This is a genomic window from Microcoleus sp. CAWBG640 (assembly GCF_020883015.1).
In the GTDB taxonomy this organism is placed as follows: Bacteria; Cyanobacteriota; Cyanobacteriia; order Cyanobacteriales; family Microcoleaceae; genus Microcoleus; species Microcoleus anatoxicus.
In genome coordinates, this window is record NZ_JAHRFC010000021.1 from 1 (window position 1) to 100,400 (window position 100,400).

Genomic DNA, 100,400 nt, shown 5'->3' on the forward strand with positions numbered 1-100,400 from the left:
GAATTGAGCTCTACTGCTAAGAAAGCTGTAACTGTTTAAGAATTTTAAGGTTTAGATTTTAGATTTGTCTGAATCCTAAATTTGGTATTTCCGGGTAGCTTTGGAGTTACCCGGTTTTTGTTTGTGCCTTGACTTTTTGAATAACTTATTTTTCCCCCAGGTAAGCTTCAGGGCAGATAATTTTACCTCGCTGGGTTCAAAAACGTCAAATAGGCTATATAATTCTTAATAGATGTTGATTCGGGAACTTTTTTGAAATCACCCGATCGGATGAGTCTCAAAGACGATGCCAAACATTAACAAAAACTTTACCTTTAAGGTAATCCTGAGATTAAATTAGGTGACTCGGTATGATCGTTAGCCCTAAAAAGGAAACTGCTCAAGTCCAAGTGGAAGATACGAAGACGGCAGATACCCAGATTGCAGATACCAAAACCGCTCAAAAGCAGTCCCCCAAAAAACCCGCGCCCAAATCGAAACGGTGGGCGATCGGGCTGCTTGCAGCAGGGTTGATAGCTGTACCGACCACCATGTATATAGTAAAGAGTAAATCCCAGCCCAAAGTAGATGCGATCGCCACCCTGACAGTGCCTGTGGAATCGCAAAACCTCACCGTGCGGATCACATCTAGCGGCACGGTGCAGCCGGTACAGCGCGTGAATCTCAGCCCCAAAGGCTCCGGGCGGATAGCAGAATTATTTGTCGAACAGGGCGATCGCGTCGAAGCAGGACAAATTATTGCCCGGATGGAAAGTCGCGACATCGAAGCCCAACTCCAACAAGCCAAAGCCAGGGAAACTAGCATTCGAGCCAAACTTGCCAAAATCGAGGCCGGGAATCGCTCGGAAGACATCGCCAGTGCCCAAGCCCGCTTAGCTCAAGCCGAAGCCAGTCTCGCTCAACTCCAAGCCGGCAGTCGGGTGGAAGAAGTCGCAGCAGCCAGATCCCGCTTGCAGCAAAGTCAAGCCGGCTTGCAACAACTGCGTACCGGTAGTCGCGTGGAAGAAGTCAGCCAAGGGAAAGCTAAATTAGCCCAAGCTCAAGCTCGTTTAGCAGATGCTCAAACTGGTAGTTTAAAACAAGAAATTGCCCAAGCACAAACCCAAATTGAATCGAGTAAAGCCCAAGCCGAACTAACAGCTCAACGTGTCGAACGCAATCGGTCATTAGTCAAAGAAGGTGCTCTGGCTCAAGATAAACTGGATGAATTAATTAAAGAAAATCGGACTGCCCAAGCTAAAGTAACAGAATCCCAAAGACGCCTGCAACAACTGCAAGAAAATCGGCTCTCCCAAATCCAGCAACTGCAAGCTGCTGTTGAAGTCGAGCAGCAAGGATTAAACCAATTGAAAAACGGGACGCGATCGGAAGCCATAGCCAAAGCCGAAGCAGAAGTTTCTGAAGCCAAAAGCAAATTAACACAATTAGAAAACGGCAATCGTCCAGAAGAAATAGCCAAAGCCCAAGCAGCAGTTGCCGAAGCAAAAAGCCAATTAGCAGTACAAGTAAACGGCTCTCGCCCAGAAGAAATAGCACAAGCTAAAGCTGACTTAGCAGAAGCTCAAGCTCAAGTCCGTTATCAAGAAGTACAGTTAGAAGACACCAAAGTTCGCGCTCCCTTTGCAGGAATAATTACCCAAAGGTACGCCATCCAAGGAGCTTTTGTGACTCCGGCAACTTCGGCATCTGAAGCTACTTCGGCAACTTCGACATCGATTGTGGCTTTAGCAAGAGATGTGGAAGTCTTAGCGAAAGTCCCGGAAGCCGATATTAGTCAAATTAAACCGGGTCAAGTAGTGGAAATAGTGGCAGATGCTTATCCAGATAAAGTTTTTAAAGGCCGCGTTAAATTAATTGCCCCAGAAGCTGTCAAAGAACGGGATGTGACGTTATTTCAAGTCCGAGTAGCCATAGATACGGGCAAAGATTTGTTGCAGTCGGGGATGAATGTAGATTTGAGATTTGTGGGTCAAAAGCTGAGCAATGCTTTAGTTGTGCCGACGGTGGCAATTGTGACGAATAAAGGTCAAACAGGTGTGTTGATTCCAGATGAGAAACAGCAGCCTAAGTTTCACCCAGTTACCATTGGTTCAACGATAGGTAATAAGATTCAGATTTTGGAGGGTGCGAAGGCTGGCGATCGGGTGTTCACAGAACTTCCTCAAGGTAAGAAGTTGGAGGATATTATCAAGAATCAAAAGTAGGGCATGGGGAATAGGGCATTGGGTATGGGGCATTGGGCATTGGGCATTATTTCTCTTGATCGCCCCTAGGGTGTTTTTAAACCCGGAGATCCCCCCTAACCCCCCTTAAGAAGGGGGGGACAAGAGCGGTCAAAGTCACCCCCTACTCCCCTTAAGAAGGGGAGTAGGGGGTGGGACAAGAGCGGTCAAAGTCCCCCTTAACAAGGGGAGAAAAAGAGTATTCAAAGTCCCCCTTCTTAAGGGGGATTTAGGGGGATATAGACTCGAATACAAGCGAGATTTATTATGGGCTTAAATCTTAAGTTGACACATTACCAATTCCCCATTCCCTATTACCAATTACCAATTCCCAATTCCCTAATCTAAAATCCAAAATCTAAAATCCAAAATCGAATTATGGATATTGTTGAAAGCATCAAAATGGCCGTCACAACTTTGACGGCAAACAAACTTCGCAGTAGCTTGACGATGTTAGGAATCATCATCGGTAATGCTTCCGTAATTTCGATGATTGGCATCGGCGAAGGAGCTCAAACCTTTATCGAGGGACAAGTTAACTCTCTGGGTTCAAACTTGCTATTTATTATTCCTGGAAGTCCCGAAGCACAAAGTCGCCCCGTGATTCCACCTCAGACTTTGGTGTTGGAAGATTCAGAGGCGATCGCCTCTCAAGTTCCTTCTGTCCAAGAAGTTGCACCAACTCTCAATGATAGTCAACTCGTTACCTATCGTAACAAAAATGTTTCGTCTTCTGTGGTAGGAACTACTCCAGAGTTTCTGACAGTTAGAAGCTTTGATATTGCCCAAGGTCGTTTTTTAAATAAACTAGATTTAGCCCGACAAGAAAATGTAGTAGCTTTAGGTTCCGAAGCTGCTGAACAATTGTTTGGTAATACACCGCCAATTGGTCAATATATCCGCATCAAAAATTCGACTTTTCAAGTGATTGGAGTGATGCAGGCTAAGGGTTCTAGCTTTGGTGACAATCAAGATATGAATGTTTATTTGCCGCTGACAACAATGGCAAATCGGATCGTGGGTAGAACTTCTCCCTACGGTACAAAAGTCACATTTATTTCGGTTTCTATCAAAGATGAAAATATGATGCAAGCTGCGCAATTTCAAATAGAAAATCTGCTAAGATTGCGTCACAAAATTACTAAGGAGGATGATTTTACTGTCAGAAATCAGAAAGATTTGATGAATACTTTGGGTAGTATTACAGCGGCTTTAACGTTGATGTTGGCTTTTGTGGCGGCAATTTCGCTTTTGGTCGGTGGGATCGGGATTATGAATATTATGCTGGTTTCTGTGACTGAGCGGACTAAGGAAATTGGACTCAGAAAGGCGATCGGAGCCTCGGAGCAAGATATCTTAATTCAGTTTATGATTGAATCGGTGATTTTGTCGGCGGCAGGTGGGGCGATCGGCACTGGATTTGGTATTGGTGGCGTGCTTTTGGTATCTGCTTTTACTCCTTTGCAAGCTAGTGTTTCTCCAGTGGCGATCGCCCTTGCAGTCGGTGTTTCCGGTAGCATCGGCTTATTTTTCGGCATCGTGCCCGCAAAACAAGCTGCAAAACTAGACCCAATTGTTGCACTCCGAAGTGCTTAATTAGTCAGTTGACAGTTGACAGTTGGCAGTTGACAGGAAAGCAGTTGTTGTTCTAATTACCAATTACCAATTACCAATTACCCATTCCCAATTACCAATTTCCCATTCCCAATTTCCCATTCCCAATTATGAATTTTATTGAAAGCGTCAAAATGGCCGGTCAAACCCTGCTAGCAAATAAAACCCGCAGCAGTTTAACCATGATTGGGATGATTGTGGGTAACGCCTCAGTAATTGCGATGATTGGAGTTGGAGAAGGAGCTCAAAAATATGTTGCAGGACAAGTTCAATCCCTCGGTACCAACGTATTAATCGTGAGGCCAGGAGTACCCAATGCTAGGCGTAATGCAATTAGCAATGCACCTCAGACGCTGATAGTAGAAGATGCAAAGGCGATCGCCTCTCAAGTCCCCTCCGTTCAAGGCGTTTCCGCAGAACTTAACAGTTCCGAAATAGTTCGCTACAGTAACAAAAATGTTTCGTCTTTGATTTTTGGCACAATTCCCGAATTTCTGCAAGTCCGAAGCTTTGAAATGGCAAAGGGGCGGTTTTTAACAGATATTGATGTCAAGGAAAATAACCAAGTTGTGATTCTTGGTTCAGAATTAGCGGAGAAACTCTTTGGTAATACTAATCCTCTCGACCAACAAGTGCGGATTAAAAATGTCAGTATGAAAATAATTGGAGTATTAGCACCAAAAGGCACATCTTTTGGTACTAATTATGACAACTCTGCCGTAGTGCCGATCGCCACCATGGCAAACCGCATTGTCGGGCGAAAATCTCCCTACGGTTTAGCTGTGACATCTATATATATTTCTATTAAAGATGAAGCGAAAATGGACGCGGCTCAATTTCAGGTAGAAAACCTGCTGAGATTGCGACATAAAACTACCATAGAAGATGATTTTACTGTCAGAAATCAGAAAGATTTAATGGCAAGAATGGGGGCAATTTCTGGGGCTTTGACAATTATGTTAACTGCCGTTGCTAGCATTTCTTTGTTAGTTGGTGGGATTGGGATTATGAACATTATGCTGGTGTCGGTGAGCGAACGTACTCAGGAAATTGGGCTCAGAAAGGCGATCGGAGCATCCCAACAAGATATCTTGTTTCAATTTATTATCGAAGCTGTAATTTTATCCGCCGCCGGAGGCCTAGTCGGCACTTTTGTCGGTGTCAGTGGCATTTTACTCATCGGTAATTTCACACCCCTACAAGCTGGAATATCGCCCGTGGCGATCGCCCTTGCAGTCAGCGTCTCCGGTGCTGTGGGCCTCTTCTTCGGCGTTGTCCCAGCCCGCCAAGCTGCCAAACTAGACGCGATCGCCGCCTTGAGAAGCGCTTAATAAATATTTACTTATTTATTCACACAATACGCTCCTTTTATGGTAATCAAAAACATACAGGGTATTCCAGGTCTATCGAGTAGGGACAGGGCAATGCCCATAGGTGTCAACAATCGCCTGAAACCCTTGGTATCTCTCGCTTTTACCTAAGTCTAGATCCCCCTCGCATCCCCACCCCCCCCTAGCCCCCCCCAAGGGGGGAAGGGGGACGAAAGATCGAACTCTTATCCCCCCCTTCTTAAGGGGGGCTAGGGGGGATCGAAGTTTAATAGTCAAACAGCAGTCTCTGACTGGGTTAGAAGTTAAGTTGACACCAATGGGCAATGCCCTGTCCCTACGGCGGGGATAGATCGATCGCGCTGTATTTATCTAAACATTAAAAAAACCGTTTTATTGTAAATATTTAACAAAGATGCAGTATTTAAATTAGTTTTGACAACCGTATTTTTACGCATATTTACATCGAAAAAAATTCATAAAAACCCGTTAAATACTAAAGATTTAATTAAGTTACGGTGGGGGTATTTGCTAACCAAGCACAAAGTTTAATAAGATTAAGTCAGCAGCAAACAGACCTAATCATTATAGATAGTATTATTAGTCTTTGCTGTTTAATCCAGAATACAAAATAAAAAAAATGGCATCTCTCACGGGAAATCCCAAATTTGACTATCTCGAAGGAACATCCGCATCAGATACAATTAGTGCCTCCGATGGCAACGACATAATTTATGCCAATAGTGGAGACGACTTTCTCGAAGGGGATGGAGGCAAAGACAAAATCTGTGGCGACCAAGGAAACGATAGCATTTTTGGCGGTGCAGACGATGATATCCTCTGGGGAGGCAAAGGTCGCGACCTAATTGTTGGTAACTCCGGCAACGATATCATTTACGGTGGCCTAGAGGGCGATACCATGACCGGTGGGGAGGGCGATGATATATTTGCCATTGCCAAAGGCAGTGGAGGCACAACCTTAGCCACAGCAGACTACATCAGCGATTTCGGCAACGGGAATGACAAAATTCGATTGCTAAACGGCCTCACCTTTGAAGATTTAAACATCCAGCAAGGCGCGGGTGCTAACAGCAACAGCACCGTAATCCAAGACAAACTTACGGGAGAGTATTTAGCAGTATTACCAGGAGTCAACAGTAGCACCATCAACCCCAACAACTTCACAACTCACATATTAGGAAACGCTGTCACAGACTGGAATACCACTCTCCTCGATGCGGTGCGGACAGCCAGCACAGCACCTCCCCTCGCTGCGCGCAACATGGCAATGGTTCACGCAGCCATTTACGACGCTGTTAACTCCATCAGTAAAAAATATAGCCCTTACCGCGTGCAAATAGATGCACCACCGGGCGCATCAGAAGAAGCAGCCACGGCGGCGGCCGCCCACCGCGTGTTAGTCAGCCTTTACCCAGCCCAAGCAGTCAAATTCAATGAAGCCTACGCATCGTCTCTAGCCAAAATTCCCGACGGCAAATCCAAAGACGACGGCATCGCCCTGGGAGAAAAGGTTGCCGACAACATGATTAGTTGGCGGAGTACAGACGGTGCAACCAAAGTAGTGCCATACACCCCCACCACCAACCCCGGAACTTGGGTGCCGACGCCCCCCGCTTTGGCTTCCGCCTTGCTGCCACAGTGGCCAGATGTGACTCCCTTTGCGATGACTAGCGGTTCCCAATTCCGTCCTGCTGGCCCTCCCGCCCTCGACAGTGCCAAGTACGCAGAGGAAGTGAACTACGTCAAAGAAATCGGCAAAATTGACAGTCTCACGCGGACCCCGGACCAGACAGTCATTGCTAAATTTTGGGCCAACGGTGCAGGTACTTTTACCCCTCCTGGCCACTGGAACCAAATCGCCCAAGACGCATCGGCCCTGACGGGTAACTCCCTCGAAGATACCGCCCGCTTGTTCGCCCTGCTAAATATTGCCGAAGCCGATGCAGCTATTAGTTCCTGGGATGCCAAGTACCAGTACAACCTGTGGCGACCCATCACAGCTATCCGCCAAGCTGATACGGACAACAACCCCAACACGACAGCCGACCCCCAGTGGACTCCGCTGCTGGTAACTCCGCCCTTCCCTGAGTACACGTCGGGTCACAGTACCTTTAGCGGTGCGGCAGAACCTGTCATGAACTCTGTATTTGGTTCGGATTTTGGGTTTGCGGACAAGGGAGATAAAACTGTTAACACTTTGCGAAGTTTTGACAACTTTGCCCAAGCTGCTGATGAATCTGGTATGAGTCGCCTTTACGCAGGCATCCATTTCATGAGTGCTAACGTGGATGGTTTAAGTTCTGGCAGAAATGTTGGCAATTATGTTGTTCAAAATTTCTTAAAGGCTTAGGAAAGGTTTTTTGTGGGGTGGGGGCGGGTTTGCGAGATTGTTTGTTTTGGGCAATTATTGTTGGTGGAACCCACCCCTACAGAAGGCTTAGGAAAGGTTTTTTGTGGGGTGGGGGCGGGTTTGCGAGATTGTTTGTTTTGGGCAATTATTATTGGTGGAACCCGCCCCTACAGAAGGCTTAGGAAAGGTTTTTTGTGGGGTGGGGGCGGGTTTGCGAGATTGTTTGTTTTGGGCAATTATTGTTGGTGGAACCCACCCCTACAGAATGTATGAATTTTTACATTTTTCTTTCCGTTTATTCGAGTAATTCTACAGTGCCGAGATAGCCGTCTACTCGCACTTTTTGACCGTCTCGGAAGCGAGTTGTAGCTTCTGGAATATTCATGACTGCGGGAATTTTATACTCGCGAGCGATAATTGCTCCGTGAGATAGTTGGCCGCCAACTTCAGATATAATTGCTGTTGCTCCTAATAGCAGCGGAGCCCAACCTGCATCGGTGTAAGGAACTACTACGATCGCATTTTCTCCTAAATCTGTAGTCACGGTGCGACAAATCTTGACCAAGCCTTCGACACGGCCGATACTTGCGGGAATTCCCTGGATGATTTTAGTTGTGGATGTCGCTGGTGTTCTCGTCTTTTCCTGAGAATTGGGCAGTAGATTACCGTATACTACAGGAGGAATCGGGCGGAGGCGATCGACTTTTAACTGTGCGCGCCTTTCCCTAATAGTATCCTGAAACGAAACACGATCGCCACTGCGTATCCACTGCTGAATTTCACCAAATTCCAAATAAAAGATATCCCCAGTTTCCTGAAATACACCCATGGCTAAGCCACCAGCTTCTATTGTCAAAAAAGTCCAGCGCAAATGAGCCAACAACCGCGCGTAAACTTGGCTAATTTCATTTTTGACTCTCGCTCTTTCCTGACATTTATCTAATCGCCATTTCTGCCAAAAAGTCAACCCTAATTTTCGAGTTGCATCTAAATTAGTTACCACCGATTTTTGTGCCATAGTTAGGAGCAACTTCTGGTAAGCTTCCGGTTGTTCGCGCCAAGTAGCAACAGCAATATCCGTACCCACTTCACTCAAATATCCGTAAGTATCAAGCCACTGGTCAAATTCCGCTTGTAAAGCAGAACTTTCAGCAAATATCTGGGCTAATTTTGCCGTTGAAATAGTTTCATCCGATTGCGAAATCGCAGCTTGTCGCAACTTTTGGGCTAACTGCTGTAAAGCTCGTACCGATGCAATTTCCGGTGCATTATCATTGTCTAACCATTCGTCGGGAACCCGAAAAATTGCTTTACGAATTGCCAGGCCGATCGGACCTAATATATTGTAGTAAGTAATCGGTTTTAGCCACTCCTGAATTTGCTCGGTTCTCTCCAACAATCCCATTAAATCTTGAGCATTTTCCCCTCTTATTTCCCCCCTTGGGGGGGGTAGGGGCAGGGCTGTTTCATTCTCTTGTAGGGGCGGTGCTCCCGTGCCCGCCCCCATCTCACCAGTGGACGAAGAGGGTAGGCACGCACCATCCACTACCCCTACAAAACGATGATTTATCTGAGAATGAAACAGCCCTGGGTTGACTTGGGGTAGAGGGGGGTTGACTTCTGACTTCTGTAATTTTTGGATTGCAGGTAGAAAAATACCAGTACGATCGCCCTTAAATTCTCCATTGAGCGCCCTCTCTCGCTGCACCAAACGCCACAAACCGGGCAAAGACGGCAAAATCTTCCCCAAAGGTGGCTTGCCCATTTTTTGCCCTCTCAGCAAAAATTCCAAACCCTGCTCCGGTAATCCCATCATCCGAAAAATTTCGCCCAACAAAGTAGCATTAAAATAAGCGTGAGAACCCAGCAAAGTCGCAGTTTCATTAAAGTTTAAATTAGCAGCGCGATCGCCCAAAACCACCTGAAAAATTTCTCCCCAAACTCCACAAGTCAGCGGGCGATTAATCGACCAAGTTAGCGGACGAATTGCACCGGGAATCACTTCAGCGGCAATAGTTCGCGTCCAGAATGGCTGCAAATTAGTAATCGGGCGGCTTTGTAAAATCCAAATTTGCTCACCATCCCAACTCCACTCAATATCCTGGGGTATCCCATGAAAAAATTCTTCGATTGCTTGCGCTTGTTTTACCAATTCTGCTACAATCGAATGAGCAATAAATGAATTATTTTCAAGTTTAATAAAACTTGCTTGTAGTGACTCAGATGTACTAAAATCAATTTCCAAATGAACCGGAGTAATTTGTCCGCCAACAACTGATTCTGCTCCTCCCGGTAAAGCTTCAATAATTACCTGAGAACCACCATCTAAAGGATTGCGGGTGAACATGACTCCCGCAACTTGGCCGTCAATATAAGGCTGAATTAAAACAGCCATTTGGGTATCAGGCAATTGTCGCTGGCGACGGTAAGCCACTGCTTCGGAAGTCCAATAAGACTGGCGACAACAATTAATGGCCTCCCGCAATTGAGCTGCCGTTGAAACAGGGCCAATAGTTTGATATTGTCCGGCTGCGGAACTAATATCGCCGTCTTCTCCTACAGCAGAAGAGCGCACAATGATTCGATTTTGGATTTTGGATTTTAGATTTTCGATTAAAGTATTAGGGATTGACAAATTTTCACTGTTTTCTAAATTCCCGATTCCCGATTCCCGATTCCCGATTCCCGATGAATGTAATAATATCCAACCCGGAGGTACATTAAATTTGGCTCGTTTCAGTAGAGACAATTTCGCAGCTTTATCGCCACAGACTTTCGCATCTAATGAGTTATCCAGAGAAAGCAATTTTTCCGATTTAGATAAGGCCATATCATCACCCTGACGCAGACTAATTGTGAACAGTAAACAGGCTAATCCTGCCGCTGCTAAAAATTCTGTGGTATTTTGTCGCCATAGCCAAAACCAGATTGGGGTGCACAGACATCCGCAACGGGAAGCAAACAGCCGCGCTTGATCGCCCTTACCCCACACAACCTCAGCCAAACGCCACACCAGCAACCCAAAAATGCCCGCTGTGATAGCCACCGCTGGGGAAAATGCGAAAATACCCCAAACAGCGTTGGTAACTCCTCCTCCACGGGCGATCGCATATCTGCCCGCAACTAGAGGAATTAACAGCGCGAGTGCGAGTGCAGGTGTATCGGGGAACCAAAATCGCCCCGCCAAAACTGGCATCATACCTCTGGCAATTTCCGCCAACACCGCAGCAATTCCCGCTACCTTTCCGCCGTGAATGAAAGCGGCTGACACGCCAATATTGCCGGTACCCAATACCCTCAAATCTTTGCCCGCAAAGACTCTCACCGCCCAACCCGTTAGTGGTAAAGCACCGATCGCGAAACTGGCGACTAATAACAATGCGATCGACAACAGCATAATCAAATTAGCTCCAATTTTCCAACATCTCAACATTATCACCGAAACCAAAGGAGTCCGGGGCCCCGGATTCAGCCGTGGGAATAATTCTCCCATCTCAACTCCAACACTTTTTCTATCTTGAGATACATTGAGTTAGGGCGCATAGCAGATAAGATACTAGATAAGTAGAGTAAATAAGGATTTGCACAAAATGGTAGATAGCAACCTAATGATTCCCCTCGCAGTTCTTGGTGTTGGATTTGTGGCTGCGGTTAGTATTGGCTCCATTGCTTGGTACAACTCCAAGCGCCCCCCCGGTTGGGAATCCAAAGAACGACCTGATTTTGTGCCGAAAGTTGATAAAGATGATTTGATAGCAGATGTTTCTGAGTCACAAGGTCGATAACACAAACTTGTTTTAGATCTGAAAAAGCTTGGAGAGCAATAGGAATTACTCCTAGCATATATATCACACTTTAAAGCCCCGATTTCTTGCAGAAGTCGGGGCTGTGGCTATGCTGTTTTTTGGAAAATGGGCTTAATAAATATCAATAAAGGGAGCGATCGCCACTCGAACGATCGCTCCCCTTGATTGATATTAATTTATATCCGTACCTTATTTTTGCAGAGGATTGAGTTTGGTAACGGAACTTTCCTTAAGCCAAGTTAAGATACCCGACTTATTTTAAAATAAGTCGGGTATCTGCGTCTTCTGTATAGGTTGGGTTTGGACGTTGACTGACAAACTTTCTGATTCGTCAAATTGGCTAGAAATTGCAATTTCAACTACTTTGTCGATCGCCTGTTCCCCTAAACTCCGCTCTGGTTGAATCACGGTTTTATTTACCAGTATGGTTTTAAAAATAGTAGATAATCGCTAAGTTGTCTGGAGTCTTCCTCAAGACAGGTTTCCCCTGGAAAACACATCAGCAAAAGACACAGATTGTAGAAAAAGTTGCGCTCGCTAGCTGGCTCCACTATCAGCCAGGGCGTTGGAAAGCTTATATTTGGGGGTGAAAAATCCCAAATTTCCCTCTCGAAAATTTGATATTTTCCAGAAGTGCGATCGCCCGCTACAATGAATTAAGAAGCCGGCACCGCCTTTTGTAATGAATCCAGAATCAACTCTCGCCAGATTACAAGCTACACTTCCCGACAATAAACTGCCTTCTAGCTACGGCGTTTATTTCAAAAATACCTTAGTAGCACTGTGTCACGCCCTAGAAGACCACATCTTGCAAACCAGTGGGGGGGGAGAACTAGAAATCAAACCCCTAGTGTTGGTGACATTCCAGCAGGGAAAATGGTATTTGCAAGAAGCCGATCGCTACTTTGATATTGCTAAGGCCTCTCGACGGGTTGTCATCGGTGCAGTAGCCGACAGCGGTTTTGCCAACCACAAAACCGGTCAATTAGAAAATGTATCTTTAATAAATCTCGATCCGATCGACCCCATAATCCAGGAATGGAATTTAATTATCCTCGCCCCAACCTACAAAGCCATGGTGCTTTGTCGCGAACTTTCACACCAAGAATACCAGCCCCAAGGTAAGCCAGAAATCGATATAGAAAGAAAATTCTACGGCTTGTGGTCCTTTGACCAATCTTTGGTGTCGGAGGCTGCAAAAATTTTTATAGAACAAACGCGACATTACGATAAGGCTTTGGCAGACCAACTGCTGCAACTTTACGGAGAAATCCTCACCACCGTAGGCCCACCCCTAGCAGACATTAGCGGGGTAGTGTCGCGGATCGTGACTTACTTGCAAAGTTCTCAGCAGCAAATGGTGGCTATTAACCGCCAAACCCGTGACTTATGGGAATTGGAAGGTCAAGCCCTGCGCGTGAGTCGCAACTTGAACGCCAATAAACTTCAAGCTTTTCTGCGGATGGCCCAGCGCGTGGATGAACGCGATACCGCAAATCCCACCGCGTCTTTGCAAGTGGCGGCATTGTCGGAAACTTTGGGTCAACTTCTCGATTTGCCAGCTTTGCAGTTGCGGCGGTTGCGGTTGGCGGGATTGCTGTTTCGAGTCGGGTTAGTTTCCGCCCCCAATGAGGTGTTTACTCAAACTCCCGATCGCTTTGACCAACAGACTCTAACATTTTGGCGCGATCGCAGTTTCATCGGTTCCCAACTGTTGCAAGCCATGCCGGAACTATCACCCGTAGCCGAAATTGTCAAGCATAAACTGGAACACTGGGACGGTAGCGGTAGGCCAGACGGTTTGCGAGGGGAAGAAATACCGATCGCATCCCGGATTTTGGGCTTGGTTGCGTGTTTTCAAGAGTGGACTCAAGGGCGGGGCGATCGTCCAGCTTTGGGTTTGACAGCAGCTTGGGAAAAGTGCCGGGAAATTAGTGGCAGTCGTTTCGATCCAGCCTTGGTGGATACTCTCGGCAACGTCGTCAGGTTGGCAGAAATGGGTTTGATGGAATTACCAACTCGTCCTAGTCAACTACCTAATGTCTGGTTGGAGGATGTGGGCGATCGCACTCCCTCGGTAACTTCAGCATCTTAAATTGACCAATAACCAATGACCCTTCGACGCTACGCGGCACCGCTGGCGTAGTCGAAGGGCTCAGCGATGCCAATGACCAATAACCAATGACCAATGACCATATAAGTAATGACTAACATAGAAGCCATTTGCCAAGGCAAAATTAAATTGCTGTCCGGCTATAATTTAGCTGGCGCTGACTTATCGGGAGCCGAGCTCGCCGATACCGATTTGTCTCAAGCTAACTTGAGTGGAGCTAATCTCGCTGGTGCGAATTTGCAGCGCGCCATCTTGCGAGCCAACCTGCGAGGCGCTGACTTCAGTGGCGCTGATTTGCGTGGAGCAGATTTTCGGAATGCTGACTTGCGCGGAGTCTACTTTGGGAATGCTCAAGTTGGTGACGCCAGTTTTGGGGGAGCTTTTTTGGCTGGGGCGACGATGGGGAATTTGGATTTGAGCGGTGTCGATTTTCGTGGTGCCGATTTGCGGGCTGTGAATTTGGCGAGGGCAATTTTGCACCACGCAGATTTGAGTCATGCCAATTTGTCCGGCGCAGATTTGTCCGGTGCAGACTTGGAAGAAGCTATCCTGAATGGAGCCGTAATGCGCGGCGCTAATCTCACAGGTGCTAATTTGCTCTGTGCTGCGATCGAACACACCCTCTGGGATGGAGCATTACTCGATCGAGCCTGTCTCCAAGGCACCCCCCTGAGCCTGTAAAATTCTAGAATGTCCTACACGCTGGCGTACTCGAAGTTTTATTTTCCAGACCCAGCCAAAAAACAATTCATTCTTATAATGTACATAAGCACAAGCTATTTTAACATTTCTTAATAGGGGGTTATAATAGCCAATGTAGATGAGCAAACGAATAAATGGTAGCAGCTTTGTTTAGCGGTACATCCTTTCAAGGTCAAAGTGGCGATCGCCTTGTCAGCAAAGTAGCAGGAGCTGCGATTGCGGCCTTATTCAAGCGTTCGGAACAGGCCCAAGCCAATATCCGAGTCGAACCTGTAGCCAAACTCTTGCAGGGAAGCATCGACGGTTTCGACTTCATTGGCAAAGGAATGTTAATGTACAACGGTCTTCGCATCGAAGTAATGGAACTCTACTTGCAAGCACTCTCCATTGATTTTGGGGCAATTTTTGCAGGTCAAGTTAAATTACGACAGCCTACCCAGGCAAATATGCGAGTAGTTTTGAGCCAATCAGACTTAACCACCTCATTCAATACGCCTTTTGTAGTTGAAAAACTGCAACGGCTCAATTATCAAGACCAATCTCTGCATTTTCAAAACACCGAAGTCAGCTTTGGTGCTGATAAATCCATTCGCCTTCAGTCCCAAATTACCGTAGGCGATGCTGGCGAACCAGTCAAGATAGATATTACTGCTCAACTGCAAGTAGAGGAACGGCGCAAAATCCAATTTGTCAGCGTTACTTACGGCGGTGACGAGCAAGCAGTTAACTTGGCCAAAGCGATAATTGCCCACGTCAACAACTTGCTAGATTTAGACAAATTTGCTCTCGAAGGCACTCAACTGCGAGTAGACAGGTGTCGAGTCCAAAACAACGAACTGGTTTTTTATGGTTGGGCTGGGATTGACCATTTCCCCAAAGGTAAGTCCTAAGCTTCAGCCTTCTGAGTTCTACCTAGTAACCGGCTTTGGCAAAAGAGAATTTTTCAGCAAGCAAACAACCCGCACAGGCGGGTTTTGCTTTAGATTTGAGATTATATCGTTTTTGGTAGCATCGGAATAATTTAACCGCAGAGAACACAGAGGACACAGAGGGAGAGAATAGAGGGATGAATAATTCAGATGCTACCGGATTGGAGATTACACGCAAAGTGGGGCGGGTGCGTGATTCAATTGACTCAAAATCAGCACAGAGGTTGATTCGATCGCCTAAATTGCCTTGGTAAATTTAAATAATACATAAATCTACCCGAAGAAGAACAATGCTCGGATTTTATTTATTCTGTATATGCGTTGTAGTCTTGTCTCTCCTTGCCCAGCCCACCCACAGTCAACGACAAGAAAAATGGTGGGTAGAAATTATTACCAATTTTCCCCGCTGCACTTACTATTTTGGTCCCTTTGACAGCGATAAAGAAGCCTTAATCCATACTCCAGGCTATATCGAAGACTTGGAAAGCGAAGGAGCAAAAAGAGTTAGTATAATTATCAAACGATGTCAGCCTTCGCAACTCACCATTTGCGAAGGTGAAGTCTCCGAAAGAGTAGCAGATTAATCTGTTTGAGAGTTGACAAAAATGCGAGCCACACTAATCCCCAGGACTTTGACTTTGTATGACACTTCCTACAGCAACTCTCCTGATTGCTTGTCCAGATAGACGCGGTTTAGTCGCCACATTTGCCAACTTTATTTATCAGCATAATGGTAATATTATCCACGCCAATCAACACACAGACTTTGCTGCGGGACTGTTCCTCACCAGGATAGAATGGCAATTATCAGGATTTGATTTATCTAGGGAAGAAATTGCTCCGGCTTTCAGGGCGATCGCACAACCTCTACAAGCTAAGTGGGAATTGCACTTTTCCGATACAGTAAGACGCATCGCAATTTGGGTCAGCCGCCAAGACCATTGTCTGTTAGATTTGATGTGGCGACAACAATCCAAAGAATTTTTAGCAGAAATTCCGTTAATTATCGAAAATTGGGGTTTAAAACCCCGTCCTTGTAGGACGGCTTTGCAAGTAAAAGTATAAGCTCAAATCCTCTTTCTTAAGTAAATATAAAGACAAAAAAAATATACAAGTATTTTACTGTATACTAATAGAATCTCAAAAAAGGGAGGAGTTAAACTTGTTAACAAACTATGTATACAAGTTACGCCCAAGTCAAACACAAGACTTAAAGATGTTCAGTTGGTTAGGTATGTTACGAAGCCATTATAATTGGTGTCTTAACGACAGAATTACTCAATACAGCCAACAATTCATTCAAGGCAACTATTGCGACATTAGGACGCAAAGTGAAGCCTGTCCCTTGACCAGTTGTGTCTCCCAAAACGGCGCGACTGGCGAACCTTGGAAGACGGGTAAAACAGATAAAGAGGGTAAAGTTAAAAACCCTCGACGCAATCCAGGCGACATTCAAATCACCGCGTTGCCCGAATTAAAAGCAGCTAGACCTTGGTTCAGTGGGATAGATTCAACCGTTTTACAACAGAATATTAAACGGTTAGACACTGCCTATAAAAATTTCTGCGACGGGCGTGGCTTTCCTAAATTTAAAAACCGCAGTAACTTTACTTCTTTTACTTTTGTAATGGGAGTAAAGATACAGGGCAGTAAAATTTACCTACCAAAGTTAGGTTGGATGCGTTTCTATAACTCGCGCCCAATCCCCAGCGGCTTTACCATCAAAGCTTGTGCGGTAAGAAAACGACAAAATGGTTGGTATTTCTCGCTCCGCATTGAGGACAAATCTATCCCCGATTACACGACGAAACCTCTCAAAGATGTTGTCAAAGTAATTGGTTGTGACATGGGAATTACAAAATTAGTTCATCTATCTGATGGAACTCAAATCGAAAACCCCAGGTTTTCAACAAGTAAGAAAGCTAAGCGCACTCTGAAAATTAGACAGAGACGGGTTAGCCGAAAAGTGAAAGGTAGCAGAAATCGCAAAAAAGCTGCCAAAAAGCTAGGACTTTTTCACCAGAAAATTAGCGACAAGCGCCAAGCATATCAGTGGAAAGTTGCTAATAAAATAGTTTCTCGTAACGTTGACGCGATTGCTCTGGAAAACTTGAATATTTCAGGCATGATGCGGCGATGTCGGGTAAAAGTCAATGAGAAAACAGGTAGGTTTCTCAAAAATGGACAATCAAGGAAGAAGGGTTTAAATCACTCTATCTCTGACGCGGGTTGGGGCGAATTAATTTTGAAAATTGAGTATCTGGCTGCAAAGCAAGGAAAAATAGTAATCAAAGTTAATCCTCAATACTCCAGCCAAGAATGTCGGAATTGCGGTCATATCGACAAGTCTAATCGAGATTGCGAAAAGTTCATTTGCACTGAATGCGGACACCATGAACACGCCGATATTGGTGCAGCAAAAACTATTCGCTCGCGAGCTTTGAATTTGGTACGCGGGGACTCCGCGAAACCTGGCGTTCGCGCCTAAACGCTCAGAATATATCCTCACGCTCGTTTGAGCAAACGTGAGGAGTCTGGGAACCCTAGAAATAGGGATATTTAGAGAGAAATCTCTTAAGAATCTCCTCGCCTTCAGGCAGGAGAGTGTCAAGGGAATAAAACAGTGGTGTTTGAGTGATAAAAATCATACATAATATCTATTTCGCAAACTACTAATCAATCACTCAGAACCAAAAACCCATAACTAAAGTCGCCGATTTTGTAAAATTTGTTGTTGCCATTGCTCAAAAGTGTGCATTTGTGAGCTATCATCTTTCTCAACCATAGCCCTCATTTGCTCCATCAACTCGATGGCCAGCGGTACACCAAGCTGCAATTTTTCCAAAACCTCCCGTTGAGCAAAAACGCTTTCCGGTGTTCCTTCTAAAATCAGTTGTCCCCCATCCATCACAAACACCCAATCAGCCCAGCGATAAATAAAATCTAGATCGTGACTTGCTAAGAGAATTGTAGTACCACTGGCGTGAATTTCTTGGAGTAAACCGATGAGTTGTCCCGTATGGCGTGGATCGAGATAGGCTGTAGGTTCATCTAATAGCAGTAATTTGGGTTTGAGAACCATGATATCAGCGATCGACACGCGCTTTTTTTGTCCTAAACTGAGATTGTGAATTGGTTGAGTAGCTAATTCAGTTAAATCAAATTGCTCGATCGCCTCCTGAACCATTCTAGCAATATCCGGTTGGGGCAAACCCAAATTGTACAACCCGTAGGAGATATCCTCTTCCACCGTCGAAGCAACTAATTGATGTTCAGGATTTTGAAATACCAGCCCGATTTGTTGGCGCAATTGCATCAAATATTTGCGATCGTAGCGGAAGGGTTCATCTTCCCAGCTAATGATTCCCCGCTGCGGTTGATACAAGCCATTTGCTAATAGAAAAAATGTAGTTTTGCCACACCCATTTTGACCGATTAGCCCGCAACGTTTCCCGGCGGGTACTTTGAGGTTTAAGCCATGAATTGCCGATCGCGAACTACAGGGGTAGGAGTAAAAAGTCTCATGAAATTCCAGAATACATTTAGACATATCAGTTATTGGTTATATGAAAGAAATCAATACGCGGCGGATGAAACTCTCTCAAATTCAGGCTTTAATAGCAGTAGCAGACTGTGCAAACTTTAGCGAAGCAGCTTTGCAATTAGAACTTTCCCAGTCAGCAGTCAGCCACGCCATCGCCACTTTAGAAACCGAATTGGGAGTGCAGCTATTTCATCGGGGGCGACATGGTGCTCAACTGACACCTGTGGGAGAAAGGGTGTTGATTCATGGACATCAAATAGCCCGCGCCTTAGAAATGATGCTGAAAGAAGCGGATTTAGAAAAAGGTTTGCAGGGTGGCCAGGTGCGGATAGTTACTTTTCGGAGTGTCGCAACTCATATCCTGCCTGGTATTATAGCCAAATTTCGCGATCGCTTTCCCAAGATTGCCGTCAGCATCACCGAAGTCTATTATACCCAGGCTGTGGAAGAGGCTTTGCGATCGGGCAAAGCAGACATCGGCTTTGTCTCTCTTCCCATCTCCAATGAATTTGAAACAAGGGAAATTTTACGAGATAAATATATTGTATTACTGCCACCAAGTGCCAAATTACTAAATGCTAAGATTTCTTGGGAAGAATTAGCTGCTTATCCGCTGATTTTGCAGCCGCCGGAAACGGCTTGTTCGATACCACTTCGCAAGTATTTGGCAACTTCAGAGTTTCCCTTAAATATCGCTTACGAACTCAGCGAAGATTCAACTATTGTCAGTATGGTGGTGCAAGGTTTGGGTACAGCAATTCTGCCACGTTTGGCGGCGGAACCGATACCAGCCAAGGTAAAAGTTTGCAGTTTGCCAAAGGATTTTGAGAGGGTAATTGGGGTGGCTGTGTTGCGGGATGGGTTGTTAATTCCGGCTGTGTTTGCATTTTTGGATTTAGTTACAAGTGCCGCAGAGGTTGATATTGGGGGCGAGTTTCCGATCAACCCTTCATGAGAAACCAACGCCAGCTTCGAACAGGCAAGATGCCTGTTCCACAAGAATTATTAGTATTGTAGGGATACGGCACTGCCGTCTCCTGATTTCTGGTAATATCAAGAATCACCGCACCTGATTGTCGGTGAGTAATTTACTCTAATTTTCGAATACGATGGCCCCCAACCCACTCGTCCCAAATTTCATCATAATCATCGTAGCTGATATAGTGTAAGCCATACCAAGCTTTTTTCACCGTCGCAGGACACCACTCCTCGTCCTCATTTAGCACTTCCACAGATGAACCAATCTCATACATTTCGGGTTCGTAGGGACTAATGCGATCGCCCGTCACCCATTCTTCGGTACGATCGGCGATATAATACACTAAAAACTCGTCGTCTTCATTCCTATCCAAGATTTTAGCTTTGTACCATTCTTCTTCGTATTCGACTTCTACGCGCCTGCCAAAATGCGGATCGCTATCTCCTTCAACAATCGATAACTGCATTTGCGGATCGAAGTGATTCGTCGTGATAAACATCGACTTTTGATCCTCGATAAATGCTACTTCTAACTCAGCATAGCGAGCAAAATCGTACAGCGTAATCATCCCATCTTTATCTAAATCCACCACCGGATCGCCCTGCAATCCCTTTAATAACGATGCCGTAAAAGTCCATTCTCCCGTTGAAGTGTTGTGGGCATAGGCAGAGGTGACACAGGCATAGGAAATCTCAGTATCTCGAAGTTTCACTTCATCAATCAACCCGCCGGAATAACAGCAATCCGCCAAAAGTAAGGCTTTCGATCCATTAAAGTTTTCCTCAATATCATCAAAGATCGAAGAAATTGCCCAATGTGTTTCCGTATCGTCAGCTTGCGCGTCGTAGTTGTAAAAGTAATATTCGCCCGTGTCAGAATCCCAGCCACCATGTCCGGTAAAATACCAAATCAGCAGGTGATCTTCATCCGTATTAGACAAAAATTCGGGTAAACTTTCCCGAATAGTTTCTAAGGTAGCCTCTTTGTCTTGCAAATAGATAATTTGCTGATCTGGAACCCCACTTTCGCGAAAAAAATCTACCAACTGTGCGTCAAATCGTCCTTCAACCGCATCGGGAAAAGGGGAAAAGGTTTCAGAATCCTCCCATTCCAGAAGACCGACTGCAAAAACCCAGGTTGTTTCGGGGTTCCATTCCATAAGGGTTTCCTTGTTTTGTCAAATGTTTGCACCTCCAATTATACGAGTAAAGACGTTTTTGCGATCGCTCCGCACCCGCAAAAACCTCCGATTAGATAGTTGATTCAGATTCTAGGGTGAGGTTTAGACCACGATAGACATTTTGCCAATATTTTGCTCGGTCTCGACCTGTTGACGAATTCCGCCCTCGTAGATTCGGTTTCTTCGCTGCTCAACAGGATGGCTTACATAGGGTTGACTCCTAGTCTTTTATGCTATGTTTCCTCTTAATTCTATCCCGTAAACAGATGAAGACGACCCACCTGTTTACACAATGTCTAGCCAAGACGTTGCAGATCTTCTGTTATTTCGATCGCATATCTCAAAACTCCGGACTGTCATTTCAGACAAAAAGTGCAGTTCCTAAACAGGTAATTGACAATTATGAAACATCAAATTTGCAATAGATTCGCTACTTAGATTTTACCATCTCTCTCACCCAGTTGCGGAAATTCACCTCTGCTTCTACCTCATCTAACTGCGCTGCTGCCAAAAATTCGTAGAGCTTTTCTTTGGGGAGAATCGGAAAAGTGGGGCTGACAGACACTTCTAAATACTCAGAGTTTTCTAGCTGATAAATCCGCCATTCTCTACCATTGTATCTCCAAAACTCCGGTACTCCCATACTAGCATAGAGAGCTAGTTTATTAATATCAGTATGGGTGATATCTACTTCTACTACTAAATCGGGTGCTGGATCTGTGGCTAAATCTACGGTACGACCGGCTACGAGGGGCTGATTTTGGATGTAATAGGCATTGTCTGGTTCTGCACCGCGTTCTAGGTCCGATCGATCTAAGGTTGTTGAACCCATTGTTTTAATCTTCAAACTTAGTTCTACAGCCAAAATAATAATCAGTCGTTCGATTAAGCATCTGGAGAATTCGTGTTGTTCTAAAGGCATGGTAATTTCTAAAGTCCCTCGATCGAATATCAATCTAGCCGCTCGTCTATCGCCAAAAATCTTGAGCAGTTGTTGATAACCCTCCCAACTAATATCTCTAAACACCACTCGCTTTTCGCCTAGGGTTAACGGTGGTGCGATCGGCACAACAGAAATCATATGTTTATTTCCAGCTATGATATTTATAGGATAACACTATCGGTTTTAGATTTGGTAATTGGTAATTGGTAATTGGTAATTGGTAATTGGTAATAACTGCCAACTACCAACTGCCAACTGTCACCTGTCAACTGTCAGTGTTCTCTGTCGCAAAATAAATTCAGCTAGTGCTAAATCAACGGGAGTTGTCACCTTCAAATTAGTCTCTTCTCCCTCCACAATTCGCACTGGTAAGCCGCATTTTTCAAACAAAGCGGCATCATCAGTAACTTCCCAACCTTTCTCTCGGCCTTCTTGATGACACTTTTTCAATAATTGCACTTCAAATCCTTGGGGAGTCTGGGCAGCCCACAAATTGCTCCTTTCCGGTGTGTCTCGCACAATTCGATGCTCATCCACCACCTTAATCGTATCCTTGACCGGGATGGCAACAATCAAGCCGGGACAGCTCAAAAGTGCCTCTGAGGAGCGATCGAACAATTCAGCAGTTGCCAAACATCGCGCCCCATCGTGAATCAACACTCGATCGCTCTCAGCAGGCAAAGCCTGCAAACCGTTGTAAACTGACTCTTGCCTGGTGGCACCACCTTGAATCAGTTTCACAGGCTTAGTCAAAGATAAATCGCTCAAAATTGCTTCAAAATCGGGAAAATCATCAGGCTGGCCCATGATACCAATCCAGGTAATGTGCCCCGAAGCCTCAGCCGCCGCCAAAGTCCAACTCAACAAAGGTTTTCCCACCAAAGTCAGCAGCAGTTTGTTCCGCTGACTACCCATCCGTCGCCCCGAACCCGCCGCAGGAATTAATAAGTGCATTTACTAACCGTTTTTAACCCAACTACATATATATAATAAGAGCGTCCTGTACTCTTCAATCAGTGGTTTAGTTGTCAGCCCGTAGCTTTTAAGGTCTAGAAATACTATAAGCTGATAGCTGAAAGCCGATCGCTGAGAGCTACTTTGTATAAATAATAGTCCGATCGTTTATGATGCGAATACTAGCACTTGTCCCTGGTGGAATTGGCGACCAAATTTTATTTTTTCCCACTCTTGATGACCTCAAACAGTGTTATCCCGATGCTCAAATTGATGTCATGGTGGAACCGAGGGCAAAAAGTGCTTACCGAGTCTGCAAGTCTGTCAAAGAAGTCTTGACTTACAATTTCAAAGACCGGAATGCGATGGCGGATTGGGGTAATTTGCTAGGTGTAATTCGCGATCGCGAATACGAAGCAGTGATTTCCCTGGGTCAGCGTTGGACAGTCGGACTTTTGCTATGGCTGACGGGCATTCCCCAGAGAGTTGGCTATGCCGGAAGCAACAATAGTTTATTTCTCACCAATCCCGTACCGCTGAAAACACAACAGTACGCAGCTTCAATGTACCACGATTTGCTGCAAGGATTCAACATTAAAAATCCGTGTCCTGCGATCGCAATTAATGTACCAAAACAGGACATTCAGTGGGCGGAAGCCCAACAGCAACAGTTGGGGATTAAAGAAAGTGGTTACATTTTAATTCACGGCGGTTCTAGTCAGTTAGCTGTGTCTAAAGGTATTGACAAAATTTACCCGATCGACAATTGGAAGCAAATAATAGAAGATTGTCAAAAGCGACAGCCAAATTTACCAGTGGTGGTGGTTCAAGGGCCAGAAGATGCTGGTTTTGTGGCCCAACTAATCAAGTTGTGTCCCCAGGTGAAAGTGACATCACCCGATGATGTTGGCAAATTAGCCGCCATGATTGCTGCGGCTAATTTGATGATGTGTACAGATAGTGCGCCCATGCACTTAGCTGTAGCGGTTCAAACTTATACAATAGCTTTGTTCGGCCCCACCGATCCAGCAAAATTGTTACCTAAGAGCGATCGATTTTTGGGCATTAAATCTCCTACTGGGAAGATGGCCGACATCTCTCCTGAAGATGTTTTAAAGAAAGTTTGGGGCGGCTAAAAACTAGGATATCTTAGCTGATGCAAGCTGGTTCCCCGGCTCTGCCTGGGAACCCATATCACTCTTGCTCTGCCTCGCTTATCGCAGCTTCACAGGAGGCAAAGCCTGGGGACGAGGAATCGTTTTCCGTAATTCCTCTTTCGCTCTTCGTTTTTCAACAAGCTCCCCAGGCTTTCCAAGACATACAATAGTAGACCCCACAATGATAACTTGAATAACAAAATCAATGACCTTAGAAATCTGACTTAAGCTACGTCGCTGCTATCAACTTCATATCCAATCATGTCTTTTTCGGAGAAGCATACATTTTGAGTTAAAGTATACTTTTTCTTGACAAACTACTGACTTTGTTATGACCATGAGTGGTAAAAATTTTTAAGGGCGATCGCACCTTCGATCCATTCAACTGTGCTTACCCAGAAGACTCAGCCGCCGCCGCGAGTCTATCCATCACAGCTCTACCAATCACTGCTAACTCACTAATCGGCATACATTGAATTTTCTTAAGCAGCTCGTTGGTATTGACAGGTTCCGGCATTGGTTTGCCTTCGAGATGAGCCATTAACTCTTCCATCGTAAAGCCCGCTCTTGCCGCAATCTGAGTCAAATTTTTCGTATCCGGGAGCACCTGACCTTTTTCCCAATACTGAACAGCAGCACCAGAGACTCCCAATAGCCTACCAAAAGCGCTAAAACTCAGGTCGCCACGCGCTAGCTTCACAACTTCGCTCAGTTTTTTCTTAGCTTCTGAGTCCACAGTATTAGTCACCAGATAAACACAACTCCTAGTTTACTTATCTACCAACAAATTTGTCTTTCGTGCTTGACAGCTAAAAATTTACCAGTTATTCTGTAAATACTTTTAAAATCGTAATTTTATTTATCATCGGTCGGGGAGAGCAAAATGAATCGCAAGACACGCCACACACGTCAAAGCCTTACAGCCTCCGGTTGGCTCAAACCCCAGTGCTGGCAAATCTCCAAAATAGAAGCAGCCGAAGCCCTCAGAATGCCCGTCAACCGCATAGTCAAAGTGTATCCCAAACAGCACCAAGTAATAGTCGTTTACCTGAACCAGAAAGGACAAAAATGCAGTTCCTTTTTCAGCTATAGACTGTTTGCCAGATGGCAGCAAGAGGCGATCGCCACAATTACCAGTTGTCGAAACCAGCAAACCTTAGCACCCCTAGAAATCATCGTACAGTATGACCTGGAACATTTCAAGTATCCAGTGGCGATCGCCGATGCAATTTGGGAAGCCCTACTCAACCGCATCCGCCAAGTCATCACAGAACAAAGGCTCAGCCTAGCTTGCGCCTAGTCCCCCATTAACCGCCACCTATGTTGATCATGGTTAATGCTTGGGAAAATCAATTCCTGAGATGGATATTCCTTGCATCTTCTGTACATATCGTCCTTGAGCCGCTACACACTCTGCCATTTTTTGAGCCTGTATAGGTTGACTCCTGGGATCTGGTGACGTGCCTCTATACTCCCATACACCACCACGACCACTATTTATTACGTTTCCATTTTTTTCTAAGATTAACTCTTCTCCGGTAGCATCAATATAGAATTTGCCCTTTTGAAAAGACACGCTGCTAATTGTGATATCTTCCACTCCCTTGTAAGGATTTGCAGGGCCCTTGACAATCTTAATACAGATTCTATTGTTTTTATGTGCAATTTCTCTCCGGGAATTATTGAACATGGTTCCTTGAGAGTAGTAAGTTCCTGTGGGTAGAATTGTAGAATCTTCTTGATTACTTTGAGCAGATGACAAGGATGAAATTGATAGAAGAATAGAACTAGCAATTAGTGTTTCGAGTACCCTAAATTTCACTTCCTATTAAACTCCATTAAAATTGTTTTTTTCGATTACAGCTAATTGAGAAAGGTGCAAGATCTCATACCATTTTCATAAAGTCCTGCTATAGATGGAACTCTTAGCCCCCCCTTACCAAGGGGGGGTTGGGGGGGGTAGATCTGTCGTGCTACTTTATGAAATTGGTATCATTTTTTACCGATTACATCCGCCAAGTCATCACAGAACAAAGGCACACCCAAAAATGCGCCTAAGTTCCCTATCAACCAATCAATTAGAAGTAGAAGCAGCCAACTCAGCCAAACGTTCCTGCTGATCCTGAGAAATGCAAGTCTGAATAATCCCCTCAATATCCCCTTCCAAAACAGTATTGAGCGAGAAATTCTCCCCCAAACGGTGGTCGGTAGCCCGATTATCCTTATAGTTGTAAGTGCGAATTTTTTCCGATCGCGAACCAGTACCAACCTGAGCCAAACGCCGCTCCTTCACCTCATCCTGCTGCTCGCGCAACTTCATTTCATAGAGCTTAGCCCGCAAAATCTGCATCGCGCGCTCCTTATTCTGCAACTGACTGCGCTCCTCAGTACAGAAAATCCGAATCCCAGTCGGCTTGTGAAACAAATCCGCAGCAGTTTCCACCTTGTTCACGTTTTGGCCGCCAGCACCGCCCGATCGAGCCGTACTCATCTCAATATCCTTCGGATCGATGTGAATCTCCACCTCATCAACCTCCGGCATCACAGCCACCGTCGCCGTCGAAGTGTGTACCCGGCCGCCCGCCTCAGTCACAGGCACCCGCTGCACCCGATGCACCCCAGCCTCAAACTTCAGTTTGCTGTAAACACTGTCGCCCGTAACTTCCAGAATCACCTCTTTAAAGCCACCCATTTCCGCCAGCGACTCGCTCACCAACTTCACCACCCAGCCTTGAGTTTGAGCGTAACGCGAATACAGGCGCAGCAAATCTCCCGCCCAAATACTAGCCTCATCTCCACCAGTACCAGCCCGAATTTCCAACATAATATTCTTATCGTCGTTGGGATCGCGCGGCAGCAGCAAAACCTTCAAACGGGTTTCCAAATTTTCCAGCTTCGATTCAAGTTCCTCAACTTCCAAGGCAGCCATTTCTTGCAATTCTCGATCGCCCGCAGCCTCTTTCAGAACTTGTTTCGCACCTGCTAAATCATCAGTCGTGGTTTTCCACAGATCAAAAGTATCGACCACTTCTTCTAAGGACGATCGAGCCTTCGCTACCCGCTGAAACTCATAATTATCCCTAGCGACATCCGGGTCAGCCATGCGGCGAGTCAACTCATGAAAAGTTTGCTCTACCGACTTCAATTTATCCAGTAAATAAGATTCAGCCATTGTCAGTTGTCCTCTGTCAATCGATTTGAGATTTGAGATTTGAGATTTGAGACTTGAGATTTGAGATTTTAGAATTAGACATCTCCAATAATTCCTGTGGGGTACGCATGGGGTCTGCCCTTGCTAGCCTTTTGGGGAGATGTCTATTGAAGAGCAGTTGGAATAGAATGTCGATCCAACTCAACTGCTGGCAAGGGCAAGTCTTCAATCTAAAATCTGCAATCCGAAGGCGGTAAATTGTCAGTAGAAAAAAACTACTCTCAACAAACTGCGGACAAATGACAATCCGGCTACTTCTTCTTTTTGCCTTTAGCAGCAGCCTTAGCAGCATCCGCTTTCGGGTCTTCCATTTTGATCGGGCCAGAAGAAGCATCTGCCTTCGGCATTTCCACTTCCGTCATGCCATATTTCCGCATAAAGCGTTCCACACGACCTTCAGTATCAATAATCTTCTGAGTCCCAGTATAAAAAGGATGATTCCCAGACCAAACATCAACTTGCAGCTTGGGTCTAGTAGAACCAACAGTCATCACAAGTTCCCCGTTGCAATAAACCTCAGCTTCGGGATACCACTGAGGGTGAATGCCAGCTTTCGCCATTGTTTTTTACTCTCTATTTTTTTTACTTTACAACCATTTTAGCCGTGCTCGGACTTGCGTACCAACAGCCGCCGTGATTTTGCCAGATGGGATGTGAAAGCACCCATCGGGGATCAGAAATAGACCTTGAAAAAAAGGAGGATGGAATCTGGATAATTTTTCCCTCTTCCTTCTTCCCTCTTCCCTCGGACTTGTTCCTGGTTCTCTCGATTACCGCTTGGAGTATTGAGGAGCCTTCCGAGCTTTCCGCAAACCGTACTTTTTCCGCTCTTTCGCCCGCGGGTCACGAGTCAAATACCCCTCAATCTTGAGAGGTTTGCGGTTATCAGGGTCTAATTGGCACAGTGCTCTAGCGACACCCAAGCGAATGGAGTCAGCCTGACCTGTCAACCCGCCACCTTCGACTTTTACTAAAATATCGTACTCATTTTCCAGACCCAAAGTTTCCAAAGGAGCCTTAGCCAGGGCCAAATAAGTTGGGTTAAATTGCAAGTACAAATCCCCATCTTTACCATTGACAGTCAATATCCCAGTGCCGGGAACCAAACGTACTCGTGCTACGGAACACTTGCGACGGCCAGTACCCCAGTACACCGCGCGGCCGGTATCTGTTGCTTGCATTACTCATTTCCTCCTGGAATCGTGTGAACAATTAATTCTTGTGGTTTTTGAGCAGCGTGCGGATGCTCAGGGCCAGCGTACACCTTCAGCTTGGTAAACAGTTGTCTGCCCAATGCTGTGTGAGGCAGCATTCCTCTAATCGCTTCTTCGACAATTCTTTCGGGCAAACGTGCTTGCAATTTCGCAAAAGTTTCGGTTTTCATGCCGCCCGGTCTTCCAGAGTGGCGACGATAGATTTTCTGGGTGCGTTTTTTGCCAGTAACAGCGATTTTGTCAGCATTGATGACAATTACAAAATCGCCGGTATCCATAGAAGGAGTGTAAGTTGGTTTGTGTTTTCCCCGGAGGTACATGGCAACTTCAGTTGCCAGACGACCGAGCCGTTGGTCGGCGGCATCGACCACGTACCAATTGTGCTCTAGGGAGTCTTGAGTAGGGACGTAACTTTTGTTCATTGTTTGTTGTGAGTTGTCTGTTAACTGTTAACTGTTAACTGTTGTCAGTTGTCAGTTGTCAGTTCTTAATTGTTAGTTGTCAGTTTTTAATTGTTAGTTGTCAGTTTTTAATTGTCAGTTGTCAGTTTTTAATTGTCAGCTTTTAATTGTTAGTTGTCAGTTGTCCTTAGTTTATATTAGTAGTTACCTAATGACTAATGACTAATGACTACTGACTACTGACTACTGACTAATGACTAATGACTAATGACTACTGACTACTGACTAATGACTAATTTTGGCTGAGTGTCGTACCAGACATCTTGAGAAAAGGGAAAGTCTTGATAGCCAACTCGCAGCAGGCACAAACCTTGAGCGGGGGCGGCATATTTTACCAATTCTCGACGTTCGTTGACCCAGATATCTGTAAAATTTTCGATCGCCCTTTCCCCGCGACCCACCTGCACCAGCAAACCCACCAGCAGCCGCATCATCCCGTACAGAAACCCGCTCGCCTGAACCTCGATATAGATCGTAGGCCCACAACGGTGACACTCTGCTGCTTGTACGTCCACCCAAGAATGCGGCCTGGCAGACCCCGCGCGGTGGAAAGCTGCTAGATGGTGGTGCCCGATCAGGGGTACCATAGCTGCCTGAATCAAAGATTCATCCACAGGGGCGTGATAATAATGCCAAGCAAAAGGACGCACAAACAAATTAGGAGTCTGGTCTGTATAAAGGGTGTAGCGATAGCGCCGCCAACTGGCTGAGAACCGAGCGTGCCAGGTAGGTTCCACCTTTGCCGAAGCTCGAATTAAAATATCTTTTGCCAGTCGAGAGTTGAGAACGCTTGCCCAGCGGTGAGCTGGAATTGGGCCATCGGCATCAAAATGGGCTACTTGAGCCGCGGCGTGAACTCCCGCATCAGTTCTCCCAGCCGCGTGCAGCGTTACCGGACGCTCTAGAACAGTGGAAATTGCTGTTTCAATCTCTTCTTGTACTGTACGCTGATTCGGCTGTCGCTGCCAACCGTGAAAGTCAGTGCCGAGATATTGGATGACAAGAGCAACACGCTGCATCGATTTGGGGTTGTCGATTTCCGATTTGGGATTTTCAGTCATAAATCAAAAATATCCAACCCAAAATTGAATTAAACCAGTTCGACGATCGCCATTTCGGAATTGTCTCCTTGACGGGGGACAGTTCGCACCACGCGGGTGTAGCCACCGTTACGTGAGCCGTACCGTTCTTTTGCCGCATCAAACAGTGCGTGTACTAACTGTTTGTCATAGATAAAGCCCATAGCTTGGCGGCGAGCGGCTAAGGAGCCATCTTTTGCCAGAGTAATCATTTTGTCCGCCTCTGAACGCAGCGCTTTGGCGCGGGCGAGAGTAGTAGTAATTTTACCGTGACGGATTAATTCGGTGGTCAGCGAGCGCAGTAGTGCGCGACGCTGGTCAGCGGGTTTATTGAGTTGGGGGACGCGACAGCGATGACGCATAGCAGTTGGTAATTGGTAATTGGTAATTGGTAATTGGTAAGTGAATAGTTTTGAGTTATGAGTTTTAAATTTTGCATTTAAAGCTCATCCACAAGCGTGGCCTTTGGAGCTAGCCGTGGCTAAATCAAAACTTTGTTACTCATTACCGTTGGATTAACTTTTAGCTGATTTTTCCTGTGGCAAGGTAATGCTCAGGCGCTTTTGCAAAGCTTCAATCACTTCTTCTGCGGACTTTTGCCCGAAGTTTTTGATTTCGAGCAAGTCTTCTTGGGTATAATCCAATAGGTCTGCCACGGAGTTAATCTGAGCCCGCTTGAGACAGTTGTAAGCCCGTACTGACAATTGCAATTCCTCGATCGGAATTTGGCTGGTAGGATCGGTTACACCTTGAGATTCGGGTTTGAGGGAATCTTGGGTGATGTCTTTGAGAGGTGCAAACAGGTCTACCAGGATGTGAGCAGATTGACTCAGAGCTTCTTGAGGAGTCACGCTACCATCAGTCCAGATTTCCATAATCAGCCTGTCTTTCTCGACAGTGCCGCCTACGCGAGCGTCTTCAACACTATAGTTGACCCTACGAATCGGCATAAAAATGGCATCTATGGACAGAAAATCCAAAGCAGATCCATCATCGCGACTACGGTCTACAGCTCGGTATCCGATCCCTTTTTCAATTCTGAATTCCATTTCCAGAACTGAGCCTGGGGAGAGAGTCGCAATATACTGAGAGCGATCGATTATTTCTACCTCAGAAGGTACATCGAATCGATCTGCGGTAACTGTGACAGGTCCTTCGATCCGCAATCTACCTATTTGCGGCTGCTGAGAATGAGTTTTGAGGACGACCTCTTTCATATTCAGCAGGATTTCGAGAACATCTTCTCGTACCCCTTCGATCGTGGCAAACTCGTGATTGACACCTGCGATGCGGACTGAAGTTACTGCTGTTCCTTCCAGATTTGACAGCAGAACTCGCCGCAGCGCATTCCCAACCGTTGTTCCTTGACCGCGGTCGAGGGGTTCGAGGACGAATTTTCCGTACTGACTCCGGTCTTTGTCAGTATGAGACTCTATACATTCAATTTGAAACTGCGCCACGGAGTGACCTCCCTTTTCCACTTTGGATTTTTGATTTTGGATTTTAGATTGCAGAGCATACCCCTGAACGGATTTCGGATTTTGGATGGACGGGGCAATAGTTGAAAGCATTAGTTTTTGGCTTTCAGCAATTAGCCATTATCCAAAATCTAAAATCTAAAATCTCAAATCGTTTTAGACTCTACGCCGCTTGGGAGGGCGACAGCCGTTGTGAGGAATTGGGGTAACATCTCTAATCAGAGTAATTTCTAGTCCTGCCCCTTGCAGCGCCCTAATAGCTGTTTCTCGACCTGCTCCTGGTCCGCTGACCATTACTTCTATTTGGCGCATCCCTTGGTCATTGGCTCGGCGGGCTGCACTTTCTGCTGCTGTTTGAGCTGCGAAAGGCGTTCCCTTTTTAGCTCCTTTAAAACCGCTCGAACCTGCTGATGCCCAGGATATGACTTCGCCATTGAGGTCAGTAATAGTCACAATCGTGTTGTTAAAGGTAGACTGGATGTAGCCTACCCCATTCGGTACATTCCGTTTCTGCTTTTTTGCACCAGATTTCTTGCCTGTTTGTGGTCGCGCCATATGAGTCTCTTTAACTTTTCTGTCAACTAATTTCCCGAAGCGCTAGGAGCCCGCAGCCCCCAGCGTAATTTTCCCAAAAAGATATTACTTCTTGGAAGGTGCTTTTTTCTTGCCCGCAACAGTTCGGCGGACACCCCGGCGGGTTCTGGCGTTGGTGCGGGTTCTTTGGCCTCTAACTGGCAAGCCCAAACGGTGACGCCGACCGCGGTAAGTCCCAATATCCATCAGGCGCTTGATGTTCATTGACTCCCAGCGCCGGAGGTCTCCTTCGATCTGGTAGTTGCTTTCTACATGAGCCCGCAGGGCGGTCACATCTGCTTCTGTTAAATCCTTGACACGAGTATCAGGATTTACGCCTGTTGCAGCGATAATTTTCTGGGCCCGAGACAGGCCTATTCCGTAAATGTATGTCAAACCTATTTCGACGCGCTTATCGCGTGGAAGGTCTACCCCGGCAATCCGTGCCACACTTTTGTCTCCCTAGTTTTCCTGTTTGGCTACAATGTTGAATTAGGCAGCAGCTATCTGCTATTCCTAATTTTCCGATTTTCTAACCCTGGCGTTGTTTGTGTTTTGGGTTAGTACATATCACCATCACTCTGCCTCGACGGCGGATGACGCGACATTTCTCACAAATTTTTTTGACAGATGCTCGAACTTTCATCTTTCTTCCTGCCTGGAGAACGCCACCATACCGGAGAGTACGCCTGCGGGCACTGCCTGTATAGCGGTGGGAGGAGAGGCAGGGCAAGGTGTAGGCCTCTCCTCGATTAATTTTTATGAAGCGGGGGTTATTTGATGAAGGAACCCGCTGGTCCCCACTCCCACTACTGGGGTCAAGTTCGCCTGCTTTCAGACTGAAGGGCGATCTATACTTTCACGGTGTAGCAATGACTTAACTCTGTACACCGGTGGGTTGTTGACGTCCTTCTCGGCAACACTACAAACGTAGCATTATAGCATAAATTTGACTGGTTTTACCAAATTCTCTCTAATTAAACTTAGAATTAGTTTTTAGAAAGTTTTATCTAAGCCTATTTTTTACGAAGGCGATAAGTGATCCGGCCCTTGGTTAAGTCGTAGGGGGTTAATTCGACTTTGACGCGATCGCCCGGCAGAATTTTGATGTAATTGCGACGGATCTTGCCGGAAATGTGAGCTAGGACATTAAACCCATTATCTAGGTCAACCCTAAACATCGCATTGGGCAGGGATTCCGTCACTGTCCCTTCCATTTCAATTAAATCTTGCTTAGACAATTTGGTATTTACCTCAACTCTACATTTGATTAACTAGGAGTTTCCCGGCTGCTACAAAAACTTATTTATTGGTAAGTGTGAAACTAGCACAGGAAAGGGACACTCGATCGACTTAAGAACTCAACCAACCGCTAACTTTATCCTTAATTGAATAAACCTAAAGTTGTGTCAATTAGATTGACGTTTGAGCACAAAAAGCTCCTAGTTAACACATCTTAGCAAAAGTTGTTGGCGGGTAACAGGCTCGATAGAGAAGGTTCAAGAGTTTCCGGAAAGAACTTGTTGGAGTTGAGCGGTAACTTCCTGCATGGAGCGATCCCCATCAACTGCCACCAATTGTTCGCGGTCTCTGTAAAACTCAATCAAAGGTTCAGTTTGCTCGCGATAAACTTGCAACCTACGGCGAATGGTTTGCTCATTGTCATCTTGGCGGCCTCGTGACAGCAGCCGAGTCACCAAAACATTGTCAGGAACATCCAAATTCACTGCCCTCAGATTGCAGTCCTTCCCAGACTTTGCGCCCCCCCCACCAGGAACATCGCACAGTAGTGTGTCAAAAAACGCTGCTTGTGGGACTGTGCGAGGAAAGCCGTCTAGAATCCAGCCAGCCTTAGCATCTGGTTGATTCATGCGTTCTTGTACGATATCCATCAATAACCCATCGGGAACCAACTCACCAGCATCCATGTAGGCTTTGGCTTTTTCACCCAAGGGAGTTTTAGCCACTACGCAGGCGCGTAGGATGTCACCAGTAGAAATGTGGGGTATTTTCCAGAGATCTGCTAAAAGCTGAGCTTGAGTTCCCTTTCCTGCCCCTGGAGGCCCCATAAAAATCAATTGCATTGGGATTACTTCACCATTCCTTCATATCGTTGGGAGATGACGTAAGTTTGAATTTGCTTAGCAGTTTCGATCGCCACACCTACTAGAATCAGTAAGGAAGTTGCGCCAAAGCCTCTAAAAGTTTGCACCCCGATCGCGCTTTCCACAGCAGTTGGTACAATTGCCACCAGGCCGAGAAATATCGCTCCCAAGAAAGTCAAACGATTCAAAACCTTCTCCACATAATCGCTCGTTTTCTGACCAGGACGAATCCCAGGAATACTGGCACCCATTTTCTTCAAGTTCTGAGACATATCTACGGGGTTGACAATCAACGAAGCGTAGAAATAGCTAAAGAACAGAATCAAAGTCAGATAAAATAGTGCATAAGCCCAGGGTACAGGTCCATTGGGACTCAGAACATTAGCCACTTGCACCAGAAACGGGTTATTGAGAGATTGAGCTAAGAAAGAGGGAACAATCAATACCGAGGATGCAAAAATAATCGGCATCACTCCACCTTGATTTAAGCGCAGGGGTAGATAACTGCGACTCTCCCGATAAACTTTGCGACCGACTTGGCGACGGGCGGAAATAATCGGAATCCGGCGAATACCTTCCTGAACAAAAACAATCCCTACAATCGTCACCAAAAATACCAGCAACAGCACAATTACGCGACCAACAACTTGCGTGTCTCCACTTTGGGCCAATTCAAAAGTTTGTCCCAGAGAACGTGGCAAAACTGAAACAATGTTGATAAAAATCAGCAAAGACGCTCCATTACCGATACCTCGTTCTGTCACCACTTCCGATATCCACATTACAAACATCGATCCAGCAGTCAAAGCCAAAGCGGTTTGTGCAATGAATAAAGGTCCTGGAACCTGAGCAAAAGGGCTAACCCAAATCGCTATGCCAACGCTTTGCAGAATTGCCCAGCCCAAAGAAACGTAGCGAGTAATTTGAGAAATCTTGCGTCGCCCAGCTTCCCCTTCATTTTTCTGCAACTCTTCTAAAGTTGGTAAAGCCGCCGTTAGAAGCTGCACAATAATTGAAGCATTGATGTAGGGCAAAATCCCTAGAGCAAAAATCCCCAAAGCTGAAAGCCCGCCCCCTGAAAATAGATCCAAAAAGCCAATCAAAGGGCTATTTTGAACATTTTGGGAAAAGGCGACGCGATCAATGCCGGGGACTGGCAAGTGGACACCCAAGCGCACTAAAATCAATAAGCCTAGGGTTACGAGGATGCGGTCCCGCAAACCCGCAGCTTGGGCCATCTGCATGAAAGTTTCTTGTGCAGTTGGCGCTTTTTCTCTACTAACGTCCATAGTTACGATTTGGGATTTTAGATTTGGGATTTTAGGCTAAATCATTTTTTGATAGGAGCATTGAGGATTTGAGATTTGGACACATTCTCAAACCTCAAATCTTTAGGCAACTAATTCACAACTGCCGCCAGCGGCTTCTATTTTGGTGCGAGCACCTGCGGTAAAAGCAGCAGCTCTGACTTGCAGAGCTACATTTAATTCCCCATCTCCTAAGATTTTGAGCGGACCGTCGTCAGTAGTGACGATTTTTGCTTGAATCAAAGAGGTGAGAGTTACTTCTGTGTTTGCTGGCAGCGATGCTAATTTACTGACATTGATGATAGTGTACTCTTTACGGTTCACTAAAGGGAAGCTTTTGAGTTTGGGGAGGCGGCGGTAAAGAGGATTTTGACCTCCTTCAAAACCGGGTCTAGTGCCACTACCGGCTCTAGATTTTTGACCGCGCATCCCTTTACCAGAGCTCGCGCCTTGACCGGCAGCAATACCTCTACCCAAGCGGCGGGGGCGTTTTGTGGAGCCCGCTTTTGGTCGGGCGTCTTGCAATCTCATAGTTTTGGTAATTGGGTTTGCAGTAGGACGTGAGTTTTGAGTGAGCTAGTTTTGAGTTTCTGAATTTTTTGATTCTCAACTCAAAACTTGCAGTGTTCCATTGTCTAACCGTAGAGGTTTTCTACTGGAATTCCGCGCTCTTGAGCTACTTCGGATAGGGTACGAAGTGTGGATAGGGCATTGACGGCTGCTCTAGCATTGTTTAATGGATTTCCCGAACCTAGCTGTTTGGCTAGGATGTTGCGGACTCCTGCTAGTTCGAGAACAGTTCTCACTGCTCCCCCTGCAATTACCCCTGTTCCAGGAGATGCTGGTCGCATCATGACTTTGGCTCCGCCGCCAGCACCGTTGATGGGGTGAGGAATTGAGTTAGCTTTGGTCAGAGGCACTTCAATCAGGTGCTTTTTGCCGTCAGCGACGCCTTTTTTAACGGCACCGATGACGTCGCTAGCTTTGCCTACTCCAACCCCAACTTGACCGCGTTCGTTACCGATAATGACTATGGCGCGGAAGCTGAGTTTTTTACCGCCTTTGACTACTTTGGTAACGCGGCGAATCTGAACTACCCGTTCTTGCCATTCGGATTCTTTTTCGCGCGTTTTGTTGTTGCTTTTTTTCTTGTTGCGCTGTTCTTTTTGTTCTGCCATGTTTTGTGCTTGGGGAATTGAGGATTAGTAATTGGTAGTTGGAAAATAGAAATTAACAATTAGGAATTAAGAATTTTATTGTAGATTCTTTTTTCCTTCTTCCTTATTCCTTCTTCCTTATTCCTTCTTCCTTTTTGTTTCTTCCTAAAAGTCTAACCCGGCTTCGCGAGCTGCGTCGGCGAGGGCTTTGACTCTACCGTGGTAGAGGTTGCCTCCGCGATCGAAGACGACTTTCGCTATGCCGACGCTGGAACAGCGTTTGGCTATCAACTGACCTACTTGCACGCTGGCTTCGCAGTTGGCTCCCGAACTGAGAGCTGACTTTAATTCCGGGTCTAGGGTTGACGCGGCGGCTAAAGTGTGCTGGGTGCTGTCGTCGATGACTTGGGCGTAAATGTGCTGTTGCGATCGAAATACCGCTAATCTGGGGCGTTCGGAGGTCCCGAACACCTTGCGCCGCACGCGGCGGTGTCTGCGGTGGACTGATTCTTTGCGAGTAAGCTTCATGTCTACTTCTTACCTGTTTTGCCTGTTTTACCAGCTTTGCGGCGGACGACTTCGCCACTGTAGCGAATGCCTTTGCCCTTGTAGACTTCAGGCGGACGCACTGCGCGGATGCGGGCTGCTGTATTGCCTACGAGTTCTTTGTCAATGCCAGAGACAATGACGTTGGTGTTGCCTTCTACTGCCATGGTGATCCCTTCTGGAGGGAGCATTTCAACGGGCTTGCTGTAACCGACGTTTAAAATCAGGTTCCGTCCTTGAACCTGGGCCCGATAACCTGTACCGATAATTTCCAGGCGACGCTGAAAACCTTGGGATACACCTTCGACCATGTTGGCGACTAGGGTGCGACACAGGCCATGTAGTTGGCGGGCGACGCGAGATTCGTCTCTGCGTGTGACGAGTAAAGTCTCGCCTTCGAGTCCCATCGTGATTTCTGCTGGTATGACTCGTGAAAGTTCACCTTTAGGACCTTTGACGGCTACTTTTTGACCGTCTAGGGTGATGGTGACTTTCGTGGGAATGCTAATCGGACGCTTGCCAATTCGCGACATAGTTTTTGGTCCTTTGTTTTTAGTTATTAGTCCTGGATGTTTAGTCTTTAGTGATTAGTCCTTAGTTATTGATTTTTGAGTCTGTTGCCAATGACCATTGACTAATGACTAATGACTAATGACTACCAAACATAACAAAGCACTTCTCCGCCTAAACCTTGGCGGCGGGCTTCTCTATCGGTCATAATGCCACGGTCTGTGGAGATAATGGCTATGCCAATTCCGCCTAAAACTCTGGGCAATTCTTTGCGGTTCGAGTAAACGCGCAGTCCTGGTTTGCTGACTCGCTTAAGTGCCGTAATGATGGGCTTGCGAGTTTTGCCTTTGTATTTGAGAGAAAGCACTAAATGTCGCTTAATCCCTTCTGGTTCTGCTTCTTCAAATTCGCTGATAAAGCCTTCACTTTTGAGGACTTCGGCGATGCTACGGGTCATTTTTGTAGCTGGAATTTGTGTTGTTTGGTGGCGCGCCATGCACGAATTGCGAATGCGCGTCAACATATCTGCTATGGTATCGTTAGCTGCCATGTTTTGCTCCTTACTCTACTGCTTAGTTGTCCCGGAAGGGCATTCCCATTTCTTTGAGCAAGGCGCGTCCTTCTTCGTCGGTGTTTGCTGTGGTGATAATTGAAATGTCCATGCCTCGAATTTGATCGATGCTGTCATATTCTATTTCGGGAAAGATTAGTTGTTCTCTCAGACCCAAGCTGTAGTTGCCACGTCCGTCGAAGCTTTTGGGACTGATGCCGCGAAAGTCTCTGATTCGGGGAAGTGCGAGGTTGATTAGTCGATCGAGAAAATCGTACATCCGCTCTGACCGTAGCGTCACCATGACACCAACGGGTACTCCTTTGCGGATTTTGAAGCCTGCGATCGCCTTTTTCGCCCGCGTCACCACTGGTTTTTGACCTGTGATGATGCCAATTTCGTTGATGGATGAATCTAGCGCCTTAGCATTTTGAGATGCTTCTCCCAAGCCACGGTTCACGGTGACTTTGACGAGTTTGGGTACCTGATGGATATTAGTATATTTAAACTGATCCATCAGTTTCGGTACTATCTTTTCTTGGTAAAGAACTTTGAGTTTGTCTGGCATTGTTTTTGGGTTTCTTTAACTGTCCCTGGGCTTGGTCAGGGAATTGTGCTTTGTCTGTTGACGGTTGACTGTTGACGGTTGACTGTTGACGGTTGACTGTTGTCAGCTAATGACTACTGACTACTGACTACTGACTACTGACTACTGACTACTGACTACTGACTACTGACTACTGACTAATTATCGAGGATTTCTCCGGTTTTTTTGAGTTGTCGGAGTTTGCGGCCATCTTCGCTAAAGGTGTAGCAAACACGACTAGCTACTTTTTCTTTTTCGGAGTAGTGCATGACATTGGAGCTATGAATTGGAGCTTCAAATGTAACTACTTTACCCGATTCTCCCTCTTGCTGGGGCTTTACGTGTTTGGTTCTGATATTTACACCTTTAACAATTACTTTGCTGACTTTAGGATAGGTCTTTAAGATTTCTCCGACTTTACCTTTTTCTTTGCCAGTAATTATTTGAACGGTGTCGCCTGCTTTGACGTGCATTCTATGGCGTTGCGGTTCGCTAGTTGCTTTACCCTTTTTTCCGTACATTTTAAAGTACCTCTGGGGCTAAGGAAACAATTTTAGTGAAGTTTTTGTCGCGCAGTTCGCGGGCGACTGGTCCAAAAACGCGAGTGCCTTTAGGATTGCCTTCTGGATTGATAATAACGGCGGCGTTATCGTCAAAACGAATACTCATGCCACTGTCGCGACGCAAAGCTTTGCGGGTTCTGACAATGACTGCCCGGACGACATCGGATTTTTTGACTGCCATATTGGGTATGGCGTCTTTGACGACGGCAATAATGACATCGCCGACTCCGCCGTAGCGACGGTTGCCGCCTCCCAATACGCGGATGCACATCAGTTTACGTGCTCCGCTATTGTCGGCGACATTTAGGTATGTCTGGGGTTGAATCATGGTGATTGGTGACTGTTAACTGTTGAGTGTTGATTGTGAATCTGGGATCGGGCGATCGCCAGAATGCAATTAACTGTTAGCCGTTTTTTGTACCGAAAATTTCAGCAACTGTCCAGCGTTTGGTTTTACTCAAAGGGCGGGTTTCAGTGATGCGGACACGATCGCCCGGTTTGCACTTATTTTCTTCGTCGTGAGCTTTGTAACGTTTGGTGCGGACTACGATTTTGCCGTATTTGGTGTGGGAGGAGCGGTTTTCGATTGCCACTACCACAGTTTTGTCCATTTTGTCGCTGACTACTACGCCAACTCGTTCTTTAACTGCCATACCTACCTATTTTTGTTGTGCAATGGAGTTTTGTGTAACTGCTGTGCGATTCGGTTGGGCTACTTTTGTCTTTTAACTGACTGCTGCGGTTGAAGCAGTTGATTCGGCAGTTGTAGACGAAGCTGATTTTGCAGCAGCTTCAGCCGCGATTTGCCGTTCGCGTTCAACAGTCATCAGTTGACCCAGTCTGTGTTTGGCGTGCTTAAACAGATGGGGTTTGTCTACACGGCCAGTAGCTTGGAATAACCGCAGTTCCATTAGTTGGCGCTTAACGGCTAAAATTTGCTCTGCCACTTCGGCATCGCTTAAATCTCTAGCTTCTTTAATTTTGGATAAAGACATAATTTTGTCGTGGATCGTTAGCGATCGGTCAATGGATTTTAGGTGAGAGATTTGAGGTTGAAAAATCATCCTAAATCTGCTTAAGTTATTTCCCAGAATCTGAGGAGGAAATTAAAGTCCAAAATCGCTATGACTGCTCATCTTCGCGGGTGATGAACTTGGTTTTGATTGGCAACTTAAAGGCTGCCAAACGCATTGCTTCACGGGCAATTTCTTCAGCGACACCGCCAATTTCAAACATTACCCGACCCGGTTTGACAACGGCAACCCAAAACTCAGGTGAACCTTTACCGGAACCCATCCGGGTTTCTGCTGCCCGTTGGGTAACTGGTTTGTCAGGAAAAATGCGAATCCAGATTTTGCCACCCCGGCGGATGTAGCGGGTCATGGCACGCCGTCCGGCTTCTATTTGGCGAGAAGTGATCCAGGCGGGTTCAACAGCTTGGAGCGCGAAGTCACCAAAGCTAACTGTATTGCCGCGGGTGGCAACACCGCACATTCGCCCGCGCTGTTGTTTGCGGAATTTGGTTCTTTTAGGGCTTAACATGGCTGGGGGATTTAGTAATTGGAAATTGGTAATTAGTAATTGGTTGTTGGTAATTGGTAATTGGTTGTGAACCCTTCGACTACGAGGAAGGGCATCGCCACTGACAATTAACAACTGACAATTAACAGTTAACCACTAGCCTTCGTTGGATCGATCTTCAAATTGCTGGCGACGGCGCTTGTTCTTAGTCCGAGGGGCATCGTTGTTCGGGGCTGCTATTTGTTCCTGTCCAGGAATAATTTCGCCTTTGAAAACCCAAACTTTAATGCCGAGGATACCGTAGATGGTTTGAGCGGTGCAGTAAGAGTAGTCAATATCAGCACGCAAGGTGTGCAATGGGACTCTTCCTTCCCGCGTCCACTCGGTACGGGCAATTTCTGCACCGTTGAGTCGTCCGCTGACTTGAATTTTGATGCCTTCGATGCCGACTTTTTGAGCGCGAGTAATTGCTTGACGGACTACTCGGCGGAAAGATACGCGCCGTTCTAGCTGCTGAGCGATGTATTCTGCGATCAGAGTGGCATCAGCATCTACCCGTTGGACTTCCACAACGTTGATGCGGATTTGGCGGTTGTTGCCGAGTTGCTGCTGCAAACCGACTCGCAAGGTTTCGATCCCTGCTCCACCACGGCCTACTACCACACCTGGTCTAGCTGTGAACACTTCTAGGTCGATTTGATCGGCTTTGCGCTCAATTCTGACGGAGGAGATCCCAGCGTTACTGAGGTTTTTTTGAACGTACTGGCGAATTTTGTAGTCTTCTTGCAAGAGTTCGGGATAGTTTCGGGCATCTGCAAACCAGCGGGAGCGGTGCTCTTGGGTTATGCCGAGGCGAAAACCAATTGGATGTATTTTTTGTCCCATAAAAGTTGATATTTGGTAATTGGTAGTTGGTAATTGGTAATTGGTAATTGGGTTTACCGATGTTTGCAACTTTTAGCAGTTTTTTACCTATTACCTGTGCTCTTGTTTATTGTTCTAGGAGCGGAGCTACTACCACAGTGATGTGACAGGTTGGCTTGCGAATTTGGTAGGCACGGCCTTGAGCGCGGGGTCTAAAGCGCTTGAGGACTGGACCTTGGTCTGCGTAGGCTTGAGAAACTACTAGCTTGGCTTTATCCAATCCGGCGTTGTGTTCGGCGTTGGCTACTGCGGAGCGCAAAACTTTGACAATTGGTTCGCAAGCTCGGTAGGGCATGAATTCTAGTAGAATCAGCGCTTCTTGATAGCTTTTGCCTCGAATTTGATCGAGAACTCGGCGCACTTTGAAGGGCGAGCTTCTAATATAGCGGGCGATCGCCTTTATTTCGGATGTGGTATCTATAGCCATTGCGATTTTTGTAATTGGGAATAAGGTAATTGGAAGGTAATTGGTAATTGGTAATTGTTTGCCGATTACCTCTTACCTGTCACCTAATTAGGCTATCTCTTTGCCTTTTTGTCACCACTTTTAGCGTGACTTCTAAAGGTGCGAGTAGGAGAAAACTCTCCTAATTTGTGACCCACCATTTGGTCTGTGACGTAGACAGGAACGTGTTGTCTGCCGTTATGAACTGCGATGGTGTGGCCTACCATTTGCGGCAGGATTGTGGAGGCTCGCGACCAAGTTTTAATTAACTGTTTTTGGCCGGCGGCGTTGAGTTTCTCGATTTTTGTCATCAGATGATCTGCGACAAACGGGCCTTTTTTTAATGAACGAGACATGATTTTGGTAATTAGTAATTGGGGAGTGGGCAGTGGGCATTGGGCATTGGGTATTGGGCATTGGGCCTTATAGCATTGGGCATTGGGCATTTGTTAATTTCAATAACTCATTACCTATTACCTATTACCTATTACCTATTACCCATTACCCATTACCTATTTACCCATTACCTCTTAACATTAACTTTGTCTGCCACCCTTGCCGCGCTTGGAAGACTTGCGACGACGGCGGACAATTAAAGCATCGCTGCGCTTGTTTTTGCGTCGGGTTTTGGCACCCAATGCTGGTTTACCCCAAGGTGTGACAGGTCCTGAACGCCCGATGGGAGCTCTGCCTTCACCACCACCGTGCGGGTGGTCTACTGGGTTCATGACGGAACCACGAACTGTTGGTCTGCGACCTTTCCACCGGGTGCGGCCGGCTTTGCCGAGGCTGATGTTTCTAGCATCTGTGTTGCCGACTTGACCGATGGTGGCGTAGCAGTTGGCGCGGACTTTGCGCTGTTCGCCGGATGGTAGTTTGAGGGTAACGTAGCTGCCTTCTTTTGCCATTAGCTGAGCGCTGGCACCTGCTGAACGGACGATTTGTCCGCCTTTGCCTGGTACTAGCTCAACGTTATGGATGCTTGTACCGAGAGGGATGTTGCTCAGGGGTAGGGCGTTGCCGATTTCGATTGGTGCGTCGGGGCCTGAGAGAATGACTGTACCAACGGTTAAGTTCAGTGGATGAAGGATGTACCGTTTTTCGCCGTCTTTGTAGAAGACGAGGGCGATACGGGCGTTCCGGTTGGGGTCATACTCGATTTCCTTGACTGTACCGGGAATGCCGTGTTTGTCGCGACGGAAGTCGATGTCTCTATAAAGGCGCTTGTGACCGCCTCCCCGGTGGCGACAGGTGATGACGCCTCGGTTGTTGCGGCCTTGTTTGGTGTGCTTATTACTCGTTAAAGACTTTTCTGGTTCTGATTTAGTAATTTCAGCGAAGTCGGAAACGGTGTGTGCCCTGGTACTGGAGGTATAAGGTCGGTAAGAACGAATGCCCATAATGTTGGTAATCGGTAGTTGGTAATTGGTAATTGGTAATTGGTAATCGGTAATTGATAATTGGTAATTAGTAATTGTGAAGTCCGAATTCATCTTTCATACTTTTCAATTACCGATTGCCTATTACTGAGTACCCATTACCGATTACCTATTACTAAATTTTAAACTTCTGGGAATAAGAGTTTGCGGAGTGAATCTCCGTCGCTGAGAGTGACGGTGGCACGCTTGTAACAAGGTTTGAAACCGACGGATTTGCCAACTCGACGCTTTTTGCGCGGCGGGTTTTGGGTATTGACACCGGTGACTTTAACCTTAAATAGTTCTTCGATGGCTGCTTTGATTTGAGGCTTGGTCGCTTTGGGGGCTACGTCGAAGGTGAATTGATTTAATTCCATCATGCGGGTAGCTTTCTCAGTGAGAATAGGACGCTGGATCAAATCTGCGTAGTCGCGGGGGTCGATTTTACTCACCGTAAATCTCCTGAATTTTTGCTAGGGCTGTGGATGTGACGATAATTTTGTCAGCGGCCAGAACGTCATATACATTCAGGGAAGTTGCCAGGATGACGTTCATCAATTCGACGTTGCGTCCCGACAAGTAGACGTTGAGTTGGGGTTCTGGCAAGACTAACAGAACTTTTGTATCGGCTTCGATGCCCCACCGGGCGATCGCATTTAGTAATTCTTTGGTTTTTGGTCTCGGAAATTGCTCTGCAAATTCTTCCACCACAATCAAGTCTTCTGTACGGCTGTAGAATGCTGTCCGCAAAGCGAGACGGCGTTCTCTTTTGTTCATTTTGACTTCAAAGTCTCTGGGTTTTGGTCCGAAGATGACACCGCCACCACGCCACAGGGGAGAACGGATAGAACCTGCTCTAGCTCGGCCTGTTCCTTTTTGCCGCCAGGGTTTGCGGCCACCGCCTCTGACTTCCGATCGAGTTTTGGTGCAAGCATTTCCTTGACGAGCGTTATTCAGTTGCCGCGTCAATGCTCTGTGAACGATGTGAGAGGCATTTTCTTGTTTGGCTACGCGCAATTCGAGAGTTGTTTCTCCAACTTCTTCGCCTTGCCAATTTCGCACTACACAGTTAACCATTTCTTTTGTCCTTTGTCTGTTGTTAGTTGTTAGTTGTTTGTTAGTTGTTAGTTGTTAGTTGTTTGTTGTTATCTGCTACTACTGATAACGAAATAACCCATAACTAATGACTACCGCCCAACTTTTTTCTCAGGTACAACATTGACTAAGGCACCGGCTTTACCGGGAACGGCTCCTTTAATTAGTAGCAGATTCCGCTCTGTATCTACCCGCACAATCGTTAGCTTGCGAACGGTTACTTGAACATTCCCCATCCGTCCTGCCATTCTTTTCCCTGGATAGACGCGGCCGGGGGTTGTTCCAGGTCCGATCGAGCCTGGTTCGCGGTGGTTCTTGGAACCGTGAGACATTGGGCCTCGTTTAAAGTTGTGGCGCTTTTGGAAACCGGCAAAGCCTTTACCGATGCTTGTACCAATCACATCTACTATTTGTCCGGGTGCAAAAGCATCGGCTTTTAGTTGTTGACCTAATTCAAAGGAACTTGTGTCTTCCAATCGGTATTCGTGCAAGTGGCGCAATGGATTCGCCCCGGACTTGGCTAGGTGTCCTAGTTCTGGCTTGTTGAGAGCCTTTGGTTTGACTTCGCTGTATCCAATTTGAACGGCACTGTAGCCGTCTGTTGGTTTTGTTTTAATTTGAGTTACTGTACAAGGCCCTGCTTGAATGACGGTGACGGGGATTGCTTTCCCTTCTGCGTCAAACACTTGAGTCATGCCTAGTTTTGTACCAAGAATGCCTACTGACACGGATTTTTTTTCCTTTTATTTACGCAAGAGGTTTCGGATTGCGAAGTTTTCGTTAATCCGCTTGCTCTTGTGCAGAAACATTTATTTCAATGATTCTGCAATTAACTGTTATCAACCAACAGCTTTCCGCGGTGTTTAAAATTTAAATTTTAAATTTGGGAGCTAGCTTGTGGAAGTCTTGCAAGTTTCGAGATTCACAGGCTTCTAGCTGTTGTGTCTCCGAGATTTATTTCGTTCTTGCTTGTTCGTGCCTGGACTTGAGCAGTTAACCACTCAGTATCCTTTACAGCAACGATTTACAATAGTATGCGAAGTGTTGGCTATTTGTCAAGGCCACGATGAGATTTTTTTTGACTCAGCTTAAAGATTTATCGAAAATTTGGGTTTAAAACCCCGTCCTTTAGCGTAGCGGAGGACGGATTGACACTCTTGACCAAACAATTTACCATAGTAAATGTAGTGTGGTAAGCAAAATGTTAAAAGCATTCAAGTACAGAATCTATCCGACCGCTGAGCAATCCGTTTTGCTTGCCAAGTCGTTTGGCTGTGCTAGATGGTTTTACAACTACGCTCTCAATCTAACATCCGAAACTTACAAACAAACTGGAAAAGGATTAAGCAGAAACGAAATAATCAAGCTTCTGCCTTCCCTAAAAAAAGAGTATGAGTGGTTAAGCGAAGTCCCGTCGCAGGTATTACAGCAAGCCGCTTTAAATCTTTCTAGTGCTTTCCTTAATTTTTTTGAAGGTAGAGCTAAATATCCTAACTTCAAGAAAAAGCAAAATAGGCAGTCGATTAGATTTCCTCAGCACTGTCAGTTAAAAAATGATGTTCTGGTATTACCTAAAATCGGCAAAGTCTATTGCAAACTTTCACGGCAACCCGAGGGAGATTTAAAGTCGGTTACGGTTTCAGTTAATCCATCAGCAGAATATTTTGCATCTTGTCTTTATGATGATGGTCAGGATTTGCCCCAAAAATCATCAGAAGGAAAAGCTATCGGGATAGACGTTGGACTAACCCATTTTGCGATTACATCAGATGGGACTAAACATGGGAACCCTAAATACTATCGTAACTACGAACGAAGATTAGCGAGGAGACAAAAGAAACTTAATCGCAAGCAAAAAGGCTCTAATAACCGCAATAAAGCTAGAGTTAAAGTTGCTAAAGTTCACTCTAAAATCCTTCGTTGTCGTGAAGATTTTCTCCACAAGCTAAGTCGTAAATTAGTTGACGAAAACCAAGTCATAGTGGTCGAAAATCTAGCCGTCAGCAACATGGTCAAAAACCCTAAACTAGCAAAATCAATTAGTGATGCTGGCTGGGGTCAATTCTGTACTATGTTGAAATACAAGGCTGAATGGGAAGGAAAAATCTATCTAGAAGTTGACAGATTTTTCCCCAGTTCCAAGACCTGTAGTAACTGCTTAAATCGTGTTGATAGTTTGAGCTTAGATATTCGTAGTTGGCAATGCCTTAAGTGTGGAGAAAACCACGATAGAGACATCAATGCCGCTAAGAATATTCGGGATGAAGGGTTACGAATTCTGGCGGTAGGGCATACCGCCACTGCTTCGGGAGGGAGAGTAAGACCAAGTAAAGGCACTGCTTTTGCAAGGCATCTCCCTGTGAATGAAGAATCCCCACGTCTTTAGACTGGGGAGTGTCAAAATACTTGCAGTTCGCACTTGGGCGATCGACCAAATTTTCATACAGCAACACAAATTTATGGGATTGATTACGACGGGTTCAGATATGATTCGGGATTTGGAAAAGTCGGGGTCCCTAGCCCTGTACGTTCCTTTGGAGGGAGGTTTTGAGGGACGTTACCTGCGCCGACTCAGGGCTGCGGGCTATGGTGCCTACAACATTACAGCGCGGGGTTTGGGCGATTTGGCGATGTATTTGACGGGGGTGCACGGGGTGCGGCCGCCCCATTTGGGTAAGAAAACCACTGGTAATGAAGCGTCGGTGGGTTATACCTACTACGTGCCACCGATGTTGAAGACTCAATTGGACAATTTGCCTCCGAAAGCAAAAGGACTGGTGCTGTGGATCATTGAAGGGCAGATTTTGTCTAGTCAGGAGGTCGAATATTTAACTATTTTGCCGACGTTAGAACCGCGAGTTAAAATAGCTGTAGAGATGGGGGGCGATCGAGTTTTTAGTTGGAAGCCACTCAAGGATGCTTTAGTTGCAGCTTAAATTGGGTTTCAGTCGATCGCCAATCAACTAAAAAAACACAGCGAGCAACTAAAGCTCAACAGCTTCTGCTCGCTGGTTTTGCTCTTTTTTGAAAAAACTTAATGTAACAGGAAAACTCTCATGCTTCACAACCGAGATTATACCATAATCATTGACAAGAGTGGCAGTATGTACACCAAAGACAAGACTGGTGGCAAAAGTCGGTGGGCGCTGATGCAGGAATCGACGATCGCATTAGCAAATAAATGCGAAGAACTAGACCCTGATGGCATCACAGTTTACTTGTTTTCGGGTCGCTTCAAACGGTACGACAATGTAACAGCAGGGAAAGTCGTACAAATATTCCAAGAAAATGAGCCTTCCGGGACTACGAATTTGGCGATAGTTTTGCAAGACGCTCTCAACAACTATTTTCAGCGAAAAATATCCGGTAAGACTCAACAAAATGGGGAAACAATATTAGTGGTGACGGACGGAGAACCGGACGATCGCAAAGAAGTGATGAAAACAATTATAGAAGCTTCGCGGAAGCTAGATCGAGATGAAGAATTAGCAATTTCGTTTATCCAAGTCGGGAATGCTCCAGAAGCTACCAAGTTTCTCAAGATATTGGATGACGAACTACAAAGCGCTGGGGCTAAATTCGATATCGTGGATACTGTAACTATGGACGATATGGAAGGAATGACTCTGACGGAAGTATTGCTGAATGCAATCACTGATTGAGAAGGTGAATTAAGTTTAAGGCGATGGTATTTTGGCCGGAGGGCTCAGAAGCATTGTTTAGGGGGGGGTTAAGTAATGGAATCGATCGATCGTTTGTTAGCTGAACTTAGGGCTGAGTATCAAGAATCTCAAAAAAAATCTGCTGACTTAAAAAGCCAGCGGATGGTGCAACCAGAACCGTCTTTGCAAGCAACTACTGCGCCGTCTAGTCAAGTAATTGAAACTTATGGCAAAAATTTGGATTTGGATAATTTAGACAGTGATTTAGCTCAAATCAAGGCTGAATACCAAGCACAAGAGCAAGCTGAAGAAGTTGCCAAACAGGAACAGCTTTTGGCTGAAGATGAAGCACAAAATAAAGCTCAGAAAACTCTCAAACAGGAACCGCAGCAGGTGGAAGTAAAAACCCACCGGGAAAAAGTGAGACAAGCTCAAGTTTGGCTGAAGAATTTAAGTAAAGATTCTGATGAGAGATTTTGGTTCGATCAGTTTGCTTTTAAGTATTCTTCGAGGATAGATGCTGCGATCGACTATTTGCAAGCTGTGAATGAGTTTGATTAAATGTTGACTGTGGACGCTAGGGAAAACCGTTATAGTGATTTTCAATAAATAGAATCTTTGAGGACAGAAGTAGGATGCAGCAAAAATAGGGCAGCCTTTTTTGCTGTATTTTCAGATAACTGAATTTGCTTGAGTTCCACAATACCTTCACTGATAAAAGTATCTCTCAAGGCAGCTTTATCTCCGCTGTTAAAACTGGTTTCATAAAACACTTCCCGAATACCAGCGGCAATGACTAATTTCAAACAATAAATGCAGGGTTCTAAGGTGACATAAATGCTAGCTCCAGCAGTAGATATACCATGTTTTGCGGCTTTGGCGATCGCATTTGCTTCTGCATGAACCGCCCGCGATGGTAAGGTTTTGCTAGCATCACAACTGCTCAAACCAGGATAGCAGAATCCTTGAGAGATGCAGTGTGCCGAACCAGAGGGGGAACCGTTGTAACCGGTGGCTAACACTTGCCTATTTTTAGCGATCACAGCACCTACGGGAAAGGCCAGACAAGTCGATCGAGTCGCGGCCAATTTGGCTAACATCAAAAAGTATTCATCCCAATCTGGTCTTTGAGGGGGTTCGTAGTTGTCTGGTGTATTTTCCATTTAAAATCTAGAATTAGAATTGTATTGAGACAAGAGATTTATTGGGAGATTCCAGTCGAGCCAAATCCATTATCTCCCCTAGAGCTGGAATTTAACATTTTAACTTCTTCAATTTCGACGCGAATTACCGGTGCGATTACCATTTGAGCAATTTTCATGCCTTTTGTGACTTGAAAAGATGTTTGACCGTGATTGATTAATATGACTCCGATTTCGCCTCGATAGCCTTCATCTATGGTTCCTGGTGCGTTGAGTACAGTGATTTGGTGTTTGAGAGCTAAACCACTTCGAGGACGAATTTGTGCCTCTGTTTTTGGGGGTAATTCTATTGATATGCCTGTATGAATTAACTTGCTTTCTCCGGGAATGATTTCTAATTCATCTATGGAAAATAGATCGAGTCCAGCATCAGATTCGTGGGCGTATTTGGGGATTATGGCTGATTCGTGAAGTTGCCGGATTTTTAATTTCATCTTGTTTGGTGAGGATAAGGAAGACGGAATAATGCTGATACAGCAAACTTTTTAGGGTTCTCAATGTTAGTTGTATCGGAATTATTTAACCGCAGAGACCGCAGAGGACGCAGAGGGGGAGAAGAGAGGGATGAATAATTGCGAACATCGGAATTATTACGGGGCTAGTCTGGCTTTTCCGAGGCGAGTTGTTGTGTACCACTTGGCGATGTCGGGTGCCCAATTTTCAAAATGAGGCCACATCATTTCGCAGAGTTTTTGAATTTCTAGTTGAGCATTTTTTTTGTTTCTCAAGTCAGCAAAGTGCAGGAATGACCTTAAATTGAAACTGACTACAAAGTGCTGGCGGTAGTCAAAGGGTAATTTGCCTCTGGCGTGTTCTTCGGACATTCCGCCGTCGAAGTCTATTTTGTAACGTTTGGCTGCTTCTAGACACCACTCTAAATCTTGCTGTCTTTGTTCGGGAGAATAGTAGTATTTTTTGCCTTCGCGGTCTGTGTAATAATCTACTGGACGCAGGTAAAAAATGTCTTCTATGTCTTTTTTGCCGATCGCTGCATCCAGAAATTGATTACCTGTATAACGCAGAGAATTATGTACTACTAAACCATTAGCAACGAAATTATGCCATTCACCATCCACCTCTAGGTCATAAGTCATTTGTTCGCCAACATATTCAACACTCTTGACTTTTACGGGATGAGAACGCAATTTTCTCCCTTTTGGCTTTGGCTTGACTTGCCAATTTTGAGGCTCTAATATTGGCGAGTAAGCTTTAGCAAATTCAAGCTCTAAGTTGTTTTGATGAATATATTCGTGACATTCTTTGCATAAAGTCACTAAATTATCAAAATCATAAGCAAGAGACTGATCTGCAAAAACTGGTATTAAGTGATGGGCGTGAAGAACACCACCTCTGACAGCACATTTCTGGCAAATAAAATCAAACTTTTTATGGACTTGGGGCGCAATTTGCCGCGTCCAAGCCCCAATTAATTCTCGCTCTGTAGAAGTACCACCTTTCCAAAAATTAGACTCAGTACCTCTTTGCGTGTAAATTTTTCCATTTTCGATTCGTCTCTGGCGGCTTTCTTCGGAGAGGTTAAGTTGATAACCTCCTTTACCTTTATTCCAAGGTTCATCTCTTCCAGGTTTTCGCTTATTTAGAGACAATTCATAAGCATAGACCCATTTTTTGACCGCCTCAATTGAACAGTTAGCTAAAGTCGCTATTTCATCGGCGTGCAGTCCTTGATTAAGTTGCTCTACCAACCAAGGCTTGTTGCGATAGAGGGCATTAGGATCATAATTCCAAGGTTTGTGATTGTTGAGATGACCTGGAGTTGAGCATTTTAAAGATAACTCAAACTTATCAATCCATACTTTAACCGTAGCAATAGAGCAATCCGATAAACCAGCAATTTCTTTGATAGTTAATCCTTTGGCAATTTGGGCTTCTAGCCATGATTTTTCTGTGTAAAGCCGATCCGTCACTGATAAACCATTGCACATGACATAGGAGTTTTTGGCTATGCTAACGACATTGCCATCAGATGCTGTTGTCAATCCCACCGCATCTTTCATTGTTTGCCAACCGTTTGCGGTGAATAAACGGTGATTGGTAGTACACTCTAAAGTCTTGCCATCCTCTAATGTAACTTTATAAACAGGTTGAATACCGCTACACATGACATCTTTGATATGACCCACTTCAAACAAGCCAGTTTGTTCATTTAAAACTCGTAAACGCATTTTACGGATTCTTTGCTTGCAGTCACGACGATATTCGCCTGGTGGTTCACCATTTCGACCTTGAATAGACCGAGAACGAATCGCTTTTTCCCCATTAGTCCAAAGATCATACAGTTCTCCAATGGTTTTGCTCAAATTGTTCTTACCAGCACTTCCCTCACAATCAACAAAAGTGATTACGGTATCAGCAGCAAGACATTGCACATCGAATGAGACTCCAACACGATGTGTCCTGGCTTGCTGCATGACACTGTGGGGAAAGTAGCCGCAATTAAAGATAATTTGGGGATGCTCTAAGGGGCCGTAGTGACCCCGATCGCCTGCGAGGAGCCTTTTTACGATAATTTCGCCGCATTCTGCGTCTGAGGGCCAGGAATCGCGATCGTCAAATACGAAATTCTCCGTATAGTCTTGATGGAGGGCAGCATAAATTACTTGCTGAGGATTTGGTGTTTGTGAAATAACTTCTACTCTGAATCTATCCATATATATTTTTATTTTTGAAGGTTGCTATAGTTGAAAGATTGAACATTTTAGATTATTTCATAAGATGGCATTATTGGCAAGTTTTTTATGCTAATAACTCGTATTGTTCAATGACAATAGCGAAGCAATCAAGTAAAGAATGGGATAACTAATACTCCAAAGAGCACTAACAGCGGGGTAATGTCAAGATAAATTCAGCTCCTTGACCTATCTCAGAATTCACCTCGATCGCACCTCCATGTTTTTCTACGATAATTTGACGGACGATCGCCAATCCTAATCCAGTTCCTTTACCTACACCTTTAGTGGTAAACAAATGGTCAAAGATTTTGGCTTTCACTGCTTCGGTCATGCCTCTGCCGTTATCGCGAATTTGGATCTGCACCTGGGTTGCATCGACTGAGGTGCGAATCGTAATGTGCTGAGGATGGGCTTGGAGTTTTTCAAAGGATTGAGTCTGTGCCATCTCATCGAACATATCGATCGCATTGGCCAAAACATTCATAAACACTTGGTTGAGTTGTCCGGGGAAACAGTCAATTGGTGATAACTCACCATAGTCTTTGAGCACTGAGATCTCCGGTCGATATTCGTTGGCTTTGAGGCGATATTTGAGAATTAGCAGCGTGCTATCGATGCCGTCGTGGAGGTTGGCGGTGACTTTGCGATCGGTATCCGCACGGGAAAAGGTGCGGAGGCTGGTGCTGATGCCTTTGATGCGATCGGTGGCTCCTTTCATCGAGTTGAGTAGTTTGGGGAAATCTTTGCTGAGAAATTCCAGATGGATGTCTTCGGCATTGTGTTGAATTGATGTGACTGGGTTGGAATAGTGCTGTTGATAGAGTTCTAGATGTCCGAGCAGATATTTCACATAGTCTTTGGCGTTGTTGATACTGCCATTCAGGAAGCCGATCGGGTTATTGATTTCGTGGGCCACACCAGCAACTAAATTCCCTAAAGATGCCATTTTTTCGCTTTGGATGATTTGCAGTTGGGATTGTTCAAGCTGCTGGGCGTAGTCTTGGGCTTGTTGATAGAGGCGGGCATTTTCGAGGGAAATGGCGGCTTGGGCGCAGAGGAAGTTGAGGAGTTGGACACGATCGCGCGTAAACGCCCCCACCGTAACCTGATTCTCCAAATACAATATGGCGACGAGTTTACCCTGCTGCAAAATCGGAGTACACAACAGACTCTTGGGTTGTTGTTGCATGATATAAACATCTGTCGCCAGAGTAGGATGGGCAAGCGCATCGGCAATCACAATCGGGCGGAGGCTCCGTTTGACGCTGTTAATCAAGCTGTGCGGGACTTCTAGACTGTTGAGCAAGGGGATAGATTGGACTTGTGCAGGCCGATCGAGGGTGGCAACCGCTTCCACAAACCATTGATGATTTTGCGGCAATAGCAATGCGCCTTTATCGGCTCCAGCATTTTCTAGTACCGTATGCAGTAAGGTTGCCAAGAGTTTATCGAGTTGGATTTCACTCGAAAGGGTTTGGGATGCTTTCAGGATGGTTGCTAAGTCGAGGGTGTCAGAAATGCTGATGCTAGTGCTATGAGATGTCTGCGATATAGTCGCATGGATTGTGTTCAGAGGATCGATCGCAAAAGCTGTTTCTGTTGCGGACAAAGATCGTTTTTGCTGTTGCAAAATCGGTGCGAGCAGTTGGGGATAGCGGTGTTCTAAGTCTTGAACTTTAGCTTTTGCACCCCAGTGAGCATAGCCGTAGTAGGCTTCTTGCATATAGCTGGCGGCAATTTTTTCTTTGCCCCAATCTAGGTAGAACTTGGCGGCTAGTTCGTTGGCTAACGCTTCTTCTTGGATGTAGCCATTTTCTTTGGCTCCAGCGATCGCTTTGTCGTAGAGATCGATCGCCTCAGTCTTGTTGCCCAAAACACGATATCGCTCTGCCTCCACCAAATCATATTTATGTTGAAAGTTCATTGGTGCGTGGTGAGCACGATTTTGAAGCTGAGTCTGATTTGCGGAGACGCGATCGAGAACTGCCGTGTTGTCTGTCATCTCAGAAAAGTCAGCAAATGCCGTCAGAGAATCATAGAAGTAAAAAATGGGTATGCTAATCATACCTGCCCCGGCTGCTAAGGTTTGGCGTGCTGCCGCCGCATCTTGTTTTGCCTCAACCATTTCGTTAAGCAAGTAGGAAGCCGTGAGCCGATAAACCCAATAAAAATGTAATCCGGTTAAATCATTAGAAATAGTTAAGGTATGATGCAACTCCTTTTGGGCAGTCAGCACAGCCTCATTCCGAGTAACTTGTAATCGCCGAATCGTCTGAAAAATAGTAGAACAATAGTTTGAGCTTGCGGCGATGTTTAGCTTCAGGAGTGTGGCGATATAAATCTCTATTTCTGCCAGCAGCGTCGTTAATTCTTTGCCAACCGCATAGTGAAATACACAAAGATTGGCAGCACTATAGCCCGTATTTTCAAACTCACCCACTTCTAGCCCAATTTTGAATGCTTCTGTCAGCAGAGGTAGACTGTTCTGGAGGTGGTATTTACAGTGAATAATAAAGTTTCCGACGGCAAAATTCACTTTTGCCTGAACAGTTTGCACTTTGAACTTTTCCGCGAGTTTCAATCCTAGCTGACCAAATTCATAGGCTGCGTCCAAGTCTTCCAAAACACCGCTTAATAAAACAGCATAGCCACTGTAGCCATGAGCAGAGAGGGCTGTATTACCGGCTTGAATTGATAGTTTGACTTGAGCCAAAACGATAAAGGGAAACAGTAAGGGAGCAGAATTATAAGAGGCTCCGGTAATACTAGACAGTAACTGCATACTTGCCAAAGATACCGAGTCTGTCATCACGGGCAGTTCGAGTAAATCATCGGCAGTTCTGCCATTGAGCAGCGCCGCAACCTCTTGCATGGCTGGGATGATATCTGCGGGTGTTGGTTGGTTGGGTAGATGAATATTGAATTGCTCTAGGGCGTTCCGTGCGATCGCGATCGCCTCTGAAAACTGACTCTGATTGCTATGGGCTTGAATCTGGATTTCATAGGTTTTAACCCGATCGAGTGGATCTAATTCTTGAGCTAAAATGACGCTCACCCACTGCTCCATTTGGGCAAAGTCGCCGCAGAGATAAGCCCCTAATGCGGCACCTTCATGTAATTCCAACATCAGACTCGCTTGGTTCTTCCAGCCCAGATCCTCTAGCAGAGCGATACCTGTTTTGCAATAGTTGAGCGCGGGTTCATAGGCATTAGAGGCTTTGGCTTTGTTTCCAGCAATTAAATTAAGTTGGGCGAGATTCGTTTTTTCTAGTGGATCGACCAGAAGGGCGATCGCACGATTCCAGTGGTTGACAATCTCAAAAATATTGGCTTCTAGTTCTGCGTCTGGGATGTTTTGTCGCAGCAATCGAGCAATTGCTAAATGAGTTGACTGTTGTTGATTTTCTGGAATCAAAGAATAGGCAGCCTGTTGAACGCGATCGTGCAAAAATCGATATTTCGGATTGACCGTATTTTGCGTATCTGATGTTTCTGTCCCCTGAAAGAACTTGTAGACTTGGCTCGTAGGCAAAATCAAACCTTCTTGCAAGGCTTTCCACAATGCTGTAGCGGCATTGGTGGGCGATCGCTCTGCCACGATCGCCAATGTCGCCAAATCAAACTGATTCCCGACACAAGCCGCCAACTTCAGCACCTGTTGAGTTTCGGGTGGCAATTTCTGCAACTGCAACGCCATAAACTCCACCACATCATCAGTCAGAGCCAGCGCATTCACTTGAGCAATATCACATTCCCAATAACGGCGATCGCGATCGAAGGTAATATGTCCGTCATCATGCAACGCTTTGAGAAATTGAGTTGTAAAAAAGGGATTGCCTTGGGTTTTGCGATCGATGAGTTCAGTAAGGGGCTGTGCTAGTTCTGTTGAACACGCCAACGTGTCGGCAATCAGCGCGTTCGTATCGTTCAGCGTTAACGGTTGCAGGGTAATCGTATGGACGATCGCTTGCGCTTTTTTCAGGTCTTCTACGGTCAAAATAAAGGGATGGACAGGCGAGACTTCGTTATCCCGATAGGCACCCAACATCAGCAGATAACCATTGTCATTCATCAGCAGTTTGACCAACTGAAGCGATGCCAAATCGGCCCATTGTAAATCATCTAAAAACATCACTAACGGATGTTCGGCGGTGGTAAATACTTCAATAAAGTTTTGAAATAGTCGGTTAAATCGATTTTGAGCCGCATTGCCCGATAGTTCCGTAACAGAGGGCTGTTTGCCAATAATCTGTTCTAGTTCAGGAATGACTTCAATCAAAACCTGGCCGTTTTCTCCCACTGCTGTCAGAATTTTGGCTTGCCATTGCGCCAGTTGCGCGTCAGATTCACAGAGCAATTGCTCCATCAAATCTCGCAGGGCTTGCACAAACGCCGATAACGGAATGTTGCGATTAAATTGGTCAAACTTGCCTTTGATGAAGTAGCCTTGCTGTCGAGTAATAGGCTTATGGACTTCGTTGACCACCGCCGTTTTACCAATCCCGGAGAATCCGGCGACGAGCATTAATTCAGAGGCTCCATCGGCAACGCGATCAAAAGCATTCAATAATGTTTGAACTTCGGCTTCGCGTCCATAAAGTTTTTCGGGAATCAGGAAGCGATCGCTCAAATCCCGTTCTCCTAGTTCAAATTCGACTATTGCACCGAGTGCTTCCCACTGGCTCAAACATTGTTGCAAATCATGTTTAAGTCCCCTCGCACTTTGATAGCGATCTTCGGCATTTTTTGCCATCAGTTTCGTGACGATCGCACTCACCATTTGCGGCACATCGGGATTCACTTGCGCGATCGGGGTCGGCATTTTTGCAATGTGACAATGCACTAACTCCAAGGGCTCGTCGGACTGAAACGGCAACACTCCGGTCAAGAGTTGATATAGCGTGACACCGAGCGCATAGAAGTCCGCCCGATAATCAATGCCACGATTCATCCGTCCGGTTTGTTCTGGAGCCAGATATGCCAGAGTACCTTCTAAAACATTGGGGTTTTGAATGTCTTGCGTTTCTTTGGGTAGTAAAGAAGCGATACTGAAATCGATTAACTTGACTTGTTTGGATTCTGGATGAATCAAAATATTGGCGGGTTTGATGTCTCTATGCACCACTCGATGGTGACAAAGATCGTGAAGTGTCTCGGCGATTTGAAGTGCGATCGCTAAGATTTCCGTCAACGCCAAGGGCTGCTGCTGCCGAGCATATTGTCCGAGAGGAATGCCGCCAATATCTTCCATCACCAAGGCATACCCACTCCCCAACGATTCCAGGCTGATGGGTTGAACCACGCCAGGGACGGGGAGGTGTTTGGCGATGATATATTGATTGCGAAACTGCATCAATTCGCCAAAGCTGGGGTACTCTCGCCGTAGCACCTTAATCACTACTGGGTGCTGCTGCGCGATTTCGATCGCGCGATAGACCGCTGTTCTCGACCCTAGATAGAGTTGCTCAACAATGGTATAACCATCAATCGCTGGGAATGTTTGCGCTTGGGTGCTTGCGGGGAGTGCCATAGGTTGAGTTATGTAACGGAGATATCTCTAGCATATCCGAAAGATTTGGGCGATCGCATTGATTTTTTGATTCAGCACTTGAGTAGCCAGTTTTCTGATGTTAATAAATTATTTTAACAATTTTCTTAAGCCAACAATTCACTAACAGCTACGCTAAAACCTGTAAGTACCCTTTGAGTCTTAACAACTTCATCCCCATTAAATAACTGCCAGTTTTTCCCTGCATTTACAAATACTAATCTCGCTTCAGGAAATAGCAGCCAAACTTCTAAACATCCTGATGCCAAATATTCTTGAGCTTTTGCAAATAACTCTTCGCCACTATCTTCGGGAGAAGCAACTTCTGCTATCAGGGGAAAACTTTGGGAAAATGCTGTAAAATTGCCTGATTGTGGCAACAGTTCAGGAGTGATGTAAGCGACATCGGGACGGCGGCCTTGTTTGGCTGTACGACAAAGGACTTCTGTAATAACTTCTCCTCCCTGTCCACTGGAGTCTTTGTAATTTCCCCAGAAACGGGCTAATTTAACTTGAGCGAGACCGTGCTTGAATGTCATTCCTGTTTTCTCCACTAAGTTGCCGTCAACCCATTCCATTCTATCAGCAGGCTTGACTAAAAAATCTTCCAGAGATATGACTTGTTTGGGTTCGGATTCTGGCTGAATTTCTGGTATGTTTTCTGATTTTTGCTGGGATTCTGGCTCTATTTTTGGGTCTGCATTTTTGGGTATAATTATAGTAGCTGTCACGATCGCAACCTCTCTTTGATGATTCTGATGTTGGATACTGTTAGTATAGCTTTAGAGTAGGGGGCTTCGGAACATGAGACGATCGCAATTTTACTTGACTAGGCGATCGAGGAACGAGGCGTTCACGCCGGGGAGTGTCAAAGACGGCTATACCGAAAGCCACAGGACACCTAATCTCCCTTGGCGACACGATCGCATTCTCCATGCTTCTAGTTCACTCAGATTGGTCTCGGCTCCTGATAAAATCTATAAGGTGCGATCGCCCTTAAAAGATTGTCGTCAATTAGGCGATAATGTAAAAACTATAGTCCTAGACCCATGGTGACGGTGTGGCAAAGATTTGAGATGCTTCCCAACCCAGAGAATGAGATGATTTAGGTTATTAGTGCTTCCGGGAATAAACAAATAACTAATAACCAGTAACTCCTAACTAATAATCAGTAACTCCTAACTAAGAAAAATGGCAAATGTTCGCTTAGAAAATATTACCCGACGCTACCAAAATGTCACCGCGATCGAAAACATTAGCTTCCAAATCCCGGACGGAGAATTTTGGGTATTAGTCGGACCATCTGGTTGCGGTAAATCAACGATTATGCGGACAATTGCAGGTTTAGAAACTGCAACTTCTGGCAATCTTTATATTGGAGATAATCTAGTTAACAACATTCCAGCAAGACAGCGGGATGTGGCAATGGTATTTCAAAATTATGCGCTTTACCCGCACATGACTGTGGCAGAAAATCTGGCTTTTGGATTGCGGATGCGGAATGTTGAAAAATCAAAAATTCAAGAAAGGGTGGAGACTGTAGCCCAGACGCTATCGATCGATCGTCTGCTTAACCGCAAGCCGAAACAGCTTTCAGGAGGTCAGCAACAGCGGGTAGCACTGGGAAGGGCGATCGCCCGCGAACCCAAAGTTTTTCTCTTAGATGAACCGCTTTCTAACCTGGATGCTCAATTGCGAGATGATACTAGGGCCGAACTCAAACTACTGCATCAGCGGCTAGGAATTACGACTGTTTATGTCACCCACGACCAAGTGGAAGCGATGACTTTAGCTGACAAAATAGTTATTTTAAATCGCGGTCTGATTCAACAAATTGGAGACCCTCAAACTGTTTATGCTAAACCAGTAAATCGGATGGTGGCGACATTTTTAGGTAATCCGGCTATGAATATTTTGCCTGCAATTTATGCGAACGAATCTTTTCAAGTGGGAAATCAATCTCTAGCTTGTCCGCCCTCGATTCAGAAAAAATTGCAGCCTAGGGAAGGACAGGGTTTTGATTTGGGAATTCGTCCAGAACACATAGCAGTTTTTACTAAATCCATGGCGGAGAATGAGGATTTAAAAACCGATGTTTGGGCCTTAGAAAAAGTGCCTCTAGAGTTAGAGGTGAAAGTGGTTGAACCCTTGGGGCGGGAAACTTTAATCCGGGCGAGTTTGCCGATGTTGAGTCCAGAAACTACGATACAGGTAGTGGTGCCTGGGAATGGGCGCTGTCGATCGGGCGATCGACTGAGTGTAGAGCTTGATTTCGATCGGCTATTTGTATTTGACCCTTCCACCGGCGATACACTCTACCCTTAATGGGTGCTTAACCTGAATATCTCAAAGCCTTGGTTTTTGTAACAAAATTTTACACTTGACATTTATGAATTTGCCAAGTAATGCTAAAATTAGTTTAAGTAACATAGAAAGCCATCCCCCCAAAGACTTGTTTTTTGTGATTTGGGGCGATCCCGATCCACAAATTCGCACTAGCGGAATTTTTAAATGAATTCTGAAAAACTGCCTCAAATTCTGCAAACCGGATTTCACCTAGCTTTGGGTGCAACTTCTTTTTTAATTGAGACATTGCAAGACCCGCTGAAGCGAGAGGAAAATCTGGAAAAATTAAAGTCAGACTTGGGTGTATTAGCCGATGAGTTGCTAGAAAAAGGAGAAATGACCGATACAGAAGCCCGGAATTTTGTAGATACTATTTTTTCGGGACAAAACGAGCGGGAGAATACCGAAAGCGAATCAGTCTCGCCTCAGCAATCGAATTCACCCATAGGTAATCCTCCCGATACTGTGTCACAACCAGACGTACAACTAGAAATTCAAGAGTTAACTGCACAAATGGTGGCACTCAGAACCCAGTTAGAAAGTTTACGGGCTGAAAATTCTCAGGATTAAAGTATCTTGAGTCGCAGACAAACTAATTTGAAAGTTTTTAATCGAAAAAGGTATTTCCCAAACAAGCAACCTCCTCTAACACTGTTGCAATTAGGAGTAATGTGTGTGAAAAAAAGCCGTTCTAACTTAAACACTTACATTGTGCTAATTGCCAATTCTGCTACCAGCCTCATCTACAACAAACACCCATAACTGATTCAATTGCTCAACACAGCCGGACTGGATGAAGCAAATTTAGTCATTGTCCCACTTTTCTGAACCGATCAGGTCGGCGATGCGATCGCGCAGCAAAAAGTCACATTTTTCTAGTTCGCACTCCACACAGGCCCATTCGCGGGGGGGAATGAATTGGCACATCGTATAAATGGGCTGCTGACGGCTGAGTACGCCATCATGCACGAGGTGACGTGCTTCATCTTGGATAACATCTAAAGAGTATTGCAATGGGTGGATGGTGGACTGAATCATAATGCGCCCTCAATGTTTCCTAAAAATTTTTATGTCCTTATTAATAATATAGTGTACACCCAACTAATTCCTAGATTAATTTTTGTCTGTATATATAGATACAATTTAGTTATATAAACTTAAAAGAAATTCTAATAATTACACAAATCCGCTCAGTAACGACTTATTCGGAGTTTCAGCAGGGCTCTTTCGGTCTCAAAACTCTGATTTTTCGTACCAACTAAGTAGATTTACTCAAGTATAAGCTTAACAAAAATTTATAAAATTTTCATAATTGACACTGCCTGTGGGTGAAGGCGCGAGACTTTCACCTACAACTTTGTTAGTTATGCTAGAGGCTTTGAGTCCAGACCAAATAGTAATTCTAGAGCAATGGCTTGGGCACTCGGCATCTGGCCGAAACAAAATACATGGGGAATGCTGGGAGATAGGTGGGGCAAAAATTGGTCTAAAACGTAGGGACTTCCGTAGATTAACACAGCTTGAAGTTCACCAGTTGTTAATAATTGCTTAAACAAATCTTGAGCAGCCAAGGTCAAGCCAGCACTCCCTCGGAAGCAGTTGCCACGAATGAAAACTTGCAGCAAGGTGGGAGTAAAGGACTCTGCATTTGTATTGTGTGCGATGGAGGCTGTGCGATCGTCAATCAGTTGCAATTCGTAACCAAACTTGGCCGGCACGGCGATCGCGGGAGTATGGTTTCCCAAAAATTCGCACGCCAAAACATCATCTACAACTATTAAATTCCGCAACGGCTGATTTTTTTGAGTCGGCGACACAGCCAAAGGTAGATTTCCCCCAAATTTCAAGGAATCTCGCAAAATATTAGCAGCAATTGTCGTGGCTGCGGGAGTTGCCAGCAAACTTAAGTCGATCGAATTTAGGGATTGTAGATTCTTGCTACCGCTTTCGACAACAGCAGTTTGATCCTTACTCCTTCCCTTAACAACAGGGGGTTGGGAGGGTTCAGAAATCTGCAAACCAACTTTACGCTTAGCCTCCCAAATTCGCTTGACAGATTCCTTGATTTGTGTTCTGGGAATCCTACCTTGAGTCACAGCTTCACAGACAGCCTGAATTGCGCCGTGGGGGTCTAGGGGCATCAGCAAAACATCAGCACCAGCCTCAGCCGCCAAAACCGCTGCTTCATTAGGGCCATACTGATTGGCGATCGCCCCCATCACTAAAGCATCGGTTACGATCAAACCCTGAAAACCCAAGTCTTGGCGGAGTTTCCCCATCAAAATTTTGCGCGAAACAGTAGCCGGAAAATCAGCATCCCAAGCCGGAATCAGCAAGTGGGCGCTCATCACAGCATCAACTCCATCGGCGATGGCTTCGACAAAAGGAGGTAACTCAACCTCTGCCAATCGACTTGGGGAATGGGGCAAAACAGGCAATTCCAAGTGAGAATCAACGGCGGTGTCGCCGTGGCCGGGAAAATGTTTGGCTGTAGTCAAAACCGATTGTGTGCTGGCGCCGCGAATAAAAGCACTGGCTAATTTGCTGACAATTTCTGGTGTCTCGCCAAAAGCGCGGACGTTAATTACCGGATTGTCAGGATTGTTGTTGACATCAACTACTGGTGCCAGAACCCAATTGAGACCGATCGCCCTAGCTTCGATGGCAGTCACAGCACCCATTTGTTCGGCATAGCATCCAGCAGATTCAGGATTTTGCTTGGCAATTTCTGCGATCGCCATGGGTGGGCCAAACCAAGTTGCGCCGCTGAATCGCTGGCCGACACCTTCCTCAATATCCGCCGCTAGTAATAGCGGAAATTTTGCCCAAGATTGCAATTGGTGCGATCGAACTGACAATTCCGCAGCACTTCCCCCTACCAAAATTACACCACCAACACCCAATTTTTCTACGTAATGGCGGAGTTTGTCGGCGGTTGGTTCCCATTCGGGATAGCGAATTTGGCGATCGAACAAATAACCAGAAGCGCGCACTACGAACATCTGGGCTACTAATTCTGGTAGGGAAAGATTGTCAATCATGGGAAATTGCTAACTGGTTATTGGTTTACTTGTTTCCTGGGAATGTGTGTGGGGAGGCTGCCTCCTCATTTCCTGATATTGCTTGCTGGGAGGATCTTTGGAGGCAGAGCCTCTGGATCTCGGTTCCCAGGCTCTGCCTGGGAACCAGTTAAAACCAGTTAAATATTAATCCTCATCTGCATCGTCTGTATCGTCAATTTCATCGTCGCTGAATTCTGCATCTGAATCTTCTAGATCCGGTTTGCGATTGGCAGAAAGCTGATTCAACAGTATTAACATTTTATCACCTCGCTCTAGGGAGCGGTCTTCGAGAAAGGTGACTTCTGGTGTGCGGCGCAGTTGCATCCTTTGGCCCAACTGGTTGCGGACGTAGCTAGTAGCGGATTTTAAACCTTCCATAGTCTCGGCTTTCGCCTCATCAGTACCATAAATGCTGACAAAGATTTTTGTGTGCTGAAGGTCTCCCGAAACAATTACTTCGGTGACGCTAACCATACCCGCACCTACTCGATCGTCCTTAATGCCGTTGACCAACATGAGGCTGACTTCGCGTTTAATCATTGAAGCTACGCGCTCTATGCGACGACTTGTAGCCATACCAACTATCCCCTACTTTTAGATCGGCTATGTCTGCCGTTTTTATCCCGATTGACAATTGTAGCGTGATCGGTCCAAAAATTTGGATTAGTATGACAGGGATGGAGAAGCAGGACGAGCTGATCGCACTTAGTCAATTGTGCAAACCTAGTCCAGGACTCACTCTCAATCTAAAACACATCTAATATGAATATTCCTAAGTCAATTGTTCGGATTTTTCTCAAGCTCCCGAACGGTCAGATTGTGGCACAACTGCGAGATAATATTCCAGGTATTGCAAGTCAAGGGATGCTGTCTACTTTTGGAGGTGCCGTGGACATTGGAGAAAGTCCAAAGCAAGCGGCAGTCCGAGAACTGGAGGAAGAAACTTGCCTCCAAACCAATTACACAATGGAATTTATCGGAACTTTTATTCACCCAAAGACCAAAAACAATCCCCAAATTATACAAGAAAATCACTTGTTTTTGGCGAGAGTTAGCAATTTCGAGGACATAGAAATCAAAGAAGGTGTGGGTTTTGTGGTTTTGAGAAAAGATGTAGATTTTGGGAAAGTAAACGCAGGGGAGGGTACTCAAATGGCTTGGAAATTGTTGCAGGACTATTTAAAATAAACAGTTACATACATTACTAAAGTTATATAAAATCCTGTCTTCATCGTCCTGTATTAAACTCTCTCTTCTCTTCCTTCGCGTCCTTAGCGCCTTCGCGGTTAAATCATTCCAATACAACCGGAATTGATATTACTACTCAAATCACCAGATTGTCAAAGGGAAAAAAACTCATGGAAAAAGAATTTACTGTCGGTCAAAAAGTGCGAGTTGTGGCGATGCCACCCTACGTGAAAACTGCGGAACGGATGCCGATGCTGCGGCCTGCTCATGTAATTGTGATCGGCGCTGAGGGTATTGTACTCGATCGACGTCCCGGCAATTATTGGGGTATTCGTTTTGAAAAAGGTGCTTTCCTCCTAGACAGTCAGTATATTGAAGCTGTGGAAACTATTGTTGAGGGTTGAAGCTAGTTATTGGTTATTGGTTATTGGTTATTTGCTGCGCGCCTTGTATTTCGATTATTCGATGAATCTGAGCGGATGCCGCCAATAACTAATGACTAATGACCAAGGACTTTTCAAGAAGCTATCTGAGTTTTCAAATCCAAAGAATTTACAGTAACTTCTTCCAAAACTTCCTGTAAATTTAGAGTTTTTAAATTACAAAGTTGAGGTCTTCCCAAAAAATAACCTTGACCATAATCAACTCCCAGTTCTTTGAGTTTTTCCATAATTTCTTCATTTTCCACATACTCAGCTATAGTGGTAATTCCCATCACATGAGCAATTTTTGTGATGGATTCCACCATCGCAATATCAACTTCATTGTTGACAATATTTTTAATGAAATTGCCGTCAATTTTAATATAATCCACTGGCAAACTTTTTAGATAAGCAAAGGAAGACATCCCGCTACCAAAGTCATCCAAGGCAAACTGACATCCCAGTCCTTTGAGTTTAGAAATTAAGCTAGCTGCTTTGCTGAGATTAGCGATCGCCACGGTCTCTGTAATTTCAAAACAAATGATTTCCGGGGGGATTTGGTGGATGGAAAACTGCTCGTAAATAAATTCAATAAACCGTTCTTCGTTGATGCTAGCACCAGAGAGGTTAAGAGCATACAGGCTGGCATAGTTACCCATCGATGACCGCAAGTTGGGCATGGCACAACAAGCAGGCAAAGTGGCGATGGACTGGCTGTGGGGGCTTTGGTTCTGGGCTAAGGAATTTGGACCAAAAACTTGTGACAAATTGGTAAATAAAGTGCGGAGGACCCAGCGGTCGATCGCGTTCATTAAATTGTATCGTTCGGCCGCGGGAATAAACGCCATTGGCGAGACTAACTGGCCGCTTTCAAGCTGGAGACGGAGTAGAATTTCGCAGTGAACTCCTGTGGTTTGAGGGTGTAGCAAATGTACGATCGGCTGAGAATACAAGCAGAAACGATTATCTTCTAGGGCTTGATTGATTTGCACTACCCATTGGGTTTCGCCGTGCTGCTTGAGCAATTCCCGATCGCCCGATCGATAAACCTGCACCCGATGGCGACCTTTATTTTTAGCAGCATAACAAGCGATATCGGCGGCGATCAAAATTCCAGAGGCCGATGGTGTCTTGTGATTAATGGCAACTAAACCAATACTGACACCAATAGAAAAAGTTTTGTCTAGCCATCCAAACCGGAACCCTTCAATGCAATTTAAGAGGGATTCTGCTACTTCCAATCCCTTTTCGGCGGAACATTCGTACAGGAGTACGGCAAACTCATCGCCACCGAGACGGGCTAAAATATCGGTTTTGCGGATATTATTTTTAAATAGCTGACTGACTTGACGAAGTAATTCATCGCCAGCCATATGGCCGCAGGTGTCGTTGACTATTTTGAAGCGATCGAGATCTAGGTAAAGCATGACGTGTTCTTGGCCATAACCTAGAGTCCTGTGGAGGGCGTATTCTAACTGGTATTCAAATTCGCGGCGGTTGACTAATTGCGTCAGGGAGTCGTGAGTTGCTTGCCAAGTTAATTGTCGCGCTTGAGTTCGCACTTGAGTGACATCTCGGAACACCACGACGGCACCGATGATTTCGCTATCGCTGGCGTGGATGGGGGCGACGCAATAGTCGATCGCAAATTCGCGGTTGTTGCGGGCAATTAACAAGCTGTTTTGTCCTTTGTCTACAATTTGACCTTCGGACAAAGCGATGTCAGCGATATTTGCGATCGACATCCGGGTAGTTTCGTCAACTATGCTGAGCACCATTGCTAGGGGCAAACCTTTGGCTTCGCAGGTTGACCAACCGGTGATTTTTTCAGCGGCGGGGTTGAGGGTGGAAATGTAGCCACTAGCATCTGTGGTAATTACGGCATCGCCGATCGACTGTAAAGTAACTTGAGCGAGTTCTTTTTCTTGAAAAAATGCTTGTTCCAGCCGCTTGCGATCGCTAATATTGCGCTGTACAGACACCCAGTGTGTCACTTTCCCCGACGCTTCGGCAATGGGTACGCTGTTGAGTTCCACCCAATAAGTCGAACCATCTTTGCGGTAGTTAATCAATTCCAAGCGCAGAGGTTCGCGGCGAGAGAAAGCGCGGCGAATTTTGGCTACTTGGGCTGGGTCGCTTTCTGGGCCACGCAAGCAACTGGGCGTTTGTCCGATGATTTCTGTGGGTAGATAGCCCGTCATTTGGGTAAAAGCTTCGTTGGTGTAGATGATGGTGGGGTCAGAGATATCGCTGTGTCCGGCATCCATAATCACGATCGCGTCGTTAGCGTTGACTACGGCTGATTCTAAAAGATGTAGCCTGGCCTCGGCTTTGATGCGGGTGGCGATTTCGCTTTCTAGTTGGGCGTTGGTTAAGCTGAGGGAGGCGATGGCTTTTTGCAATTTGTGAGTTTGTGTTTGCACCGAATCGTGGAGCACATCGATCGCCCCTGACATTTCCATTGGGTCTAGTGCTCGGAGTAAACTACTTTGGGTAACTATGCCCTGAAGTTCTCCCTGTTCTCCGGTGACAACCAACCTGCGGACTAAGCGTTGCTGCATTTCCCGATGAGCTACCCACAGGGAGTCTTCTGGTTTGAGACTAAACAAGGGGGTACTCATGACTGTTTGGGCGATCGTTTGGGATAAATCTATTTCTAGGGCTTGAAATTCTACCATATCCCGTTCTGTGACGATGCCTACGGGAATTGGCAATTCCCAATTTCTAGATAATTCTGTTTCTGTAATGACGACGCAGCTAACACGGTGTTGCGCCATCAACTCCGCTAAACTCATCACTGAAGCAGTTACGGGGGCTTGAATGACTTGAGTTGTCATTACTTCTTTGACTTGGGACATTTTTAAGATATTTGCCGGTTGCAACATGGCTTGGCGAATGCTTTCGGGGGTAATTACTCCTAAAAGTTGACCGTCATTGTCTAATATTGGTAAATGCTGAATTTTGTATTGACGAAGCAAAATTAGGGCGCTGAAAATGTCTTGAGCTTCGGATTTTGTCAGAGTTGCTATGGGCTGTTTCATTACTTCGGCGATGGTGACAGCTTTTAAGTTTTTGCCTGAAGCAATCAAATCTACCAGGTCTCTCTCGGTAAATAGTCCTTGCAATGGAGAAATGCGATCGGCATCCCAAGAGCAAGTTTCTTTCAATTTGGCGACGACAAAGACGCAGCCACTTCTGGTATCTCGGAGTGGGTCTGCGGGTGTGAGGGGATTGGTAATTTCTGTTAGTTGGTGGTAAATACTTGTGGGTGGAATTTGTGTTTCGCGGGGACAACTTTCGCGTAGTTGACCCATGAGGGTAATTACTTCTGCTAATGGGGTATCTGGCGCAACTGTCAAGGGGCTGCGGTCAATTACTTGGTCTAAGGTTGGTAGATATTTGGAGGAATGGTTTTTTATCATATTTAATTTTTGGCGATCGCAGGGAATTTAGGATTTTTGAGCAAGGCACTGGTTTCGAGTTATTACCCCAGCAGTATCTAGATGGTTTGACGGTGGCTAGGTTTGGTTGAGTTAGACTGATTAACCCTATTTTGCCTAAATATTAGAGGTTTAGCTGCGCTCGATCTAGGAATCAACCCTGTTGCGGGGAGTAAGTGCGTAACTTTTAACTAATTAAAATTTGTTGTTAAAGATTCACCTGGGAGATTTGGTTGAGCTGTGGCTAGTTTCGTGCTGGTGGCACAACTATGATAGCAGGCGAAGTTTCTTGCTATATAGCAGTCCTAAATGAGTCGTATAGTTTTTTACCCCACCCCAACCCTCCCCTTATTAAGGAGAGGGAGTAAGAAATTCACAAATGATTTAGGATTGCTATATCTATGAAATTAAGAGTGTATCTTTTTTATGTACCAAAGGAGCGGGTTGGGATGGTAATGAGTTTAATTTTACCTACCACTGGCTTTGGGATATCGAAACAGCACCTAGGATACTGCTATTACCAACTGTAATTGGTTTTTACAGAATTTGTTAGGGTTGATTCCCAGATCGGATGTGAAAGTTAACAAAAACATTAAGTCTCTAATATCCCATCTTTCCTCACCACTCATATCTATCTGTAGAAAGACGCAAATGTTACTTGCATTCGTTAATATTAGAGGTGTTACTACTGAAATTCACACCCGATCGAATTTCATATTGTTGAGTTTTGTAGTGTTAAGTTTTGCGAAGATTGCGGTACTGACTAGAGGGCGATCGCCCATCGCGCATCGGGTTCCATGTCACATCCGGGCTGTGTACTCGATCGCAACTTGCAAAAACCACTGTGGTAAAATGGTAGCTATAAACAAAAAAAACTTATAAACCTAAAATCGTCCCAGGAGACATACATTATGAAACTGAATCTGTTAGCTGCTACTCTCTTAGTTACTCCCCTACTGTTGGTAAGCCCTGCTCGTGCCGAGCGTACTTCTGATGTCGAGCAGTTACTATCGACTGGGCAGTGTTTTCAGTGCGACTTGTCAGGAGCTGATTTAAGACAAGCCCATTTAATTGGTGCTGATTTGAGAGAAGCCAATTTGGCAGGAGCAAATCTATCTCAGGCGAACCTCGAAGGCGCTGACTTAACTGGTGCTAACTTAACTGGTGCTAACTTAACATCAGTTTTTATGACGAATGCTAGTTTAAATGATGCAGACCTCGATCGGGCAAATTTGACCGCCGCTATCATTAACACCGCAGATGTATCCGGCGCATCCATGGAAGATATGACGATCACTGATGCCCAAATCTACAATACCCAAATCGGCGTTGGTGGTAGCTACGATGAGTAATTGACTGATAATATCGTTTCCGGCTGCATCGGAATGATTTAACCGCAGAGAACACAGAGGACACAGAGGGAGAGAATAGAGATCTGAATCATTCAGATGCTACCGGATTTGATATAAACTCCTAACCGCCAAATTTCCGTTAAAAAACCCTATTTCTCTTCAGAAATCGGGTTTTTAATTGATTCGTCAAATCCTGAGTGAGAAATGAATCGGGCAACCTGTGTTACCACAATTCTCGGCTACAACCCCAAATCCACCGCAATACGATGGGCACAAGCAAACCCCGAAAACGCCACAGCATTTAAACCTTGTCCCGGAAAGGTACTATCACCCACACAATACAAACCGGGCATAGAAGTTCGATTAAACGGCATTCCCAACAAACCCATTAACTTTTGTTTCGGAATGGGTCCATAGGTGCCATCTTCCCTATTCAAAAAACGACGGTGTGATCGGGCTGTACCCACTTCCATATAATCCAAACCAGCATCTAAACCGGGAAAAATCTGCTCTAGGCGATCGATAATTCTGCCTGCTGCGGCTTCTTTTTTATCTTCATATTCCTGCTGCGAAAGCCCTTCCCACTCTTCTATCCAACTGGAAGTAAAAGCATGAACAATGTGATAGCCCTCTGGTGCTAAACTTGGGTCTAACAGCGTAGGAATTGATACCAACACAGTTCCCTCCGGTGCTTCCATTTTTTCCCAATCTTCTAACAAAATGTGATGACAAGCAGTACCAGGAGCGATTACATCTGCTGCCACTCCCAAGTGCAAACTCAAGAAACTTGGAGCTTTCTGATAGCGCTGTTGCCATTTCTTCTCGCTAGCTGGCATCTCTGCTGGAGACAGCAATTTCTCAAAAGTATCCCACCGCGTTGCATTAGAAACTATGCGCTTGGCCCGATAAACTTCGCCGCTTGCCAACTCGACTCCGACAGCGTGGCCTTTTTCTGTAATAATGTTTGTGACTTTAGCTTTGTATTGAATTTTCCCGCCACACTGTTCTAATCCTTCGACTAATTTTTGGGCGATTTGACCGACTCCGCCTTTGGGATAATTAATTCCGCCGTAATGTCTATCGGAAAATACCATTCCGGCATTAATCATGGGTGTCAAGTCGGCGGGTACTACGGACCAGTAGTAGCATTCCATATCAATGAATTTCAACAGCACTGGGTCTTTAATGTAGCGCCTTGCTATGTCGCCAGTATTTTGAGGTAGATATTTGACTAATCCCAAACACGCAAAAGGATTTTGGAAAAAGACTCGCATTAAATATCCCGGTTCTTCGAGGGAGAGTAATTCCATGGCGTTCAGACAGTTGAATACTTTCCAGCATTCGCCGTAAAATTTGGTAATCCCTGCCTTTTCTTGGGGGAATCTGTCAATTAATTCTTGCAAATATTTCTCATAAGACTGGGGAACCTGAAGGTCGAGACCTGCCGGTAGGTGATAGTGAAGTTGGATGGGATCGGGAATGGTTTCGAGGCTGACATTGACTGCTGCTAGGGCGCGGGTGAGCAGGTTGGTGGTGCCACGGTCTCCGAAGCCGAAAATCATGGAGGCACCGACATCAAATCTGTAGCCTTCGCGATCGAAATATCCAGCGCTACCTCCGGGAATCAGGTAACTTTCGAGGACGAGAACTTTAGCTTTCTTGGCTGCTAGCTGGGTTGCAGTCACGAGTCCGCCAATGCCAGAACCAATGACTATCACGTCAAACTCTTGTGCTGTCGGGCTGCTGTTGGCAGAAAATAACTGGGATTGGGTAGGAGCAGGCATTAGGTTAAAAATCTTAATATTTTTATAATATTAGCGGAAATTTGAGTTTAAAGCCCCGTCCTTATACAAGGCTTCAAAAAAAATGCGGGAACAGTCTACCATTGCCGACTGCCCCCGTCTGCACATCCTTTGAGAGGAGAACACTGAAAATCAATATAGCCTTATTGCTAAATCCTGTCAATACTCTTGATAAAAATGTTCAATAAGTTGAGAAAAATTGAGTGTTCCACGGGCTCTAAGGGACGGCTTGTATACACTTCAGGGATATGATAAGTTGACGGAGCAAGCGATCGCGCGATCGACCGTACTGCAAAAAACTTCAAAATCCCCCAAATTTTCCAATGTCCTTGCAACTCCGCGTTTACGTTCCTCCGCATCCATTAATTAAGCACTGGCTAGCAGTCGCCCGCGACTGTGGCACCCCATCGGTACTTTTTCGTTCTGCAATGACAGAATTGGGAAGGTGGCTAGCCTACGAAGCAATTCGAGATTGGTTGCCGACAGTGGAAACAACGGTGCAAACCCCGTTAGGGGAATGTCCGGCGACGTTTATCGATCCGCAAGCTCCCTTATGCGTGGTGCCGATTTTGCGGGCGGGGCTGTCACTGCTGGAAGGAATTCAGACGGTAGTGCCGCTGGCTTCGGTTTACCACCTCGGTATGGTAAGGAATGAGGAGACACTGGAAGCAAGTTGTTATTTAAACAAGTTGCCGGCGCAGTTTAACCCCCAAACGCGGGTGATTATTAGCGAGCCGATGCTGGCTACGGGTGGGACGATTATGGCGACGATGCAGGAATTGATTTCACGGGGAGTCGATCCGAGCTTGATTCGGATTATTTCTGTGGTGGCTGCTCCTCCGGCTTTGCATAAGCTGAGTGCTGAGTATCCGACTTTGAATATCTACACGGCGACGATCGACGAAATAGTCAACGAGCAGGGCTTTATTGTACCTGGGTTGGGCGATGCGGGCGATCGAACTTACGGCACTTAGCCAGGAAGTAAGTTAGTTCAGAAATTAGTTTCTGAAGTCTGTAAAAAAAAGATGACCCTGCTTTGTTAAAAAGCAGGCAGTCAAAGTTAACATCAAAATTAAGTAATAAATAACCTTTAGCAATATTGCCCGTGAAACTTGATTCTGTCCCGCCAAATTTGTCTGCTTCTGAGTCAGCAACTCCCAATTCCGATTTGTCGCCACAGTTAGAAATCAAACTGACAAGCAATCCTGAGATTGCTCTCAAACTCACTCCCGAACCTGTGGATTGTTCCATGAGTTCAACTTCTGATTTATGTCCAGAACCAAAGGGACTGACTCAGAAGCACTGGGCAATTTTTGCTTCTACTTTTGTAACTATTTTTTTGGCAGAAATTGGAGACAAAACCCAAATTGCTGTTTTGTTAATGACTGCTGAATCTCACAATCCTTGGATTGTTTTTGCCGGTGCTGGTTCAGCTTTGGTAGCAACGAGTTTGTTGGGTGTGTTGCTGGGCAGATGGCTAGCAAGTCGGATCGATCCGAGAACTTTGGAGAGATTAGCCGGAGGGATTTTGCTAGGAATTTCAGCTATCTTGCTGTGGGAAGTGATTAGTTAATTGTCTGTTATTCTAAACTAGATTTAGTGAAAATACATGGATTGGCAACTTTTAGGAATTAGTTTTATTACTGTGTTTTTGTCGGAATTGGGAGACAAAAGTCAGGTAGCTGCGATCGCCCTTGGTAGCAGTTGTGAATCGCCACGGGCTGTGTTTTTCGGCACAGCATCGGCGCTGTTGTTAGCGAGTTTTATCGGTGTTGTGGTGGGCCAAGGTACGGCTGAGGTGTTGCCGGCCAACTGGGTAAAGGGGATGGCGGCGATCGGATTTGCTGTGATGGGCCTGCGTTTGCTGTGGCCCAAAGCTGATGTGCCGGAAGAGTCTGAATAAGAGGACACGGCACTGCCCATAGGTGTCAACTTAAGCCTGAAAGCCTTGAGAAATCTGGTTTTTACCTGAGTCTAGATCCCCCTAAATCCCCCTTAAGAAGGGGGACTTTGAGAAGACTCTTGTCCCCCCCTTCTTAAGGGGGGTTAGGGGGGATCTGGCCTTAATCGTCAAACAGTAGTCTGTGACAGGGTTTGGCCTTAAGTTGACACCAATGGGCTTTTGGAGTGTCCTAATTTCTATTGTGGATTAAGCTTGATGTTGATAGCACCAGGTAAGCAGTGTGCCACCGACAGCCAACTTGACTGCTTCCAAAGCGAAATAGCCTTTGTGCAGTAGATTCATGCTGGTGGGGACTTCTGCGGAATCGAACAGATTTAGCTGCATTCCCAAGGCGCTCATTTGTGGTGTCAGAGCGTAGGTGTCAATCAGGGCGATCGCCAGAAGTACCAAAGATAAGATAATTGCTGTGCGGCTTTGCTTGCCAAAGCCAGTGGATAAATTGCTCAAAACCATCAAACCAGTCATCGCCAAAGCTGCACAAATTAACTCTACGCGATTAAATCCCCAGAACATTAAGTTTCCGGCCGTGGCAAATTCGGGAGATGTCATCATTCCAGAGACGTAAAGGCTGGGCATGATTACTAAATCGATAATCAGGCTACCACTTAGCCAGAAAATTAATGCCACCATCACAATTGCTTGCCAGCGGGGTCTGATAGATTCTACTCTTGATGTACTAATAGCTGTCATAAACTTATCCTCTAAAATTTTTTCTGCCTCTTTTTAGAGCTTAACCAGTTTTTTTCTCAAATGGTGTTAAGTATTTTTAATTTAATGCTAACTTTTGTGTAATTGAGTAATAATTTTTATTGAAAGTGCCTAAATTACCATCTTGGTTTCCCCGTCTTTCCCCTCAAGTATGGATTCTGGCTTTTGGCAGATTCCTCTCCCAAAGCGGCACTGGTTTTACTTTATTTTACGCGCCGATATTTTTTGTCTCTCAAGTTGGTTTATCTGCTACTGCGGTGGGGATTGGTTTGGGAAGTGGTTCTATTTCGGGGATATTTGGTCGAATTTTGGGCGGTTCTTTTTCTGATTCCCCAAAAATGGGACGGCGACGAACTTTATTACTTTCAGCAATTATTTCGGCTGTGGCTTCTTTCCTGTTGGCCGCTGCTAAGGATTTTCCCAGCTTAGTTGTGGCGAATTTACTAATGGGTTTTGGTGTTGGGTTATATTGGCCTGCAACCGAAAGTATGGTGGCGGATTTGGCTGATGGGGAACATCGCCAAGAGGCTTTTGCTTTGACGCGACTGGCGGATAATTTGGGTTTGCAGGTGGGGATTATTTTAGGCGGTTTTTTGATTGCGCTAACGGGGAATTATCGATCGCTCTTTATAATTGATGGTATCTCGTTTTTGATATTTTTTGCGGTAGTTTGGGCGGCGATTTCTGAAACCTATAAACCATCTACTTCCGTAGAGACAGGAAAAAAAGGGAAGCAAAATGGCTGGATGGTGGCGTTGAGCGATCGCACTTTGCTGATCTATGCTGTTGTCAACACGATGTTTACTTTATATATTGCCCAAATCCAAACCACGATGCCGCTCTACTTTACCAATTTTGTCTCGGTGGATGCGTCGGGGAAAGGCTTCTCAACAGCTACAATCACTATTTTGTTTGCTTTTAGCACTTTTTTGACTGTGGCGCTGCAAATGCCCGTTGCTAGGGCTTTGAGGCGGTTTTCTTGTCCGCGAGCTTTGATGATTTCTGCTTTGCTTTGGGGCATTGGATTTATTGCGATCGGCTTGACGGGAATGGCTGCAACTGGCAATCTATTTTTAGCTGTTATCGGCTTGTTTTTCTTGTCAGTTGCAACGGTTGCTTACACTCCTTTTGCCTCTGGTTTGGTGGTGGAATTAGCCCCAGAGTCTTTGCGGGGCGTGTATTTGTCAATTAATTCTCAGTGTTGGGCGATCGGCTATTTAATCGGGCCGCCTTTGGGCGGTTGGGCTCTGGATCGAGGGCAATTTGCAGCGAATAATTTTTGGTTGGGTTTGGCTTTAAGTGTGAGTGTGGCTATCTTAATTTTGCAGATTGTCGATCGCAGGTTAAAAAGGCGTTGCTGAATTAGGGTATGACAAATTTATAGTAGCATTTTGACTACGATCGCCCGTTGAATTGACTCAACTTTTGGAAGAATGTCTAGGTTTTCCTGCCAATACTCGACAAGCGCTCGCTCGCTCTACATTAAACCTATGAGTTTTTGGCAACTCTAAGGCAGAATTTGCGAAGTTGATTGAGCCTCATTGCCAGATGACAGATCAAACGGTTCCTGAGTATGACTCAGATCCTTTAATGTCCCAGGCACCTGCACTGCAAGCATCACCATTCTTGTTGCTGCCCACACTGACACAGCCAACCATAAGATATGGTTGTTCTGATAATACCATGCAACAACTGATACAGGCACAAATCCAAATATTACTGAGATCAAAGAAGCATTGCGTAAGACTTGCCCTAAAGCTAAACCAGCAAAGTATCCATCTAGTATCAGATACACTGAACTAAATCCCAGCACGGGGAATAGCCAAGGAACATAACTGGTCAGAAGCGAAGTCACTTCTTCGTAATTAGTTAATAGCCCAAAGACGGTTTGGGGAAACAGGAAACACACCAGGGCACAACTGATTCCTACTTCTAAACTTCTTCCTACCGTCACCTGCAATAAGGGGAATAACTTTTCAATCGCTTGTTGTCCTTTAAAGTTTCCGCTCAAAGTCTCAGTTGCAAATCCTATTGCTTCAAAACAGTAGATGCCAAGCAATACTACTTGTAAGAGTAAGGCATTTTCTGCCAGGATAGTTGTCCCCATTCCAGAACCTAGAACCGTAAAAATGGTTGCGACTAACATAGTAGCCACAGACCTAATGAAGATATTGCCATTAAGGGTAAAAGCTGCTTTAAATGCGCTGACATCCCAAACCTTTCTGGCTACACTTAGAGCTTCCTTCCAGTTTATTTGAAAACTCGCCAAAATGATGCCGACCACTAACATGAGATAGGGGCTAATCGCTTGAGAGAGTCCCGCCCCCTTGCTAGCCAAATCCCATCGGACAATAAACAGGTAGTCAAATAAAATATTAGCCCCATTGCCCACCACCGACATGAGCAACACACAGCTACTCATCTCCCGTCCGAGAAACCACCCAATCAGAACAAAATTCATCACAACCGCAGGTGCTCCCCAAATGCGGGCGTTGAAATAGTCAATCCCTGATGCCTTAACCTCTGGAGCCGCACTGATGATGCCAAACCACAACTGTTGCAAAGGATATTGCAACAATAGAATTAGTCCAGCTATACCCAATCCAATTAAACCATTCCGCAGTCCCACCAGTAGCATCTGTTCAGTGTCATCCCGTCCCACTGCTTGTGCCGTCACGCCAGTGGTTCCCATACGTAAACAGTTGACAATGAAATACAGATGGTTAAATAGCATTGTAGACAGAGTAACCCCTGCGAGATCCTCAATTTGAGTGAAATGACCCAAGAACGCGATGCTGATTGTCCCAACTAGAGGCTCGGTGATATTGGAAAGGACATTGATGAAAGCAAGTCTAAAGAAGCGAGAAAGGAAGTCGTACTCTTTTGGTATCGTGATGTTCATGAATTAATCCTGACGTGAGTTTAACGGGTTAAAAAAGTGTGATTCGTTGCTCGCTGAATCTCGGTTTAATTTCAAACCCCTATTGATTTAGAATTTCTATCAAGTGGTCAATTACTGAGGCAATGTCTACAAAAGGATTAATCAGTATACATTTCCATCCACTAATTGGTGTTCCTGATTGACCGACAATCACTTGATTAGAGTAGCCTAAAATCGGTGTCTTGTCACTCCTTATAACTTTGCTTTTTCCAAAAAGATTGTAATTATAATCATTCATTTTTTGAGTAAAAATTCGATCGGCTTCACTCGTCCCAAATAACTCTCTTTTGTATGCTGCTTGTGCTTCAATTCCGGTGGGATAAAATCGCCAAACCGTACTGGTTCCAGGTATATTTTGATTTAAAACTTCAACAGAGCTATTGAAACTAGATTGTAGTTTCGATTTCAAAATATTGCTTTGTTGGATAGCATAACCAATCATAGCTTGATATCCTTCATAACCCAAAGCATACAGATTAGCCAAAATCATTAAAGGCCCATCTCCTGGACGGGAGGATTCGGGTGTATAAGCCCCTGGAAATGAGGAAAAACTATCCCCAGTAAAATAGGGTGTTTCTTCCTGGTCTTTTTGAAGAAGTAGCAAATCTTGTTTATTCTTAAAGATTAAGGCACTAGAAATATAAGATGTCAAACCGTGTTTATGGGGAGCAACTGTAATAGAATCGGCATAACATAAATTCGAGTAGAGGTTATTTAATTTCTGGATAGAGTTAAGCGTGTCCAGATTAAATCCCAATGGATTGTTGGCAATTTGATAGTTGGTAAATATACCATAAATCCACCCGACAACAGCATCTACATGAAGGTGGGGTTTGGGAATGTGATATTTTTGGCAAACTGTTTCACAAATTTCAGAAACGCTTTTAATATCATCTACGCCAAAGGAATCGGTATATCCAGCAACTAAATATAGACACACAATCTGCTTCCCTTGTTGTATAACTTCTTCCATCTGAGATTGTAAAGCTTCTAAGGATATCTGAAAATTGGGTGTGACCGGAACAGATATCACATTTTCAGTTCCGATACCAAGTAATCGAGCCGCGTTGATATTAGTATAATGACCAAGAACTGATTGTATAATGACAGGCTCTTTATCAAAAAAAGCCTTGAAGCCTTTTTTTCCAAAACCAGGGAACATCTTTTCAAGGGCAAATCGAACTGCCCAATAATTACTTGCAGCTCCTCCTGATGTAAAATATCCTCCTGCTAATTTCGGATCAAAACCGACAATTTCAGCAATATGTGAGATAGCTAGCTGTTCAGCTTCAATGGTTTTTCCAGCATAGGTTTCATTAGCCAGATTCGGATTAATAATAGCACAAGCAATTTTGGCAAGAATTGCTGGTGTTAGAGACGGTGGAACGATATTTAAAGGAGCATAACCTCCTGAGTAATTGGGTACATTTCCTAAATACTTGAGAATGATATGTTGAATAACTTCTTCAATTGACCAACCTTTTGTAGGAATTTGATTATGGCATAACTCAGATTTGATTTCTGGCGTTATTATCGCTGTCAAATTTGTATCAGAGCGTAAAGATTTTAAGCCCGTAAATAACTGCTCAATTGCTTCCAAAAAATTATTTCCTAACCCAGCCTTGGGAAGAAGGTATTGACTGTAAGTTAAGAGCAAATTATTTAAACTCTGATTTTCCTGACTAAAATCATCTTGGCTGCAATCTGTTTGTGGAATCATTTGTTTGCTTTATTAATAACTATGAATTAAGCGAAGGGTGGAAGAAGCTGGAATTCATGTGGTCTCCGAAACAAGCTGATTTTGAGACCGTCTCCCCGTCACCACCATCCGCACATCCCCAGGTCCTACTTCTGGTCCTAATAGAAGTCCTCTAATGACTGGCTGGACTGGTTTGCTATCAACTAATTTCATCTGAAAGTGCGACAAAACTGTTGCCAAAGCCAGTTTCATTTCAAATAAGTAAAATGCCATACCAATACAGCGACGATTACCGCCTCCAAATGGGAAATACTCATAAGGAGCAAATTGACGTTCCAGAAAACGCTCTGGTTTAAACTGCTTTGGATTGGGATATAAATCTTGGCGATGATGAGTTAGATAAACACAGGGAAGCAGAAGAGTACCGGGTTCAAACTGATAGCCCCCAATTTCTAGGGGTGATTTCACCACTCGCGTAAATATCAAGATTGCCGGTGGGTAAAGGCGCAGTGTTTCACAACAAACAGCATTTAAATAGGGCAAACGAAAAATAGTATTCGGATCTGGGTTTTCACCCAAGCTATCGAGTTCTTGCAGTAATTTTTCGTGTACTTCTGGCAGATGGTGAATCCAATAGAATGCCCAATATAAAGCAGTTGTAGGGGCTTCGTACCCAGCCACCAATAGCGTGATCACCTGATCGCGTAATTCTGCATCCGTCATCGGCTGCCCCTGCTCATCGCGAGCCGACATCATCAAAGAGAGAATATCACTCCGAGGGCGATCGTTTGGTTGCTCTTTGCGTTCCCCAATCTCGGCATAGATGAGTTCATCTATTTCCTGTATTTGGCCCATGAACTTTTTCCAAGGACTCCACGGACCTAAAGCCGTTCGGAGTAATGGGAAAAGAAGCAGAACAACTCTCAATAAAGGTCTCTTGGGATTGAGGATGGCAATGAAAAGTTCTTTGAGCTTTTCGTAACGTGGCCCTTCCTCCAGACTAAAGACAGCTTTTGAAATAACTTGGAAGGAGATTGCTTGCATAGAAGGCAGGACAGAAAAAGGTTTGCCAACCGGCCACTGACTCGCCACTTGCTTGGTAATATCGCGGATGATATCACCGTAAGCTAGCATTCTTTCTCCATGAAAGGGGGGTGTCAACAACTTTCGTTGTCGCTGGTGAGGCTTGCCTTCCAACGCTAGCATTGATTGTGGGCCAAAGAAAGCGGAGCTAAAACCTGCTGATGCACCAGAGTCCAACTGTTTTGGATCGCTGGTAAAAATCTGCTCAATAGCCTGCGGGTTACTTATAACCACTTGTGGCTTAAAAGTTGGACCAAGCCTGAGAGTGAAAATATCACCATAGCGTTGAGCACAAGCTTCCATGTATTCTAAGGGCTTAGTCAGCCATTGGAAGGTCTGTAGCAAAGGGTGAGTTTGAGGACCGTCAGGTAGTTTAGGAGTAGACATATTTTCTCATATTTAATCATGGGGATGCCTTCGGCTTGAGTTATCCACGGGTTGAAACCGCGTGGATTCTCAATACTGGTTGTTACGCGGGTTGAAACCAGGCTCCACAAGGTTTACGATCAGACTTAGATAGACAATCCAAACCATACCGCTTTGCCTGAGTTAAAACAGCCCTACACACTCTAGTTAGATCAATATCTAACCTTGTGGTACCTTTTCTCAAAATGTTGGCTGCACCGTTGCAGAGGGAATGGGGAAAGAAGCGGTTGAGTTCAGTATATCTCCAAATATTCTTGACGCTCCCACTCCGTCAGGTGATCGTGAAAACGAGCCAGTTCATAACGTTTGACCGTAGTAAAGAGGCGGACAAACTCTGGAGAGAGCATATTTTGCATCTCCACATCAGCAGCTAGTCCAGATAAAGCTGCCTCAAGGGTTTGAGGTAACTTCGGCAAATCTGGGTTGTCCTCACAGGGCCCTTCTACTGAGGGCTGTAGTTGACGCTGTTGTTTAATACCGAGCAAACCTGCTGCTAGAGTCGCTGCTGCAGTTAAGTAAGGATTACTAAGACCAGAACCGGCTCGCATTTCGATATGGGTTGATTCTTGATCGGCTACTTTCACTCGCACCATTGCTGTACGATCTTCAATACCCCAACTGATATTGGAGGGAGCAAAGGTCTGAGGTTTGAGGCGACGATAACAATTAGGTGTAGGACTTATTAATGGCATCATCGCCTCTGCATGATCTAAAATTCCTTGAATGAAGGCTTGAGCTGTGGCAGATAAACCATATTTGTCATCCTTGTCAACAAAGGCATTGTTTCCAGTGTTGCGGTCAATGAGGCTGATATGAAAATGACAACAGCAACCTGCTCGATCGATAAAGGGTTTAGACATGAAGGTGGCGTGTTGACCAAGCCGATAAGTAATCTCTTTGACTGCATTCTTGAAGGTAAAAGCTTTGTCAGCAGCACGAATCCCTATACTTGCTCCATAATTGATCTCGAATTGGGAAGGACAGTGTTCGCAGTGATAGTTAATCACATCTATCCCAGAAGCACGCAGATAATTTATTAACTGACTAATTTCAGGAATGTAGTTGTTGCGGGTGTTATTAAAAACGTGTAGCCCATCAAAAAGTAGTTCCTTTGTTTCAGGATTGAGAAGATAGAACTCAAACTCATGCCCCATCATGACATCGAACCCAAGCTGCGCCGCTTCTGCGAGTAACTGCTTGAGGATATAACGGGGTGAAATTTCCAGCGGTTCTGTCGGACTCCGCATGAGATCGCAAATGACCTTAGCTGTTTTTTCCATCCAAGGTACTGGTGTTAGGGTATCAAGGTCTGGGACTAATAATAAGTCACGGTAATTCCACTCTTCGTGATAGCCAGAACCGGGTACAACCATTGAAGCAGTATCTAAAGCAAAACAACCACCATAAAAGTTAAGACCCTTACGAGCAAAGCTTTCTACTTTGTCAATTGGCACAACTTTTGAGCGAGCGACTCCGTGTAAATCCGGTAACTCGAAACGGATGTACTCAAAACCTTGGTTTGTTAGATCTTCAACAAACTGGGTGACGCTATCAAAAGTAGTTTTTGTCTTGTCCGATCCAATCATTTTTATACCGTGTAAGTGATGAAAAGATGTTACCCCCCCGCTCTAAGAATAACGATGCTGAAGGAGCAGGGGGAGCAGAGGAAAGGGGAAATCGAACTCAAGCTAAAAGTGACACTTGTTCGTTTTTCGCTGATTTTTTGAGTTCTGTTACACCTGATAAGAATTCTTTACGTTCAATTGCCTCCAATTCAAAAATAGACAATTGTGGCGGGTAAATAAAATAAAACTTTCCGTGGTCATGGATAAAATCCAACTGAAAAATACAAATCGGTTGAGTTTGATGAAAAGCTGTTAGTTGAAATCTTCTAACATCTAATCCATCTTCTCTCTCACCCTCTATCGATTGAGAAAAATCCCCAGGATATATAGCGTCGAAATAAATTCCTAATTTCCCGACTTCTCTGAGAAAATATTTAGCAGCTAGCTGAGAGCTATACCAATGACCTGGATTAGGAATAACTCCGAAGTATTTGCTATTATACCACCAATCAATTTGCTGATTGAACTGCTCAACGATTAAAAAATCATCGCTGTCTTTAAATTCTTGCCAACCTTTATCCAGGCTGGCTTGTAAAACAGAGTAAGACTTTTTGATGGTTTGTAGGAGATTTTCTTCAGAAAACATGATGATTCTCTTAGTTTAAGGTATTCAATTCTGGTTAAGGGTTAGATTTTGGCAGTTATTTCCTAGGTATAGCGGTTCTCAAGCAAGTGAGGTATGCTTTTGGCCCCTATGCCCTATGCCCTATGCCCTATGCCCTATGCGTACCTCATGTTACTGAGAAAGGCTAGATCAAGCTAAGTAAGCCTTACCAACTCGTTCTCACCAGAGGTAAGTTAACTTTATCCCACATTCCGCAGCTAGTGATCGTCGGCGGGGAATTTTTCAACTCACATTCGGCACCCTCAACTGTCACATCGACTGAAAAGAGCTTAAAATGCTTACTAAATAAGGGTTTCAAATTTTTGTGGAAATTCCTTTACCGCTCTTTTATTCCAAAATCGCACGAAAACGCGTTACGCGGAGTGGCGCGATCGCGCTAGGACGCGAAGGAAGAAAAAGAAGAGAAAGAAGAAGATGCGGTTCTTCCTTCTTCCTTCTTCTTTCTACTTAACTTATTTTCTGCGATCGCCCAATTTGCGATAAACATCTCTCAAATCTACTTGATGGTGAGCGATCGCCACCAAAGCGTGATAAAATAAATCGGCAACTTCCCCAGCGATTCCATCTTTGTCATCATCTTTGCAAGCCATCACGACTTCCGCCGATTCTTCGCCAATCTTTTTGAGAATCTTATTGTCACCGCCGGCGAACAATTTACAAGTATAAGAAGTTTCGTTAGGGTTGTCGCGCCGATCGCAAATTACCTCAAATAATTGAGATAACATATCTCCCGGAGGCGCTACAATTTGCCCATCAACTTGGTGAAAGCAACTTCTTTCTCCCGTGTGACAAGCAATATCTCCGACTTGTTCGACTGTGACTAGCAACGCATCGCTATCGCAGTCATAACGCAGCCCTTTGACATTTTGAACGTGTCCCGAAGTCGCGCCTTTTGGCCACAATTCGGAACGCGATCGACTCCAGAACCAAGTTTGACCGGTTTCGAGGGTTTTTTGCAGAGACTCGCGATTCATCCATGCCATCATCAACACCGTACCATCTAAGTAATCTTGGACGATGGCTGGTACTAAACCTCGATCGTCGTAACGGATCTTTTCAATTGGGATGGATCGGCTTAAACTAGACAAATCACTAACAGACATAATTTTATTTCAACTATTTAATATACATTTACGCTTTCTTGTCGGATATTTCTTTTTATTAACCGCAGAGAGCGCAGAGCGCGCAGAGTTAGAGAAAAGAGGAGTTTTACCTAGTTATGGGTAAATTGTCAAGAACTATTTTACAAATTATTACACTTGAGGGCGATTCCCTACGGGATAGCTTCGCTTCACGGTGCTAGTGCGACCAAGGCTGAAAAACCCAAGCTAGTATTGCTACAAAGTTGTTTCTACTCTAAAATCTACAAGCATAGTTTCCTGGCATCGACCTAACCTTTATGCTGAACTGGCTATAAAATTATTCTACCAACAACAGACGTTAACTAAGGAGAAAACATTGGTTTCCACAACCTTGAAAACAACCAAATCAGAAGAAATATTCGCCGCAGCGCAAAAATTGATGCCCGGTGGCGTCAGTTCCCCGGTGAGGGCCTTCAAATCCGTAGGCGGACAACCTATTGTATTCGATCGCGTCAACGGAGCCTACATTTGGGATGTCGATCAAAACCAATACATTGACTATGTAGGTACTTGGGGCCCCGCCATCTGCGGCCACGCCCACCCCGAAGTCATCAAAGCCCTTCACGAATCCCTGGAAAAAGGTACCAGTTTCGGAGCACCCTCCCTCCTGGAAAACGTGCTTGCTGAAATGGTCATCGATGCCGTTCCCAGCATTGAAATGGTGCGATTTGTCAATTCCGGTACCGAAGCCTGCATGGCCGTTTTGCGCCTCATGCGAGCCTTCACCGGGCGCGACAAACTGATTAAATTTGAAGGCTGCTACCACGGGCACGCCGATATGTTCCTCGTAAAAGCTGGTTCCGGCGTCGCCACCCTCGGCCTTCCCGACTCCCCTGGCGTACCTAAATCTGTTACCGCAAACACCCTCAACGCTCCCTACAACGACTTGGAAGCAGTCAAAGCTTTATTTGCCGAAAACCCCGGCGAAATAGCAGGCGTAATTCTAGAGCCAGTTGTGGGGAATGCCGGATTTATCGTACCGGATGCAGGTTTTCTCGAAGGTTTACGGGAAATTACCAAAGAGAACGGTGCTTTGTTAGTGTTTGACGAGGTAATGACCGGTTTCCGCATCGCCTACGGTGGCGCTCAGCAAAAATTCGGTATCACCCCGGATTTGACAACTCTGGGTAAAGTTATCGGTGGTGGTTTGCCAGTCGGAGCTTACGGTGGCAGACGGGATATTATGGGGATGGTTGCTCCTGCTGGGCCGATGTATCAAGCCGGCACACTTTCTGGAAATCCTTTGGCGATGACTGCTGGGATTAAAACTTTGGAATTGCTGCAAAAACCTGGTACTTACGAACAATTAGATAAGATTACAAAAAAATTATCTAACGGCTTGTTGCAAATTGCTAAAGAAACCGGACACGCTGCTTGTGGCGGACAAATTAGCGGGATGTTTGGCTTGTTTTTTGCAGCAGGCCCAGTTCATAATTACGATGATGCCAAAAAGTCTGATGTGGCAAAGTTCGGCCGTTTTCACCGGGGAATGTTGGAACACGGAATTTATCTAGCTCCTTCGCAGTTTGAGGCTGGATTTACTTCTTTGGCTCACACAGACGAAGATATCGATCGCACTTTGGCCGCTGCTCGTGAAGTAATGAGCAGTATTTAGTTCGGTTCGTAGTCAGGAATTTAAAAGTAGGTTGGGTTTGGCGATCTCGACCCAATCTACATATCAACTAATGATATCAATTCCTCTCTTCATCGTAATTATTAATTTCTCTCTGTGTTCTCTGTGTTCTCTGTGGTTAAATCATGACCATGCAACGATCAACGATAGGACCCTTTGATGAAGCTGAGCCGGCACCGTCAATGACTAATAACTAATAACTAAATCAATCATTCATAAATTCACCTTCGCAGATAATAGAATCTCTTTTGTCCAAATCTTCTTGATTCCAGACTGAGTTTAAGGCTGCGGAACTGAATGAAGTTGACATTGTATTGTTTAATGTTGTGTTGTAGTATTCCACAGCATTATTCAGTTCCATTTGTGGCGCTTCCTTGAAGTAGGAATTAATATCTGGGGTACAACGCTGTGCTTGATAGTATGAATAAGCTTCAGCATTAATGCACATTACATGATAAAAATCCTTGTTTGCTGTCGTAATATCTCCCAGTTTATACAGAGCTAAACCCCGGTTGAGATATGCTTTGACATAGTTTGGATCGATTTCTACTGCTTTGTCAAAGTCTTCAATGGCAAGTTTCATTTGTTTTAGCTTGTAGCGGACGCAACCTCGGTTATAATAGGCATAGACATTTTGTGGATCTATACCCAGTGCAGTGTTGTAATCGGCGATCGCCTGAGTATTATCTCCTAATTGGTGATAAGAAAGACCGCGATTTATGTAGGCTTTGATATATTTAGGATTCCGCCGTAGGGTTTCGTTAAAATTATCCGTTGCGGCCTCCTTGTTTCCCAACAGGTAGTAAGCGCGTCCCCGGTTGTAATAGGTTTTATAATTTTGGGAATTGATGGATATAGCTCGATCGTAGTCTTGAATTGCTTCTTCGTAATGTCCTAAATTAGCAAGTACAAGTCCGCGGTTGTTGTAGATAGCATGGCTGTCAGGATTACTTACCAGAGCGCAGTTGAGGTCGTCAATAGCTTTTTCGTGTTCTCCAAGATGTCTCCAAGCATTGCCTCGATTGAGGTATGCCTCGAATAAATTAGGATTGAGATCGAGTGCTTGGCTCAGGTCTGCTATTGCTTTTTGGTAATCTTTCATGTAATAGTAGACTAAGCCGCGATTGTTATAGGCTTTGGCATCGGCTGGGTTGAGTTGCAGTATGCGATCGAATTCGTCGATCGCCTCGAAGTAGTTTCCTTTTTTGGCGTTTTGTAAACCGCGTTTGTAAAATTGCTTAACGTTCATAAGTGAAACTTGTAAGATTGCTTGATTCTGGGGGTAAGAAACTGTAACATAATTGTTAGACATATGTGTATATTACTTACTGTTTGGGTAGGTATTAAGGGTAGTCGTATCCGTCCTTTTGATGAATGGATGTTAAGTAGTCCAACTTGATAGACCTCCGTTTTTTGTCAATAACCAATTCTCCGTAACCATGTGACATTGGGCAGACTCGTGCGGTAAAAGTACCTTTGTACTTGCCTTTTGGAACATCAGCGCGAACTATATCGCCCGTACAGAATCCCTGAATTGGACGCAACGGGCGATGTTTTTGCGGATAGCCAAACTTGTTTGTTTGACATCGCTGCCGACCACCAAAACCTGTTGCTTTTACTTTGATAATCTTGGTAGTAACAAGTTTTATAGTTTCAACGGAGCCGACGCAGGCAGCATCAATCCAATGAGCTTTTGGTAAGTCAAATCGCATCCGATTGAACTTTGTTTGACCGCCTGTTCCAGTGCTAACAGGCAATCCAAAAGACTTCAAAGTATTGAACAATGCCCACCGAGTTGAGTTAACTGATGCCGCATCCTTTAAGGAAGTTTTGGCTTGTTTCAAAACGCGGTTCAACAGCTCTGACTTACCTTTTAGAAAGTCTTTGATATCTTTATTTCCCTTGCATTGATTGCACTTGTGACAAGCCAAGCACAGATTGGATATACGGTCTGAACCACCTTTGGACTTTGGTTCGATATGTTCAATTTCAAGCGGAACATCCTTGACACCACAGTAAGCGCATTGACGATTCCATTTCTCCAATAAGTATTCGCGACATTCGTAACCTTTCAAAGTTCCGGCACGGTATTCAATCCCAGAGATTTCTGGATTCTGGACTGCCTGGGTGTCGAACTTAACCAGTTCTTGAACAATTGAACTAATTGAAGCAAACTTTTGAATTCGTTTGACCCAGGTTTGGGTTGTCAAGACGCGATGCTTCAAAGATGGTGCTAGCCAACCATTTGGACGCTTGCGGTTCAGGAATCGAGCTTGACGATAACGAGTATTACGATTCCTCCGTCCTCTACGCACTGCTTTACGTGCTAAGAGCGCGTTTTTGATTTGTTTACCTCTATGTTGCAATTCCATCCCCCAAATGACATTCCCTTGGTTGGTTACTAGCGCAATACCAGTAAACTTTGAGCCTGGGTCAATTTTAAGTGTCAGAGGATAAACGTTGGGATTGTCAATAACTCGTTTGAGTCTTAAAGTGAACGGATATCGCCGAAACACTGCTGCGGTGCCTGCATCCAACAACTTTCTAGCTTGTTTTGGATGTACTGGATTTAGCGGTGTTTGGTTGCTGTCAATTAGAAAGACATAGTTTGACATATTCTGTCAGCCTGATTTCTCAGTAATGTTTGCCTCGACAATGATTTAAGAGCTTGTGAGTGAATGCCACACGCGGATTTATAAACCGTTAATCCGTGGCTTAATGACAATCAACAGAGCAACAAACTGGCGTTCATTTGTTGGTGTTATGACTCAAAAATCGTAGCTACCGAAATAGCTGAGTCTGCACGCTCGGTAGAGTTATCAGTAAATGTCTAACTCTGGGTAGGTTTTGCCGAGCAGTTGATTCGTAAGGATTCAGTTTTTAGTTGGACAACCGTTGAATATTTATTTTTTTCCCACCTGTGATTAGATTACCCAGAAATTTATTCTAAGCTATCTACAGGAAACAGGATTTTAGGTTGATTTTAACAGCTTTGCGATCTTCGGGAGAGATCTGTAACCCAGGCTCAACTGACTTACCAAGTTCGATTATTTACAATACCAAGTTCAACTCAAAAATTTCCTTTGAGTTGCTGTTTTGTGTCTGATTCTTGAATAACTATGGCTCGATCGCCCAATTCAACTTAAATCAGCAACTGGGTCTGATTATTGTACGCACTTCCCAAAATGAAATTTGATACATTAATTGATAATCTTTTGTAAGTATTTTCCGCAAGTTTATGGTCAAATTGGCAATTCCCCATGAACAATTCCCGATTACCAATTACCCATTACCAATTACCCAACTACCGATTCACTTCCTCTTCCACAGAAACTGTCAACTTCTCCAAATCTGGAAGCTGAATTAATTCTTGTTCCTTTTGCTTAACCGAGATCGGCATCATTACAGGCTGACGCTGCTCAATCCAACAACTAGCTAGAGGCAAAGTTTGTTCCAAATCTTCCAAAGGCCTCGGAATTACCATCACCGCATTCAACTCGCCAATGCGCTCAGCTTCATACATTCCAGCTTCGACAGCCACAGCCACATCGGCCACCGCACCGCGAATAATTGCCGTGCACAAACCAGCGCCAATTTTTTCATAAGCTGCTAAGTGCACGTCTGCGGATTTGAGCATAGCATCGCAAGCTCCTACCATTGCTGGAAATCCTCGTGTTTCGAGCAAACCAACTGCTTGAGTGCTCAAACGAGAATAACTGCCACTTTCAGATAGTTGAGTCAGGCGAAAACCGATGGGTAAAACTACTTCCAAATTAGCCAAAGGTCTAGCAATGACTAATTTAGAAACAAATTGACCAAACTGTTCTGCTGTTTGTGCTCCGGCTTCTACAGCCAAACGAACATCAGAAATTCTACCCCGGACGATCGCCGTACAGTGACCTGAACCGATTTTTTCATATCCTACTAAAATCACTCCTGCCGACTTCAGCATCATATCAGCAGTCCCAACAATTGCCGGAAAACTTTTGGTCGATACCAAACCCAAAGCTGTGTCTTTGAAGTATTCCTGGCGCTGAGATTGCGATTCGTTACTATGATTATTTGTGTGTCCGTTCATCTTCTATTACCCTTAGAAACTTCCCAAAATAGAAATTTGTTTATAGTTTTTAGTGTGTCAGACGATCGGACAGATTGCATGAGCTACAAGACACATATTTCTGGTACAAGGCATTAAAAATTGCGGGGCGACCAATAATAATATAATATTACCTATTTATATTTCATCTTTCTGCTTTCAGCATAGCTGCTTTTTGCCGAAAAAACGACTACTCGGAACCGCCAGAAAAAGTTTTACCGTTTTCCTCCGATCGATTGAAAGCTTGGCGGTGCGGAAACAGCGTTCCCAGCAGCCGATTGATGTGAGCTTGTCCGTACAAAATGGTTGGTATTTCTCCGGGTTGAGGAGGTTGCTCTGTGGGCGTTGATGGGGGGGATGCAGCCGTCTCCGGTGGCGTCAGAGGATTTGTTGGAGCAACTTCTGGTGGTGTCACTGGTGGTTCCACTGGTGGTTCCACTGTTGGTTCCACTGGTGGTTCCACTGGCGAGGTTTCTGGTTCTGGTTGTGGTTTTGGTTCTGGGTTGATTTGCCGGCTATCATCTCCCACCAAAGAACCTGCGGGCAAAATTTGCATTTGGTCAATACAAGGATTAATCAGCGTAGTCCCCGCACCGATACAGGCATTTGCTCCGATCGCACCCGAACCTACTACTAGCACCCCTGCGCCGAGAATCGCACCCGCTCCGATTTCTAGAGTACCTTGACGGGCGTGAAGAATTACTCCCATACCGATACAGGTACCGGCGGCGATCGAGATCCGGCTATCTGGATCTGCTTGAAGAATCACTCCTGGGGCGATCGCGGCACCCTCATCAACAACCACATTGCCACTGATATAAACTTGAGAGTTGCTACTTAATTGCAGTGGCGGTAAATACATTCAACTTAACCATTTTAGATGTAGGATTTTAGGTTTATTAACAAGGATATTTTTGATTGTATTATTGATAGATAGAATGCCTAATTTAGAGCAATAATTATTGCTCTATCCTTCTAACTCTTTCAAGTTTTACTTCAATTTCCTGGCGGTTATCCCGTTAGCTTAGACAGCAACTAACGGGAAAAAAATGCTAATTACCAGCCAATTAAGGACGCTGAATAATCTCTTCCAACACCCGGCGCTTAGCCTTGGAATCAATTCCTAGCAAGCGGACGTAATCGCCTGTATGTTCTTTCAGACAGCTTTCCAGGGCAGAAATCACTTCCGATTCGCGATTGGAGGCGATCGGCGAGCAACTGTTCCAAGAACCTGTGCGGAAGCGGCGCGGGTCGGCGTGTTCCGTACCAATTTTGTATCCTTGGGAGAGCAGATTGCGGATTTGCTCGATCGTCTTGGCGCTCAACAGTGCGCTGCCTGTTGCAGTCGAATTTGCTTTGTATGATGCAGTCCCTGCTGGTTGAGCAGATTGAGCAACGGGACCATCTGGGCGCTGAATAATTTCTTCTACTACGCGGCGCTTAGCTTTGGGATCGATGCCGATTAAGCGGACGTATTCTCCTGGGTACTGTTGCATCACAGCTTGCAAAGCGGCGATCGCCTCAGATTCGTTCCGTGCTTGCACAGAAGCCCCACTTTGCCAAGAACTGGTGCGGAAGCGACGAGCATCAGCGTGTTCAGTCCCCACCTTGTAGCCTTGAGCTAGCAAGCTGCGAATAGTCCCAGCCAAATCCCCACTCAATTGACCATTGGACGCAGCAGCGCCATTCTGGTGAGCAGGTTGAGCAACTTTGCCATTAGATTGGCGAGTTGTCGCGCCATTAGAACCGTTAGAGCCATTGTCACCCGGTCTTTGGACAATTTCTTCAAGTACGCGACGCTTGGCTTTGGTATCAATGCCGATCAAGCGGACGTATTCCCCTTGATGTTCGCTCATACAAGCCGACAAAGCATTGATGACTTCAGATTCGCGGGTGGACGAGATGGGTCCGCAACTACGCCAAGAACCGGTGCGGAAGCGACGAGCATCAGCGTGTTCTGCTCCGACGCTGTATCCTTGAGCTAGCAGGTTGCGGACGCTATCGACTAGCGAATTGCTCAATTGAGTGGTCCCATGGGTAGAATAAGTGATTGGAGTCATGTCCGAATTTTTAGAAAGTTCATTGCGAATAGGTGCCAGACAAGCGATGTTGTCGGCACAGCGATAACCAGTTCTCAGAGCGTCGTTAACTCCGATGACGTGGGTAGCAAATTTAACGTCTGAATCTTGAACATCTGGCAAGCGATCGGCTTGCTGCTGATTGGTGATGACAGCTCCTGAAGGTATATACTTTCCTGCAGGAATCTCTACATCTTGAATTAGTACGTGCATCATTACAATGCAACCGTTTCCTACCCTGGCATTGAACACCGTAGAGCGAAAGCCGATAAAACAGTTATCGCCTACGTAGGCCGGGCCATGAATTAAACTCATGTGAGTCAGGGAAGTATTTTCCCCTACCCAAACGGAATAAGAGTTGCCATCGTCTCCTGTGACTCTGCCTTGTTCTAAACCATGAATTACCACTCCGTCTTGAATGTTGGTACTATTTCCGATATGGAAAGGAGTACCTTCATCGGCGCGGATAGATGTTCCTGGGGCAATCAGCACTTTAGAACCGACACGCACATCCCCAATAATGTTAGAAAAGGAATGTACATAGGCGGTTTCGTGAATTTTGGGCTCTGCCAAGTTTTTCGACCAAGGCGTCGGGGGAGCCGCAACACTGCGGGCTGCCATAAGTTAAGTTCTCCTGAACTGAAAAAAAAATGTTAGCTGTTAGCTGTTAACTGTTAACTGTTAACTGTTAGCTGTTCACTGTTCACCGTTCACTGTCAACTGTCAACTGTCAACTGCCAACTGTCAACTGTCAACTGCCAACTGTCAACTGCCAACTGTCAACTGTCAACTGTCAACTGTCAACTGCCAACTGTCAACTGTCAACTGCCAACTGTCAACTGTCAACTGTCAACTGCCAACTGTCAACTGCCAACTGTCAACTGTCAACTGTCAACTGCCAACTGTCAACTGTCAACTAGCGGTACGGGTCGTCTTTTTTACTGTAAATGAGGCGATTTTCTACATTGACAGTATCTATAATACCTACCACCAAAGCATCCAGCGGACGGTTTTCGCTTCCTGGTGCAATCCGGGCTGCGCTTCCCCTAGTTACTAAAACCCATTCATCTATACCAGCGCCCACACAGTCAGCGGCTACCTCATATCCGGGAACTGGCGAACCTTCTTCATTGATGAATTGCAGCAGCAGAAATTTCGATCCTCTGAGACTAGGCTCTTTTTGGGTACTGACAACTGTGCCGAGAACTTTTGCCATTTGCATTTTAGGTTACAGGTAGTTGGTAATTGGTAATTGTCAATTTTTCGATGTCATTAGTCTTTTTAGATTAGCCTTCCTCCATCATTTTTTTCGTCTTTTATAGTTATTTGTCTACTAATAACTAATGACTCATAACTAATGACTAATAACTAATGAGTAATGACTAATGACTAACAACCAATCTGCCATCTCCTACTCAATTAAAAATTAAAAATACTAAATCAAAATCTCTCAGGATTTTAAATTTTTCATTTTTAATTTTTAATTACCAAAAGCTCAATGAACGATCGCCTGTCTTAAGATCTATTGAGTGGGCGAATGCCACTCACGCCTTCGCGGAATTGTTCCACAGCTTCGGTGTAGCGAATGGGTAGTACATACTCCAAGTTTTCGTGAGGGCGGGCAATGATGTGGGTGGACATAACTTGTCCGCCGTTAACACGCTTGACGGATTCTACTCCAGCGGCCACTGAAGCTTGTACTTCCGAGACATCTCCTCTGACGATGACTGTAACGCGGGCGCTGCCGATTTTTTCGTACCCTACTAGGGTAACGCGGGCTGCTTTGACCATCGCGTCGGCTGCTTCTACAACTGCCGGGAAGCCTAAAGTTTCAATCATGCCAACTGCAATTGCCATTGTTTCTACTCCTGATTTAATATTGGGGGAACTAAACGATGTTTTTTTGACGGTTGCACTAATTTTTCACTGAACTAAGTTTCTGTGCGGTGAGAACTTAGTCGCCTCGGAACTGTTCGACTGCTTCGGTATAGCGAATCGGCAAAACATATTCTAGGTTTTCGTGGGGACGGGCGATGATGTGGGTAGAGACAACTTCTCCGCCGTTGACCCGTTTGACGGATTCCACTCCTGCTGCTACTGAGGCTTGGACTTCCGACACGTTACCACGCACAATTACTGTGACGCGGGCACTGCCGATTTTTTCATAGCCCACGAGGGTGACACGAGCAGCTTTGACCATAGCGTCGGCAGCTTCCACAACAGCGGGAAAACCTTTTGTCTCAATCATTCCCACGGCAATTGACATTTTTGAATCTCCTAAGCGAGAGTTAGTGGAATTACCGTTACAAATCTTTGACCAATTTTAAAAATTGGACGGGGGAGCCCAGATTATCTAGAAAAACGGTTTAAAGCTTCCTATCCTTTAAGAATAGGGTAAGCTGTCTACCTTGACAATATAAACCAACATCATAATGTTTAATAACAAAAATTAAAATATTTTATGATCCTTAAAATGATTTAATATTTTTTTAATAAACTTAACATGGTCAGGAGTAGATGCAGGTGGGAATTGGAGAGTCCGCTAAGTAAAAATACTTGTCAAGTAGAGTTCGCTTGTGCGGTAAAAACTAATTTTTCACTGATAGAATTCTCAGTTTGAGTGCTTTAATGTATAGTTAACATTAGTGCAAAAAATTTTGCCAAAAGTATACAATCACGTTTAGCCAAAATTCCAGGGTGCGATCGCTCGCGGATATTTTTTTCATAAAGACAGCAGTAAAATCCAAATTTATCAGGATAAATTCATGAATCCATTGCTCCTCCAAACCTGTTGGTGGGTACCTTTATATGGCTTAATAGGCGCTATATTAACTTTGCCTTGGTCTACAGGAACAATTCGCAAAACAGGGCCCAGACCAGCGGCTTATTTCAATTTGTTGATGACTGTGTTGGCTTTTATCCACGGGTCAGTTATTTTCAGAGAAACTTGGAATGAACCACCTCAACAATTGCTGCTAAACTGGGTGCAAGTAACAGACTTAAACCTATCTTTTGCCCTAGAAATCTCTACCGTAAGTGTGGGCGCAATGGAGTTGGTGGCATTTCTAAGTTTGCTAGCACAAATTTATGCTTTGGGCTACATGGAAAAAGACTGGGCGATGGCTCGATTTTTCGGGTTGCTGGGTTTTTTTGAAGCAGCAATTAGTGGCATTGCAATTAGCGATTCGCTGCTTCTAACTTACGCTTTGTTGGAAATGCTGACACTTTCAACTTACTTGCTAGTAGGATTTTGGTACGCTCAACCCCTGGTAGTCACCGCGGCTCGTGATGCGTTTTTAACCAAGCGAGTGGGAGATGTACCCCTGCTGATGGGAGTAGTGACACTTTCTACTTTAGCAGGAAGTTTGAATTTTTCGGATTTAGAAACATGGGCAGAATCGGCAACTTTATCTCCTGTAGTTGGGAATTTATTAGGTTTGGCTTTAATTGCCGCACCTACGGCTAAGTGCGCTCAATTTCCCTTCCATTTGTGGCTAGACGAGGCGATGGAAGGGCCGAACCCAGCTTCAATTATGCGGAATACGGTAGTTGTGGGTGGTGGGGCTTATGTTTTGATTAAACTTCAGCCGGTTTTGGAGCTGTCGCCGATGACTGGTGCGGTGTTGGTGGTTTTGGGTGCGGTGACGGCGGTTGGGGCTTCTTTAGTGGCGATCGCCCAAATTGACCTCAAAAGAACATTCTCCCATTCCACGAGCGCTTCTTTAGGTTTGGTGTTTATCGCAGTGGGGTTAAATCAAGTTGACATTGCTTTGCTGTTACTGTTCGCACACTCGATTTCCAAGGCACTATTATTCATGAGCGCTGGGTCGATTATTTCGACCACCAACACTCAAGATTTAACAGAAATGGGTGGCTTATGGTCGAGAATGCCCGCCACGACTGCAGCTTTTGTAGTAGGCGCTGCGGGGATGGTAGCACTGTTGCCCCTAGGGAATTTTTGGGCAATGCGGCGCTGGCTGAATGGTTTTTGGACAGTACCTTTATGGTTGGTAGTTGTGCTGCTGTTAGTTAATTGTTTGACGGCGCTCAATTTAACTCGTGTATTTGGTTTGGTGTTTGTCGGAAAACCGCAGCCAAAAACTCACCGAACTCCAGAAGTCGGATGGCTAATGGCTGTACCCATGGTAATTTTGACTGTTACGGGACTATTAGTGCCTTGGATGTTGCAGCGGTGGCAATTATTAATTAGTTGGAGTGGACCTTGGGCTGAGACTGGAGATTTTGATAGTTTAAATTTGCTGTTGAAAACTTTGGATACACCGTTGTTGATGTTATCTGGGTTGATTGGTTGTGCGATCGGGGTGGCTATTTATTGGTATGGGGTTATACCTAGGCCTGTGCGATTACCGATTCCGGCTGTGCAGGATTTGTTGGCTTACGATTTTTATATCGATCGCGTTTACCGTTTGACTGTGGTTTGGGCTGTTGATTCTATTTCTAAAATCAGCGCTTGGACTGATAAGTATGTGGTGGATGGGGCGGTTAATTTGTTTGGTTTTGCTACTATTTTCAGCGGTGAAGGGTTGAAGTATAGTGGCACTGGTCAGTCACAGTTTTATGTGTTGACTATTGCCGGAGGTGTGGCTGTGTTGTTGGGTTTAGTTATTTGGCAGTTTTAAACCGCAGATGAGGGCAGATGAACACGGATGATTTTATTCTGGGTTTGTCTGCTTTTTATCTAATTTTATTCAAATTCGATCGGCCATAATTCTGCAACGGGAACTTCCCAACCGGGTAAGAGTTCGGGAATTGAAATAATGTCTCCATCTCTCAATATAACTGGTTCGGTTTCGGGGCGGTAAATTGTGACTGTGCATTTGTCTGGATCGATTAATATTCCGACTTTTGCTCCGAGTTCGAGAAATGAGAGGATTTTTTCTCGCAGGGGTTTGAGGCGATCGGACTGAGACTTGATTTCTACAACTAAATCGGGAACGAGTTCGGCAAAATACCTTTTACTTTGTTTGAGGCGCGAGGCTACCACAAAAGAAACATCAGGAACTCTCAGATCGGAATTCGGGAGAATAAACCCGCCACTAGATTCAAACACTCGTCCCAATTTGCGGGGTTTGACCCAGTTAAGCAAAAGTCTGCCAAACTCAAGTCTAATTTCGCTCGATACAATGTCTGATCCGCCCATAATGATAATCTTCCCGTCTACGAGTTCTAATTGGTAGTCTAGCTGTGCTTCGCAGAGTATACCTTGCAGTTGTTCCAAGTCGGCAACTGTGAGGCGGGTGGAAGGGTAGGCCGATCGAACTTGCAAATCTTCCCGGTCTGTGAGACTTTCTGTAAGACTTGAGGTCATAGGATGGTTCCAAATACATCTGAACCTATGTTAACAAAAAAAATCAGCCGATCGCTTTTATCTTGTCTGGGTTTGCGCTAATCTTAAATATAGTTTTAAAAGTTGTAGTAAAGGAAAGTTTTAATTGATGCTTAGTGCTTTAATTTGGATACCAATATTGGGGGCGGCTCTGATTGGGTTTTGGCCTAGTGCGGTTAGTTCTAAAATTGTGCGGAATCTGGCCCTGGCGATGGCAGGTATAACTTTGATTTTATCGGTGATTCTAGCGGCTCAGTTTGATATAAATGCGAGTCAGTTGCAGTTTGCAGAATTTCTGCCTTGGATAGATGTTTTGGGATTGAACTACAATCTGGGTGTTGATGGTTTGTCTCTGCCTTTGGTGATTTTAAATGCTCTCCTGACTGGGGTGGCTATTTACAGCACAGATGAGTCTATTCGGAGACCTCGAATTTATTATTCTTTGATTTTGCTGATAATGGGTGGCGTGAGTGGGGCTTTTTTAGCTCAAAATTTGCTGCTATTTTTCCTGTTTTTTGAGGTGGAACTAATTCCGCTTTACCTGTTAATTGCGATTTGGGGAGGCGAACGTCGGGGTTATGCTGCTACTAAGTTTTTAATCTATACTGCGTTTGCTGGGATTGTGCTGCTGGCATCTTTCTTGGGGACGGTTTGGCTGAGTGGTGCTTCTAGTTTTGATATTGTTGGTGCTGTGGGTGCATCCCATTTGCAGGGTGCTTTACCTTTGCCTTTGGTGAGGCAAATTGTGTTACTGGCTGGGGTGTTGTTGGCTTTTGGGATTAAGATGCCTTTGGTGCCTTTTCATACTTGGCTTCCTGATGCTCACGTAGAAGCTTCGACTCCGGTTTCGGTGTTGCTGGCTGGGGTGCTTTTGAAGTTGGGAACTTACGGGATGCTGCGATTTGGTTTGGGTTTGTTTCCTGATGCGTGGGCGGTGGCTGCACCTTGGTTGGCGAGTTGGGCGGTTGTCAGTGTGCTTTATGGGGCTAGTTGCGCGATCGCCCAAAAAGATATGAAGAAAATGGTAGCTTATAGTTCGATCGCTCACATGGGCTACATTCTGTTGGCTAGCGCTGCGGCTACTCCGGTGAGTATTTTGGGTACTGTTTTACAAATGGTAAGCCACGGTTTAATTTCGGCACTACTGTTTTTAACCGTCGGTGTTGTTTACCGAAAATCAGGTAGTCGCAATTTAGATGTGCTACGGGGTTTGTTTAATCCCGATCGAGGTTTGCCGATGATTGGTAGTTTAATGATTCTGGGAGTGATGGCTAGTGCGGGTATTCCAGGTTTGGCTGGATTTATTGCTGAATTTTTGGTATTTCGCGGTAGCTTGCAAGTGTTTCCGGTGCAAACTTTGCTGTGCATGATCGGCACGGGTTTGACTTCAGTTTATTTTTTAATTATGGTCAACCGTGCTTTTTTTGGTCGGCTTTCGGATTTGGTGGTGAGTTTACCACAAGTGCGTTGGGGCGATCGCATTCCTTCTTTGGTATTGGCTGTGATTATTCTGATTATGGGAGTGCAGCCAGGAGTGATTGTGGCTTTGAGTGAGAAAACGGCGATCGCGATGGTAGCTAATGTGCCAACGCAAGTTAAGGCGATCGCTCAAAACTTACCATAAAATATGACCTAGCTGTAGGGACACGGCAGGGGACATTGGTGTCAACTTAACGTCAAACCGATAGTCCGACAGGGGTTTAAACCCCTGTCTCAAAGCTAAAGTCCTCTAAAAGAGGACTAATGAGTTGAGATTCTTCTCTTCAGTCCTCTTTGAGAGGACTTTCGCTATTAGACAGGGGTTTCAACCCCTGGCGGACTTGATGAATGACTAACGGACTTGGCGGGCTGACAGCTTAAGTTGACACTCCTTGGGCAGGGGAGAATCCCGATTTTGTAAGGGCTCTCGCATTCCGGCAGATAAGTTATTGGTTAAAAGTAAGGATTTACTACGGTCATGCTTCGCCCCTACCGATATATTTGCAAATTCTGAATGCTCCCCACGGCAGTGTCCCTACTAGACCAAGAAATGCTATATCTGAAAAGCTTTTAGTCCATCATGAAAGGACTAAAGTTGTTACTACAAACATCTTTCTTCCTTCTTCCTTCTTCCTTCTTCCTTCATTTAAGGTTAAATCAAAATGACAAGTACCGTATTAAAACCATCTTCTCATCCGCTCTCAGCATACATTGACATCTTGGAATCAGGCCAAGCTTTACTTCCTGAATCGGCAGAAAATTTAATAGAAGTAGTCGGAGTTCTTAAAAGTTATGCAGTTGTTTTAGATGCTTATTCTCTGAATCTAAACTACATCGCAGAAGAACAGTTTTTAGTGCTTTTCCCGTTTTTCAAATATTTCAACGGAGAGGTGAATCTGCCAAAGTTAATGCGCTATTTGTGGCACGATCGCATAAATTTTGAGTATGCCGAATATTGCATGAAAACAATGCTTTGGCACGGCGGCGGGGGCTTGGATAGTTATTTGGATTCCCCGGAGTTTGATAATTTGGTGGAAAAGGCGATCGCTGCTAAATTAAAAGGCAATTTTTTCATGCAGGGACTCCATAAAGCATTTCCTGATTTTTTGCCGGAACAAGTGCGGATGCTGGCTTACTACACCGGTTTAGGTCAGTTTTGGCGGGTAATGAGCGATTTGTTTATGGACTTATCTGATTCCTACGATAGAGGGGAAACTAAGTCTATTGCTGACGTAGTTGATTTTGTCAAAGCTGGGTTAGTGGCCGCCGCCAGTTTACCAATTACCTACAGCGTCAAGATTAGCGATCGAGTCTATGATATCATTCCTCCAGAGGCTGGATTGACATTTTTAGCAGATGTAGCGATTCCCTATGTCGAGTCAATTTTCTTTCGGGGAACTGCATTTTTTGGAGTAGTTTCCTACAACGCTCAAGCTCATCAAATCCCGGAACAACAAAGAGACTTTAGCTATGGTGCTTTGTTTGCCGATCCTTTACCGATTGGAGGCGCGGGAATTCCGCCAACTCAATTGATGCAAGATATGCGGCATTTTTTGCCGGAGTATTTGCAAGAAATTTATCGCACTAGCTGTCGAGGCGAAGATGATGTGCGGGTGCAAATTTGTCAGAGTTTTCAAAAGTCGATGTTTTGCGTGACGACGGCGACTATTTTGGGTTTAGCACCTCATCCCATGAATACATCGGATGCTGAGGAAAGAAAGGCTAATCGGGTTTATTTGGAAGGTTGGATGGATCGGTTTGGCAATTCTCGTTTAAATTGGGCAAATCAACCAACAAACAGGTCTTGCCAACTTTTTCCAGAACGGTAGATAGTAATTGTAGGGTGCACAGGCAGCGAGAAATATTTGATTCGCAACTTGCGACTGCGGACTGTCACGCACCCCTTTTTCCAGAACGGTAGATAGTAATTGTAGGGTACACAGGCAGCGAGAAATATTTGACTCGCAACTTGCGACTGCGGACTGTCACGCACCCGGTAAAAAGTTGCTTGCTGGTGCGGGGAAAAAGTAGCGAGTATTTTTTATAAAAAATTAACCGAATTCAATCAATAGGGCGATCGCAACTTAAATAACTTTTAATTATTGCATATATATATATATATATATCCCACATTCCGCACCCCCAACTGGCACATAGGCGGATTGAGGGGGTAAAAGTGAATCATCCGAGACCAAGCGTGAGTAAAAACACCCAAAAATCTCTGCAACGATCGCATCACGAGCGTTAGGAATT

General features: G+C 45.1%; 98 protein-coding genes and 1 pseudogene. 34 read left to right on the forward strand and 65 right to left on the reverse strand.

The window, feature by feature from the left end; all coding sequences use genetic code 11:
* Positions 1 to 350: 350 nt before the first annotated feature.
* From AAFP11_RS13000 to AAFP11_RS13015, 4 genes are all read left to right on the forward strand, one after another.
* Entirely contained in the window at positions 351 to 2,204 is a 1,854-nt protein-coding gene (locus tag AAFP11_RS13000) for an efflux RND transporter periplasmic adaptor subunit (protein ID WP_341737451.1), read from the forward strand.
* A gap of 396 nt (positions 2,205 to 2,600) precedes the next feature.
* The gene (locus AAFP11_RS13005; protein WP_341737452.1) at positions 2,601 to 3,818 is read left to right on the forward strand and encodes an ABC transporter permease; all 1,218 of its coding nucleotides are present in this window, start codon (positions 2,601 to 2,603) and stop codon (positions 3,816 to 3,818) included.
* A gap of 128 nt (positions 3,819 to 3,946) precedes the next feature.
* Positions 3,947 to 5,167, forward strand: a complete 1,221-nt coding sequence (locus AAFP11_RS13010) for an ABC transporter permease (protein WP_341737453.1) — start codon at positions 3,947 to 3,949, stop codon at positions 5,165 to 5,167.
* Between the two features lie 637 nt (positions 5,168 to 5,804).
* The gene (locus AAFP11_RS13015; RefSeq protein WP_341737454.1) at positions 5,805 to 7,535 is read left to right on the forward strand and encodes a chemotaxis protein CheB; all 1,731 of its coding nucleotides are present in this window, start codon (positions 5,805 to 5,807) and stop codon (positions 7,533 to 7,535) included.
* A 295-nt stretch (positions 7,536 to 7,830) separates the two neighbouring features.
* Here the strand turns inward: AAFP11_RS13015 and AAFP11_RS13020 are convergent, their stop codons facing one another.
* Positions 7,831 to 10,968: a glycerol-3-phosphate acyltransferase gene (locus AAFP11_RS13020; protein WP_341737455.1), complete on the reverse strand. Its 3,138-nt coding sequence runs from the start codon at positions 10,966 to 10,968 to the stop codon at positions 7,831 to 7,833.
* A 157-nt stretch (positions 10,969 to 11,125) separates the two neighbouring features.
* Here AAFP11_RS13020 and AAFP11_RS13025 point away from each other — a divergent pair, with 157 nt between their 5' ends.
* Positions 11,126 to 11,320, forward strand: coding sequence for a hypothetical protein (locus AAFP11_RS13025; protein ID WP_341737456.1), 195 nt, complete (start codon positions 11,126 to 11,128; stop codon positions 11,318 to 11,320).
* Positions 11,321 to 11,599: 279 nt separating this feature from the next.
* Here AAFP11_RS13025 and AAFP11_RS13030 read toward each other — a convergent pair whose 3' ends face one another.
* The gene (locus tag AAFP11_RS13030; RefSeq protein ID WP_341737457.1) at positions 11,600 to 11,749 is read right to left on the reverse strand and encodes a hypothetical protein; all 150 of its coding nucleotides are present in this window, start codon (positions 11,747 to 11,749) and stop codon (positions 11,600 to 11,602) included.
* A gap of 274 nt (positions 11,750 to 12,023) precedes the next feature.
* On the opposite strand from AAFP11_RS13030, the gene AAFP11_RS13035 reads away from it, so the two are divergent.
* The 6 genes and pseudogenes from AAFP11_RS13035 (at position 12,024) to AAFP11_RS13060 (ending at position 17,573) form a co-directional block, all read left to right on the forward strand.
* Complete coding sequence (locus AAFP11_RS13035) at positions 12,024 to 13,436, forward strand: HD domain-containing phosphohydrolase (protein WP_341737458.1); 1,413 nt, start codon at positions 12,024 to 12,026, stop codon at positions 13,434 to 13,436.
* A gap of 108 nt (positions 13,437 to 13,544) precedes the next feature.
* Positions 13,545 to 14,135: a pentapeptide repeat-containing protein gene (locus tag AAFP11_RS13040; protein ID WP_341737459.1), complete on the forward strand. Its 591-nt coding sequence runs from the start codon at positions 13,545 to 13,547 to the stop codon at positions 14,133 to 14,135.
* A 155-nt stretch (positions 14,136 to 14,290) separates the two neighbouring features.
* Entirely contained in the window at positions 14,291 to 15,046 is a 756-nt protein-coding gene (locus tag AAFP11_RS13045; protein WP_341737460.1) for a DUF2993 domain-containing protein, read from the forward strand.
* A 329-nt stretch (positions 15,047 to 15,375) separates the two neighbouring features.
* Complete coding sequence (locus AAFP11_RS13050) at positions 15,376 to 15,669, forward strand: DUF1816 domain-containing protein (protein WP_341737461.1); 294 nt, start codon at positions 15,376 to 15,378, stop codon at positions 15,667 to 15,669.
* Positions 15,670 to 15,727: 58 nt separating this feature from the next.
* Positions 15,728 to 16,093 (forward strand): annotated as a pseudogene (locus AAFP11_RS13055) (ACT domain-containing protein); the annotation flags it as partial.
* A 154-nt stretch (positions 16,094 to 16,247) separates the two neighbouring features.
* The gene (locus AAFP11_RS13060; protein WP_341737462.1) at positions 16,248 to 17,573 is read left to right on the forward strand and encodes a transposase; all 1,326 of its coding nucleotides are present in this window, start codon (positions 16,248 to 16,250) and stop codon (positions 17,571 to 17,573) included.
* A gap of 216 nt (positions 17,574 to 17,789) precedes the next feature.
* On the opposite strand, the gene AAFP11_RS13065 is transcribed toward AAFP11_RS13060, so the two are convergent.
* Positions 17,790 to 18,635 carry an ABC transporter ATP-binding protein gene (locus AAFP11_RS13065; RefSeq protein WP_341737463.1) on the reverse strand — a complete coding sequence of 282 codons (846 nt, stop codon included), beginning with the start codon at positions 18,633 to 18,635 and terminating at the stop codon, positions 17,790 to 17,792.
* Positions 18,636 to 18,651: 16 nt separating this feature from the next.
* Here AAFP11_RS13065 and AAFP11_RS13070 point away from each other — a divergent pair, with 16 nt between their 5' ends.
* Entirely contained in the window at positions 18,652 to 19,584 is a 933-nt protein-coding gene (locus AAFP11_RS13070) for a LysR family transcriptional regulator (protein ID WP_341737464.1), read from the forward strand.
* A gap of 133 nt (positions 19,585 to 19,717) precedes the next feature.
* On the opposite strand, the gene AAFP11_RS13075 is transcribed toward AAFP11_RS13070, so the two are convergent.
* From AAFP11_RS13075 to ispD, 3 genes are all read right to left on the reverse strand, one after another.
* Positions 19,718 to 20,767, reverse strand: a complete 1,050-nt coding sequence (locus AAFP11_RS13075) for an agenet domain-containing protein (protein WP_341737465.1) — start codon at positions 20,765 to 20,767, stop codon at positions 19,718 to 19,720.
* 451 nt (positions 20,768 to 21,218) lie between these two features.
* Positions 21,219 to 21,869, reverse strand: a complete 651-nt coding sequence (locus tag AAFP11_RS13080; protein ID WP_341737466.1) for a Uma2 family endonuclease — start codon at positions 21,867 to 21,869, stop codon at positions 21,219 to 21,221.
* Positions 21,870 to 21,989: 120 nt separating this feature from the next.
* Positions 21,990 to 22,685, reverse strand: coding sequence for a 2-C-methyl-D-erythritol 4-phosphate cytidylyltransferase (ispD, locus tag AAFP11_RS13085; protein WP_341737467.1), 696 nt, complete (start codon positions 22,683 to 22,685; stop codon positions 21,990 to 21,992).
* 173 nt (positions 22,686 to 22,858) lie between these two features.
* On the opposite strand from ispD, the gene AAFP11_RS13090 reads away from it, so the two are divergent.
* Positions 22,859 to 23,821: a glycosyltransferase family 9 protein gene (locus AAFP11_RS13090; protein ID WP_341737523.1), complete on the forward strand. Its 963-nt coding sequence runs from the start codon at positions 22,859 to 22,861 to the stop codon at positions 23,819 to 23,821.
* A 412-nt stretch (positions 23,822 to 24,233) separates the two neighbouring features.
* Here AAFP11_RS13090 and AAFP11_RS13095 read toward each other — a convergent pair whose 3' ends face one another.
* Positions 24,234 to 24,590 (reverse strand): helix-turn-helix transcriptional regulator, encoded by a 357-nt coding sequence (locus AAFP11_RS13095; RefSeq protein WP_341737468.1) that lies wholly within the window; start codon positions 24,588 to 24,590, stop codon positions 24,234 to 24,236.
* A gap of 135 nt (positions 24,591 to 24,725) precedes the next feature.
* Between AAFP11_RS13095 and AAFP11_RS13100 the strand changes: the two genes are divergently transcribed.
* A complete protein-coding gene (locus tag AAFP11_RS13100; protein WP_341737469.1) occupies positions 24,726 to 25,142 on the forward strand; it encodes a hypothetical protein in 417 nt (138 codons plus the stop codon).
* A gap of 33 nt (positions 25,143 to 25,175) precedes the next feature.
* Here the strand turns inward: AAFP11_RS13100 and AAFP11_RS13105 are convergent, their stop codons facing one another.
* The 32 genes from AAFP11_RS13105 to rplC form a co-directional block, all read right to left on the reverse strand.
* Positions 25,176 to 25,604, reverse strand: coding sequence for a hypothetical protein (locus AAFP11_RS13105; RefSeq protein ID WP_341737470.1), 429 nt, complete (start codon positions 25,602 to 25,604; stop codon positions 25,176 to 25,178).
* 312 nt (positions 25,605 to 25,916) lie between these two features.
* A complete protein-coding gene (gene prfA / locus AAFP11_RS13110; RefSeq protein ID WP_341737471.1) occupies positions 25,917 to 27,014 on the reverse strand; it encodes a peptide chain release factor 1 in 1,098 nt (365 codons plus the stop codon).
* A gap of 290 nt (positions 27,015 to 27,304) precedes the next feature.
* Positions 27,305 to 27,613 (reverse strand): 50S ribosomal protein L31, encoded by a 309-nt coding sequence (gene rpmE / locus AAFP11_RS13115; RefSeq protein WP_341737472.1) that lies wholly within the window; start codon positions 27,611 to 27,613, stop codon positions 27,305 to 27,307.
* Between the two features lie 210 nt (positions 27,614 to 27,823).
* On the reverse strand, positions 27,824 to 28,234 hold the full coding sequence (gene rpsI / locus AAFP11_RS13120; RefSeq protein WP_341737473.1) for a 30S ribosomal protein S9: 411 nt from the start codon (positions 28,232 to 28,234) through the stop codon (positions 27,824 to 27,826).
* A complete protein-coding gene (gene rplM, locus AAFP11_RS13125) occupies positions 28,234 to 28,689 on the reverse strand; it encodes a 50S ribosomal protein L13 (protein ID WP_341737474.1) in 456 nt (151 codons plus the stop codon). The genes rpsI and rplM overlap by 1 nt, the downstream gene beginning before the upstream one ends.
* Positions 28,690 to 28,946: 257 nt before the next feature.
* Positions 28,947 to 29,789: a tRNA pseudouridine(38-40) synthase TruA gene (gene truA / locus AAFP11_RS13130; protein WP_341737475.1), complete on the reverse strand. Its 843-nt coding sequence runs from the start codon at positions 29,787 to 29,789 to the stop codon at positions 28,947 to 28,949.
* A gap of 29 nt (positions 29,790 to 29,818) precedes the next feature.
* The gene (gene rplQ, locus AAFP11_RS13135) at positions 29,819 to 30,169 is read right to left on the reverse strand and encodes a 50S ribosomal protein L17 (RefSeq protein WP_340518178.1); all 351 of its coding nucleotides are present in this window, start codon (positions 30,167 to 30,169) and stop codon (positions 29,819 to 29,821) included.
* A 153-nt stretch (positions 30,170 to 30,322) separates the two neighbouring features.
* Positions 30,323 to 31,267 (reverse strand): DNA-directed RNA polymerase subunit alpha, encoded by a 945-nt coding sequence (locus AAFP11_RS13140; protein WP_341737524.1) that lies wholly within the window; start codon positions 31,265 to 31,267, stop codon positions 30,323 to 30,325.
* A gap of 174 nt (positions 31,268 to 31,441) precedes the next feature.
* Positions 31,442 to 31,840, reverse strand: coding sequence for a 30S ribosomal protein S11 (rpsK, locus tag AAFP11_RS13145; protein ID WP_332978136.1), 399 nt, complete (start codon positions 31,838 to 31,840; stop codon positions 31,442 to 31,444).
* An 84-nt stretch (positions 31,841 to 31,924) separates the two neighbouring features.
* A complete protein-coding gene (gene rpsM, locus AAFP11_RS13150) occupies positions 31,925 to 32,308 on the reverse strand; it encodes a 30S ribosomal protein S13 (RefSeq protein ID WP_340518176.1) in 384 nt (127 codons plus the stop codon).
* An 82-nt stretch (positions 32,309 to 32,390) separates the two neighbouring features.
* Positions 32,391 to 32,504: a 50S ribosomal protein L36 gene (gene rpmJ, locus AAFP11_RS13155; RefSeq protein WP_015178722.1), complete on the reverse strand. Its 114-nt coding sequence runs from the start codon at positions 32,502 to 32,504 to the stop codon at positions 32,391 to 32,393.
* 370 nt (positions 32,505 to 32,874) lie between these two features.
* Positions 32,875 to 33,099: a translation initiation factor IF-1 gene (gene infA / locus AAFP11_RS13160; protein WP_006276978.1), complete on the reverse strand. Its 225-nt coding sequence runs from the start codon at positions 33,097 to 33,099 to the stop codon at positions 32,875 to 32,877.
* A gap of 258 nt (positions 33,100 to 33,357) precedes the next feature.
* Positions 33,358 to 33,942 carry an adenylate kinase gene (locus AAFP11_RS13165; RefSeq protein ID WP_341737476.1) on the reverse strand — a complete coding sequence of 195 codons (585 nt, stop codon included), beginning with the start codon at positions 33,940 to 33,942 and terminating at the stop codon, positions 33,358 to 33,360.
* Positions 33,943 to 33,947: 5 nt separating this feature from the next.
* Positions 33,948 to 35,252, reverse strand: a complete 1,305-nt coding sequence (gene secY, locus AAFP11_RS13170; RefSeq protein WP_341737477.1) for a preprotein translocase subunit SecY — start codon at positions 35,250 to 35,252, stop codon at positions 33,948 to 33,950.
* 102 nt (positions 35,253 to 35,354) lie between these two features.
* Positions 35,355 to 35,801 (reverse strand): 50S ribosomal protein L15, encoded by a 447-nt coding sequence (rplO, locus tag AAFP11_RS13175; RefSeq protein ID WP_341737478.1) that lies wholly within the window; start codon positions 35,799 to 35,801, stop codon positions 35,355 to 35,357.
* A 104-nt stretch (positions 35,802 to 35,905) separates the two neighbouring features.
* Positions 35,906 to 36,448: a 30S ribosomal protein S5 gene (gene rpsE / locus AAFP11_RS13180; protein WP_340518166.1), complete on the reverse strand. Its 543-nt coding sequence runs from the start codon at positions 36,446 to 36,448 to the stop codon at positions 35,906 to 35,908.
* 144 nt (positions 36,449 to 36,592) lie between these two features.
* Entirely contained in the window at positions 36,593 to 36,955 is a 363-nt protein-coding gene (gene rplR, locus AAFP11_RS13185) for a 50S ribosomal protein L18 (protein WP_341737479.1), read from the reverse strand.
* 2 nt (positions 36,956 to 36,957) lie between these two features.
* The gene (rplF, locus tag AAFP11_RS13190; protein WP_341733767.1) at positions 36,958 to 37,506 is read right to left on the reverse strand and encodes a 50S ribosomal protein L6; all 549 of its coding nucleotides are present in this window, start codon (positions 37,504 to 37,506) and stop codon (positions 36,958 to 36,960) included.
* A gap of 122 nt (positions 37,507 to 37,628) precedes the next feature.
* Positions 37,629 to 38,033, reverse strand: coding sequence for a 30S ribosomal protein S8 (rpsH, locus tag AAFP11_RS13195; protein ID WP_341733768.1), 405 nt, complete (start codon positions 38,031 to 38,033; stop codon positions 37,629 to 37,631).
* A 22-nt stretch (positions 38,034 to 38,055) separates the two neighbouring features.
* Entirely contained in the window at positions 38,056 to 38,601 is a 546-nt protein-coding gene (rplE, locus tag AAFP11_RS13200) for a 50S ribosomal protein L5 (RefSeq protein WP_340518158.1), read from the reverse strand.
* A gap of 176 nt (positions 38,602 to 38,777) precedes the next feature.
* Entirely contained in the window at positions 38,778 to 39,140 is a 363-nt protein-coding gene (gene rplX, locus AAFP11_RS13205; protein WP_340518156.1) for a 50S ribosomal protein L24, read from the reverse strand.
* Position 39,141: 1 nt separating this feature from the next.
* Entirely contained in the window at positions 39,142 to 39,510 is a 369-nt protein-coding gene (gene rplN / locus AAFP11_RS13210; RefSeq protein ID WP_193973611.1) for a 50S ribosomal protein L14, read from the reverse strand.
* A 76-nt stretch (positions 39,511 to 39,586) separates the two neighbouring features.
* Complete coding sequence (gene rpsQ / locus AAFP11_RS13215; protein WP_340518155.1) at positions 39,587 to 39,835, reverse strand: 30S ribosomal protein S17; 249 nt, start codon at positions 39,833 to 39,835, stop codon at positions 39,587 to 39,589.
* Positions 39,836 to 39,907: 72 nt separating this feature from the next.
* Positions 39,908 to 40,177 (reverse strand): 50S ribosomal protein L29, encoded by a 270-nt coding sequence (gene rpmC / locus AAFP11_RS13220; protein ID WP_341737480.1) that lies wholly within the window; start codon positions 40,175 to 40,177, stop codon positions 39,908 to 39,910.
* Between the two features lie 127 nt (positions 40,178 to 40,304).
* The gene (gene rplP, locus AAFP11_RS13225) at positions 40,305 to 40,724 is read right to left on the reverse strand and encodes a 50S ribosomal protein L16 (protein ID WP_340518151.1); all 420 of its coding nucleotides are present in this window, start codon (positions 40,722 to 40,724) and stop codon (positions 40,305 to 40,307) included.
* Between the two features lie 135 nt (positions 40,725 to 40,859).
* Positions 40,860 to 41,588, reverse strand: coding sequence for a 30S ribosomal protein S3 (rpsC, locus tag AAFP11_RS13230; RefSeq protein WP_341733770.1), 729 nt, complete (start codon positions 41,586 to 41,588; stop codon positions 40,860 to 40,862).
* Positions 41,589 to 41,694: 106 nt separating this feature from the next.
* Positions 41,695 to 42,054: a 50S ribosomal protein L22 gene (rplV, locus tag AAFP11_RS13235; RefSeq protein WP_340518146.1), complete on the reverse strand. Its 360-nt coding sequence runs from the start codon at positions 42,052 to 42,054 to the stop codon at positions 41,695 to 41,697.
* A 92-nt stretch (positions 42,055 to 42,146) separates the two neighbouring features.
* A complete protein-coding gene (gene rpsS / locus AAFP11_RS13240; RefSeq protein WP_340518144.1) occupies positions 42,147 to 42,428 on the reverse strand; it encodes a 30S ribosomal protein S19 in 282 nt (93 codons plus the stop codon).
* Between the two features lie 180 nt (positions 42,429 to 42,608).
* Entirely contained in the window at positions 42,609 to 43,472 is an 864-nt protein-coding gene (gene rplB / locus AAFP11_RS13245) for a 50S ribosomal protein L2 (protein ID WP_341737525.1), read from the reverse strand.
* 161 nt (positions 43,473 to 43,633) lie between these two features.
* Positions 43,634 to 43,942: a 50S ribosomal protein L23 gene (locus AAFP11_RS13250; protein ID WP_341737481.1), complete on the reverse strand. Its 309-nt coding sequence runs from the start codon at positions 43,940 to 43,942 to the stop codon at positions 43,634 to 43,636.
* On the reverse strand, positions 43,935 to 44,567 hold the full coding sequence (gene rplD, locus AAFP11_RS13255; protein ID WP_340518138.1) for a 50S ribosomal protein L4: 633 nt from the start codon (positions 44,565 to 44,567) through the stop codon (positions 43,935 to 43,937). The genes AAFP11_RS13250 and rplD overlap by 8 nt, the downstream gene beginning before the upstream one ends.
* A gap of 110 nt (positions 44,568 to 44,677) precedes the next feature.
* A complete protein-coding gene (gene rplC / locus AAFP11_RS13260; protein ID WP_341737482.1) occupies positions 44,678 to 45,313 on the reverse strand; it encodes a 50S ribosomal protein L3 in 636 nt (211 codons plus the stop codon).
* Between the two features lie 473 nt (positions 45,314 to 45,786).
* Here rplC and tnpB point away from each other — a divergent pair, with 473 nt between their 5' ends.
* From tnpB to AAFP11_RS13280, 4 genes are all read left to right on the forward strand, one after another.
* Positions 45,787 to 46,971, forward strand: coding sequence for an IS200/IS605 family element RNA-guided endonuclease TnpB (tnpB, locus tag AAFP11_RS13265; RefSeq protein ID WP_341737483.1), 1,185 nt, complete (start codon positions 45,787 to 45,789; stop codon positions 46,969 to 46,971).
* Positions 46,972 to 47,044: 73 nt separating this feature from the next.
* Positions 47,045 to 47,521: an NAD(P)H-quinone oxidoreductase subunit N gene (locus AAFP11_RS13270; RefSeq protein WP_341737526.1), complete on the forward strand. Its 477-nt coding sequence runs from the start codon at positions 47,045 to 47,047 to the stop codon at positions 47,519 to 47,521.
* Positions 47,522 to 47,641: 120 nt separating this feature from the next.
* Positions 47,642 to 48,247 (forward strand): VWA domain-containing protein, encoded by a 606-nt coding sequence (locus AAFP11_RS13275; RefSeq protein WP_341737484.1) that lies wholly within the window; start codon positions 47,642 to 47,644, stop codon positions 48,245 to 48,247.
* A 75-nt stretch (positions 48,248 to 48,322) separates the two neighbouring features.
* Positions 48,323 to 48,808, forward strand: a complete 486-nt coding sequence (locus AAFP11_RS13280; RefSeq protein WP_341737485.1) for a hypothetical protein — start codon at positions 48,323 to 48,325, stop codon at positions 48,806 to 48,808.
* A gap of 41 nt (positions 48,809 to 48,849) precedes the next feature.
* On the opposite strand, the gene AAFP11_RS13285 is transcribed toward AAFP11_RS13280, so the two are convergent.
* The 5 genes from AAFP11_RS13285 to AAFP11_RS13305 all read right to left on the reverse strand — a co-directional run bounded on the left by AAFP11_RS13285 (position 48,850) and on the right by AAFP11_RS13305 (position 58,421).
* A complete protein-coding gene (locus AAFP11_RS13285; RefSeq protein ID WP_341737486.1) occupies positions 48,850 to 49,410 on the reverse strand; it encodes a dCMP deaminase family protein in 561 nt (186 codons plus the stop codon).
* A gap of 38 nt (positions 49,411 to 49,448) precedes the next feature.
* Positions 49,449 to 49,883 (reverse strand): dUTP diphosphatase, encoded by a 435-nt coding sequence (gene dut, locus AAFP11_RS13290; RefSeq protein ID WP_341737487.1) that lies wholly within the window; start codon positions 49,881 to 49,883, stop codon positions 49,449 to 49,451.
* 156 nt (positions 49,884 to 50,039) lie between these two features.
* The gene (locus AAFP11_RS13295) at positions 50,040 to 52,121 is read right to left on the reverse strand and encodes an FAD-dependent thymidylate synthase (RefSeq protein WP_341737488.1); all 2,082 of its coding nucleotides are present in this window, start codon (positions 52,119 to 52,121) and stop codon (positions 50,040 to 50,042) included.
* A 166-nt stretch (positions 52,122 to 52,287) separates the two neighbouring features.
* A complete protein-coding gene (locus tag AAFP11_RS13300) occupies positions 52,288 to 57,672 on the reverse strand; it encodes an AAA family ATPase (protein ID WP_341737489.1) in 5,385 nt (1,794 codons plus the stop codon).
* Between the two features lie 125 nt (positions 57,673 to 57,797).
* The gene (locus tag AAFP11_RS13305; protein ID WP_341737490.1) at positions 57,798 to 58,421 is read right to left on the reverse strand and encodes a Uma2 family endonuclease; all 624 of its coding nucleotides are present in this window, start codon (positions 58,419 to 58,421) and stop codon (positions 57,798 to 57,800) included.
* A gap of 73 nt (positions 58,422 to 58,494) precedes the next feature.
* Here AAFP11_RS13305 and AAFP11_RS13310 point away from each other — a divergent pair, with 73 nt between their 5' ends.
* From AAFP11_RS13310 to AAFP11_RS13325, 4 genes are all read left to right on the forward strand, one after another.
* Positions 58,495 to 58,746, forward strand: a complete 252-nt coding sequence (locus AAFP11_RS13310; protein WP_341737491.1) for a hypothetical protein — start codon at positions 58,495 to 58,497, stop codon at positions 58,744 to 58,746.
* A gap of 135 nt (positions 58,747 to 58,881) precedes the next feature.
* Positions 58,882 to 60,015, forward strand: coding sequence for an ABC transporter ATP-binding protein (locus AAFP11_RS13315; protein WP_341737492.1), 1,134 nt, complete (start codon positions 58,882 to 58,884; stop codon positions 60,013 to 60,015).
* A 64-nt stretch (positions 60,016 to 60,079) separates the two neighbouring features.
* The gene (locus AAFP11_RS13320) at positions 60,080 to 60,205 is read left to right on the forward strand and encodes a hypothetical protein (protein ID WP_341737493.1); all 126 of its coding nucleotides are present in this window, start codon (positions 60,080 to 60,082) and stop codon (positions 60,203 to 60,205) included.
* Positions 60,202 to 60,606, forward strand: coding sequence for a hypothetical protein (locus AAFP11_RS13325; protein ID WP_341737494.1), 405 nt, complete (start codon positions 60,202 to 60,204; stop codon positions 60,604 to 60,606). The genes AAFP11_RS13320 and AAFP11_RS13325 overlap by 4 nt, the downstream gene beginning before the upstream one ends.
* Before the next feature lie 234 nt (positions 60,607 to 60,840).
* On the opposite strand, the gene AAFP11_RS13330 is transcribed toward AAFP11_RS13325, so the two are convergent.
* The 3 genes from AAFP11_RS13330 to rbfA all read right to left on the reverse strand — a co-directional run bounded on the left by AAFP11_RS13330 (position 60,841) and on the right by rbfA (position 63,674).
* Entirely contained in the window at positions 60,841 to 61,074 is a 234-nt protein-coding gene (locus AAFP11_RS13330; RefSeq protein ID WP_340518115.1) for a DUF4327 family protein, read from the reverse strand.
* A 326-nt stretch (positions 61,075 to 61,400) separates the two neighbouring features.
* Positions 61,401 to 63,077, reverse strand: coding sequence for a glycoside hydrolase family 3 N-terminal domain-containing protein (locus AAFP11_RS13335; RefSeq protein WP_341737495.1), 1,677 nt, complete (start codon positions 63,075 to 63,077; stop codon positions 61,401 to 61,403).
* Between the two features lie 165 nt (positions 63,078 to 63,242).
* A complete protein-coding gene (gene rbfA, locus AAFP11_RS13340) occupies positions 63,243 to 63,674 on the reverse strand; it encodes a 30S ribosome-binding factor RbfA (RefSeq protein ID WP_341737496.1) in 432 nt (143 codons plus the stop codon).
* 186 nt (positions 63,675 to 63,860) lie between these two features.
* On the opposite strand from rbfA, the gene AAFP11_RS13345 reads away from it, so the two are divergent.
* Both AAFP11_RS13345 and AAFP11_RS13350 read left to right on the forward strand, forming a co-directional pair.
* On the forward strand, positions 63,861 to 64,286 hold the full coding sequence (locus tag AAFP11_RS13345) for an NUDIX domain-containing protein (protein ID WP_341737497.1): 426 nt from the start codon (positions 63,861 to 63,863) through the stop codon (positions 64,284 to 64,286).
* A 170-nt stretch (positions 64,287 to 64,456) separates the two neighbouring features.
* A complete protein-coding gene (locus AAFP11_RS13350) occupies positions 64,457 to 64,690 on the forward strand; it encodes a DUF3148 domain-containing protein (protein WP_341737498.1) in 234 nt (77 codons plus the stop codon).
* Between the two features lie 113 nt (positions 64,691 to 64,803).
* Here the strand turns inward: AAFP11_RS13350 and AAFP11_RS13355 are convergent, their stop codons facing one another.
* Entirely contained in the window at positions 64,804 to 68,130 is a 3,327-nt protein-coding gene (locus AAFP11_RS13355) for an EAL domain-containing protein (RefSeq protein WP_341737499.1), read from the reverse strand.
* 669 nt (positions 68,131 to 68,799) lie between these two features.
* Between AAFP11_RS13355 and AAFP11_RS13360 the strand changes: the two genes are divergently transcribed.
* Together AAFP11_RS13360 and AAFP11_RS13365 are read left to right on the forward strand one after the other, a co-directional pair.
* Positions 68,800 to 69,030 (forward strand): hypothetical protein, encoded by a 231-nt coding sequence (locus tag AAFP11_RS13360; RefSeq protein WP_341737500.1) that lies wholly within the window; start codon positions 68,800 to 68,802, stop codon positions 69,028 to 69,030.
* Between the two features lie 29 nt (positions 69,031 to 69,059).
* Positions 69,060 to 69,500, forward strand: coding sequence for a pentapeptide repeat-containing protein (locus tag AAFP11_RS13365; protein ID WP_341737501.1), 441 nt, complete (start codon positions 69,060 to 69,062; stop codon positions 69,498 to 69,500).
* A 239-nt stretch (positions 69,501 to 69,739) separates the two neighbouring features.
* On the opposite strand, the gene crtH is transcribed toward AAFP11_RS13365, so the two are convergent.
* The gene (crtH, locus tag AAFP11_RS13370; RefSeq protein WP_341737502.1) at positions 69,740 to 71,284 is read right to left on the reverse strand and encodes a carotenoid isomerase; all 1,545 of its coding nucleotides are present in this window, start codon (positions 71,282 to 71,284) and stop codon (positions 69,740 to 69,742) included.
* A gap of 341 nt (positions 71,285 to 71,625) precedes the next feature.
* On the opposite strand from crtH, the gene upp reads away from it, so the two are divergent.
* From upp to AAFP11_RS13385, 3 genes are all read left to right on the forward strand, one after another.
* Positions 71,626 to 72,276: a uracil phosphoribosyltransferase gene (gene upp, locus AAFP11_RS13375; RefSeq protein WP_341737503.1), complete on the forward strand. Its 651-nt coding sequence runs from the start codon at positions 71,626 to 71,628 to the stop codon at positions 72,274 to 72,276.
* A 131-nt stretch (positions 72,277 to 72,407) separates the two neighbouring features.
* The gene (locus AAFP11_RS13380; protein ID WP_341737504.1) at positions 72,408 to 72,875 is read left to right on the forward strand and encodes a TMEM165/GDT1 family protein; all 468 of its coding nucleotides are present in this window, start codon (positions 72,408 to 72,410) and stop codon (positions 72,873 to 72,875) included.
* A 36-nt stretch (positions 72,876 to 72,911) separates the two neighbouring features.
* A complete protein-coding gene (locus AAFP11_RS13385; RefSeq protein WP_341737505.1) occupies positions 72,912 to 73,205 on the forward strand; it encodes a TMEM165/GDT1 family protein in 294 nt (97 codons plus the stop codon).
* A gap of 246 nt (positions 73,206 to 73,451) precedes the next feature.
* On the opposite strand, the gene AAFP11_RS13390 is transcribed toward AAFP11_RS13385, so the two are convergent.
* Entirely contained in the window at positions 73,452 to 73,955 is a 504-nt protein-coding gene (locus AAFP11_RS13390) for a hypothetical protein (RefSeq protein ID WP_341737506.1), read from the reverse strand.
* A 125-nt stretch (positions 73,956 to 74,080) separates the two neighbouring features.
* Between AAFP11_RS13390 and AAFP11_RS13395 the strand changes: the two genes are divergently transcribed.
* Entirely contained in the window at positions 74,081 to 75,334 is a 1,254-nt protein-coding gene (locus AAFP11_RS13395) for an MFS transporter (RefSeq protein WP_341737507.1), read from the forward strand.
* A gap of 146 nt (positions 75,335 to 75,480) precedes the next feature.
* On the opposite strand, the gene gntT is transcribed toward AAFP11_RS13395, so the two are convergent.
* The 6 genes from gntT to hisIE form a co-directional block, all read right to left on the reverse strand.
* Complete coding sequence (gene gntT / locus AAFP11_RS13400) at positions 75,481 to 76,875, reverse strand: guanitoxin biosynthesis MATE family efflux transporter GntT (protein ID WP_341737508.1); 1,395 nt, start codon at positions 76,873 to 76,875, stop codon at positions 75,481 to 75,483.
* A 79-nt stretch (positions 76,876 to 76,954) separates the two neighbouring features.
* Positions 76,955 to 78,634, reverse strand: a complete 1,680-nt coding sequence (locus AAFP11_RS13405; protein ID WP_341737509.1) for a pyridoxal-dependent decarboxylase — start codon at positions 78,632 to 78,634, stop codon at positions 76,955 to 76,957.
* A gap of 54 nt (positions 78,635 to 78,688) precedes the next feature.
* Entirely contained in the window at positions 78,689 to 80,083 is a 1,395-nt protein-coding gene (locus tag AAFP11_RS13410) for a cytochrome P450 (RefSeq protein ID WP_341737510.1), read from the reverse strand.
* Positions 80,084 to 80,355: 272 nt separating this feature from the next.
* A complete protein-coding gene (locus tag AAFP11_RS13415; RefSeq protein WP_341737511.1) occupies positions 80,356 to 81,708 on the reverse strand; it encodes a glutamine synthetase family protein in 1,353 nt (450 codons plus the stop codon).
* Between the two features lie 97 nt (positions 81,709 to 81,805).
* Entirely contained in the window at positions 81,806 to 82,333 is a 528-nt protein-coding gene (locus AAFP11_RS13420) for a hypothetical protein (protein ID WP_341737512.1), read from the reverse strand.
* A gap of 491 nt (positions 82,334 to 82,824) precedes the next feature.
* Positions 82,825 to 83,475 carry a bifunctional phosphoribosyl-AMP cyclohydrolase/phosphoribosyl-ATP diphosphatase HisIE gene (gene hisIE / locus AAFP11_RS13425; RefSeq protein ID WP_341737513.1) on the reverse strand — a complete coding sequence of 217 codons (651 nt, stop codon included), beginning with the start codon at positions 83,473 to 83,475 and terminating at the stop codon, positions 82,825 to 82,827.
* 355 nt (positions 83,476 to 83,830) lie between these two features.
* On the opposite strand from hisIE, the gene hemL reads away from it, so the two are divergent.
* Complete coding sequence (hemL, locus tag AAFP11_RS13430) at positions 83,831 to 85,129, forward strand: glutamate-1-semialdehyde 2,1-aminomutase (protein WP_341737514.1); 1,299 nt, start codon at positions 83,831 to 83,833, stop codon at positions 85,127 to 85,129.
* Positions 85,130 to 85,352: 223 nt separating this feature from the next.
* Here the strand turns inward: hemL and AAFP11_RS13435 are convergent, their stop codons facing one another.
* The 8 genes from AAFP11_RS13435 to AAFP11_RS13470 all read right to left on the reverse strand — a co-directional run bounded on the left by AAFP11_RS13435 (position 85,353) and on the right by AAFP11_RS13470 (position 93,587).
* A complete protein-coding gene (locus AAFP11_RS13435) occupies positions 85,353 to 86,396 on the reverse strand; it encodes a tetratricopeptide repeat protein (RefSeq protein WP_341737515.1) in 1,044 nt (347 codons plus the stop codon).
* Between the two features lie 94 nt (positions 86,397 to 86,490).
* Positions 86,491 to 87,762: an RNA-guided endonuclease IscB gene (gene iscB / locus AAFP11_RS13440; RefSeq protein WP_341737516.1), complete on the reverse strand. Its 1,272-nt coding sequence runs from the start codon at positions 87,760 to 87,762 to the stop codon at positions 86,491 to 86,493.
* Positions 87,763 to 88,451: 689 nt separating this feature from the next.
* Positions 88,452 to 89,225: a BMC domain-containing protein gene (locus tag AAFP11_RS13445; RefSeq protein ID WP_340518064.1), complete on the reverse strand. Its 774-nt coding sequence runs from the start codon at positions 89,223 to 89,225 to the stop codon at positions 88,452 to 88,454.
* Positions 89,226 to 89,433: 208 nt separating this feature from the next.
* Entirely contained in the window at positions 89,434 to 90,105 is a 672-nt protein-coding gene (locus AAFP11_RS13450; protein ID WP_341737517.1) for a carbon dioxide concentrating mechanism protein, read from the reverse strand.
* A gap of 205 nt (positions 90,106 to 90,310) precedes the next feature.
* Positions 90,311 to 91,942 carry a ribulose bisphosphate carboxylase small subunit gene (locus tag AAFP11_RS13455; RefSeq protein ID WP_341737518.1) on the reverse strand — a complete coding sequence of 544 codons (1,632 nt, stop codon included), beginning with the start codon at positions 91,940 to 91,942 and terminating at the stop codon, positions 90,311 to 90,313.
* A gap of 295 nt (positions 91,943 to 92,237) precedes the next feature.
* The gene (locus AAFP11_RS13460; RefSeq protein WP_341733803.1) at positions 92,238 to 92,543 is read right to left on the reverse strand and encodes a EutN/CcmL family microcompartment protein; all 306 of its coding nucleotides are present in this window, start codon (positions 92,541 to 92,543) and stop codon (positions 92,238 to 92,240) included.
* A 293-nt stretch (positions 92,544 to 92,836) separates the two neighbouring features.
* On the reverse strand, positions 92,837 to 93,178 hold the full coding sequence (locus AAFP11_RS13465; protein WP_006635058.1) for a carbon dioxide-concentrating mechanism protein CcmK: 342 nt from the start codon (positions 93,176 to 93,178) through the stop codon (positions 92,837 to 92,839).
* 97 nt (positions 93,179 to 93,275) lie between these two features.
* Positions 93,276 to 93,587, reverse strand: coding sequence for a carbon dioxide-concentrating mechanism protein CcmK (locus tag AAFP11_RS13470; RefSeq protein WP_096828468.1), 312 nt, complete (start codon positions 93,585 to 93,587; stop codon positions 93,276 to 93,278).
* Positions 93,588 to 94,086: 499 nt separating this feature from the next.
* Here AAFP11_RS13470 and AAFP11_RS13475 point away from each other — a divergent pair, with 499 nt between their 5' ends.
* Positions 94,087 to 95,961, forward strand: coding sequence for an NAD(P)H-quinone oxidoreductase subunit F (locus tag AAFP11_RS13475; RefSeq protein WP_341737519.1), 1,875 nt, complete (start codon positions 94,087 to 94,089; stop codon positions 95,959 to 95,961).
* A gap of 65 nt (positions 95,962 to 96,026) precedes the next feature.
* On the opposite strand, the gene AAFP11_RS13480 is transcribed toward AAFP11_RS13475, so the two are convergent.
* Positions 96,027 to 96,650, reverse strand: coding sequence for a Uma2 family endonuclease (locus AAFP11_RS13480; RefSeq protein WP_341737520.1), 624 nt, complete (start codon positions 96,648 to 96,650; stop codon positions 96,027 to 96,029).
* 127 nt (positions 96,651 to 96,777) lie between these two features.
* On the opposite strand from AAFP11_RS13480, the gene AAFP11_RS13485 reads away from it, so the two are divergent.
* Positions 96,778 to 98,292 (forward strand): NADH-quinone oxidoreductase subunit M, encoded by a 1,515-nt coding sequence (locus AAFP11_RS13485; protein WP_341737521.1) that lies wholly within the window; start codon positions 96,778 to 96,780, stop codon positions 98,290 to 98,292.
* Positions 98,293 to 98,809: 517 nt separating this feature from the next.
* A complete protein-coding gene (locus AAFP11_RS13490; protein ID WP_341737522.1) occupies positions 98,810 to 99,976 on the forward strand; it encodes a CO2 hydration protein in 1,167 nt (388 codons plus the stop codon).
* Positions 99,977 to 100,400: the final 424 nt, after the last annotated feature.

What these genes read in the sequence shown, in the direction of transcription:
- AAFP11_RS13000 (WP_341737451.1), top strand. Translation starts at nt 351, where the DNA reads ATGATCGTTAGCCCTAAAAAGGAAACTGCTCAAGTCCAAGTGGAAGAT.
- AAFP11_RS13005 (WP_341737452.1), top strand. Translation starts at nt 2,601, where the DNA reads ATGGATATTGTTGAAAGCATCAAAATGGCCGTCACAACTTTGACGGCA.
- AAFP11_RS13010 (WP_341737453.1), top strand. Translation starts at nt 3,947, where the DNA reads ATGAATTTTATTGAAAGCGTCAAAATGGCCGGTCAAACCCTGCTAGCA.
- AAFP11_RS13015 (WP_341737454.1), top strand. Translation starts at nt 5,805, where the DNA reads ATGGCATCTCTCACGGGAAATCCCAAATTTGACTATCTCGAAGGAACA.
- AAFP11_RS13020 (WP_341737455.1), bottom strand. Translation starts at nt 10,968, where the DNA reads ATGTTGAGATGTTGGAAAATTGGAGCTAATTTGATTATGCTGTTGTCG.
- AAFP11_RS13025 (WP_341737456.1), top strand. Translation starts at nt 11,126, where the DNA reads ATGGTAGATAGCAACCTAATGATTCCCCTCGCAGTTCTTGGTGTTGGA.
- AAFP11_RS13035 (WP_341737458.1), top strand. Translation starts at nt 12,024, where the DNA reads ATGAATCCAGAATCAACTCTCGCCAGATTACAAGCTACACTTCCCGAC.
- AAFP11_RS13040 (WP_341737459.1), top strand. Translation starts at nt 13,545, where the DNA reads ATGACTAACATAGAAGCCATTTGCCAAGGCAAAATTAAATTGCTGTCC.
- AAFP11_RS13045 (WP_341737460.1), top strand. Translation starts at nt 14,291, where the DNA reads ATGGTAGCAGCTTTGTTTAGCGGTACATCCTTTCAAGGTCAAAGTGGC.
- AAFP11_RS13050 (WP_341737461.1), top strand. Translation starts at nt 15,376, where the DNA reads ATGCTCGGATTTTATTTATTCTGTATATGCGTTGTAGTCTTGTCTCTC.
- AAFP11_RS13065 (WP_341737463.1), bottom strand. Translation starts at nt 18,635, where the DNA reads ATGTCTAAATGTATTCTGGAATTTCATGAGACTTTTTACTCCTACCCC.
- AAFP11_RS13070 (WP_341737464.1), top strand. Translation starts at nt 18,652, where the DNA reads ATGAAAGAAATCAATACGCGGCGGATGAAACTCTCTCAAATTCAGGCT.
- AAFP11_RS13075 (WP_341737465.1), bottom strand. Translation starts at nt 20,767, where the DNA reads ATGGAATGGAACCCCGAAACAACCTGGGTTTTTGCAGTCGGTCTTCTG.
- AAFP11_RS13080 (WP_341737466.1), bottom strand. Translation starts at nt 21,869, where the DNA reads ATGATTTCTGTTGTGCCGATCGCACCACCGTTAACCCTAGGCGAAAAG.
- ispD (WP_341737467.1), bottom strand. Translation starts at nt 22,685, where the DNA reads ATGCACTTATTAATTCCTGCGGCGGGTTCGGGGCGACGGATGGGTAGT.
- AAFP11_RS13090 (WP_341737523.1), top strand. Translation starts at nt 22,859, where the DNA reads ATGCGAATACTAGCACTTGTCCCTGGTGGAATTGGCGACCAAATTTTA.
- AAFP11_RS13100 (WP_341737469.1), top strand. Translation starts at nt 24,726, where the DNA reads ATGAATCGCAAGACACGCCACACACGTCAAAGCCTTACAGCCTCCGGT.
- prfA (WP_341737471.1), bottom strand. Translation starts at nt 27,014, where the DNA reads ATGGCTGAATCTTATTTACTGGATAAATTGAAGTCGGTAGAGCAAACT.
- rpmE (WP_341737472.1), bottom strand. Translation starts at nt 27,613, where the DNA reads ATGGCGAAAGCTGGCATTCACCCTCAGTGGTATCCCGAAGCTGAGGTT.
- rpsI (WP_341737473.1), bottom strand. Translation starts at nt 28,234, where the DNA reads ATGCAAGCAACAGATACCGGCCGCGCGGTGTACTGGGGTACTGGCCGT.
- rplM (WP_341737474.1), bottom strand. Translation starts at nt 28,689, where the DNA reads ATGAACAAAAGTTACGTCCCTACTCAAGACTCCCTAGAGCACAATTGG.
- truA (WP_341737475.1), bottom strand. Translation starts at nt 29,789, where the DNA reads ATGACTGAAAATCCCAAATCGGAAATCGACAACCCCAAATCGATGCAG.
- rplQ (WP_340518178.1), bottom strand. Translation starts at nt 30,169, where the DNA reads ATGCGTCATCGCTGTCGCGTCCCCCAACTCAATAAACCCGCTGACCAG.
- rpsK (WP_332978136.1), bottom strand. Translation starts at nt 31,840, where the DNA reads ATGGCGCGACCACAAACAGGCAAGAAATCTGGTGCAAAAAAGCAGAAA.
- rpmJ (WP_015178722.1), bottom strand. Translation starts at nt 32,504, where the DNA reads ATGAAAGTTCGAGCATCTGTCAAAAAAATTTGTGAGAAATGTCGCGTC.
- AAFP11_RS13165 (WP_341737476.1), bottom strand. Translation starts at nt 33,942, where the DNA reads ATGCAATTGATTTTTATGGGGCCTCCAGGGGCAGGAAAGGGAACTCAA.
- secY (WP_341737477.1), bottom strand. Translation starts at nt 35,252, where the DNA reads ATGGACGTTAGTAGAGAAAAAGCGCCAACTGCACAAGAAACTTTCATG.
- rplO (WP_341737478.1), bottom strand. Translation starts at nt 35,801, where the DNA reads ATGAGATTGCAAGACGCCCGACCAAAAGCGGGCTCCACAAAACGCCCC.
- rpsE (WP_340518166.1), bottom strand. Translation starts at nt 36,448, where the DNA reads ATGGCAGAACAAAAAGAACAGCGCAACAAGAAAAAAAGCAACAACAAA.
- rplR (WP_341737479.1), bottom strand. Translation starts at nt 36,955, where the DNA reads ATGAAGCTTACTCGCAAAGAATCAGTCCACCGCAGACACCGCCGCGTG.
- rplF (WP_341733767.1), bottom strand. Translation starts at nt 37,506, where the DNA reads ATGTCGCGAATTGGCAAGCGTCCGATTAGCATTCCCACGAAAGTCACC.
- rpsH (WP_341733768.1), bottom strand. Translation starts at nt 38,033, where the DNA reads ATGGCAGCTAACGATACCATAGCAGATATGTTGACGCGCATTCGCAAT.
- rplE (WP_340518158.1), bottom strand. Translation starts at nt 38,601, where the DNA reads ATGCCAGACAAACTCAAAGTTCTTTACCAAGAAAAGATAGTACCGAAA.
- rplX (WP_340518156.1), bottom strand. Translation starts at nt 39,140, where the DNA reads ATGTACGGAAAAAAGGGTAAAGCAACTAGCGAACCGCAACGCCATAGA.
- rplN (WP_193973611.1), bottom strand. Translation starts at nt 39,510, where the DNA reads ATGATTCAACCCCAGACATACCTAAATGTCGCCGACAATAGCGGAGCA.
- rpsQ (WP_340518155.1), bottom strand. Translation starts at nt 39,835, where the DNA reads ATGGCAGTTAAAGAACGAGTTGGCGTAGTAGTCAGCGACAAAATGGAC.
- rpmC (WP_341737480.1), bottom strand. Translation starts at nt 40,177, where the DNA reads ATGTCTTTATCCAAAATTAAAGAAGCTAGAGATTTAAGCGATGCCGAA.
- rplP (WP_340518151.1), bottom strand. Translation starts at nt 40,724, where the DNA reads ATGTTAAGCCCTAAAAGAACCAAATTCCGCAAACAACAGCGCGGGCGA.
- rpsC (WP_341733770.1), bottom strand. Translation starts at nt 41,588, where the DNA reads ATGGGACAAAAAATACATCCAATTGGTTTTCGCCTCGGCATAACCCAA.
- rplV (WP_340518146.1), bottom strand. Translation starts at nt 42,054, where the DNA reads ATGGCTATAGATACCACATCCGAAATAAAGGCGATCGCCCGCTATATT.
- rpsS (WP_340518144.1), bottom strand. Translation starts at nt 42,428, where the DNA reads ATGTCTCGTTCATTAAAAAAAGGCCCGTTTGTCGCAGATCATCTGATG.
- rplB (WP_341737525.1), bottom strand. Translation starts at nt 43,472, where the DNA reads ATGGGCATTCGTTCTTACCGACCTTATACCTCCAGTACCAGGGCACAC.
- rplD (WP_340518138.1), bottom strand. Translation starts at nt 44,567, where the DNA reads ATGGTTAACTGTGTAGTGCGAAATTGGCAAGGCGAAGAAGTTGGAGAA.
- tnpB (WP_341737483.1), top strand. Translation starts at nt 45,787, where the DNA reads ATGTTAAAAGCATTCAAGTACAGAATCTATCCGACCGCTGAGCAATCC.
- AAFP11_RS13270 (WP_341737526.1), top strand. Translation starts at nt 47,045, where the DNA reads ATGGGATTGATTACGACGGGTTCAGATATGATTCGGGATTTGGAAAAG.
- AAFP11_RS13275 (WP_341737484.1), top strand. Translation starts at nt 47,642, where the DNA reads ATGCTTCACAACCGAGATTATACCATAATCATTGACAAGAGTGGCAGT.
- AAFP11_RS13280 (WP_341737485.1), top strand. Translation starts at nt 48,323, where the DNA reads ATGGAATCGATCGATCGTTTGTTAGCTGAACTTAGGGCTGAGTATCAA.
- AAFP11_RS13285 (WP_341737486.1), bottom strand. Translation starts at nt 49,410, where the DNA reads ATGGAAAATACACCAGACAACTACGAACCCCCTCAAAGACCAGATTGG.
- dut (WP_341737487.1), bottom strand. Translation starts at nt 49,883, where the DNA reads ATGAAATTAAAAATCCGGCAACTTCACGAATCAGCCATAATCCCCAAA.
- AAFP11_RS13295 (WP_341737488.1), bottom strand. Translation starts at nt 52,121, where the DNA reads ATGGATAGATTCAGAGTAGAAGTTATTTCACAAACACCAAATCCTCAG.
- AAFP11_RS13300 (WP_341737489.1), bottom strand. Translation starts at nt 57,672, where the DNA reads ATGGCACTCCCCGCAAGCACCCAAGCGCAAACATTCCCAGCGATTGAT.
- AAFP11_RS13310 (WP_341737491.1), top strand. Translation starts at nt 58,495, where the DNA reads ATGAGACGATCGCAATTTTACTTGACTAGGCGATCGAGGAACGAGGCG.
- AAFP11_RS13315 (WP_341737492.1), top strand. Translation starts at nt 58,882, where the DNA reads ATGGCAAATGTTCGCTTAGAAAATATTACCCGACGCTACCAAAATGTC.
- AAFP11_RS13320 (WP_341737493.1), top strand. Translation starts at nt 60,080, where the DNA reads ATGAATTTGCCAAGTAATGCTAAAATTAGTTTAAGTAACATAGAAAGC.
- AAFP11_RS13325 (WP_341737494.1), top strand. Translation starts at nt 60,202, where the DNA reads ATGAATTCTGAAAAACTGCCTCAAATTCTGCAAACCGGATTTCACCTA.
- AAFP11_RS13330 (WP_340518115.1), bottom strand. Translation starts at nt 61,074, where the DNA reads ATGATTCAGTCCACCATCCACCCATTGCAATACTCTTTAGATGTTATC.
- AAFP11_RS13335 (WP_341737495.1), bottom strand. Translation starts at nt 63,077, where the DNA reads ATGATTGACAATCTTTCCCTACCAGAATTAGTAGCCCAGATGTTCGTA.
- rbfA (WP_341737496.1), bottom strand. Translation starts at nt 63,674, where the DNA reads ATGGCTACAAGTCGTCGCATAGAGCGCGTAGCTTCAATGATTAAACGC.
- AAFP11_RS13345 (WP_341737497.1), top strand. Translation starts at nt 63,861, where the DNA reads ATGAATATTCCTAAGTCAATTGTTCGGATTTTTCTCAAGCTCCCGAAC.
- AAFP11_RS13350 (WP_341737498.1), top strand. Translation starts at nt 64,457, where the DNA reads ATGGAAAAAGAATTTACTGTCGGTCAAAAAGTGCGAGTTGTGGCGATG.
- AAFP11_RS13355 (WP_341737499.1), bottom strand. Translation starts at nt 68,130, where the DNA reads ATGATAAAAAACCATTCCTCCAAATATCTACCAACCTTAGACCAAGTA.
- AAFP11_RS13360 (WP_341737500.1), top strand. Translation starts at nt 68,800, where the DNA reads ATGTTACTTGCATTCGTTAATATTAGAGGTGTTACTACTGAAATTCAC.
- AAFP11_RS13365 (WP_341737501.1), top strand. Translation starts at nt 69,060, where the DNA reads ATGAAACTGAATCTGTTAGCTGCTACTCTCTTAGTTACTCCCCTACTG.
- crtH (WP_341737502.1), bottom strand. Translation starts at nt 71,284, where the DNA reads ATGCCTGCTCCTACCCAATCCCAGTTATTTTCTGCCAACAGCAGCCCG.
- upp (WP_341737503.1), top strand. Translation starts at nt 71,626, where the DNA reads ATGTCCTTGCAACTCCGCGTTTACGTTCCTCCGCATCCATTAATTAAG.
- AAFP11_RS13385 (WP_341737505.1), top strand. Translation starts at nt 72,912, where the DNA reads ATGGATTGGCAACTTTTAGGAATTAGTTTTATTACTGTGTTTTTGTCG.
- AAFP11_RS13390 (WP_341737506.1), bottom strand. Translation starts at nt 73,955, where the DNA reads ATGACAGCTATTAGTACATCAAGAGTAGAATCTATCAGACCCCGCTGG.
- gntT (WP_341737508.1), bottom strand. Translation starts at nt 76,875, where the DNA reads ATGAACATCACGATACCAAAAGAGTACGACTTCCTTTCTCGCTTCTTT.
- AAFP11_RS13405 (WP_341737509.1), bottom strand. Translation starts at nt 78,634, where the DNA reads ATGATTCCACAAACAGATTGCAGCCAAGATGATTTTAGTCAGGAAAAT.
- AAFP11_RS13410 (WP_341737510.1), bottom strand. Translation starts at nt 80,083, where the DNA reads ATGTCTACTCCTAAACTACCTGACGGTCCTCAAACTCACCCTTTGCTA.
- AAFP11_RS13415 (WP_341737511.1), bottom strand. Translation starts at nt 81,708, where the DNA reads ATGATTGGATCGGACAAGACAAAAACTACTTTTGATAGCGTCACCCAG.
- AAFP11_RS13420 (WP_341737512.1), bottom strand. Translation starts at nt 82,333, where the DNA reads ATGTTTTCTGAAGAAAATCTCCTACAAACCATCAAAAAGTCTTACTCT.
- hisIE (WP_341737513.1), bottom strand. Translation starts at nt 83,475, where the DNA reads ATGTCTGTTAGTGATTTGTCTAGTTTAAGCCGATCCATCCCAATTGAA.
- AAFP11_RS13435 (WP_341737515.1), bottom strand. Translation starts at nt 86,396, where the DNA reads ATGAACGTTAAGCAATTTTACAAACGCGGTTTACAAAACGCCAAAAAA.
- iscB (WP_341737516.1), bottom strand. Translation starts at nt 87,762, where the DNA reads ATGTCAAACTATGTCTTTCTAATTGACAGCAACCAAACACCGCTAAAT.
- AAFP11_RS13445 (WP_340518064.1), bottom strand. Translation starts at nt 89,225, where the DNA reads ATGAACGGACACACAAATAATCATAGTAACGAATCGCAATCTCAGCGC.
- AAFP11_RS13450 (WP_341737517.1), bottom strand. Translation starts at nt 90,105, where the DNA reads ATGTATTTACCGCCACTGCAATTAAGTAGCAACTCTCAAGTTTATATC.
- AAFP11_RS13455 (WP_341737518.1), bottom strand. Translation starts at nt 91,942, where the DNA reads ATGGCAGCCCGCAGTGTTGCGGCTCCCCCGACGCCTTGGTCGAAAAAC.
- AAFP11_RS13460 (WP_341733803.1), bottom strand. Translation starts at nt 92,543, where the DNA reads ATGCAAATGGCAAAAGTTCTCGGCACAGTTGTCAGTACCCAAAAAGAG.
- AAFP11_RS13465 (WP_006635058.1), bottom strand. Translation starts at nt 93,178, where the DNA reads ATGGCAATTGCAGTTGGCATGATTGAAACTTTAGGCTTCCCGGCAGTT.
- AAFP11_RS13470 (WP_096828468.1), bottom strand. Translation starts at nt 93,587, where the DNA reads ATGTCAATTGCCGTGGGAATGATTGAGACAAAAGGTTTTCCCGCTGTT.
- AAFP11_RS13475 (WP_341737519.1), top strand. Translation starts at nt 94,087, where the DNA reads ATGAATCCATTGCTCCTCCAAACCTGTTGGTGGGTACCTTTATATGGC.
- AAFP11_RS13480 (WP_341737520.1), bottom strand. Translation starts at nt 96,650, where the DNA reads ATGACCTCAAGTCTTACAGAAAGTCTCACAGACCGGGAAGATTTGCAA.
- AAFP11_RS13485 (WP_341737521.1), top strand. Translation starts at nt 96,778, where the DNA reads ATGCTTAGTGCTTTAATTTGGATACCAATATTGGGGGCGGCTCTGATT.
- AAFP11_RS13490 (WP_341737522.1), top strand. Translation starts at nt 98,810, where the DNA reads ATGACAAGTACCGTATTAAAACCATCTTCTCATCCGCTCTCAGCATAC.